The organism is Pseudomonas sp. PDM32 (assembly GCF_019219225.1).
GTDB lineage: Bacteria > Pseudomonadota > Gammaproteobacteria > Pseudomonadales > Pseudomonadaceae > Aquipseudomonas > Aquipseudomonas laurylsulfatiphila.
The window spans coordinates 57,672-171,302 of sequence record NZ_JAHUWE010000012.1 but is presented as its reverse complement, the minus strand read 5'-3'; the positions used below and the strand labels follow the sequence as shown (position 1 = coordinate 171,302).

Annotated in this window: 99 protein-coding genes and 3 pseudogenes (1 of these 102 cut by a window edge); 53 read left to right on the top strand and 49 right to left on the bottom strand. The window is 61.7% G+C overall.

Annotated elements, in window-relative coordinates:
- The 7 genes from paaA to paaF all read right to left on the bottom strand — a co-directional run.
- A protein-coding gene (gene paaA / locus KW846_RS22515; protein ID WP_007978015.1) for a 1,2-phenylacetyl-CoA epoxidase subunit PaaA crosses the window boundary here: on the bottom strand, positions 1-965 show its 5' portion. It extends 25 nt beyond the left edge of the window; the window shows 965 of its 990 coding nt (coding positions 1-965); its start codon is at positions 963-965; the stop codon falls past the left edge of the window.
- A gap of 1,224 nt (positions 966-2,189) precedes the next feature.
- Positions 2,190-3,515, bottom strand: a complete 1,326-nt coding sequence (gene paaK, locus KW846_RS22510; protein ID WP_218485386.1) for a phenylacetate--CoA ligase PaaK — start codon at positions 3,513-3,515, stop codon at positions 2,190-2,192.
- 99 nt (positions 3,516-3,614) lie between these two features.
- Positions 3,615-4,826, bottom strand: coding sequence for a 3-oxoadipyl-CoA thiolase (gene pcaF / locus KW846_RS22505; protein WP_007972025.1), 1,212 nt, complete (start codon positions 4,824-4,826; stop codon positions 3,615-3,617).
- The gene (paaI, locus tag KW846_RS22500; RefSeq protein ID WP_007972024.1) at positions 4,819-5,268 is read right to left on the bottom strand and encodes a hydroxyphenylacetyl-CoA thioesterase PaaI; all 450 of its coding nucleotides are present in this window, start codon (positions 5,266-5,268) and stop codon (positions 4,819-4,821) included. Before paaI ends, pcaF begins: the two co-directional genes overlap by 8 nt.
- The gene (gene paaH, locus KW846_RS22495) at positions 5,261-6,778 is read right to left on the bottom strand and encodes a 3-hydroxyacyl-CoA dehydrogenase PaaH (protein WP_218485384.1); all 1,518 of its coding nucleotides are present in this window, start codon (positions 6,776-6,778) and stop codon (positions 5,261-5,263) included. Before paaH ends, paaI begins: the two co-directional genes overlap by 8 nt.
- A gap of 3 nt (positions 6,779-6,781) precedes the next feature.
- On the bottom strand, positions 6,782-7,573 hold the full coding sequence (gene paaG, locus KW846_RS22490; RefSeq protein WP_007972022.1) for a 2-(1,2-epoxy-1,2-dihydrophenyl)acetyl-CoA isomerase PaaG: 792 nt from the start codon (positions 7,571-7,573) through the stop codon (positions 6,782-6,784).
- Between the two features lie 40 nt (positions 7,574-7,613).
- On the bottom strand, positions 7,614-8,387 hold the full coding sequence (gene paaF, locus KW846_RS22485) for a 2,3-dehydroadipyl-CoA hydratase PaaF (RefSeq protein WP_218485381.1): 774 nt from the start codon (positions 8,385-8,387) through the stop codon (positions 7,614-7,616).
- A gap of 348 nt (positions 8,388-8,735) precedes the next feature.
- On the opposite strand from paaF, the gene paaY reads away from it, so the two are divergent.
- The 3 genes from paaY (at position 8,736) to feaR (ending at position 11,451) form a co-directional block, all read left to right on the top strand.
- Entirely contained in the window at positions 8,736-9,332 is a 597-nt protein-coding gene (gene paaY / locus KW846_RS22480; RefSeq protein WP_218485379.1) for a phenylacetic acid degradation protein PaaY, read from the top strand.
- A 179-nt stretch (positions 9,333-9,511) separates the two neighbouring features.
- Positions 9,512-10,435, top strand: coding sequence for a phenylacetic acid degradation operon negative regulatory protein PaaX (gene paaX / locus KW846_RS22475; protein WP_218485377.1), 924 nt, complete (start codon positions 9,512-9,514; stop codon positions 10,433-10,435).
- A gap of 101 nt (positions 10,436-10,536) precedes the next feature.
- Positions 10,537-11,451: a transcriptional regulator FeaR gene (gene feaR / locus KW846_RS22470; RefSeq protein ID WP_218485374.1), complete on the top strand. Its 915-nt coding sequence runs from the start codon at positions 10,537-10,539 to the stop codon at positions 11,449-11,451.
- A gap of 103 nt (positions 11,452-11,554) precedes the next feature.
- Here feaR and tynA read toward each other — a convergent pair whose 3' ends face one another.
- Positions 11,555-13,843, bottom strand: coding sequence for a primary-amine oxidase (tynA, locus tag KW846_RS22465; RefSeq protein ID WP_218485373.1), 2,289 nt, complete (start codon positions 13,841-13,843; stop codon positions 11,555-11,557).
- A 719-nt stretch (positions 13,844-14,562) separates the two neighbouring features.
- On the opposite strand from tynA, the gene KW846_RS22460 reads away from it, so the two are divergent.
- From KW846_RS22460 to KW846_RS22445, 4 genes are all read left to right on the top strand, one after another.
- On the top strand, positions 14,563-15,957 hold the full coding sequence (locus tag KW846_RS22460) for an MFS transporter (RefSeq protein ID WP_218485370.1): 1,395 nt from the start codon (positions 14,563-14,565) through the stop codon (positions 15,955-15,957).
- A 179-nt stretch (positions 15,958-16,136) separates the two neighbouring features.
- Positions 16,137-16,637, top strand: coding sequence for a sigma-70 family RNA polymerase sigma factor (locus tag KW846_RS22455; protein WP_218485368.1), 501 nt, complete (start codon positions 16,137-16,139; stop codon positions 16,635-16,637).
- 157 nt (positions 16,638-16,794) lie between these two features.
- Positions 16,795-17,778 (top strand): FecR family protein, encoded by a 984-nt coding sequence (locus tag KW846_RS22450; protein WP_218485365.1) that lies wholly within the window; start codon positions 16,795-16,797, stop codon positions 17,776-17,778.
- Positions 17,779-17,876: 98 nt separating this feature from the next.
- A complete protein-coding gene (locus KW846_RS22445) occupies positions 17,877-20,300 on the top strand; it encodes a TonB-dependent receptor (protein ID WP_218485363.1) in 2,424 nt (807 codons plus the stop codon).
- Positions 20,301-20,440: 140 nt separating this feature from the next.
- Here the strand turns inward: KW846_RS22445 and KW846_RS22440 are convergent, their stop codons facing one another.
- A complete protein-coding gene (locus KW846_RS22440; RefSeq protein WP_218485360.1) occupies positions 20,441-21,592 on the bottom strand; it encodes an MFS transporter in 1,152 nt (383 codons plus the stop codon).
- Positions 21,593-21,757: 165 nt separating this feature from the next.
- Here KW846_RS22440 and KW846_RS22435 point away from each other — a divergent pair, with 165 nt between their 5' ends.
- A complete protein-coding gene (locus KW846_RS22435; protein WP_218485359.1) occupies positions 21,758-22,750 on the top strand; it encodes a diaminopimelate epimerase in 993 nt (330 codons plus the stop codon).
- 112 nt (positions 22,751-22,862) lie between these two features.
- Here the strand turns inward: KW846_RS22435 and codA are convergent, their stop codons facing one another.
- From codA to KW846_RS22415, 4 genes are all read right to left on the bottom strand, one after another.
- The gene (gene codA / locus KW846_RS22430) at positions 22,863-24,107 is read right to left on the bottom strand and encodes a cytosine deaminase (protein ID WP_102702356.1); all 1,245 of its coding nucleotides are present in this window, start codon (positions 24,105-24,107) and stop codon (positions 22,863-22,865) included.
- Between the two features lie 183 nt (positions 24,108-24,290).
- Positions 24,291-25,121: an alpha/beta fold hydrolase gene (locus KW846_RS22425; protein WP_218485356.1), complete on the bottom strand. Its 831-nt coding sequence runs from the start codon at positions 25,119-25,121 to the stop codon at positions 24,291-24,293.
- A gap of 213 nt (positions 25,122-25,334) precedes the next feature.
- Positions 25,335-25,691 carry a 6-carboxytetrahydropterin synthase QueD gene (gene queD / locus KW846_RS22420; protein ID WP_003223505.1) on the bottom strand — a complete coding sequence of 119 codons (357 nt, stop codon included), beginning with the start codon at positions 25,689-25,691 and terminating at the stop codon, positions 25,335-25,337.
- A 75-nt stretch (positions 25,692-25,766) separates the two neighbouring features.
- Positions 25,767-26,846 (bottom strand): patatin-like phospholipase family protein, encoded by a 1,080-nt coding sequence (locus KW846_RS22415; protein WP_218485354.1) that lies wholly within the window; start codon positions 26,844-26,846, stop codon positions 25,767-25,769.
- A gap of 322 nt (positions 26,847-27,168) precedes the next feature.
- Here KW846_RS22415 and KW846_RS22410 point away from each other — a divergent pair, with 322 nt between their 5' ends.
- From KW846_RS22410 to KW846_RS22400, 3 genes are read left to right on the top strand one after another with little or no spacing between them, the layout of a single operon-like run.
- The gene (locus KW846_RS22410; RefSeq protein WP_104447942.1) at positions 27,169-27,489 is read left to right on the top strand and encodes a PepSY domain-containing protein; all 321 of its coding nucleotides are present in this window, start codon (positions 27,169-27,171) and stop codon (positions 27,487-27,489) included.
- Positions 27,490-27,492: 3 nt separating this feature from the next.
- The gene (locus tag KW846_RS22405; protein WP_218485352.1) at positions 27,493-28,161 is read left to right on the top strand and encodes a response regulator transcription factor; all 669 of its coding nucleotides are present in this window, start codon (positions 27,493-27,495) and stop codon (positions 28,159-28,161) included.
- Entirely contained in the window at positions 28,158-29,471 is a 1,314-nt protein-coding gene (locus KW846_RS22400; RefSeq protein ID WP_218485350.1) for a sensor histidine kinase, read from the top strand. Before KW846_RS22405 ends, KW846_RS22400 begins: the two co-directional genes overlap by 4 nt.
- A gap of 123 nt (positions 29,472-29,594) precedes the next feature.
- Here KW846_RS22400 and KW846_RS22395 read toward each other — a convergent pair whose 3' ends face one another.
- From KW846_RS22395 to KW846_RS30560, 3 genes and pseudogenes are all read right to left on the bottom strand, one after another.
- On the bottom strand, positions 29,595-31,271 hold the full coding sequence (locus KW846_RS22395) for an MFS transporter (RefSeq protein WP_218485348.1): 1,677 nt from the start codon (positions 31,269-31,271) through the stop codon (positions 29,595-29,597).
- 309 nt (positions 31,272-31,580) lie between these two features.
- Positions 31,581-32,174, bottom strand: a pseudogene (locus tag KW846_RS30565) (methyl-accepting chemotaxis protein); the annotation flags it as partial.
- 264 nt (positions 32,175-32,438) lie between these two features.
- Positions 32,439-33,509: pseudogene (locus KW846_RS30560) on the bottom strand (HAMP domain-containing protein); the annotation flags it as partial.
- A 601-nt stretch (positions 33,510-34,110) separates the two neighbouring features.
- Here KW846_RS30560 and KW846_RS22385 point away from each other — a divergent pair.
- The 4 genes and pseudogenes from KW846_RS22385 (at position 34,111) to KW846_RS22375 (ending at position 37,588) form a co-directional block, all read left to right on the top strand.
- Positions 34,111-35,427 carry a Na+/H+ antiporter family protein gene (locus KW846_RS22385; protein WP_218485344.1) on the top strand — a complete coding sequence of 439 codons (1,317 nt, stop codon included), beginning with the start codon at positions 34,111-34,113 and terminating at the stop codon, positions 35,425-35,427.
- 198 nt (positions 35,428-35,625) lie between these two features.
- Positions 35,626-36,450 (top strand): annotated as a pseudogene (locus KW846_RS30555) (cache domain-containing protein); the annotation flags it as partial.
- Between the two features lie 36 nt (positions 36,451-36,486).
- Complete coding sequence (locus KW846_RS30550; RefSeq protein WP_371321776.1) at positions 36,487-37,308, top strand: methyl-accepting chemotaxis protein; 822 nt, start codon at positions 36,487-36,489, stop codon at positions 37,306-37,308.
- A gap of 115 nt (positions 37,309-37,423) precedes the next feature.
- On the top strand, positions 37,424-37,588 hold the full coding sequence (locus KW846_RS22375; protein ID WP_015094211.1) for a metallothionein: 165 nt from the start codon (positions 37,424-37,426) through the stop codon (positions 37,586-37,588).
- A 32-nt stretch (positions 37,589-37,620) separates the two neighbouring features.
- On the opposite strand, the gene KW846_RS22370 is transcribed toward KW846_RS22375, so the two are convergent.
- Positions 37,621-37,899 carry a hypothetical protein gene (locus tag KW846_RS22370; RefSeq protein WP_218485341.1) on the bottom strand — a complete coding sequence of 93 codons (279 nt, stop codon included), beginning with the start codon at positions 37,897-37,899 and terminating at the stop codon, positions 37,621-37,623.
- A gap of 33 nt (positions 37,900-37,932) precedes the next feature.
- Positions 37,933-38,160, bottom strand: a complete 228-nt coding sequence (locus KW846_RS22365; RefSeq protein WP_102701839.1) for a DUF6555 family protein — start codon at positions 38,158-38,160, stop codon at positions 37,933-37,935.
- A gap of 146 nt (positions 38,161-38,306) precedes the next feature.
- Between KW846_RS22365 and KW846_RS22360 the strand changes: the two genes are divergently transcribed.
- The 5 genes from KW846_RS22360 to mnmH all read left to right on the top strand — a co-directional run bounded on the left by KW846_RS22360 (position 38,307) and on the right by mnmH (position 42,591).
- Positions 38,307-39,086 carry a helix-turn-helix domain-containing protein gene (locus tag KW846_RS22360; RefSeq protein WP_218485338.1) on the top strand — a complete coding sequence of 260 codons (780 nt, stop codon included), beginning with the start codon at positions 38,307-38,309 and terminating at the stop codon, positions 39,084-39,086.
- A gap of 105 nt (positions 39,087-39,191) precedes the next feature.
- Positions 39,192-39,365, top strand: a complete 174-nt coding sequence (locus KW846_RS22355) for a DUF1427 family protein (protein ID WP_218479267.1) — start codon at positions 39,192-39,194, stop codon at positions 39,363-39,365.
- Between the two features lie 27 nt (positions 39,366-39,392).
- Positions 39,393-40,349, top strand: coding sequence for a zinc-binding alcohol dehydrogenase family protein (locus KW846_RS22350; protein WP_218485335.1), 957 nt, complete (start codon positions 39,393-39,395; stop codon positions 40,347-40,349).
- A 104-nt stretch (positions 40,350-40,453) separates the two neighbouring features.
- A complete protein-coding gene (gene selD / locus KW846_RS22345; protein ID WP_218485333.1) occupies positions 40,454-41,488 on the top strand; it encodes a selenide, water dikinase SelD in 1,035 nt (344 codons plus the stop codon).
- On the top strand, positions 41,488-42,591 hold the full coding sequence (mnmH, locus tag KW846_RS22340; RefSeq protein ID WP_218485331.1) for a tRNA 2-selenouridine(34) synthase MnmH: 1,104 nt from the start codon (positions 41,488-41,490) through the stop codon (positions 42,589-42,591). Before selD ends, mnmH begins: the two co-directional genes overlap by 1 nt.
- A 137-nt stretch (positions 42,592-42,728) precedes the next feature.
- Here the strand turns inward: mnmH and KW846_RS22335 are convergent, their stop codons facing one another.
- The gene (locus tag KW846_RS22335; protein WP_218485330.1) at positions 42,729-43,400 is read right to left on the bottom strand and encodes a histidine phosphatase family protein; all 672 of its coding nucleotides are present in this window, start codon (positions 43,398-43,400) and stop codon (positions 42,729-42,731) included.
- 368 nt (positions 43,401-43,768) lie between these two features.
- Here KW846_RS22335 and KW846_RS22330 point away from each other — a divergent pair, with 368 nt between their 5' ends.
- Positions 43,769-44,479, top strand: coding sequence for a glutathione S-transferase family protein (locus KW846_RS22330; RefSeq protein WP_218485327.1), 711 nt, complete (start codon positions 43,769-43,771; stop codon positions 44,477-44,479).
- A 147-nt stretch (positions 44,480-44,626) separates the two neighbouring features.
- Positions 44,627-45,601: a porphobilinogen synthase gene (gene hemB, locus KW846_RS22325; protein WP_218485324.1), complete on the top strand. Its 975-nt coding sequence runs from the start codon at positions 44,627-44,629 to the stop codon at positions 45,599-45,601.
- A 125-nt stretch (positions 45,602-45,726) separates the two neighbouring features.
- Here the strand turns inward: hemB and KW846_RS22320 are convergent, their stop codons facing one another.
- Positions 45,727-47,262: an FAD-dependent oxidoreductase gene (locus KW846_RS22320; RefSeq protein ID WP_218485322.1), complete on the bottom strand. Its 1,536-nt coding sequence runs from the start codon at positions 47,260-47,262 to the stop codon at positions 45,727-45,729.
- A 173-nt stretch (positions 47,263-47,435) separates the two neighbouring features.
- A complete protein-coding gene (locus tag KW846_RS22315; protein ID WP_218485320.1) occupies positions 47,436-49,646 on the bottom strand; it encodes a TonB-dependent siderophore receptor in 2,211 nt (736 codons plus the stop codon).
- A gap of 281 nt (positions 49,647-49,927) precedes the next feature.
- On the opposite strand from KW846_RS22315, the gene KW846_RS22310 reads away from it, so the two are divergent.
- Complete coding sequence (locus KW846_RS22310; RefSeq protein ID WP_218485318.1) at positions 49,928-51,022, top strand: DUF1615 domain-containing protein; 1,095 nt, start codon at positions 49,928-49,930, stop codon at positions 51,020-51,022.
- Between the two features lie 78 nt (positions 51,023-51,100).
- On the opposite strand, the gene KW846_RS22305 is transcribed toward KW846_RS22310, so the two are convergent.
- Positions 51,101-51,502: a hypothetical protein gene (locus tag KW846_RS22305; RefSeq protein WP_095967461.1), complete on the bottom strand. Its 402-nt coding sequence runs from the start codon at positions 51,500-51,502 to the stop codon at positions 51,101-51,103.
- 261 nt (positions 51,503-51,763) lie between these two features.
- Here KW846_RS22305 and KW846_RS22300 point away from each other — a divergent pair, with 261 nt between their 5' ends.
- Entirely contained in the window at positions 51,764-52,387 is a 624-nt protein-coding gene (locus KW846_RS22300) for a glutathione S-transferase family protein (RefSeq protein WP_218485316.1), read from the top strand.
- A 125-nt stretch (positions 52,388-52,512) separates the two neighbouring features.
- Here KW846_RS22300 and KW846_RS22295 read toward each other — a convergent pair whose 3' ends face one another.
- A complete protein-coding gene (locus tag KW846_RS22295; protein ID WP_007976812.1) occupies positions 52,513-52,953 on the bottom strand; it encodes a CBS domain-containing protein in 441 nt (146 codons plus the stop codon).
- 325 nt (positions 52,954-53,278) lie between these two features.
- On the opposite strand from KW846_RS22295, the gene KW846_RS22290 reads away from it, so the two are divergent.
- Positions 53,279-53,617, top strand: a complete 339-nt coding sequence (locus tag KW846_RS22290) for a hypothetical protein (RefSeq protein WP_218485314.1) — start codon at positions 53,279-53,281, stop codon at positions 53,615-53,617.
- 57 nt (positions 53,618-53,674) lie between these two features.
- Here KW846_RS22290 and KW846_RS22285 read toward each other — a convergent pair whose 3' ends face one another.
- Positions 53,675-56,422, bottom strand: coding sequence for an RHS repeat-associated core domain-containing protein (locus tag KW846_RS22285; RefSeq protein WP_218485312.1), 2,748 nt, complete (start codon positions 56,420-56,422; stop codon positions 53,675-53,677).
- Between the two features lie 349 nt (positions 56,423-56,771).
- On the opposite strand from KW846_RS22285, the gene KW846_RS22280 reads away from it, so the two are divergent.
- The gene (locus KW846_RS22280; RefSeq protein ID WP_218485524.1) at positions 56,772-59,132 is read left to right on the top strand and encodes a DNA polymerase II; all 2,361 of its coding nucleotides are present in this window, start codon (positions 56,772-56,774) and stop codon (positions 59,130-59,132) included.
- Here KW846_RS22280 and KW846_RS22275 read toward each other — a convergent pair.
- Both KW846_RS22275 and KW846_RS22270 read right to left on the bottom strand, forming a co-directional pair.
- Positions 59,097-59,567 carry a DUF1810 domain-containing protein gene (locus KW846_RS22275; protein WP_116581565.1) on the bottom strand — a complete coding sequence of 157 codons (471 nt, stop codon included), beginning with the start codon at positions 59,565-59,567 and terminating at the stop codon, positions 59,097-59,099. The genes KW846_RS22280 and KW846_RS22275 overlap by 36 nt on opposite strands.
- A 25-nt stretch (positions 59,568-59,592) precedes the next feature.
- Positions 59,593-60,414 carry an aldo/keto reductase gene (locus tag KW846_RS22270; protein WP_218485309.1) on the bottom strand — a complete coding sequence of 274 codons (822 nt, stop codon included), beginning with the start codon at positions 60,412-60,414 and terminating at the stop codon, positions 59,593-59,595.
- Positions 60,415-60,633: 219 nt separating this feature from the next.
- On the opposite strand from KW846_RS22270, the gene KW846_RS22265 reads away from it, so the two are divergent.
- The 3 genes from KW846_RS22265 (at position 60,634) to KW846_RS22255 (ending at position 63,187) form a co-directional block, all read left to right on the top strand.
- A complete protein-coding gene (locus tag KW846_RS22265) occupies positions 60,634-61,383 on the top strand; it encodes a hypothetical protein (protein WP_218485307.1) in 750 nt (249 codons plus the stop codon).
- 219 nt (positions 61,384-61,602) lie between these two features.
- Positions 61,603-62,388, top strand: coding sequence for a sulfite exporter TauE/SafE family protein (locus tag KW846_RS22260; protein ID WP_007976821.1), 786 nt, complete (start codon positions 61,603-61,605; stop codon positions 62,386-62,388).
- A gap of 247 nt (positions 62,389-62,635) precedes the next feature.
- Positions 62,636-63,187, top strand: a complete 552-nt coding sequence (locus tag KW846_RS22255; protein ID WP_218485305.1) for a DUF4174 domain-containing protein — start codon at positions 62,636-62,638, stop codon at positions 63,185-63,187.
- Between the two features lie 143 nt (positions 63,188-63,330).
- Here KW846_RS22255 and KW846_RS22250 read toward each other — a convergent pair whose 3' ends face one another.
- The 6 genes from KW846_RS22250 to KW846_RS22225 form a co-directional block, all read right to left on the bottom strand.
- Positions 63,331-65,643, bottom strand: coding sequence for an autotransporter outer membrane beta-barrel domain-containing protein (locus KW846_RS22250; RefSeq protein ID WP_218485303.1), 2,313 nt, complete (start codon positions 65,641-65,643; stop codon positions 63,331-63,333).
- Positions 65,644-65,740: 97 nt separating this feature from the next.
- Entirely contained in the window at positions 65,741-69,334 is a 3,594-nt protein-coding gene (locus KW846_RS22245; protein WP_218485301.1) for an ATP-binding protein, read from the bottom strand.
- Between the two features lie 2 nt (positions 69,335-69,336).
- Positions 69,337-69,960: a response regulator transcription factor gene (locus KW846_RS22240; protein WP_218485299.1), complete on the bottom strand. Its 624-nt coding sequence runs from the start codon at positions 69,958-69,960 to the stop codon at positions 69,337-69,339.
- Between the two features lie 181 nt (positions 69,961-70,141).
- Positions 70,142-71,251 carry a class C beta-lactamase gene (ampC, locus tag KW846_RS22235; protein ID WP_371321775.1) on the bottom strand — a complete coding sequence of 370 codons (1,110 nt, stop codon included), beginning with the start codon at positions 71,249-71,251 and terminating at the stop codon, positions 70,142-70,144.
- A gap of 176 nt (positions 71,252-71,427) precedes the next feature.
- Positions 71,428-72,771, bottom strand: a complete 1,344-nt coding sequence (gene gudD / locus KW846_RS22230; RefSeq protein ID WP_218485295.1) for a glucarate dehydratase — start codon at positions 72,769-72,771, stop codon at positions 71,428-71,430.
- A gap of 25 nt (positions 72,772-72,796) precedes the next feature.
- Positions 72,797-74,143, bottom strand: coding sequence for an MFS transporter (locus KW846_RS22225; protein WP_218485293.1), 1,347 nt, complete (start codon positions 74,141-74,143; stop codon positions 72,797-72,799).
- A 280-nt stretch (positions 74,144-74,423) separates the two neighbouring features.
- Here KW846_RS22225 and KW846_RS22220 point away from each other — a divergent pair, with 280 nt between their 5' ends.
- Positions 74,424-75,134 (top strand): FadR/GntR family transcriptional regulator, encoded by a 711-nt coding sequence (locus KW846_RS22220; RefSeq protein ID WP_218485291.1) that lies wholly within the window; start codon positions 74,424-74,426, stop codon positions 75,132-75,134.
- A gap of 146 nt (positions 75,135-75,280) precedes the next feature.
- On the opposite strand, the gene KW846_RS22215 is transcribed toward KW846_RS22220, so the two are convergent.
- Complete coding sequence (locus KW846_RS22215) at positions 75,281-76,192, bottom strand: DMT family transporter (RefSeq protein WP_218485288.1); 912 nt, start codon at positions 76,190-76,192, stop codon at positions 75,281-75,283.
- 96 nt (positions 76,193-76,288) lie between these two features.
- Here KW846_RS22215 and KW846_RS22210 point away from each other — a divergent pair, with 96 nt between their 5' ends.
- Entirely contained in the window at positions 76,289-77,152 is an 864-nt protein-coding gene (locus KW846_RS22210; RefSeq protein WP_218485286.1) for a LysR family transcriptional regulator, read from the top strand.
- A gap of 121 nt (positions 77,153-77,273) precedes the next feature.
- Here the strand turns inward: KW846_RS22210 and yegQ are convergent, their stop codons facing one another.
- Complete coding sequence (gene yegQ, locus KW846_RS22205; RefSeq protein WP_218485284.1) at positions 77,274-78,599, bottom strand: tRNA 5-hydroxyuridine modification protein YegQ; 1,326 nt, start codon at positions 78,597-78,599, stop codon at positions 77,274-77,276.
- Positions 78,600-78,758: 159 nt separating this feature from the next.
- Between yegQ and KW846_RS22200 the strand changes: the two genes are divergently transcribed.
- A complete protein-coding gene (locus tag KW846_RS22200) occupies positions 78,759-79,820 on the top strand; it encodes an AI-2E family transporter (protein ID WP_007976839.1) in 1,062 nt (353 codons plus the stop codon).
- On the opposite strand, the gene KW846_RS22195 is transcribed toward KW846_RS22200, so the two are convergent.
- The 3 genes from KW846_RS22195 to KW846_RS22185 all read right to left on the bottom strand — a co-directional run bounded on the left by KW846_RS22195 (position 79,817) and on the right by KW846_RS22185 (position 81,107).
- A complete protein-coding gene (locus tag KW846_RS22195; protein ID WP_007976842.1) occupies positions 79,817-80,008 on the bottom strand; it encodes a hypothetical protein in 192 nt (63 codons plus the stop codon). The two genes, KW846_RS22200 and KW846_RS22195, sit on opposite strands and share 4 nt — an antisense overlap.
- 115 nt (positions 80,009-80,123) lie before the next feature.
- Positions 80,124-80,318 (bottom strand): hypothetical protein, encoded by a 195-nt coding sequence (locus KW846_RS22190; protein ID WP_007976845.1) that lies wholly within the window; start codon positions 80,316-80,318, stop codon positions 80,124-80,126.
- Positions 80,319-80,741: 423 nt separating this feature from the next.
- The gene (locus KW846_RS22185; protein WP_218485282.1) at positions 80,742-81,107 is read right to left on the bottom strand and encodes a hypothetical protein; all 366 of its coding nucleotides are present in this window, start codon (positions 81,105-81,107) and stop codon (positions 80,742-80,744) included.
- A gap of 246 nt (positions 81,108-81,353) precedes the next feature.
- On the opposite strand from KW846_RS22185, the gene KW846_RS22180 reads away from it, so the two are divergent.
- Together KW846_RS22180 and KW846_RS22175 are read left to right on the top strand one after the other, a co-directional pair.
- Positions 81,354-82,172, top strand: a complete 819-nt coding sequence (locus tag KW846_RS22180; protein ID WP_218485280.1) for a shikimate 5-dehydrogenase — start codon at positions 81,354-81,356, stop codon at positions 82,170-82,172.
- 9 nt (positions 82,173-82,181) lie between these two features.
- Positions 82,182-82,700: a cupin domain-containing protein gene (locus tag KW846_RS22175; RefSeq protein WP_007976851.1), complete on the top strand. Its 519-nt coding sequence runs from the start codon at positions 82,182-82,184 to the stop codon at positions 82,698-82,700.
- 167 nt (positions 82,701-82,867) lie between these two features.
- Here KW846_RS22175 and KW846_RS22170 read toward each other — a convergent pair whose 3' ends face one another.
- Positions 82,868-83,512, bottom strand: coding sequence for a YceH family protein (locus tag KW846_RS22170; RefSeq protein WP_218485278.1), 645 nt, complete (start codon positions 83,510-83,512; stop codon positions 82,868-82,870).
- A gap of 303 nt (positions 83,513-83,815) precedes the next feature.
- Here KW846_RS22170 and KW846_RS22165 point away from each other — a divergent pair, with 303 nt between their 5' ends.
- The 10 genes from KW846_RS22165 to KW846_RS22120 all read left to right on the top strand — a co-directional run bounded on the left by KW846_RS22165 (position 83,816) and on the right by KW846_RS22120 (position 92,067).
- A complete protein-coding gene (locus KW846_RS22165) occupies positions 83,816-84,556 on the top strand; it encodes a glycosyltransferase family 2 protein (protein WP_218485276.1) in 741 nt (246 codons plus the stop codon).
- On the top strand, positions 84,553-84,831 hold the full coding sequence (locus KW846_RS22160) for a lipid-A-disaccharide synthase N-terminal domain-containing protein (protein WP_218485274.1): 279 nt from the start codon (positions 84,553-84,555) through the stop codon (positions 84,829-84,831). The genes KW846_RS22165 and KW846_RS22160 overlap by 4 nt, the downstream gene beginning before the upstream one ends.
- Before the next feature lie 3 nt (positions 84,832-84,834).
- The gene (locus tag KW846_RS22155; protein ID WP_218485272.1) at positions 84,835-86,244 is read left to right on the top strand and encodes a glycosyltransferase family 39 protein; all 1,410 of its coding nucleotides are present in this window, start codon (positions 84,835-84,837) and stop codon (positions 86,242-86,244) included.
- 150 nt (positions 86,245-86,394) lie between these two features.
- Positions 86,395-87,567: an acyl-CoA dehydrogenase family protein gene (locus KW846_RS22150; RefSeq protein ID WP_218485270.1), complete on the top strand. Its 1,173-nt coding sequence runs from the start codon at positions 86,395-86,397 to the stop codon at positions 87,565-87,567.
- Complete coding sequence (locus KW846_RS22145; RefSeq protein WP_218485268.1) at positions 87,564-88,757, top strand: acyl-CoA dehydrogenase family protein; 1,194 nt, start codon at positions 87,564-87,566, stop codon at positions 88,755-88,757. The genes KW846_RS22150 and KW846_RS22145 overlap by 4 nt, the downstream gene beginning before the upstream one ends.
- Before the next feature lie 13 nt (positions 88,758-88,770).
- Positions 88,771-89,553, top strand: a complete 783-nt coding sequence (locus KW846_RS22140; protein WP_218485267.1) for an SDR family oxidoreductase — start codon at positions 88,771-88,773, stop codon at positions 89,551-89,553.
- A 2-nt stretch (positions 89,554-89,555) separates the two neighbouring features.
- On the top strand, positions 89,556-90,047 hold the full coding sequence (locus KW846_RS22135; protein WP_218485265.1) for a MaoC family dehydratase: 492 nt from the start codon (positions 89,556-89,558) through the stop codon (positions 90,045-90,047).
- Positions 90,044-91,246 (top strand): acetyl-CoA C-acyltransferase, encoded by a 1,203-nt coding sequence (locus KW846_RS22130; RefSeq protein ID WP_218485263.1) that lies wholly within the window; start codon positions 90,044-90,046, stop codon positions 91,244-91,246. Before KW846_RS22135 ends, KW846_RS22130 begins: the two co-directional genes overlap by 4 nt.
- A complete protein-coding gene (locus tag KW846_RS22125; protein WP_218485260.1) occupies positions 91,247-91,636 on the top strand; it encodes a steroid Delta-isomerase in 390 nt (129 codons plus the stop codon).
- On the top strand, positions 91,633-92,067 hold the full coding sequence (locus tag KW846_RS22120; RefSeq protein ID WP_218485257.1) for a nuclear transport factor 2 family protein: 435 nt from the start codon (positions 91,633-91,635) through the stop codon (positions 92,065-92,067). The genes KW846_RS22125 and KW846_RS22120 overlap by 4 nt, the downstream gene beginning before the upstream one ends.
- A gap of 175 nt (positions 92,068-92,242) precedes the next feature.
- Here the strand turns inward: KW846_RS22120 and KW846_RS22115 are convergent, their stop codons facing one another.
- Together KW846_RS22115 and KW846_RS22110 are read right to left on the bottom strand one after the other, a co-directional pair.
- Complete coding sequence (locus KW846_RS22115) at positions 92,243-92,740, bottom strand: SRPBCC family protein (RefSeq protein ID WP_218485255.1); 498 nt, start codon at positions 92,738-92,740, stop codon at positions 92,243-92,245.
- Positions 92,741-92,822: 82 nt separating this feature from the next.
- The gene (locus tag KW846_RS22110; RefSeq protein ID WP_218485253.1) at positions 92,823-93,593 is read right to left on the bottom strand and encodes an SDR family oxidoreductase; all 771 of its coding nucleotides are present in this window, start codon (positions 93,591-93,593) and stop codon (positions 92,823-92,825) included.
- A gap of 281 nt (positions 93,594-93,874) precedes the next feature.
- Here KW846_RS22110 and KW846_RS22105 point away from each other — a divergent pair, with 281 nt between their 5' ends.
- From KW846_RS22105 to dmpG, 4 genes are read left to right on the top strand one after another with little or no spacing between them, the layout of a single operon-like run.
- A complete protein-coding gene (locus KW846_RS22105) occupies positions 93,875-94,717 on the top strand; it encodes an alpha/beta fold hydrolase (protein ID WP_218485251.1) in 843 nt (280 codons plus the stop codon).
- Positions 94,714-95,505, top strand: coding sequence for a fumarylacetoacetate hydrolase family protein (locus tag KW846_RS22100; protein WP_007976879.1), 792 nt, complete (start codon positions 94,714-94,716; stop codon positions 95,503-95,505). Before KW846_RS22105 ends, KW846_RS22100 begins: the two co-directional genes overlap by 4 nt.
- Positions 95,506-95,523: 18 nt before the next feature.
- Positions 95,524-96,432 (top strand): acetaldehyde dehydrogenase (acetylating), encoded by a 909-nt coding sequence (locus KW846_RS22095; protein WP_218485249.1) that lies wholly within the window; start codon positions 95,524-95,526, stop codon positions 96,430-96,432.
- 13 nt (positions 96,433-96,445) lie between these two features.
- The gene (gene dmpG / locus KW846_RS22090; protein WP_218485247.1) at positions 96,446-97,480 is read left to right on the top strand and encodes a 4-hydroxy-2-oxovalerate aldolase; all 1,035 of its coding nucleotides are present in this window, start codon (positions 96,446-96,448) and stop codon (positions 97,478-97,480) included.
- 64 nt (positions 97,481-97,544) lie between these two features.
- Here dmpG and KW846_RS22085 read toward each other — a convergent pair whose 3' ends face one another.
- The 4 genes from KW846_RS22085 to KW846_RS22070 form a co-directional block, all read right to left on the bottom strand.
- On the bottom strand, positions 97,545-97,712 hold the full coding sequence (locus KW846_RS22085; protein ID WP_218485245.1) for a hypothetical protein: 168 nt from the start codon (positions 97,710-97,712) through the stop codon (positions 97,545-97,547).
- A 361-nt stretch (positions 97,713-98,073) separates the two neighbouring features.
- Positions 98,074-98,622: an ADP compounds hydrolase NudE gene (gene nudE / locus KW846_RS22080; RefSeq protein ID WP_007976886.1), complete on the bottom strand. Its 549-nt coding sequence runs from the start codon at positions 98,620-98,622 to the stop codon at positions 98,074-98,076.
- 87 nt (positions 98,623-98,709) lie between these two features.
- Positions 98,710-99,840, bottom strand: a complete 1,131-nt coding sequence (locus KW846_RS22075; RefSeq protein WP_007986294.1) for a helix-turn-helix transcriptional regulator — start codon at positions 99,838-99,840, stop codon at positions 98,710-98,712.
- A gap of 136 nt (positions 99,841-99,976) precedes the next feature.
- On the bottom strand, positions 99,977-101,020 hold the full coding sequence (locus KW846_RS22070) for a Rieske 2Fe-2S domain-containing protein (RefSeq protein WP_218485243.1): 1,044 nt from the start codon (positions 101,018-101,020) through the stop codon (positions 99,977-99,979).
- A 146-nt stretch (positions 101,021-101,166) separates the two neighbouring features.
- On the opposite strand from KW846_RS22070, the gene KW846_RS22065 reads away from it, so the two are divergent.
- From KW846_RS22065 to KW846_RS22055, 3 genes are read left to right on the top strand one after another with little or no spacing between them, the layout of a single operon-like run.
- On the top strand, positions 101,167-102,006 hold the full coding sequence (locus KW846_RS22065; RefSeq protein WP_218485241.1) for an SDR family NAD(P)-dependent oxidoreductase: 840 nt from the start codon (positions 101,167-101,169) through the stop codon (positions 102,004-102,006).
- Positions 101,993-102,919, top strand: coding sequence for an alpha/beta hydrolase (locus KW846_RS22060; RefSeq protein WP_218485239.1), 927 nt, complete (start codon positions 101,993-101,995; stop codon positions 102,917-102,919). Before KW846_RS22065 ends, KW846_RS22060 begins: the two co-directional genes overlap by 14 nt.
- Entirely contained in the window at positions 102,916-104,031 is a 1,116-nt protein-coding gene (locus KW846_RS22055) for a 3,4-dihydroxy-2-butanone-4-phosphate synthase (RefSeq protein WP_218485236.1), read from the top strand. Before KW846_RS22060 ends, KW846_RS22055 begins: the two co-directional genes overlap by 4 nt.
- A gap of 190 nt (positions 104,032-104,221) precedes the next feature.
- Here KW846_RS22055 and surE read toward each other — a convergent pair whose 3' ends face one another.
- From surE to KW846_RS22040, 3 genes are all read right to left on the bottom strand, one after another.
- Positions 104,222-105,199, bottom strand: a complete 978-nt coding sequence (gene surE, locus KW846_RS22050) for a 5'/3'-nucleotidase SurE (protein ID WP_218485234.1) — start codon at positions 105,197-105,199, stop codon at positions 104,222-104,224.
- Positions 105,200-105,277: 78 nt separating this feature from the next.
- Entirely contained in the window at positions 105,278-106,657 is a 1,380-nt protein-coding gene (locus KW846_RS22045) for a DUF1329 domain-containing protein (RefSeq protein ID WP_218485232.1), read from the bottom strand.
- Between the two features lie 23 nt (positions 106,658-106,680).
- Complete coding sequence (locus KW846_RS22040) at positions 106,681-108,198, bottom strand: DUF1302 domain-containing protein (protein WP_371321774.1); 1,518 nt, start codon at positions 108,196-108,198, stop codon at positions 106,681-106,683.
- 325 nt (positions 108,199-108,523) lie between these two features.
- Here KW846_RS22040 and KW846_RS22035 point away from each other — a divergent pair, with 325 nt between their 5' ends.
- Together KW846_RS22035 and KW846_RS22030 are read left to right on the top strand one after the other, a co-directional pair.
- Positions 108,524-110,266 carry an FAD-binding protein gene (locus KW846_RS22035; protein WP_218485228.1) on the top strand — a complete coding sequence of 581 codons (1,743 nt, stop codon included), beginning with the start codon at positions 108,524-108,526 and terminating at the stop codon, positions 110,264-110,266.
- Entirely contained in the window at positions 110,263-111,141 is an 879-nt protein-coding gene (locus KW846_RS22030) for an SDR family NAD(P)-dependent oxidoreductase (RefSeq protein ID WP_218485225.1), read from the top strand. Before KW846_RS22035 ends, KW846_RS22030 begins: the two co-directional genes overlap by 4 nt.
- An 87-nt stretch (positions 111,142-111,228) precedes the next feature.
- Here KW846_RS22030 and KW846_RS22025 read toward each other — a convergent pair whose 3' ends face one another.
- Together KW846_RS22025 and KW846_RS22020 are read right to left on the bottom strand one after the other, a co-directional pair.
- Complete coding sequence (locus KW846_RS22025; protein ID WP_218485223.1) at positions 111,229-112,809, bottom strand: FadD3 family acyl-CoA ligase; 1,581 nt, start codon at positions 112,807-112,809, stop codon at positions 111,229-111,231.
- 72 nt (positions 112,810-112,881) lie between these two features.
- Positions 112,882-113,628 (bottom strand): SDR family NAD(P)-dependent oxidoreductase, encoded by a 747-nt coding sequence (locus tag KW846_RS22020; RefSeq protein WP_095967411.1) that lies wholly within the window; start codon positions 113,626-113,628, stop codon positions 112,882-112,884.
- Between the last annotated feature and the right edge of the window lie 3 nt (positions 113,629-113,631).

Sequence of the window (113,631 nt, the reverse complement as noted above, 5' to 3'; positions counted from 1 at the left end):
TTGCGGGCGTGGGCGACGGCGGCTTCGCGAACCCAGGCGCCGTCTTCGATCGCCTTGCGGCGGGCGGCGACGCGTTCCTGGTTGCACGGGCCGTTGCCCTTGAGCACTTCGTAGAATTCGTTCCACTGGATTTCGCCGAAGTCGTAGTGGCCGCGCTCGGCGTTCCACTTCAGGTCCGGGTCGGGGCAGGTGCAGCCCAGCAGTTCCAGCTGCGGGATGGTCTGGTCGATGAAGCGCTGGCGCAGTTCGTCGTTGCTCTGGCGCTTGATCTTCCAGGCCATGGATTGCGCGCTGTTCGGCGAATGTTCATCGCTCGGGCCAAACATCATCAGCGACGGCCACCACAGGCGGTTGATCGCGTCCTGGACCATGTCTTTTTGCGCTTGGTTACCGTGGCGCATCATGGTCAGGAGGATTTCGTAGCCCTGGCGCTGGTGGAAGCTCTCTTCCTTGCAGATGCGGATCATCGCCCGGGAGTACGGGCCGTAGGAGGTGCGCTGCAGCACCACCTGGTTGACGATCGCCGCGCCATCCACCAGCCAGCCCACCGCGCCCATGTCGGCCCAGTTCAGCGTCGGGTAATTGAAGATGCTCGAATACTTGGCCTTGCCGCTGTGCAGTTTGGCGATCTCTTCATCACGGTCGGCGCCGAGGGTTTCCATGGCGCTGTACAGGTACAGGCCGTGGCCGGCTTCGTCCTGGATCTTGGCCATCAGTTGCAGTTTGCGTTTGAGCGACGGCGCGCGGGTGACCCAGTTGCCTTCGGGCAGCATGCCGACGATTTCGGAGTGGGCGTGCTGGGAGATCTGCCGGATCAGGGTCTGGCGGTAGGCATCTGGCATCCAGTTCTTGGCTTCGATCTTGATTTCTGAATCGATTTTTTCCTGGAAGGCGCGTTCCTGTTCGGACATTTCCGAGAGGTCCTTGATGCGCTTTACGCCTGTTTCTACGAGCTGTGCGTACATTTTTGAGTTCCCGCCTTGAATCTGTTCTGGGGCATGGGGACTTTATAAGCGATACAGAATTTAATATCAAACACAAAATGACGTGTCGTATTTGTTTTTTGTATCGCTTTGGGTGGGTAGGCGCTTTTTGGGGCGGGCCACCTGTGGGAGCGAGCCTGCTCGCGAAGGCGGCCTGACAGCCGACCTGTCTTTTGTTGACCGCGTACATATCCATTCCTGCGGTAATGGCGGCTGGCGGTTTCGCCCTTACGGCGAGTCACTTTTTTTACAAGCGCCTAAAAAAAGTAACCAAAAAAACGCTCGCCCCGAACGTACGGCCCCTCGCTAAGGCTCGGGGTTCCTTCGCTCCGGCATTCATCCGGGGGCATTGCCCTCCGGTCGGCTTCGCTTCGACCTACATGCAATGAGTTCGACTGCGTCGAACGGCGCTGCGCGCCCATCCCCGGATGAACACCTGCGCTCAGCCTGCCGAGGGGGCGGGTGGATCAAGATCAAGAGCTGCAGGCGAGCTAACGCTCGGCCTGTTGAGTGGTGAAGAGCGGCGTGGTGTGGGCTGCTCTGTCTTTGCTTTTCTGTGGGAGCGAGCTTGCTCGCGATGGCGGCCTGACAGCCGACCAAGATCTTGCTGATGCCCACCGTTCAAATTGTGGGAGCGGGCTTGCCCGCGAAGGCGGCCTGCCAGCCGACCAATCTCTCGCAGGCATACCCGGATCAACTGTGGGAGCGAGCCTGCTCGCGATGGCGGTCTGCCAGTCGACTAGGTACCTCACAGACGAACGAAACCCGCGAACAGGCCGGCCGGTAGGCCGCCTCGGACGCTGTTGCGGTGTACGCCCCCTCGTGAGGCCGAGCGCAGGTTCTGCGCAGTGGGCAACCCGGCATGGATGCCGGGTTAGCCGCCCCCGGCCATGGATGGCCGATGGCGGCGGGCCCACGGAGCAGGACCGGAGCGAGGGCATGCCGAGCCACAGCGAGGCACCGAATGTCAGGGGCAAGAGCGTTTGGTTACTTTGCGCTTTTCAAAGTGACCCGCTGTAAGAGCGGAACCATAGGAGGCCGTTACCGAAGAAACGGATATGTACGTAATCAAAAAAAGACAGGCCGGCAGTCAGGCCGCCTTCGCGAGCAAGCTCGCTCCCACAGGGATTGTGCTCGGCTCCAGAGTCAGCAAAGCCCCGGCAAAAAAAAGCCCCGCAATAAGCGGGGCCATAAAGGGTGCAGCAGTCATGCTTTAGGACGTTTATCCACCACGTGGCAAGCCTTGCCCTCCGACCGCTTGATCGAATGAAACGGCTGCAAAACAACCCGCGAACTGATCCCGATATACGTCTTGATGTGTTTGCTCAATTCCCCACAAACAGCCTTCTGCTGTTCTTCGCTCAGGTGCTGGTGCTCAGCCTTCAACTCGACATGCACATCAACACTGTCCAGGTTGCCGTTGCGATACAGATGGATCTCATAGCACTCGGCGAGTTGTTTGACTTTGAGTACCTGTTCCTCGATCTGTGTCGGAAACACGTTGACCCCACGGATGATCAGCATGTCGTCGCTGCGTCCGGTGATCTTGTCGATACGTCGCATCGGTCGCGCGGTACCCGGCAGCAGGCGCGTCAGGTCGCGGGTGCGGTAGCGGATCATCGGCAGGGCTTCTTTGCTCAGGGAGGTGAACACCAGTTCGCCCATCTGGCCGTCCGGCAGTACTTCGCCAGTGACCGGATCGATGATTTCCGGGTAGAAGTGGTCTTCCCAGATGGTCGGGCCGTCCTTGGTTTCGGCACATTCCATGGCGACGCCCGGCCCCATGATTTCCGACAGGCCGTAGATGTCCAGGGCGGTGATGCCCAGGCGCGCCTCGATGGCGCTGCGCAGTTCGGCGGTCCAGGGTTCGGCGCCGAAGATGCCCAGGCGCAGGGCCAGTTTGTGCGGGTCGATGCCCTGGCGCTCGATTTCGTCGGCGATGTTGAGCATGTACGACGGCGTGACCATGATGATGTCCGGCTGGAAATCCTTGATCAGTTGCACTTGTTTTTCGGTCTGGCCGCCGGACATCGGGATCACCGTGCAGCCCAGGCGTTCGGCGCCGTAGTGTGCGCCGAGGCCGCCGGTGAACAGGCCGTAGCCATAGGAAATGTGCACCTTGTCGCCACGGCGGCCACCGGCGGCGCGGATCGAGCGGGCCACCACGTTGGCCCAGGTGTCGATGTCGTTCTGGGTGTAGCCGACCACGGTCGGTTTGCCGGTGGTGCCGCTGGACGCGTGCAGGCGCACGATGTCGTTCATCGGCACGGCAAACATGCCGTAGGGGTAGTTGTCGCGCAGGTCGGACTTGGTGGTGAAAGGGAATTTCGCCAGGTCGTCGAGGGACTTGATGTCGTCCGGGTGAACGCCCAGCGCATCGAAACGCTGACGGTACAGCGGCACGTTGTTGTAGGCGTGGTTCAGGCTCCAGCGCAGGCGCTCCAGCTGATGCTGGCGCAGCTCGTCGATGCTGGCGGTTTCCAGCGGGTCCAGCACAGGGTTCAGCACGGCTTGGGCAATTGGCATGTTCATGTGTTCACTCGAATTGTTTTTGTGTTCCAGCCCTTTTGCACAAGGGCTTTGAGTGCATGCCCCAAGGATACCTCTCGGCTCCTCGGGAATCGCGATTCTTTAGTGGGATAGACGCTCGATGATCAGCGCGATCCCCTGGCCGACGCCAATGCACATGGTGCACAGGGCGTAGCGGCCGTTACGTTCCTCAAGCTCATGCAGGGCGGTGGTCACCAGTCGCGCGCCGCTCATGCCCAACGGGTGGCCGAGGGCGATGGCGCCGCCGTTGGGGTTGACCCGCGGATCGGTGTCGCTCAGGCCAAGCTCGCGCAGCACCGCCAGGCCCTGTGCGGCAAACGCTTCGTTGAGCTCGATCACGTCCATGTCGGCCAGGCTCAGGTTGGCCACTTCCAGTACCTTGCGCGTGGCCGGCACCGGGCCAATGCCCATGATCCGTGGTTCTACGCCGGCGGTGGCCATGGCCACGACCCGGCCACGGGCGGTCAGGCCGTGGCGCTTGGCGACTTGCGGGCTGGCCAGCAGCAGCGCGCAGGCGCCGTCGTTGACTCCGGAGGCGTTGCCGGCGGTGATGCTACCGCCTTCGCGGAACGGCGTGCCGAGTTTGGCAAGCTGTTCGAGCGTGGTGTCGCCGCGTGGGTGTTCGTCGTGCTCGACCACTTTGGCCGGGCCTTTGCGCTGCGGGATTTCCACGGCGACGATTTCCTTCGCCAGGCGCCCATTGGCCTGGGCGGCCGCTGCACGCTGCTGGCTGCGCAGGGCGAAGGCGTCCTGGTCGGCCCGGGAGATGTTGAACTGTTCGGCGACGTTCTCCGCGGTTTCCGGCATGGAGTCGATGCCGTAGGCCTTTTTCATCAGCGGATTGACGAAACGCCAGCCGATGGTGGTGTCGAAGATTTCCGCCGAACGGGAAAATGCCTGCTCGGCCTTGCCCATCACCAGCGGCGCGCGGGACATCGATTCCACGCCGCCGACCAGCATCAACCCGGTCTCGCCGCTGCGAATCGCCCGGGCAGCCGTGCCCACCGCGTCCAGCCCGGAGCCGCACAGGCGATTGAGGGTGGTGCCGGGCACGCTGACCGGCAACCCGGCCAGCAGGGCCGACATGCGCGCGACGTTGCGGTTGTCTTCGCCGGCCTGGTTGGCGCAGCCGTAGATCACGTCGTCGACGGTACTCCAGTCGACTTGCGGGTGGCGGCGCAGCAGTTCGCGCAGCGGCACCGCGCCGAGGTCGTCGGCGCGCACGCTGCTCAGGACCCCGGCGTAGCGGCCTATCGGGGTGCGGACGGCGTCGATGATCAGTGCGTCATTCATTCGGGGTCTCCTGCGTCAGCACCGGGCCGCGCACTTTGTAGGATTTGCCATGGAACAGGGCGATCAACTGGCCCTGTTGGTTTTCGATACGTACGTCGTAGTTGCCGGTGCGCCCGGAACGGCTCTGCTCGATGCAGTCGGCGTTCAGCGTGTCACCCAGGCGGGCCGGGGCGATGTAGTCGATGCTGCAACCGATGGCCACGGTGGCCTCGTTGTAGCTGTTGCAGGCGAAGGCGAACGCCGAATCGGCGAGGGCGAACAGGTAGCCGCCGTGGCACGTGCCGTGGCCCTGGACCATGTCGGCGCGCACCGTCATGCCCACTCGCGCGCAACCGGGGCCGGCCGAGAGCAGGCGCATGCCCATGGCCTGGCTTGCGGCGTCGCGCTGGAACAGCGATTGCGCGCATTCACTGGCCAGGGTCATGGCTTCATGGTTAGTCATGGAATGTTCTCCCTTCGGCGACGCGACGGCGCAGCAGCAGCGACGGCCGGTAGCGTTCTTCGCCGTAACTGGCTTGCAGGTTTTCCAGCACGTTCAGAATGTGCGACAGGCCAATGGCATCGGCCCAGGCCAGCGGACCCTGTGGATAGTTGACCCCGGCGCGCATCGCCAGATCGATGTCGGCGGCCGAAGCCACGCCCTGCAGCAGGGCATCGGCGGCTTCGTTGGCGAGCATCGCCACGGTGCGCAGGACGGCGAGGGCCGGGCTGTCGCTGAGCAGGCTGACCTTGAGGCCGGCCCGTTGCAGCAGGGCCACGCCTTGTTCGAGGGCCTGCGGATCGATGCCGGCCGCATGGCTGATAGCGATGCGTTTGGCATTCGCGTAATCGAACGCCAGATCCAGCAGGATCAGGTTACGCAGGCCATCATCGCGAGCCCGCTGACAGGCCATGCGTCCATCGCTCAAGGCCAGCACGGCATCACCGACTCGCAGCAAGCCTTGACCATCACGCTGGACGATCTCGACGCCTTGTTCATGCAAGCGTGCGAGCAAACCTTGAGCAATACCGAGGTCGCCCTCCACGGCACAGACCTCGACTTTCGCATCGCTGCTGATTTCAGCCGCTTGCGGACGTTCCGCGCCTTGGGCGTAGCAGTAGAAACCCTGGCCGCTCTTGCGTCCCAGGCGTCCGCCGTCCACCAGTTCTTTCTGGATCAGCGACGGCAGGAAACGCGTGTCCTGGTAATAGGCGTCGAACACCGAGCAGGTCACGGCGTAGTTGACGTCGTGGCCGATCAGGTCGGTCAGCTCGAACGCGCCCATGGCAAAGCCGCCGGCTTCGCGCATCAATGCATCCAGGGTAGGGCAGTCGGCCGCGCCTTCCTGCAGCATTCGCAGGCTTTCGGCATAGAACGGCCGGGCCACGCGGTTGACGATGAAGCCCGGCGTGGAGCGGGTGTGCACCGGTTTTTTGCCCCAGGCCTTGGCGGTGTCGTACAGGCACTCAGCCAGGACGGGATCGCTGGCCAGGCCGGAGACGATTTCCACCAACGCCATGACCGGCGCCGGGTTGAAGAAGTGCAGGCCGAGCAAGCGTTCTGGATGTTCAAGCTGCGCGGCGATGCTGGTGATCGACAGCGACGAGGTGTTGCTGGCGAGAATGCAGTGCTCGCCGCAGATGCCTTCGAGCTGGCGGAACAGTGCGCGCTTGACCTCGAGGTTCTCGACGATGGCCTCGATGATCAGCTCGCAATCGGCCAGGGCTTCGATGGCTTCCACCGCTTGCAGGCGGGCAATGGTTGCGCTGCGCGACTCGGCGGACAGCTTGCCGCTCTCGACCCGTTTGCCCAGTTGTCGATCGATGCCTTCGATGGCCTGCGCCGCCGCGCCGGGACGGTTGTCCAGCAGCAACACCGGATGGCCGGCTTGCGCCGCGACCTGGGCGATGCCGGCACCCATGGCCCCGGCGCCGATCACGGCTATGCGTGCGGAGGTGTTCAATGCGGTCATGACTCAGCGCCCCTTGAAGCTTGGGGTGCGTTTTTCCATGAAGGCGCCGACGCCTTCGCGATAGTCCTCGCTGCGCCCGGCCAGGCGTTGCAGGTCGCGCTCCAGTTCCAGCTGTTCGTCGAAGCTGTTGCTCAGGCTGGCGTTGAGGCTGCGTTTGATCAGAGCCAGGCCGTAGGTGGGTTGAGTGGCGAGGTGGCGGGCCAGTTTCAGTGCTTCGTCACGCAGGTCGGCGTCGTCCACGCACTGGTAGATCAAGCCCCATTGTTCGGCCTGTTCGGCGCTCAGGCGATTGCCAAGCAAGGCCAGGGCCTTGGCGCGGGCCATGCCGACCAGGCGCGGCAAGGTCCAGGTGCCACCGGAATCGGGAATCAGGCCGATCTTGCAGAACGCCTGGATGAAACTGGCTGAACGCGCCGCGAGCACCAGGTCGCAGGCCAGCGGAATGTTGGCGCCGGCACCGGCGGCGACGCCGTTGACCGCGCAGATCACCGGCAGCGGCAGGTCGCGCAACTGGCGGATCAGCGGGTTATAGAACTTCTCGATGGATTCGCCCAGGTCCGGCACAGCACTGCCCGGCGCGACATTGCGGTCGCTCAGGTCCTGCCCGGCGCAGAAGCCGCGGCCTTCACCGGTCAGCAGTAGAACGCGCACGTCAGGGTTCTGCCGCACTTGCTTGAGTGCTTCTTTCACTTCGCCGTGCATCTGGGTGTTGAAGCTGTTGAGCTGGTCTGGCCGGTTGAGGCTGAGCAGGGCGACGCCGGCGTCGATGGAAAACAGGATGTGTTCGAAGTTCATGGTCTGGGCGTTCTCTTGGCAGTCGTTCGAATTCGTTGGATTACTGGCCGGTGAAGGTCGGCGCGCGTTTTTCCTGGAAGGCCGCAATGCCTTCGTCGCGGTCACGGGTGCCGGCCAGCACGGTGAAGGCGTGGCGCTCGAAGCGCAGGCCGCTGGCCAGGTCTGTGTCCATGGCCTTGAGCAGCGCTTCCTTGGCCAGGCGTACGGCCAGTGGCGCCTTGGCGGCAATGCCGCGGGCGATGTGCAAGGCGCGCTCGACAGTGAACTCCGGTTGAGTCACTTCGCTGACCAGGCCGGCGCGCTGGGCCTGGCGGGCGTCGATCGGCTCACCCGTGAGGACCATCTGCATGGCCATGGATTTGCCGACGGCACGCAGCAGACGTTGGGTGCCGCCAGCGCCGGGCATGATCCCGAGGTTGATTTCCGGCTGGCCGAAGCGTGCGTCTTCCCCGGCAATGATGATGTCGGCGTGCATCGCCAGTTCGCAGCCGCCGCCGAGGGCGAAGCCGTTGACCGCGGCGATCAGCGGTTTGCTGAAGCGGGTGATGGTTTGCCACGAGGCCTGGCGCGGGTCGTCGAGGATGCCGACCAGGTTGCGTTCGGCCATTTCCTTGATGTCGGCGCCGGCGGCGAAGGCCTTGCGGCTGCCGGTGAGGACCACGACGCGGGTGTCGGGGTCGGCTTGCGCGGCGTTCAGTTCAGCGGCCAGCTCGCCCAGCAATTCGGTGGTCAAGGCGTTCAGGGCTTGCGGGCGCTGCAGGGTAATCAGGCGGACGCCAGGCTCGATCAATTCGACGGCAAGGGTCAGAGGCATGGCGGATGCCCTCAGGGTGCACGCTCGGCGTGGTGCCGGCTCGTTATTGGATCGGCCTCGGGGGCCGGTTTTGCCCAAGTATAGCTACAACGTGATACGCAAATGCAATACAAAAATAGATTTAATGTGTCTTAATTGTGTGGATTTCGATTTGTTGTCTTCCTGGTAAAGGGGCGCTGATAACGAGTTTTTCCTCGAGTTTATTGGGTTTTATAGCGTTTTAACGGGCGCGTTGGTCTTCGTCGGAAAGGTGCGTTTCAAGTGATACGGTTTTTAGTCTTTGTGCTGGTAAAAGTGATGTGATACAAAATAGGTCATTATTTGCATCGCTTTGCGAAGGAACCTGCCATGACCTGCTACAGCCTTGATGGCCTGACTCCGGTGGTTGACCCGAGCGCTTATGTGCACCCGTCTGCCGTATTGATCGGCGATGTGATCATCGGCCCGCATTGCTATGTGGGGCCGCTGGCCAGCCTGCGCGGGGACTTCGGGCGGATCGTGCTGGAGGAGGGCGCCAACCTGCAGGACACCTGCGTGATGCACGGTTTCCCCGACAGCGACACGGTGGTGGAGCGCAACGGCCACATCGGCCACGGCGCGGTGCTGCACGGGTGCCGGATCGGCGCCGATGCGCTGGTGGGCATGAATGCGGTGGTGATGGATAACGCCCGGATCGGCCCGCGTTCATTCGTGTCGGCGGCGGCGTTCGTCAAGGCCGGCTTCGAATGCCCGGAACAGTCGCTGGTCATGGGCGCACCGGCCAGCATCAAGCGCAGCCTCAGCGATCAGGAAGTGGCGTGGAAACAGGCCGGCACCCGGGAGTATCAGCAACTGGCCCAGCGTTGCCTCGAGCAGATGCAGGTGTGCGAGCCGCTGAGCGAACCGGAACCGGATCGCCCGCGTATCAGCGACAGTGGGTTGCGGCCAAAAGGCAGTGTTTCGTGAACACAGGTCCCCTGTGGGAGCGGGCTTGCTCGCGAAAGCGGAGTGTCAGACGACAAATTTATCGACTGACATACCGCCTTCGTCGGATCGCCGCCCGGAGCAAGCCCGCTCCCACAAGGGATCGGGATTAACCCATTAGCTTTCGGTATATTCCTTTTCTTTTTTTGCACGGAACGCCCATGTCGTCCCTGACTCCCTTGAACCACCTGATTACCCGCTTCCAGGAGCAGACGCCGATCCGCGCCAGTTCCTTGATCATCACGTTGTACGGGGATGCCATCGAACCCCATGGCGGCACCGTGTGGCTTGGCAGCCTGATTCAGTTGCTCGAACCCATCGGCATCAACGAACGGCTGATCCGCACTTCGATTTTTCGCCTGACCAAGGAAGGCTGGCTGACCGCCGAGAAAGTCGGTCGCCGCAGTTACTACAGCCTGACGGGCACCGGTCGTCGCCGTTTCGACAAAGCCTTCAAGCGGGTCTACAGCACCACGATGCCGTCCTGGGACGGTTCCTGGTGCCTGGTGATGCTTTCGCAACTGACCCAGGACAAACGCAAACAGGTGCGCGAGGAACTGGAATGGCAAGGCTTCGGCGCGATTTCGCCGGTGGTGCTGGCCTGTCCGCGCAGCGACCGCTCTGACGTCAACGCGACCCTGCTCGACCTCGGCGCCCAGGAGGACACCATCGTCTTCGAGACCACCGCCCAGGACGTGCTGGCCTCCAAGGCCCTGCGCCTGCAGGTACGCGAGAGCTGGAACATCGAGGAGCTGGCCGCGCATTACAGCGAGTTCATCCAGTTGTTCCGGCCGCTGTGGCAAGCCCTGCGCGAGCAGGAAAACCTGCAACCGGCCGACTGCTTCCTGGCGCGGGTGCTGTTGATTCACGAGTACCGCAAGCTGCTGCTGCGCGACCCGCAACTGCCGGACGAGTTGCTGCCCGGCGACTGGGAAGGCCGCGCCGCTCGCCAGTTGTGTCGCAACATTTACCGTTTGATTTACGCCAAGGCCGAAGAATGGCTGAACGCTGCGCTGGAAACGGCCGATGGCCCGTTGCCGGATGTCGGTGAAAGCTTCTATCGGCGTTTTGGCGGACTGAAGTAGCACGTCATTGTTCAGGGAGTGGTGCGGTTCAGGAGACTCGAAGCATCCGGTGTCGTGTGGATTGACGTAGACAATAAAAATAAGCCTGCGTGAGGCCTGACATGATTTCTACAACAGCACAGCGCCATGATGGGTTCGACCAGTGGATCCATCAGATCAACCAGATCTGTGGCGCCTTCAACGCACAACCCCTGGGCAGCGAGTTTGCCGGGCGCATCCGCGAATACCAGAGCGATGCGCTCAAACTCAGTTTCGTCGACGTGTGCCAGGCGCGGTTGTACCGTACGCCCCAGGAAGTCGCGGCGGGCGAGGGCGGCAAGTATTTCGCGGTGTTCCAGCTCGACGGCACGGCGGGCATGGCCCAAGGCGACGACAAGGTCTTGCTGTCCCCCGGCGACATCACGCTGATCGATGCCTCGCGGCCCAGCGATTTCACCTACGGCGAAAACTCCCGGCAGTTGTCGCTGATCCTGCCGTATCAACTGGTCGAGCAAACCCTGCGCTTCAGCCAGGTCAAGTGCGGCCACCGGATTGCCGCGACCTCACCCATCGCCATGCTCTCGCACCGGCTGATCCTCGACGCCACCCGCCAGCAGCACCTGACCCGCCAGGAAAGCGAAGCGACCCTCGAGGCGATCGTCAGTCTGCTGCGCCCGGCGATCAGCCAGGCGGACGACTGCACCGATGCCCATGAGCGGATCTTCCGCAAGACGCTCACCTGCATCGACGAAAACATTCGCTCCGAAGACCTGTGCCCGGAATGGCTGGCGCGGGAAGTCGGCATGTCCACCCGTGGCCTGTACCGGATGTTTGCCAAGAAAGGGCTGGTGGTGGCGCGCTACATCAAGAACCGTCGCCTGGACCTGTGCGCCGAATCCCTGCGCCAATCGGGCAAGGAGCAGAAGTTGTCGGTGTTGGGGTATTCGTGGGGGTTTTCCGATTCGAGCTACTTCTCCACCGCGTTCAAGTCGCGTTTCGGCATTGCGCCGGGGGAGTATCGCAAGCGGTATGCCTGATTTCTGTTGGCGCCTTAAAAGATCGCAGCCTTCGGCAGCTCCTACAGGATCGGGTTAACACGCGATCAATGTAGGAGCTGCCGAAGGCTGCGATCTTTTGCGGTTATTCCGGTGCGCTGAGGTTCAAGGTCGGCGTTTCATCGAAGAAGTTCCATGGCTTGAGCAGCACGTGCACCCATTCGGTCGGCATGATCGGCCATTCCTCGGCGCGGGCGATGTGGGTGGTGCCGGTGGTCAGCCAGACCACGTCGTCGGTGTTCTCGATGGAGTGGTTATCCTGGGTGAACTGCCCCAGGCCCGAGTCCTTGTCCGAGCGGTTCGGGTACTTGCCTTCCGGGTACTTTTCCTCGGGGTTGTATTGGGTCACCCACAGTTGCTTGTCCATGAAACTCAGGCGGTGGTAGAGCCATTCGTCCTTGCCGAAGTTGGCGCCCTTGGCCACCGGGTGGGTGCCGCCGGCGTACGGAATCAGTTGATAGGAAACCGGGTTGCCGACCTTGTTCTCCTTGCTGAAGTTGGTCAGCAGGCGCACGGTCGACGGGTCGAATTTCTGCGCCGCCTGTTGCTCGGTACCGACCACTTTGGTTTCGGTCTGCATGGTGCTGGTGCGCGGGCCGCCACGGTCGTTGGGCAGCACCACCGGGTTCACTTCCACCAGTGAGTTCTGCTCGCCGTCCACGTCCATGTCGAGGCGGAAGTTGTAGATGTGCTGGTGCGTGGTGCCGACGATGTTGTGATCGAGCAGGGTGCCATAACGCGTGTCTTCCTTGGCGGTGTCTTCGTGCATGGTTTTGGTTTTCACGCCCTTGACCGCTTCGATGCCGGTGGCGCCGGCGTCGATGCCGATGGTGCCGTTCTGCTGGAAGACCCAGTCGAAGATGTAGTCGTAGTTGCCGACGGTGCTGATCCAGCGCACCACCAGTTCGCGGCGCTCGGTGCTGAGGTTGGGCTGGCCCATTTCCTGGTGTTTGTATTCGGGCCCGGCGTAGCGCTCGAACACCGCCATGGCGCGGGGGATCGCGGTCGGTGCGCCGGTGTAGTCGGCGATGGTGGCGTCCAGCAGCACGGCGTTTTGCGGGGCGTCTTTGCCACGGGCAATCGGCGAGGTCAGGGTGCCCATGCCGTAGTCGCCGGAGTCGAGGTAGGCCTTGAAGTACCAGCCGACATCCGGGTCGCCGTAAGGCACGATCATGCCGCCCAGCGAGCCTTCGTACATGATCTTGCGTTTCTTGCCCTTGTCGTCGTAGGTGACGGTGGACAGGATCGGCCCGACCCGCGAATCGAGGCGAACGTGGAAGTCCCAGTTCTGCCAGTGAATGCTGTTGCCGCTGATGGTGTAGTTCTTGCCCTCGGGCTCGATGATTTCCAGCGGTTTGACTGCGACGCCCTGGCGTCCGCGTCCGTCATACGGCGTCGGCTTCAGCGGCACCGGAATGAGCGCGTCGTCTTCGATCTTGATCAGTTTCTTCTGTTCCAGGTCGACAATCGCCACCAGGCCCTCGATCGGGTGCGCCCAGTAGTTGCCGTCACCGGTGTTGAGGTAGCTGACGATTTTCAGCAGGCGCTTGTCCTGCGCCAGGCCGTCCTTGCCGTCGAAGTAACCGACGGTCAGTGGCGTGGCCACGACCTTCTTCACGTCGTTGATGCCGCGCTTGGCCAGGGCCTGGGCGTATTCCGGGCTGCTCTCGACGGCCGATTGCACCGTTGCGAAGTCGTCCAGCAAGACCATGCCGTGGGCGCCTTCGATGGGCTTCCAGGACTTGAGTGTTTTAGTGTCGAGATCCACCAGCGCTTCGATCACGTGTTTGCCGTCGAGCACCACGATCGAGGCCTCGCGCGGCTGGGCGATGTTCTGCCCGGTGAGGGCGAAGTTCCACACCTGATCCTTGGGCGGCGCCTTGACCGAGACTTCGGTGAAGCGGAAACCGGGCTGGTAGTTGTCCGATTTCTTGACGATGTCCACGGCCGTGGTGATCTCGGCTGCGCTCAAGGGATTGAGCGGGTTGGGACGGGTCTCGACGACGAAGGTCTTGTCCAGCCCGGACTGGAACACCTGGTTGATGAAGTCGGTGGACATGAACGCCTTATGGTCCTTGAACACCACCGGCACCGTCAGCTCGATGCGCTTGCCGTTGAGCATCGCCACTTTGCTGTCGGGCTTGACCTTGAGATAGACCCCGTCCTTGGCAATGGTGAACAGGTTGGCGTAGTCGTCCCATTTCACCGTGGCACCAAAGGCCTCCAGACCCTCTTGCAGCGGCACCATGTCGGCATGACCGCCGTGGGCCTGGGCATTGTCCGCCCAGTAAGGCAGGCCAAGCGTGCCGAGCGTGATAGCCAGGGCGAGGCGGGCCAGCGGTTTTCTGTTTCGCAATGCAAGGGAGGTGAACATTCTGGGTTCCTTCGGAAAAGCCGATAACAGCCATGCCCGCACTTTGCTACAGCCAGTGAATGGCTGCATTGGGAATCCTGCCAAAAACCTTTGGATCTGTGCCTGATTGAGCGTAGTCGGGCGGATTCTGACTGTTTTTCTGTCGGTTGTCGTACAACGGTGAGGGGTCGATGACCCCTTTCAAAACTCACAAAGGAGCGAGCGACGCGTCGCGGTACCTGTGTCCAGGAGCCTGTTTTACGGGTTTATTCGATTATATGTCGCATTTTTAGGGCAGTCAGGCCGTTCAGGTCTAAGGAGTTTTCTTGTTGACAGTGGCCCATGGGACTGGCTATAAATTGCTTAAGTCATACGACGACATATGACATGCACGTCTAAACTAAAAATAAAAAGAGTGTCGACCTCAACATGAATCCAATCGCCTCCCTCTCGCCCCTGAAGTTCCCGTGTTCAGCCATCGGCTTCTATGTGCACACACCCTTGCGCCCGTTACCCGTGACAACCCGTCACTGACTCGCGTGAGAAACGCAGGCTGAGCAATCAGTCGCTGTTTCCCAGTGAGTTGTCTGATGAGTTGTCCGAAACCAGTTGGCCCGATCCCTCGGCGGAATATGGCCCGTTTCGTCGTGGACCGATGCATTGAAGTGAAGCCCGGCGGCCCAATCGATCTCGTTTTACACCGAGAGATCATCACCCAAAATCTACAATAAAGTGATGCCATGAACTTGAACGAGCCCATTACTGCGCAACGCGTCAGCCAGTCTGTCGGTAAATACCGATGGACCATTTGTGCATTGTTGTTTTTTGCAACCACCGTCAATTACCTCGACCGCCAGGTGCTCAGCCTGCTGGCGCCGGATCTGTCGAGGCAGTTTGGCTGGAGCAACACCGATTACGCCAACATTGCCGCCGTCTTCCAGTTCACCTACGCGATTTCCATGCTGTTCGCGGGCCGTGTAGTGGACAAGATCGGCACCAAGGCCGCTTTTGTGGTGGCGATTTGCATTTGGTCGACCGGCGCCGTCATGCACGCCTTTGCAGAACCCATGGGCGAGGGTATTGCCGCCATCTGTAGCGCGCTGGGTATTGCGGTCATCCCGGTCTCGATCGCCGGCTTCATGCTGTCGCGCGCCGTGCTGGCGGTGGGTGAATCGGCCAACTTCCCGACCGCAATCAAGGTCACCGCTGAGTATTTCCCGAAGAAGGAACGCTCCTTCGCCACCGGCATCTTCAACTCCGGGGCCAACGTCGGCGCGATCCTGGCACCCATTTCGGTGCCGCTGATCGCTGGCCTGTGGGGCTGGCAGACAGCGTTCATCGTGATCGGCATGCTGGGCTTTATCTGGATGGGCGTATGGCTGGTGTTGTACGACAAGCCAGAGCAGCAGAAGCGCCTGTCGGCGCAGGAACTGGCGCACATCCGCAGTGATTCCCCCGCCAGCGCCGCTGTGCAGACGGGCGTCGGCAAAAAGGTTTCGTGGTTCCAATTGCTGAAATACCGTCAGACCTGGGCGTTCGCCTTCGGCAAGTTCATGACCGACGGTGTGTGGTGGTTCTTTCTGTTCTGGCTTCCGACCTACCTGTCGGAGCAGTACGGCCTGAAAGGCGCAGCCATCGTTGTGCCACTGGCCGTGCTGTACAGCATGACCATGGTGGGCAGTATTGGCGGCGGCTGGTTCCCCAGCTATTTCATGGCACGTGGCGACAAGCCGTATGACGGCCGCATGAAAGCCATGCTGGTGATTGCTGTTTTCCCGTTGGTCGTGCTGCTGGCGCAGCCATTGGGTCACATCAGTGTCTGGGTACCGGTGTTGCTCATTGGTGTGGGTGCGTCGGCGCATCAGGCCTGGTCGGCCAACATCTTCACCACGGTGTCCGACATGTTTCCGCAAAAGACCGTCGCGTCCGTGGTCGGCATTGGCGGTATGGCGGGTGGGCTGGGCGGAGTCTTGCTGACCAAGGTCGGTGGCTGGGTGTTCGACTACTACAAATCGGTGGGTGAAATCCGTACCGGCTACATGATCATGTTCGCCGTCTGCGCGCTGGCCTATCTGGTGGCGTGGAGTGTGATGAAGATGCTGGTGCCTCGCCACAAGGAAATTACCGACCTCTGAGTGACGGCTTCGAGGGTACCTGCAAGACGGAGTAACCCGTCGGATTGAACAAGGCCGCTGAGCAGTCAGCGGCCTTTTTGCGTTTTGGGTTACGGGGGACCGTGTTTGAGGTGGGAGGCGATTGCTTTGGCTTAATAAGAAGCATTACTATTCACGCCCCGTTTCCACAGCACAGCGCAATGACCCTCAAGCTGCCCCGCAGACACGGCTTTTTCGAGCATTACGAAGAGTTGGTTGGTACCTGGACCCGTCGCCTGAGGAATCGTCAGCAGGCCGAGGACCTGGCCCACGATACCTTCGTGCGGGTGCTTGAGTCCGATTCGGCGCGGGTGGAACAGCCCCGGGCATATTTGCACCAGACCGCGCGCAACATTGCCGTGGATGGTTATCGGCGTGAGGACCGGCGGGGCGCCATGGAGTCAGAGGCGATCGATCTCAGTGAGTCGCCGACCGGCGACCCGGAGCATTTCATGCACGCGATCCAGCTGGCTGATTCCATCGAACGGGCGCTCTCCGAATTGCCGGTCAACTGCCGCAAGGTGTTTGTCTGGCAGAAAATCGAGGGCCTGACCCAGGCCGAAATCGCCGAACGCCTGGGGCTGTCCAAGAACATGGTGGAAAAGTATATGATCCGCACGCTTCGGCACCTGCGCGATCGCCTGGACGGGTTGCAGTCATGATGTGCTGCGGCCATGAACCTACCCGTCGGAGCTGCCGAAGGCTGCGATCTTTTGGCGGCCTTGGCGTGGCCGAAGATCAAAAGATCGCAGCCTTCGGCAGCTCCTGCGCCAAGCCGATACGGTGTGATGACTTATCCCCGGCCAAACAGGAACTTCCATGATGGATACTCGTGATTGTGCGTGCGGGCAAACAACGGTTCGCGATGACGCGGCGCTATGGTTTGTACGTTTGCAGGAGCCTGTCATCGATGTCGAAGTACGTCGCCGGTTTCAGGCCTGGCTGGGCGAACACCCCCAACACCGAAACGAATTCGAAGTGCTCCAGGGTTTGTGGAGCGCCGCCGATTTGCTGCCGGCGGCGCGTTTGCGTGCCTTGTGTGAAACCCCGCCAGCCCTGAAAAAACCTCGCCCTGTGCTGCGTTACGCGGTAGCCGCCAGCGTGCTCGCGGTGGCGCTCGGCCTGGGTCTGTTCAGCAGCCTGAATCATCCAGCGTCTTACACGGCTGAGTTTTCAACGGCCCTGAATGAGCGGCGCCATGTGGCGTTGCCGGACGGTTCGGCGGTGGATCTGGACAGCCGCAGCCGGATTCAGGTGCGTTTTGAAAAGGGTCAACGCCACGTTGAGCTCAGTGAAGGCGAAGCGATGTTCAGTGTCGAGCACGACACCCGCCGGCCTTTCGTGGTCGAGTCGGGCAGCGGCAAGGTCACGGTCACCGGCACCCGATTCGACGTACGCCGTGGCGCCAGCGAAACCCGGGTGGTGGTGGAGCAGGGCACGGTCAAGGTCCAGGGGCGCGAGGCTGCCGATCACGATTTCATCCATCTGACCGCAGGCCTGGGCACCCACGTCGATGCCCAGGGCAAGGTCGCGGCCGCCTACGCCGTCAACCCGGCGGAAATGACCGCCTGGCGCAGCGGCAAACTGGTGTTCAACAACGCCCGCCTGGCCGACGTCGCCGAGCAGGTCTCACGTTATCGGGAGAAACCGCTCAAGGTCGCCAGCGCAGCGGTCGGCGATCTGCGCCTGACCAGCGTGTTCAAGTCCGACAACACCGACGCACTGCTCAAGGCTTTGCCGAGCATTCTGCCGGTGGCCGTGCGCGCCCTTGGCGATGGCAGCCAGGAAATAATTTCAAAATAAAATTCAGGTTTTTTTCGAGTTCATCGTCTTCCTGTTCAACTGCAACTGGTTTGCATTAACAAACGCACACTTTTGCGATCCACAGGATTACGTTCGACGTGAATAACTCCACCGCTAAAAACAACAAATTCCCCTGGTTGCCGCTGGCGCTCGCCCTGGCGGTCAACGTTGCACTGCCCCAGGCCTTTGCCGCCGACGGCATCCGCATCCCGGCGCAACCCTTGGGGCAAGCCTTGAGCCAATTGGGCCAGCAAACCTCGCTTCAGGTGTTCTTCAGCCCTGAACTGGTCGCCGGCAAACAGGCTCCGGCGGTGGACGGCAATATTTCTCCGGAAGACGCACTGCGCCAGTTGCTGCAAGGCAGCGGCCTGCAATACCAGATCGATGAAGGATCGGTGACTCTGATGCCGGCGCCGACTTCGGCGGCCAACGGCCCGTTGGAGCTGGGCGTGACCGACATCAAGGTGGTGGGCGACTGGCTCGATGACGCCGATGCCGCCTTGGTGCAGAACCACCCTGGTGCACGAACGGTGGTCCGCCGCGAAGCCATGGTCGAACAGGGCGCGATGAACGTCGGCGAGGTGTTGAAACGGGTTCCCGGCGTGCAGGTGCAGGACGCCAACGGCACCGGTGGCAGCGACATTTCCCTCAACGTCGGCGTGCGTGGCCTGACTTCGCGCCTGTCGCCTCGCTCCACCGTGCTGATCGACGGCATCCCGGCGGCGTTCGCGCCCTACGGTCAGCCACAACTGTCCATGGCACCGATTTCCTCCGGCAACCTCGACAGCATCGACGTGGTACGCGGCGCCGGCTCCGTGCGCTACGGACCGCAAAACGTCGGCGGTGTGATCAACTTCGTGACCCGTGCGATCCCGGAACAGGCCTCTGCGGAAATCGGCACCACCCTGGAAACCTCGCAGCACGGTGGCTGGAAACACATCGACACCGCGTTCATGGGCGGCACCGCCGACAACGGCATGGGCGTGGCGCTGTTGTACTCCGGCGTGAACGGCAACGGTTACCGTGAAAGCAACAATGGCAACGACATCGACGACGTGATCCTCAAGACCCATTGGGCGCCGACCGATGTCGACGATTTCAGCCTCAACTTCCACTACTACGACGCCAAGGCCGACATGCCCGGCGGCCTGACCCAGGCGCAGTACGACGCCGACCCGTTCCAGTCGGTGCGCGACTACGACAGCTTCAGCGGCCGTCGCAAGGATGTGTCGTTCAAGTGGGCGCGGCAGATCGACGATCGCACCCAGGCCGAAGTGCTGACTTACTACACCGACAGTTTTCGTGGCAGCACCATCGCCTCTCGTGACCTGAAGACACTCAACTCCTATCCGCGCAGCTACTACACCTTCGGTATCGAACCACGGGTGTCCCATGTGTTTGATGTGGGCCCGACCACCCAGGAAGTCAGCGTCGGTTATCGCTACCTGAAGGAAGCCATGCACGAAGAGGCCAGCCGAGTGGCGCTGGTCAACAATGAGCCCGTCGTGCGTCCGGGGGCGGACGGCCATGTCTATCAGGACCGCACCGGTGGAACCGAGGCCAATTCGGTCTACGTCGATAACAAGATCGACGTGGGCAACTGGACCGTCACCCCGGGTATTCGCTTCGAGCACATCAACACCGATTGGCATGACCGCCCGGTGCTCGATAATGCCGGTAAACCGGTGCCGGAGAAAAAACGCAGCATCGAAAGCAACGAGCCGCTGCCGGCCCTGAGCGTGATGTACCACATGTCCGAGGCCTGGAAGCTGTTCGCCAATTACGAAACCTCGTTCGGCGCGCTGCAGTATTTCCAGCTGGGGCAGGGCGGTATCGGTAATGAGCCTGCCAACGGCCTGCAGCCGGAAAAGGCCAAGACCTACGAAATCGGTACGCGCTACAACGATGACGTGTGGGGCGGTGAGGTGACGCTGTTCTACATCGACTTCGACGACGAACTGCAATACATCAGCAATGACGTGGGCTGGACCAACCTCGGCGCGACCAAGCACCAGGGCCTCGAAACCTCGGTGCACTACGATCTGGCGGCGCTGGACCCACGCCTCGACGGCCTGACCGCCAACGCCGGTTTCACCTACACCCGCGCCACTTATGAAGGTGAAATCCCGGGCTTCAAGGGCCGTGACCTGCCGTTCTACTCCCGTCAGGTGGCCACCGCCGGCCTGCGTTACGACATCAACCGCTGGACCTGGAACCTCGATGCGTTCGCCCAGTCGAAACAGCGCTCGCCGGGCACCGGGGTGAATGCCGACGGCAGTTTCAACGGCAACTACATTACCGAAGGCTCCGCCGACGGTCAGTTCGGTGATATTCCGGGTTACGTGACCTGGAACGTGCGTAGCGGCTATGACTTTGGCCCGCAGGTGTCGAACCTGAAACTGGGTGCCGGGGTGAAAAACATCTTCGACAAGCAGTACTTCACCCGCTCCAGCGACAACAACTCGGGCATGTACGTCGGCGCGCCGCGTACGTTCTTTGTGCAGGCCAGTGTCGGGTTCTAGCCCATCTGTGGCGAGGGGGCTTGCCCCCGTTGGGCCGCGAAGCGGTCCCGAATCCGGTAACTTCAGTTCTACAGATAGAACGCATTAACCGATTTGCGACTGCTGCGCAGCCGAACGGGGGCAAGCCCCCTCGCCACAATTCAGACTTTCAACACCCTCCCGCCAATGGCCACCGCCACCAGCAGCACCGCCATCAACCCGAAGGCAAAACTCAAGCTGGCGCCATGGGCGACAAAGCCGATCAGCGCAGGCCCTGCGAGAATGCCCGCATAACCCAGGGTGGTAATGGCCGGCACGGCGATGCTCTCGGGCATGACCGTCTGCTTGCCCACGGCGGTGTACAACACCGGCACGATGTTCGAACAACCGGCGCCCAGCAACGCGTAACCCACCAGCGCCGCCTCCCAACTCGAGGCGAACGTCGCCAGAAACAAGCCCGCGGCAGCCGTCAGCCCGCCGAACACAATCACCCGTGTCGCGCCCAACCGCCGTACGATTTTGTCACCGGTCAAACGCCCGGCCGTCATGGTCAAGGCAAACGCCGCATAGCCGAGGCCCGCATACGCCGTGTCGATGCCGCGTTCCTGTACCAGGAATACCGCGCTCCAGTCCAGCGCCGCGCCTTCGGCGAGGAACACGATGAAGCACATGCCGCCGATGAACAGGACGATGCCATGGGGCACTGCGAACGCCGGCCCCGAACGCTCACTGCCGTAGGGCAACAGGTGCGGCACGGCCCTGGCCAAGGCGATCAGCAGCATCACGATCGCAACCAGCGTGGCCCCCAGCGGCGAAATCCCCAGGCCCAGCAAGCCGCTCACGCCTGCCGCACCGACTATCCCGCCGAGGCTGAACAGGCCATGGAAACCCGACATCATGTTTTTGCCGCTGGCGCGCTCGACGATCACCGCTTGCAGGTTGACCGTCGAATCCACCGTGCCGAGGCCCGCGCCGAACATGAACAGCGCCGCGATCAAGGCCGGAATCGATGACACCGTGGCCAGCAGCGGCAGGGCGGCACAGATCAGCAAGGTCCCACCGGTCGTCACCCGCCGACAGCCGAAACGCGTGGCCAGAATCCCGGCCATCGGCATCGCCAGGATCGACCCTACCCCCAGACACAGCAGCAACAGACCCAGGGTGCCTTCATCCAGCCCGGCCCGGGCCTTGGCATAGGGCACCAGCGGCGCCCACGCGGCGATGCCGAAGCCGGCGATGAAAAAGGCGATGCGCGTGGACATCTGTTCCAGGCGGCCGGGAACGAAGGGGGTCTGGCTGTTGAGGCTGGTCATATCAATCCCTGGCAAAAAACGTCACGTCCTCAACGGACAGTGATCGACCGGCGAGGGTTCGATCAGTGCCCGGAAAGTTTTACGGTCAAACAGGGCGACATCGTTGCACAGCCCTGCTGTTTTTCGCGATATGTTGAGCCATTCCAATGACACACGGAGGGCGCCATGGCGCAGAGGTACGATGCACGGGGCAATATTTACATCGTGGTAGCGCCCGAAGAATTGCGCCACCAGGGCATCGACTTGCCCGATCAGGCCAGCCATGCGGCACAAACTCGTCAGGCTTGGGCTGCGGCGGCCATCGAAGCCTGCTGCAACTGGGCACCCGGCACGCAACCGGCCGGCAGCAAGGATCATCGCAGCGACGGATTGCTGGTCGGACCGTTCCAGTCCTCGCCACCCTTTGACCTGTTGATCGTCAACACCGACGGGACCCTGGCCGAACGCAGTGGCAACGGGCTGACGATTTTTTCCCAGGCGTTGAGCGAGCAAGGGCTTTTACCCCGCGACGAAGCCTGTCTACTCAGGGTTCACCACGACAAGTCCGACACGCCTTCACCGGGGCAGACTTCGGTGAAGGCGGCTGAAGTCGAGGGCGTGCAGGGTTTCTGGCTCGACCTTGGCCGGCCTGGTTTCGGGCCGTCGGCGGTCAGTGCCGAGGGTGTTGAAACGGCGCTGTTGAATGGCCGCGAACTCAGCCACGTCAATCCGCTGTCGGCACTCAATGGCGCATGGTCGCGCAGCCAGTTCGCGCGGGTCGGCAATCCGCATTGCGTGACGCTGGTCGAAAACGCCGACGACTTGCCGGGCAACGAGCAGATGCGAGAACCGGCGCTGGGTGACGGGTTGATGCGAATTGCCTACGCCATGCCGGTCGGTGCAGGCAAACCTTGTTCGGCGGGGATCAATCTGCAATGGGCGATGCGCTTGTCCGAAGGACACATCGCCGCGCGGGTATTCGAGCGCGGCGAGGGGCCGACGGCGTCGTCAGGGACCAGCGCCAGTGCGGTGGCCTGTGCGGCCTGGCGCGTGGGTTGGGTCAGGGCCGGGGAAGTGAAGGTGACGATGCCGGGTGGCACGGCGCCGATCTTGCTGGAAGAGGAGCAGGGGGAGTTGAGTCGGGTCAGTCTGTTTGGTACGGCTCGGTTAATCGATTGACTTCAAAATAGCCTTCGCGAGCAAGCCCGCTCCCACAGGGTTTTGTGAACGACACAAATCTACTGTGGGAGCGGGCTTGCTCGCGAAGAGGCCAGATCAGTCAACACCAAACTCAACTCAGCTCACTGAACTCCACCACCGGCATCGTCCGCTTCATCAACACCTTGCCCTCGCGCACCGAGTACAGCGGCAACCCCTGGCTGCGGATCACCTCGTAATCACTCTCCGCCGACAGAATCAGCAGGTTCGCCGGCCGCCCGCGTTCCAGGCCATAGCGCTCGCCGAGGTTCATGGCCCTGGCGCTGTTGTCCGTCACCAGGTCCAGCGCGCTTTGCAGGTTGCGATAACCGAGCATGTGGCAGATGTGCAGCCCGGCCTCGAGCACCCGCAGAATGTTGCCATTGCCCAGGGGGTACCACGGATCGACGATGGAGTCCTGGCCGAAGCACACGTTCATGCCCGCTTCCAGCAACTCGTTGACCCGGGTCACGCCCCGGCGTTTCGGGAAGCTGTCGAAGCGACCTTGCAGGTGGATGCTCTCGGTGGGGCAGGAGACAAAGCTGATCCCCGAATGCCCGAGCAAGCGAAACAGCTTGGCGCAGTAGGCGTTGTCGTAGGAGCCCATGGCCGTGGTATGGCTGGCCGTGACCCGCGAACCCATGTCGCGGCTGCGGGCCTCTTCGGCGAGTACTTCGAGAAAGCGTGAATGCGGGTCGTCGGTTTCGTCGCAATGCACGTCGACCAGGCAACCGCTGCGTTCGGCCAGGTCCATGAGGAACTTCACCGAGCTGACACCCTGGTCGCGGGTGTACTCGAAATGCGGAATGCCACCGACCACGTCCGCGCCCATGCGGATCGCCTCTTCCATCAACTCGCGACCATTGCGGTACGACTCGATGCCTTCCTGAGGGAAGGCGACGATTTGCAGGTCGACCAGGTGCCGGCTTTCCTCGCGCACTTCGAGCATCGCCTTGAGCGCGGTCAATTGCGGGTCGGTGACGTCGACGTGGGTGCGCACATGCTGGATGCCGTGGGCGGCGAGGGCCTGGATGGTTTTTTTGGCGCGGGTCTTGGTGTCTTCCTGGGTGATGGTCGCCTTGCGTTCGCCCCAGCACTCGATGCCTTCGAACAGCGTACCGCTCATGTTCCAGCGCGGCTCGCCGGCGGTGAGGGTGGCGTCGAGGTGGATGTGCGGCTCGACAAAGGGCGGCACCACCAGATTGCCGCCGGCATCCAGGTCGCCAGGGCCCAGGGTCGGGGCCTCGATCTGGCGGGCGATGCTGCTGATCAGGCCGTTTTCCAGGTTCAACTCATGCAGGCCTTCCTGGTTGCGCAGACGGGCGTTGATGATGTGCATCGGGCGGGTCCTTTTAGCGATTCGTGTAGGCAATATCTCTACGTTAGCTCGGTGGTGGCGATCCCCGCCAGTTCCAAATGTGGGAGCGGGCTTGCTCGCGAAGGCGGCTGTACATTCGACATATGCATCGACTGATACTCCGCTTTCGCGAGCAAGCCCGCTCCCACAGTGGTTTTGGTTCCGTCAGGAAGACTGGTTCAGGGGCAGAAAACGCAGCAGCGCCGCGACTATGGCTTCGGGCGCATCTTCCTGAACCAGATGACCGGCGTTGGGTATCGGATGGAACTGCGACCCAGGAATCATCTGCTGCAAGGCCCGCCCGCGTTCGATGGGAATCCACTGATCGTCTTCACCCCAGAGAATCTGCACCGGGCAGCGAATCGTCGGGTACAAGCCTTCGGCCTCACGGGTATAGCGCTCGTCCATCTGTGCTATCTGCCGGTAAAACGCCGCTTGGCCCCGCTCCCCCAGCCACGGTTGAACGTAGGGGGCGAGTTCGGCGTCGGGGATTTCGCGCTGGATGGCCCCGCGAATATAGGTTGGCACGATGGCGCGCTGGATGTAATCGGGCAGTCCGCTGAACGCCGCTTCATGCTGGCGCACATGCTGCACGAACGGCGAACCCCAGGGCGTCAGCGCCACCGGATCGATCAGCGTCAGGCTGCGGTAATCCTTGCCGTTGAGCAGATGCGTGCGCAGGGCGGTGGCGCCGCCGAAGTCGTGGGCTACCACGTCGGGGCGGTCCAGGCCCCAATGCTCCAGCAACTGCGCCAGCAACTCGTTCTGCACACCCAGGGACACGTCGCCATCGACTTTCTCGGATTGCCCGTAGCCCAGCAGATCGAAATAGTGCACCCGGTGCGTGGCGATGAAATGCGGGGCAATCCGGTGCCAGACACAGGAGGAGAAGGGCGTGCCATGCACGAACACCAGCGGCGGGCCATCGCCGCGTACGGCGTAGCGCACGGAGTGCCCTTTGAAGCGATAGGTCTGGGGCAGTGGCCAGTCAGTCATGGGCTTGTCCTCTTGGCGGGGGAAGAGGCAAAAAGCATAGGCATAAAAAAACAGCCGATGAAGGCTGTTCTTTATTTCTCTGACAAAACGCTGTTCCCCTGTAGGAGCGAGCTTGCTCGCGAAGAACGTCAACGATTACGCGTGGTATCTGGCAGCCCGCGGTGCTCTGGCGTCCATCGCGAGCAAGCTCGCTCCTACAAGGGGGCGGTATCTTTATTCGCCGCGATAGATGCAACCGCTGGTGCAAGTTTCGTGGATACGAATCGCACTGAGCTCCGGCAACAACGGCTTCATCTCGTTCCAGATAAACTTGGCCAGCACTTCGCTGGTCGGGTTTTCCAGGCCGGGAATGTCGTTCAGGTAGTTGTGGTCCAGACGCTCGTACAGCGGCTTGAAGATCGCCTTGATCTCGGAGAAGTCGCGGATCCAGCCGGTGTGCGGGTCAAGATCACCGCTCAGGTGGATCGCCACTTTGAACGAGTGACCGTGCAGGCGCCCGCACTTGTGGCCGTCCGGTACGTGGGGCAGGCGGTGGGCGGATTCGAATGTAAATTCCTTGAAGATTTCCACAGTGTTTTCAGCTCTGTTCAGGTGGCGTTCGCCGCAGCGATTCGGGCAGGCGGCGAGTTTACCAGTTTGTCCTGACTAAAGGGTCAGCAAGCGTTCGCCGAGGCGACCGTTGGCGGCCAGTTCGAGGAATTCGTCGCCCAGGCGGCGGCTTTCTTCCATGGTGGTGCGCCAGTATTTCTGCCGGCTCGGGGCGTCGCCCATGAAGCGCTTGAAGTCGTTACGGTCCGGCAGTTTGCCGTAGGGCAGGCGCGCCAGGTATTCCTTCGACGGCGCCAGCAGCAGCACGTTTTGCAAGCGGGCCGGGCAGGCGCGGCGCCACGGCAGGGTCTTGTCGAACCAGCCGGGAATCACCCGGTCGGTGAAATGCGGGTAGAGCACGATGTCATCGCCGCTGTAGGGCAGGTCCAGGTGATAGTCCAGCAGACCGCCGTCGCGGAAGGTGCCGGCACCGGCGCCCGGCAGGTCGCGCACGCCTTCCATGACCATCGGGATCGAGCCGGAAGCCAGCAGGGCCTGGCGCAAATTGCCGGGATTGAGGGCGACGAAGCGCGACGGGAAGTCGTTCAAGGCGTCGACCGGCGGCGCCAGGCGCGGGTCGTGGATGATCAGGCGTTCGAAGTGCCGGGCCAGCCGCGCCCGGCCGCGCAGGTTGTCGGCAATGACCGAGGACAGTCCCAGCCCCAGGCGACCGCGATGGTCGTCGGCGAGCAGGCCGTGGCTTTTGACCACCATGATGTTCAGGCGGTAGGCGCTGTTGCCGAGGATCGCGGCATCACGACCGTCGAGCAGGTCATCGAGCATGTGCCGCGAGCTCTGGCTGATTTGCGCCATGGTCACGCCCTTGGCAAAGTTTTGCTCGGTGTACAGCTGCCCGAGACGCCGGATGCCCTCGGCGGCGTCCGGCAGGCAGGCGCTGGCGAAGCGCCAGGAACCCACCGATGCACCAATCAGCGAGCGCTCCCGCGGTGCCGCCGGCAGCCACTCGCCGAACAGCGCCAGGTCCAGCCCTTGAATCCCCAGCGCCTTCGGACCGCCCGCCGCACCGGGCAGGGTGCCGACCTCGGCGGCGTTCAAGCCGTTTTCACGGATGCGCGCAAAAGCTCGCGGACCGGCCTTGAGCGTCAGGGAAGGAAACTTGATGTGGATGGCCGTCATACCGGTCTCGAATGTTGGCAAGCGGGGAATTATAAACACCACATCCCCTGTAGGAGCGAGCCTGCTCGCGATGGTCGTCAACGATTACGCTGGTAACCTGACACCCCGCGGCGTTCCAAGGTCCATCGCGAGCAGGCTCGCTCCTACAGGGGGGGCGGTTTGGCCAATGATGGCAATTCAGTTTCAATTAAGTTCAGCGGGTTAAGGTGGCTCGCCTGGCCCCCCGACGCAACGCTGGTACCATTGCGGCTTTCGAGAAGCTCACACCACTCGCATTAGACCCGGTCAGCTGGCAGTGACTCAAGGATCATCAGGATTCGTAATGAAGGTGTTTCTACTCAATCGATGTTTCGCACGCCGAATGGCGCTGCTGCTTCTGGCATTTTGCTCGGCAGTGATGGCCCGCGACCTGGATCAGGATGAAGCCCTGCGCCTGCGTCAACAGGGCGTGATCCTGCCGCTGGAGCAGCTGTTGCAGCAAGCGATGGATCGCTACCCCGGTGCAAAACTGCTGGAAGCCGAACTCGAAGAGAAGCACGACATCTACCTTTATGATGTTGAATTGCTGACGCCCGAAGGCGTGGTCCGTGAGCTGCACATCGATGCGACTGACGGCCGATTATTGAAAGACAAGGAAGACTGATCCATGCGTTTGCTGCTGGTGGAAGACCATGTGCCCCTGGCCGACGAACTGCTGGCCGGTCTCAACCGTCAGGGTTATGCGGTGGACTGGCTGGCCGACGGTCGCGACGCGGTGCATCAGGGCAGTACTGAACCCTACGACCTGATCATCCTCGATCTCGGCCTGCCGGGCGTGCCGGGGCTCGAGGTGCTGGCGCAATGGCGCGCGGCGGGGCTGTCCACGCCGGTGCTGATCCTCACGGCCCGGGATTCCTGGGCCGAACGCATCGAAGGCCTCAAGGCCGGCGCCGACGATTACCTGACCAAACCCTTTCATCCCGAAGAGCTGTTTTTGCGCATCCAGGCGTTGCTGCGCCGCTCCCATGGCCAGGTCAACCAGCCGACGCTCCAGGCCGCCGGGCTGCACCTGGACGAAGGTCGCCAGTGCGTTGTCCGCGACGGTGCGGACATTCAGCTGACCGCCGCGGAGTTTCGCCTGTTGCGTTATTTCATGCTGCACCCCGAGCAGATCCTCTCCAAAAGCCACCTCGCCGAACACCTCTACGACGGTGAAACCGAGCGCGATTCCAATGTGCTGGAGGTCCACGTCAACCATTTGCGCCGCAAGCTCGGCAAAAGCGTGATCGAAACCCGACGTGGCCAGGGCTACCTGTTCGGCGGGCAAGCCCGGTGAGATCGATCCAGCGTCGCTTGAGCCTGGGCCTGATCAGCGTGATGGTGGTCGTTGGCCTGGTGCTGGCGCAAACCAGCCTGTGGCTGTTCGAAATGGGTTTGCAGCGCTACCTCGAAGCCGGGTTGCGCAATGACAGCGAGAGCCTGTTGGCGGCGCTGGTGCGCGGGCCGCAAGGCTTGCAACTGGATGAACGACGTCTGTCGCCGGCCTATCAGCGGCCGTTTTCCGGGCATTATTTCCGCATCGATTTCACCGATGGCCATTGGCGTTCCCGTTCGTTATGGGATCAGGAACTGCCGGCGCTCGATCACCCCGGCCTGCACGACGATCTGCAACTGGGGCCGGAAGGGCAACAGTTGCTGGTGCTGCGTACGGACTATCGACGCCTGGGGTTGCCGATCTCCATCAGCGTCGCCGAGGATTACACGCCGATACGCGAAAGCTTCCGGCGCGTGCAACAGCTCGGGTTGGGCCTGGGTTTGACCGGGCTGCTGCTGATTCTGTTGCTGCAACGGATTACCGTGCGCCGCGCCTTGCGTCCACTGGAACAGGCCCGCGAGCAGATCGCGCAGTTGCAACAGGGCCAGCGCTCGCAACTCGATGATCAAGTACCGCTGGAGCTGGAGCCACTGGTGGCGCAGATCAACCACTTGCTGGCCCACACCGAGGACAGCCTCAAGCGCTCACGCAATGCCCTGGGCAACCTCGGCCATGCGTTGAAAACACCGCTGGCGGTGCTGTTGAGCCTGGCCTCTAGCGAGCAGCTTGAGGCACACCCGCAACTGCGCAAGACCCTCAAGGAACAACTGCAACAGGTCGAGCAACGGCTCAATCGGGAACTCAATCGTGCGCGGTTATCCGGTGATGCGCTGCCGGGCGCGCTGTTTGATTGCGATGCCGAACTCCCCGGGTTGCTGGCAACCCTGAACATGATCCATGGCGAACACCTGGCGCTGAGCTACCGCGTTCCGGCCGGCCTGCAATTGCCCTGGAATCGTGAAGACCTGCTGGAACTGTTGGGCAACCTGCTGGATAACGCCTGCAAATGGGCGGATGCCGAGGTTCGCGTGAGTGTCGCCGAGTTGGCGAACGGGTTTGAACTCAGTGTGGAAGATGACGGCCCGGGCATTCCCGAAGAGCGTCGCGATCAGGTGTTCGGCCGGGGAACACGGCTGGATGAACAGACCCATGGGCATGGCCTGGGACTTGGCATCGTGCGCGACATCGTCGATAGCTGGGGCGGGACACTGTCGTTGCTGGAAAGCGAGTGGGGTGGGTTGAAGGTCGTCATCGAATTACCCAGACACTGAGATCCATTGTGGGAGCGGGCTTGCTCGCGAAGGCGGTGTATCAGTCGATGACAGTATCGGCTGACACTCCGCCTTCGCGAGCAAGCCCGCTCCCACAGGGGTTCACTGATTGGCTGACAAGTTTCAGGTGTGATGAATCTCCCGATCCTTGGTTTCCGGCATGAAGAAAATACCCAGCACAGCCGTCATCACCGCGATGACGATCGGATACCACAGCCCGTAATAGATATCCCCCGTGGCCGCCACCATGGCGAACGCCACCGTCGGCAGGAAGCCGCCGAACCAGCCATTACCGATGTGATAGGGCAACGACATCGAGGTGTAGCGGATGCGCGCCGGGAACAGTTCCACCAGCCAGGCGGCGATCGGCCCGTAGACCATGGTCACGTAGATCACCAGGATCGTCAGGAGCAACAGCACCATCGGGTAGTTGGTCTTGGCCGGGTCAGCCTTCTCGGGGTAACCGGCGTCCTTGAGGGCAGTGGCGAGATTGGCGGTAAAGGCATCGTTTTTGGCCTTGAAGTCGGCGGCCGGCATGCCGGTGCCCTCGAAGCTCTCGATCACTTTCTCGCCGATGCGCACCTGCGCAACGGCGCCCGGCTCGGCGTTGACGTTCTTGTAGGGGATGGCCCGTTTGGCCAGCACGGTCTTGGCCAGGTCGCAGGAGCTGGTGAATTTGGCCTTGCCTACCGGGTCGAACTGGAACGAGCACTGGTCGGGATTGGCGACCACCGTGACCGGGTTCTTCTCCTGCGCAACGAACACGTCGGGGTTACCGTATTGGGTCAACGCGTGGAAGATCGGGAAGTAAGTCAGTGCCGCAATGATGCAGCCGGCCATGATGATGCCCTTGCGGCCGATGCGGTCGGACAGGCTGCCGAATATGACGAAAAACGGTGTGCCGATCAGCAGCGAGCCGGCAATCAGCAAGTTGGCGGTCTGCGGGTCGATCTTCAGCGTCTGCAGCAGGAAAAACAGCGCATAGAATTGCCCGGTGTACCAGACCACGGCCTGGCCGGCGGTGCCACCGAGCAGGGCCATGATCACGATCTTGAGGTTGTCCCAGCGGGCGAAGGATTCGGTCAGCGGTGCCTTGGAGGATTTGCCTTCCGCTTTCATTTTCATGAACACCGGTGACTCGCTCAGTTGCAGGCGGATGTACACCGAGATAATCAACAACAGGATCGAAAGCAGGAACGGAATCCGCCAGCCCCAGGCTTCGAAGGCTTCCGTGCCCAGCGCGGTACGGCAGGCCAGGATCACCAGCAGTGAAAGAAACAGGCCAAGGGTGGCTGTCGTCTGAATCCACGAGGTGAAATAGCCGCGCTTGCCCTTGGGGGCATGTTCGGCCACGTAGGTGGCTGCGCCGCCGTACTCGCCACCCAGCGCCAGGCCCTGCAGCAAGCGCAGGCTGATCAGGATGATCGGTGCGGCCACGCCTATGCTCGCGTAGCCGGGCAGCAAGCCCACCACGGCCGTCGAGACACCCATGATCACGATGGTGATGAGGAAGGTGTGCTTGCGTCCGATCATGTCGCCCAGGCGGCCGAACACAATGGCGCCGAACGGCCGGACGGCGAAGCCGGCGGCGAAGGCGAGCAGGGCGAAGATGAAGGCAGTGGTTTCATTGACGCCGGCGAAGAAGTGCTTGGCGATAATCGCCGCGAGGGAGCCGTAGAGGTAGAAGTCGTACCATTCGAACACGGTGCCCAGGGACGAGGCGAAGATGACCTTGCGCTCCTCCTTGGTGATCCCGTGGTTGGGCGCGCTGCCCGTGGTTGTATTGTCGATTGCTGCCATGAGTATTCTCCGTCGTGCTCTTGTTGTAGGCCGGAGTTCTCACCAACACTTGCCGTACCCAGGCCCTGGGGCTGAAGTCATCGGATTACGTGGCTTGCATTCAAGTTGACGCCAGAAAAAGCTGCAAGGTTCCATGAAGCATAATCGGCTTGCGGCAGATATCCACTGGCCACCATTTCATTGCGCCGGGCGCAGAAACAGATGTGGGAGCGGGCTTGCTCGCGAAGGCGGTGTGTCAGTCGACGTAAATTTCGAATGACACACCGCCTTCGCGAGCAAGCCCGCTCCCACATGGGGATTTTGCAAGGCTCAGACGCGGAACTGGTCCATCAGGCTCTGCTGCTGGTTCGCCAGGCTGTTGAGCGACTGGCTGACCCGTGCCGACTCATTGGCCTGGCCCGACAGCGACTCGGTCACGTCGCGAATGGTCGCCACGTTGTTGTTGATCTCCTCGGCCACTGCGCTTTGCTCTTCGGCGGCGCTGGCGATCTGCATGTTCATGTCGTTGATCACGGTCACCGCGTCGCCGATCTGGCGCAGCGCCGTCACGGCCTGGCCAACCTGCTCGACACTGCCCTGGGCCTGGCGATGGCTGTTGTTCATCGAACCCACCACTTCCTGCGTGCCGCTTTGCAGTTGTTCGATCACCAGACGGGTTTCTTCGACAGACTCCTGGGTACGTCGCGCCAGGTTGCGCACCTCATCGGCGACCACGGCAAAACCGCGCCCGGCCTCACCGGCACGGGCCGCTTCGATCGCCGCGTTGAGGGCCAGCAGGTTGGTCTGCTCGGCAATTGCGCGGATCACTTCCAGCACCGTGCCGATCTTCTCGCTGTTGGCGGCCAGGCCTTCGACCTGAACCATGGCCGCGCTCATGTCGGCGGCGAGGTTGTCGATGCTGGCGGTGGTGCGGTCGATCACGGTCAGGCCCTGACGGGTTGCCTGATCGGCATCGCGGGCGGCGTGTGCCGCTTGCGCGGCGCTGCGGGCGACGTCCTGGGCGGTGGCGCTCATCTCGTGGGAGGCGGTCGCGACCTGATCCACCTGGCGGTACTGCTGCTCCATGCCGGCGCTGGTCTGGGTGGCGATGGCAGACGACTGGTCCGCCGTGCTGCGGGCGTCCTGCACCGAGCGTTTCACTTCGGCAATGATCGGTTGCAGCTTGTCGAGGAAGCGGTTGAACCAACCGGCCAACTGGCCCAGTTCATCCTTTTTGTCGTAGGCCAGGCGGCGGGTCAGGTCACCTTCGCCGCTCGCGATGTCCTCGAGCATGTGCGCCACGCCGAGAATCGGTCTGGTCACGCTGCGGGCCATCAGCCACACCAGCACCAGGCCCAGCAGCGCGGCGAGCACGCCCAGGCTGAGTTCGACCAGTGTGCCGGCGGTGTTGCTGTCGTCCAGTTGCTTTTTCAGGGCTTCGGCGGGGCCGACCAGGACTTTCTCCGGCACGTCGAGCAGTACGCCCCAGGACTTGCCGCCGGGAATCGGCTGGAAGGGGGCCAGCACTTTCAATTGCTCATGGCTGTGCAGGCTGGCGGTTTTGTTGCTGGCGGCCAGCATGCGCAGCAGTTCGGTACCGCTGGCCTTGTCCACGGCATCCAGGCGCTGGCTGAGTTTGCTGGCGTCCGGGCTGTAGCCGGCGAGCAGGCCCGCCGGGCTGATGATGCTGACACTGGTCTGGCCGTCGTAGAGTTTCTTGCTGGCCCCCAGGCTGACCGCTTGCAGGCTGTTGAGGTTGATGTCCACCGACAGCGAGGCGATCACCTTGCCGTTGACCATCAGCGGGAAAACGATGCTGGTCATCAGCACGTTCTGGCCGTCGATCTCATAGAAGTAGGGTTCGATCACGCACGGCTTGAGCGTGGTGCGCGGGCAGGTGAACCAGGCGTTGGCCGCTTCGCCGCTGGGGCCGGTGCTGGTGTCGGCCATGTCCTTTTCCGGCAGCGCCATGGACGTCAGCTTGCCCGGCGTCGGCTGCGACCAGTAGAGGGCGAAACGGCCCTTGTCGTTGCTGCCCAGTTCCGCCTGGCCGGCGAACAGGTCGTCCTTGCCGTCCAGCCCGTTGGGTTCGAACACCAGGGACAGGCCAAGCAGGTCCGGATTGGCCTGCAGGGCCGACTTGACCTGGCGGGTCAGGTCTTCACGCAGGTCGAAGGCATCGAGGAAGCGCTTTTCGGCCTGCTCGCGCAAAAACAGCACCTGCCGGGAGAAACCGTGGCCGTACTGATAGGCGTCCATGAACTGCTGGCGAATCCCCAGTGCCTGGTTCTCGCCCTGGGACTCGATCCGGGCCTGGGCCGACTCGGTCAGCATCTCCATGCTCGAGGCTTTCACCAGCTCGGAGCTGTGCTCCATGCGGTACAGCGAAAGACCCACCAGCAGGGTCACGATGCCCGCCAGGCACAGCCCGGCCAGCAGGGTGATTTTCCATTGAATGGAAAGTTGTCTGAGCGACATGGAGGCGTCCTTATTCGATAAATATCTGAGACTTTGCACTGTAGCGGCCGCGATCCGGGTTTCTTTATGCCGCGTTTCGAATAAGGTTTGTAACTGCTTTTTGTGGCGAGGGGGCTTGCCCCCGTTGGGTCGCGAAGCGGCCCCTATATTGTCCGGTCATACCGAGTTGTCTGGATCGCGACTGCTACGCAGCCGAACGGGGGCGAGCCCCCTCGCCACAGGGGATCGCAATCCACTGCACATTCAGAGCCCCCATGAGCTTTGACACCGCGCCGACTCTGCGGCAAAGTGCGCGCCCTCTAATAAAACCCATTCCTGTTATCCGCTGGCGGCTCACGCAGACTGCCGGCCGGACTCTTTCCGTTTGTCACGAGGTTACGAAATGAATGCAGTCATTGCCGCGGTCGGCATCATGCTGGTGCTCAGCCTGTCCCGCGTGCATGTGGTGATCGCCCTGATCGTCGGTGCGCTGGTAGGTGGCCTGACCGGTGGCCTGGGCATCGAGGCGACGCTCAAGGCTTTCAACAGTGGCCTGGGTGGCGGGGCGACGGTGGCGTTGTCCTACGCCTTGCTCGGTGCTTTTGCCGTGGCCATTGCCAAATCCGGCATGGCCCATGCGCTGGCCGACAAGGCGCTGGCGATGGTCGATCGCCAGCACGCCAGCGGCGGTGGCCAGGTCAAATGGCTGCTGATTGGCCTGCTCTGGGTCGTGGCCATCGCCTCGCAGAACATCCTGCCGATCCATATCGCGTTCATTCCGTTGCTGGTGCCACCGCTTCTTTATGTGCTGACCAAGCTGCAACTGGACCGTCGACTGATCGCCTGCGTCATGACCTTCGGCCTGATCACGCCCTACATGTTCCTGCCGGTGGGCTTCGGCAATATCTTCCTCAATGAGATCCTGCTGGCCAACGTCGCCCGCAGCGGTGTGGACATCAGCGGCATCAACGTGACCCACGCCATGGGCATTCCGGCGCTGGGCATGGTGGCGGGCCTGCTGATCGCGTTTGTCAGCTACCGCAAGAAGCGGGTCTACGACCTGGCGAAAATCGAGCAAGTCGAGCAAGTGGCGGTGCAATACAACCCGCTGAGCCTGATGGTGGCCGGGGTGGCCATCGCCGCGGCGTTCATCATTCAGTTGTTGCTCGATTCGATGATTATCGGTGCACTGGTCGGCTTCCTGATTTTCTCGGTATCGGGAATCGTCAAATGGCGTGACACCGATGACCTGTTCACCGAAGGCATGAAAATGATGGCGATGATCGGTTTCATCATGATCGCCGCCTCGGGTTTTGCCGAAGTGATGAAGGCCACCGGTGAAGTGCAGACGCTGGTCGAGTCGTCGGCGTCGTACATCGATCACAGTAAAGGCATTGGCGCCTTGCTGATGTTGCTGGTGGGGTTGCTGGTGACCATGGGCATCGGCTCGTCGTTCTCCACCGTGCCGATTCTGGCGGCGATCTTCGTGCCGCTGTGCGTGCAACTGGGCTTCAGCCCGTTGGCGATCGTGTGCATCGTCGGCACGGCCGGTGCCCTGGGCGACGCCGGTTCGCCGGCCTCGGACTCGACCCTCGGCCCGACCTCCGGCCTGAACATCGACGGCCAGCACCATCACATCTGGGACACCGTGGTCCCGACCTTCCTGCACTACAACCTGCCGTTGCTGGCGTTTGGCTGGGTGGCCGCGATGATTCTGTAACCCCGGCCCCCTGTGGGAGCGGGCTTGCTCGCGAAGGCGGCGTGTCAGACAACATTTATAGTGACTGACACTCCCTCTTCGCGAGCAAGCCCGCTCCCACAAAGGACCTGGAGTGGTCCGACCGACCGCGTTCAACTTTTGACCTGGCATGCCGTTAAAGCTTTTAACCACGCCAACAAAAACAAAAGAGTGAACGTCATGCGCATGAGCCTCAAGGCCAAAGTCCTGTCCCTTGCCGTCCTCCCGGTGCTGCTGTTTGCGCTGGTCATCAGCCTGACCACGCTGTTCATTCTTCAGGAACAGGCCCGCAAGGAGGTCGAGCAGACCCGCGAACGCCTGCTCAGCGATGCCAAGGCGACCTTGCAAAGCTACGTGGCCGTGGCCATGACCACGATCAAACCGCTATATGACGCGGCCACCCCCGGCGACGAGGCGGCGCGGGCCCAGGTGATCAAGCTGCTGTCGAGCATCACCTATGGCAAGGACGGCTACTTCTTCGGCTACGACTCCAACACCGTGCGCCTGTTCAAGGCCAACAGCCCCGAAGGTGTAGGCCAGAGCTTCAAGGACAATCGCGATCCGAACGGTGTCTACGTCAACCGCGACCTGGTGAAAGTCGCCAAGGACGGTACGCACTACCTGCAGTACAGCTCGCCATTGCCCGGCAACACCCAGGTGCTGGTGCCCAAGCTCGGCTACACCGAATACCTGCCCAAGTGGGACATGGCGGTCGGCACCTCGGTCAATCTTGACGGCATCGAAGCACAAGTGGCGGTGGTCCAGGACAAGGTCCAGGAGCGCATGCAAGGCATGGTGCTGAGCATCGTCGGTGTGGCGGTCGTGGTGTTGCTGGTGATCGCCGCTGCCGGGATGTTGCTGGCCAACACCATTCTGCGTCCGCTGCATTTGATGAAAGCCAACCTCGACGACATCGCGGCGGGCGAGGGCGATCTGACCCGCCGCCTGACCATCACCAGCCAGGACGAACTCGGTGAACTGGCCGGCTCGTTCAACCGTTTCGTCGACAAGATCCACGGGCTGGTACGGCAGATCACCGAAATGACCTCGCAACTGACCGGGCTGGTGAACCAGGTGTCCGACCAGGCCAATCGTTCGGATCAGGCCATGGAGCGTCAGCGCCATGAGACCGATCAGGTGGCCACGGCGATCAACGAAATGTCGGCGGCGGCCCAGGAAGTGGCCAAGAGCGCGCAGAACGCTGCGGTGGCAGCCCAACAGACGGATGAAGAAGGCCAGGCGGCCAAGCGGGTGGTGGCTGGCAGCATCGAGAAGATCCATGCGCTGGTGGACGACATCCGCAGCAGCGGTGTGTCCCTCGACAGCCTGCAAAAAGACGTGTCATCGATTGTCAGCGTGCTGGGGGTGATCCGTTCGATTGCCGATCAGACCAACCTGCTGGCGCTCAACGCGGCCATCGAAGCTGCCCGTGCCGGCGAGGCCGGGCGCGGTTTTGCGGTGGTGGCCGATGAAGTGCGGGCGCTGGCCAGCCGCACGCAAATCAGCACCCAGGAAATCCAGGGCATGATCGATCGCCTGCAGGCCGGCACCCAGTCGGCGGTAGAGGCGATGCGTCGCTCCAGCGAGGCGGGCGACGGTACCTCGGCCCAGGCCAACGAGGCGGGAGCTTCGCTGGACACCATGGCCCAGTTGATCGCGACCATCAATTCGATGAACGCGCAGATCGCCAGCGCCGCTGAAGAACAGACCGCCGTGGCCGAAGAGATCAACCGCAGCGTGCATCAGATTGCCGTGGCGGTGGACAACGTCGCCGACGAAACCCAGCTCGGCGCGCAGACTTCACGCAGCCTGGCCGAGCTCGGTCAGCGCCTGGGCAGCCTGGTCGGGCAGTTCCGTATCTGATCAAAGCTTTTGTGGCGAGCAAGTTCCCTTGCCACAAAAGATCGCAGCCTGCGGCAGCTCCTACACTTATGGTGTGCGTATGAGCACTGGCGACCACACAAGAGGAGTCAGACCCATGATTGACCGTGAAAGTATCTGCGATTGTCCGAAATGTTCCTGCAAACTCGGTGAACATCCGATTGCCCGTCACGGCAAGCATTACTGCTGTGAAGCCTGCGCCAAGCACCATGAGCACGGCGAGGAGTGCGCTCATAAAGGCTGCAAGTGCTCCCATGGCTGACGGCATTCGCGACAAGCTATGAAAAGTGGAGCCTAGTCCGGCTCCACTTCCAGCCTGAGGCTGTCATCCTCCAGGCGTTCGCTGTGGCGAACGCTGCCCTGCAAGCGCCGCCCTTCGACCCTCAGCACCAAGGTGCTGGCTTGCTCCAGACCTTCCGGCAGTGGCGCCGGGACGCGTACGGCGAAGCAGAACGGGTCATTTTCGACCGCTTCCAGTCCGATCCGGCATTCCGCGCTTTTGGTGATGCGGCCGGACTGCATGTCCAGGCCGTAGTCCAGCTGTGCAGGGCTGTAGACGGATGTCGCACTCATATCGCTTCCCCCGGACCTGACGGTTGCCAGTGATCAGTTCGCCGGCCGCCACTTGACGTTTTCCACGCCGAACTTTTCAGCCATCGGCTTGCTGGTCTTTTGCACTTTCTCGCGCCCAAACCGGGGAATTCGCCCCACCCCCGCGTCACAGCTCGCCCAATGCCAGGCTTCTGCGTTATCCATTTTATCCAGGCGGATAATGAATGATTTCGGAGTGCCATGGAGTGTGTACTCGATGACGAATAATTTTGCACTGTTCATAAAGCCCCGGTTCCTCCCTGTTGTACATAAAAGGATCGCGTGCCATCAGGAAAATTCACTCGGATTGTTGGATGCCGGTGGTTGCTGGCGACAAGTTCGGCGCCCCGTTACCATGGAATCCTCCCGAACCCCAATGAACATAGACCATGGCCCTCGCCGCACCGCCTGACCTGAGTGACACCGATGTGCCGGTGCAACCGCTGGCTCGTACCTATCCGCGTGGGTTGTACATCGAGCCTCATGAGCACGTCTGGGGCCAGTTGCTGTATGCAATGAGCGGGGTGATGTGGGTCGAGACGCCGCATGAGGCGCTGGTGGTGCCGCCGCAGCGGGCGGTGTGGCTGCCGCCGGGCGTGCCCCACGGGATTCGCGTGGTGTCCGACCTGCAAATGCGCAATATCTACCTGCGACCGTCCCTGGCAGCGACCCTGGATGACAGTGTGCAAGTCATCGAAGTCGGCGGCTTGCTGCGCGAGCTGATCGTCGGGCTGGTGGAGCAGGGTAACGACGCAGCGCCCGAGTATTACGACGCGCTGGTGGGCCTGGCGCTGCTGGAACTCAAGCGGGCCAGGCGCTCGCTGCTGAAAATCCCGCTGCCGGACGATTCCGACCGGCGATTGATGAATGTGTGTCAGGCGGTCATGGCCTCGCCTTCACTGGATATTCCTTTCGAACACCATGCCGATAACGCCGGTGCCAGCGTGCGCACCCTGGCGCGGCTGTTCAAGGACGGCCTGGGCATGGGCTTCGCCGAGTGGCGGCGTCAGGTGCAACTGGCGACGGCGGTGGCCGGGTTGATCCAGGGCATTGCGGTCAGCGCGATTGCCCGGGAGCTGGGCTATTCGCCGAGCAGCTTCAGTGACATGTTCCGGCGTGAACTGGGGGTTGCCCCTTCGCAGTTTCCTGTGGCGCAACGCCAGGGCTGAGTTCGCCGACGCCAGGCTTTGGCCGACATTCAGAAGTACTTGGCCGATGCTCGAAGGCGTCGCCCTCTAGACTTGGCGCATACCTCAATTGCTGCGGAATCTGCCATGAACTACCTCCTGTCAGTGACGATTGGTCTGGGTGTCGGACTGCTTTACGGCGCCCTGGATTTTCGTTCCCCCGCACCCCCGGCTATCGCGCTGGTGGGCCTGCTCGGCATGCTCGCCGGCGAAAAGCTCTGGCCAATGGGGCGTGAGCTGGTGGCTGGCTGGATCTCCTGAACCCTTTTCGACTCGATGGATACGCCCATGAAAGCTCTGCAATTCAATGAAACCGGTGATCTCTCGGCCCTGCGCTACGTGGAGGTACCTACGCCTGTTCCCGGCGCCGATGAAGTGCTGGTCGAGATCAAGGCCGCAGGCCTCAACCCCAGCGATGTGAAGAACGTGCTGGGACGTTTTCCCTACACCACCTTGCCGCGGATTCCCGGTCGGGATTTTGCCGGGGTGGTCGTGGCCGGCCCGCAGGCGCTGATGGGGCAGGAAGTCTGGGGCACGGGCCGCGAACTGGGCTTTTTCGCCGACGGTTCCCATGCCCAGTTCGTCAAGCTGCCGGCCAATGGCGTGGCGCTCAAACCCACGCACCTGAGCTTCGCCCAGGCTGCCAGCCTCGGTGTGCCGTACACCACGGCGTGGGATGCGCTGGAGCGCAGCCTGGTAACGGCCCAAACCCGTGTGCTGGTCATCGGTGGCGGGGCGGTCGGCAGTGCCGCGCTGGCTTTGGCCAAGGTACGCGGAGCCCGGGTACTGGCGGCCGCGCGGCGTCCGGAGCAGGTCAAGGACTTGCAGGATCAGGGCTATCAAACCCTGCAACTGGATAAACCCGAGGATCTCGCCGCCCAGGTCAACGCGGTCTATGCCGGCGGTGCCGAGGTGATTTTCGACACCACCGGATTCTGGCTGCCGGCCTCGGTGCCGGCCCTGGCCGCGTTCGGCCGCATTGCGATCATCGCCGCGCCAGTGGACGGTCACGTGCAACTGCCGGCCCTGGCGTTGTATCGCAAGGGTGGCTCTGTCGTGGGGATCAACTCGCTGCTGTACGGCGTGCAAGCGTGTGCAGCGATGCTCGACCAGTTCGGCAAGTTCTTCGATCAGGACCTGTTGCCGTTGCCGCAGGGCTTGTTCGAGTCGCCATTGGCCGAAGGGCTGGCGCGTTATGCCGAGGTGAATCAGGGCAGCGGTGACAAGGTGATCCTGCTGCCATAACCCAACCTCCTGTGGGAGCGGGCAGTATCCACCACCGCATCTCCTGCAAAGAAAAAGGCTCGTTTGCTGTAGGATTAGTTACCTAGACTCCAAGAGGTGACCCTATGAGCGAGCCGATTCGCCTGACCCAATACAGTCACGGCGCCGGATGCGGTTGCAAAATTTCCCCCCAGGTGCTGGAAGTGATCCTGGCCGGCAGCGGGGCGCAGAATCTCGACCCGAAACTCTGGGTCGGCAACGCCTCGCGTGACGACGCGGCGGTGTATGCCATCGATGAAGAACGCGGTGTGGTCTCGACCACCGACTTTTTCATGCCGATCGTCGACGATCCCTTCGATTTCGGCCGAATTGCCGCCACCAATGCCATCAGCGACATCTACGCGATGGGCGGCGATCCCTTGATGGCGATTGCGATCCTGGGCTGGCCGGTGAACGTGCTGGCGCCGGAAATCGCCCGGGAAGTGATCCGCGGTGGGCGTTCGGTGTGCGACGCAGCGGGCATCCCGCTGGCGGGCGGACACTCTATCGACGCACCCGAGCCGATCTTTGGCCTGGCCGTCACCGGTCTGGTGGAAAAGCGCCACATGAAGCGCAACGACACCGCCACCGCCGGTTGCCTGCTCTATCTGACCAAGCCCCTGGGCATCGGCATCCTTACGACGGCCGAGAAAAAGGGCAAGTTGCGCCATGCCGACATCGGCCTGGCACGGGACTGGATGTGCACCCTGAACAAGCCCGGCAGCCGTTTCGGCAAGCTCGATGGCGTGACCGCGATGACCGACGTCACCGGTTTCGGCCTGCTCGGGCACCTGGTGGAAATGGCCGACGGCAGCCAGCTTACGGCGCGCATTGAATACGACCGGGTTCCGCGTCTGCCGGGTGTCGAGTATTACCTCGAACAGGGCTGCGTACCGGGCGGTACACTGCGCAATTTTGACAGCTACGCCAGCAAGCTCGGACGCCTTCAGGAGCTGCACAAACGTGTGCTCTGCGACCCGCAGACCAGCGGTGGCCTGCTGATCGCCGTAACGCCGCAAGGCAACGAGCAGTTTCTTGCCGTGGCCGCCGACCTGGGCCTGAGCCTGGAACCGATCGGTGAACTGGTCGAGCGACAGAGCAACGCAGTCGAGGTGTTTTGATGTTCGTCGACTGCACCGATTACCGCGACATCTTCCTCAACGACCGGCCCATGATGGACGCGCGCGCGCCGGTCGAATTCAACAAGGGTTCGTTTCCCGGTGTGATCAATCTGCCGTTGATGAATGACCATGAACGCCAGCGGGTCGGCACGTGCTACAAGCAGCACGGCCAGCAGGCGGCCATCGTGCTCGGCCATCAGCTGGTATCGGGCGCGGTCAAGGCCGAACGCATCCAGGCCTGGGCCGACTTTGCCCGGGCGCACCCCGACGGTCTGCTGTATTGCTTCCGCGGCGGCCTGCGCTCGCAGATTGTCCAGCAATGGCTCAAGGACGAGGCCGGCATCGACTATCCACGGGTGGGCGGCGGCTACAAGGCCATGCGTACCTTCCTGCTGGACACCCTCGATCAAGCGGTTGCCCAGTGCGATTTCGTCCTGCTGGGCGGGATGACCGGTACCGGCAAAACCGAGGTGCTCACGCAACTGGGCAACAGCGTGGACCTTGAAGGTCATGCCAACCACCGCGGCTCCAGTTTCGGCAAGCGCGCCACCGGCCAGCCTTCGAACATCGACTTCGAAAACCGCCTGGCCGTGGATGTGCTGAAAAAACGCGCCCGGGGTATCGAGCAGTTCATATTGGAAGACGAAAGTCGTGCGGTGGGCAGTTGCGCATTGCCGTTGCCGCTGTACCAGGGCATGCAGCAGTTCCCGATGGTCTGGCTGGAAGACAGCCTGGAAGGTCGGGTCGAGCGGATCCTGCGCGATTACGTGGTGGATCTGTGCGCCGAATTCATCGACGTGCATGGCGATGACGGCTTCGCACTGTTTTCCGAGCGGTTGCTGGAGAGCCTGAACAATGTGCAGAAACGCCTCGGCGGCGAACGTCATCGGCGCATGCTGGTTTTGATGGAAGAGGCGTTGGCGGAGCAGGACCGCAGTGGCGCGGTGGATCTTCACCGGGGCTGGATCGAAGGGTTGCTGAGCGAGTATTACGATCCGATGTACGCGTTCCAGCGGGAGAAGAAAGGTGCGCGGATCGAGTTTGCCGGGGAGCGGGGGGCAGTTCTCGAGTATTTGCGGGAGCGGGGCAGCCAGCGAGGGTGATGTAACTTGTGCCGGCCCCTTCGCGAGCAGGCTCGCTCCCACACTGGATCTGCGCCGTACACAAAACCTGTGATCACCGAAGATTTACTGTGGGAGCGAGCCTGCTCGCGAAGGGGCCAGCTCAGACAACGCATGCCTCAGGTCGGGCAGGTTTCGGCGCCGTTATCCAGGCCTTGCTTGTACACATGGCTCTGCAACTTGGCCTTGCCGTTGTGCCAGGTCAGGGTGAGCACATACAGCGAGTCGTAGTCGCTGGACTCCCAGTCATCGGTGATGGTCGTTTTCTTGCCGGTGGCGTCGCCGGCCACCTTGTTGATCAGCTCCGGCAGGTAGCCGTGCGACCAGGCGGTGTAGATGACCGAGTTGTGATACTTGTCGTGAAGCAGTTCATCGGCCAGGTCGCTGGTGTCATTGGCGGAGAAATTGATGTTCACTGGCAGGCCCAGCTTGATGGCGCTGGGGCTGATGGTCATCAGGGGACGGATGTAGCTGTAGGAATTGTCGAACTCGCCTTCCTCGACGTTACGGGTCGGGTTCGCCGCAAACACGTAGTTGGCCTTGCCGAACTTTTCCGGCAGCAACGTGGCCAGGTCGATGGCGCGGTTCAGCCCCTGGCAATTGAGCTGGCCGAGGCCGCCGTCGGGTTTTTCGCCGTGGCGCAGGAACACCAGCGTCTGGGTGCCATCCATCGGTTGAGCACGACTCAGGCCGGATTCCAGCAACAGGAACACCGCGCTGACCGCCAGCAAGACGGGCAACAGCAGGTAGGCGCGATGTTTAAAGCGTTTGGTAAAATTGAACAGATTCATGAATAAAAGGTTCTTCAGCGCAATTCGGTTAAGGCTGACAAACCTTTACACCACGACTTTCCAGCGTCGGGTGTGTTCCATGTCGTTGAAGCCGGTCCGTTTTCAAAGGGGTGGTGCTCAGAGTCCCCTGAACCCGTTTGGTTCGATTCCGGCCAAGAGCGCAGCAATGTACCGGTAACCTTTGGCGGATTGCAGTGAAGGTTATCGACAGGATGTTGCGGATTTGTGGACAGGTTACACCTGATGGGGGTGAAACCGTCGTGATCTCTCTTGATCTCCTCTATCAGCGAGATTGATGGCTCCAGGGGATCGCTGAGCCGATATCTCCATTATGATCGTCACTCTCACTGTCTTCGTGGATCCTGCCCATGACCGATTTGTCCGCCTTCCCCATCACCCGCAAATGGCCTGCCCAATATCCGGAGTGGATTCAGCTGTACTCCTTGCCAACCCCCAATGGCGTCAAGGTTTCGATCATGCTCGAGGAGATCGGGCTGCCGTATGAGCCTCACCGGGTAGGTTTCGACACCAATGACCAGATGTCCCCGGAATTCCTGTCGTTGAACCCCAACAACAAAATCCCGGCGATCCTCGACCCCCACGGTCCGGACGACAAGCCGCTGGCGCTGTTCGAGTCGGGAGCGATTTTGATCTACCTGGCCGACAAGAGCGGGCAACTGCTGGCCCAGGAATCGGCCGCGCGCTACGAAACGATTCAATGGCTGATGTTCCAGATGGGCGGCATTGGCCCGATGTTCGGCCAGCTCGGCTTCTTCAACAAATTCGCCGGCAAGGACTACGAAGACAAGCGTCCCCGTGATCGCTATGTCGAGGAGAGCAAACGCCTGCTCAAGGTGCTCGACGGCAGGCTTCAAGGGCGCGACTGGATCATGGGCGAGCGCTACACCATCGCCGACATCGCCACCTTCCCGTGGGTGCGCAACCTGATTGGTTTCTATGAAGCCGGCGACCTGGTGGGCATTCAGAACTTCCCCAACGTCACACGGGTGCTGGAGCGCTTCCTGGCGCGGCCGGCGGTGGTGCGCGGGTTGCAGATTCCAAGCCCGGTCGCCAGCTGATACACCGCATAACCTGTGGGAGCGGCGGTGCGGCGGTCCGACTTGCTCGCGAAAGCGTAGTGTCAGGCGACATCCAAAGTGACTGACCCCCCGCCTTCGCGAGCAAGCCCGCTCCCACATTCTGTCCTCTGAAATTCAGGAATCCCCATGTCCAGCCAGTTCCCCGAAGCACGCCCACGCCGTCTGCGCCGCAATGCGAGCCTGCGCAGCCTGTTCCAGGAGACCGAGTTCAGCCTGAAAGACCTGGTGCTACCGATTTTCGTCGAAGAAGAGATCGACGACTTTGTGCCGATCAAAAGCATGCCCGGGGTGATGCGCATTCCCGAGTCGAAGCTGGCCGGCGAGATCGAGCGCTACGCCCGTGCCGGGATCAAATCGGTGATGACCTTCGGTGTGTCCCATCATCTGGACAGCAGCGGCAGCGACACCTGGCGCGACGACGGCCTGGTTTCGCGCATGTCGCGCATCGCCAAGGACGCGGTGCCGGAAATGATCGTGATGTCCGACACCTGTTTTTGCGAATACACCGACCACGGCCATTGCGGCGTGCTGCACAACCATGAAGTCGACAACGACCAGACCCTGATCAACCTCGGCAGGCAAGCCGTCGCGGCGGCCCGAGCCGGTGCCGACGTGATCGCCCCGTCGGCGGCCATGGACGGGCAGGTCCAGGCGATCCGCCGGGCCCTCGATGACGCCGGGTTTACCCAGACGGCGATCATGGCCTATTCGACCAAGTTCGCCTCGGCGCTCTATGGTCCGTTCCGCGAGGCGGGCGGCAGTGCGCTCAAGGGCGACCGCAAAAGCTACCAGATGAACCCGATGAACCGCCGCGAAGCGGTGCGCGAGTCCTTGCTCGACGAACAGGAAGGCGCCGATGCGCTGATGGTCAAGCCGGCCGGTGCCTACCTGGACATCATCCGCGACATCCGCGAAGTCTCGCGCCTGCCGCTGTCGGCGTATCAGGTGAGCGGTGAATACGCGATGATCAAGTTTGCCGCCCAGGCCGGAGCCATCGATGAAGACCGCGTGGTGCGCGAGAGCCTGGGGGCGATCAAGCGCGCCGGGGCAGACCTGATTTTTACCTACTTTGCGATGGATCTGGCATTGGCCGGGATCTGAAACCCGACACTTTCCCCCCTGTGGGAGCGGGCTTGCTCGCGAATGCGGAGTGTCAGTGACAGATGTATTGACTGACACACTGCATTCGCGAGCAAGCCCGCTCCCACATTTTGATCTGTGTTGAATCAGGGCGTGCCCAAAAACGCGCGGATCCCGTGATCACAGAAATATCGTTCGATCACTTTCGGGTCCGCGCATGTCTCGGCAATCGCTACATAGGTATCGGGCCGCAACAGATAAAAGCCGTTGCGCCCCAGGCCCGCCGCTTCGAACGCCGGTCGCCAGTCGAACACATGCAACGGCAGATGGTGCTCGTGGCACCAGGCGATCATTTCGTCGCTGGTGTCGCCATAGACATGCACCTGCCAGGTCATGCATTTGAGTGACTCAAAGTTGTCCCCCTCACCGTCATGGGCCCAGGGCAGGCGATCACCGCCATGCACGTGCCCGGCAACGCCTGTGCTCAATGGGCTGCCCCGATAATTCAGGGTGATCTGCGACACCGTGCGAAACAGGAACTGGCGGGAGGTTTCGAACGAGGTGATTTTCGGGATCAGGAACGGCGCCAGGCGCGTACGCAGCAAATCGGCCATCGGCCCGTCGGCGGTAACGAAGGTGAAGACCCGGTCAGTGGTCGCCACCAGTTTGCGGGCAAAGGCGATGCGCTCGGTTTCATAGGTGTCGAGCAATCTGGCCTCGGCAGCGCCGCTCAGCACGGCCGCCAGTTTCCAGGCCAGGTTGATGGCATCGCCAATCCCTGTGTTCATGCCCTGGCCGCCCGCCGGGCTGTGCACGTGGGCCGCATCGCCGAGCAAAAACGCCCGACCATTGCGAAAGTGATCCGCCACCCGGTGATGCACGCGGTAGGTCGAGAACCAGTTCAGTTGCTCGATCTGCACCTTCATGTGCTCGATGGCCCGGCTGCTGACGTCTTCGAAGCACAGGGTCTCGGCGTGGTCGGCACGTTCGTCGCGTACGGTGCCGATCAAGCGCGCGCGGCCACTGCCCGCCAGCGGGAACACGGCAAGGAAGTCCGCCTCGTCGAGGTCCACGTGCAGTTCACCGTTGAATGTCGGGCCGCTGCCCTGTACGTCGGCGACGTAGAAAATCTGCTGGTAAGTACCGCCGGGAAACCCGGTATCCAGGGTCTTGCGCACAATCGACCTGGCGCCGTCGCAGCCGGCGAGGAAACAGGCCTGGCAGATTTCCTGCTGGCCGTCGGGCAGATGCAGCGTGGCCGTGATGCCGTCGGCGGTTTGCTCGAAGCTGGCCAGTTCGGTGTTGCGTTCCACCGAGATGCCGAAGGTTGCCAGGCGCTCGATCAGCAGCCGTTCGTGCTCGTCCTGCGGGAAAATTTCCAGGAACGCGTAGGGTGTCAGTCCCGCGCCGACCTGGGTCAGTGGCAGGTGCGCCACAGGCTCACCCTTGACCCAGAAGTTGGCGGCCGCCACCCGATGGCCGTATTGCACAACCGCGTCGGCCAGCCCGAGTTGTCGATACAGTTCCAGCGTCCGCGCCTGGACAGCCAGCGCCCGGGACGTGGTGCCAGGGGCCGAGGCTTTGTCGACAATCCGCACGCGCACGCCCAGTTTGCTCAGCCACAACGCCAGGACCAGCCCGGTCGGGCCGGCGCCGATGATCAACACATCGCTTCTGTGCATGAACTCATCCTCCTCGCTGGGTAGAACAAGTATGGACGACCCGGCCCCCTGTAGGAGCGAGCTCGCTCGCGATTAACGAAAGAGCGCCGCGTTAATCCTGAAAGTACGCGTTATCGTTAACGTCCATCGCGAGCAGGCTCGTTCCTACAGGTACAGGGCTGGGCTGCCCTCAATCAGAAGTCGATGGTGCCCGACAACTTCGCGGTACGCGGTTCGCCCTGGGTCAGGTAACCCCCCTGGGCCGATTCCCAGTAGCTCTTGTTGGCGACGTTTTCCACGCCCAGGCGTACGGTCACGTCTTTCTCCTGGACCCTGAACGCGTAGCGGGCGCCGGCATCGAAGCGGTTCCAGGACGGCAGGCTGAGGTTGTTCGCCGCGTCGGCGTATTGGCCGCCGGTGCGCAACATACGTCCGTTCAGGGCTGCGCCCGGCACACCCGGTACATCCCAATCGACACTGGCATTGAACTGGAAGCTCGGCACGCCGATGGCCCGGTTGCCATCGTTGAGGCCGTCCTGGGTGTTCTTCAGTTCGGTGTCCATCACGGTCACGCCGCTGAGCAGGCGCAGGCCGTCGATGGGTTCGCCGAAGACATTGAGTTCCACGCCCTTGTTGATCTGTTCACCGTCATGAACGAACACGGCGGTGGTGTCGTCGATGACTTGGGTGTAGCCGTCAGCGGGTTGTTCGATGCGATACACACCGAGGGTCGCACCATAGGTGCCCATGTCGACTTTGACCCCGGCTTCAACCTGTTTGGAGCGCGACGGGGCAAACACTTCATTGCCGTTGACCACGACCCTGGAGCCGGAGGTCGTCGGAGCCGTCGGCCCCTTGGCCAGGCCCTCGATGCGGTTGGCGTAGAACGACACGTGGTCCCACGGCTTGAACACGATGCCGTACACGGGCGTCGTGATCGACTTGTCGTAGTTGGACGTGCGGTTTTGCGTGTCGTAGTCGTAGCCTTGAACGACCAGCTGTTGACGGCGTACGCCCAGGGTGATCAGCAGGCGGTCATCGATAAAGCCCAGGGTGTCGGACACGGCGGCGCTGCGCATGAAGGTTTTGCCGGTGATGCCCGGATCGCCCAGGTCACCGCCGGAGAAGCCGCCCGCTGGCGCCGGAACGTCAATCGGGTGGTAGATGTTGTTCGGGTATTGGGTCAGATCGAAATCGAAGGCGTTGCGCTGTTGGGTCCAGATTCCCGCCAGGCCGAAGTTCAGTTTATGGGTCACCGGACCCGTGGCGAAACGGCCATTGAGGCCGGCCATGGCACTGGTGTTGTCTTCTTCGTGGGGAATGAACGAACCGCTGGTCACCGAGCTGCCGTCGTTGCCCACCAGGGTGGTGGAGTCGTAATTGCCGACTTCACGGGTGTGCTTGGCACCGCCGGCGGCGTAGGCGGTCCAGCTGTCGTTCAGGTCGTATTCGGCGCGCAGCATGCCGAAGGTGTCCTCGATCTCGCTGAAACCCCACTTCTGCGCGTAGTTGGTGTCGGCGGAGGGCGCATCCGGGATGTGCGTGGCGTCGCCAAGGTTGACCGAGCTGCGGCCGCCGTTGATGCGTTCCTTCGAATAGACGAAATCGCCGGACAGGCGTAGCGCATCGCCGCGGTAGTCGAGGCCCAGGGCGAACAGTTTGGAGCGCTGGTTCTCGTCGTCGATGGCAGTGTCGCCTTCACGTTGGGACAGGTTCAGGCGGGCACCGAAGCGGTTGTCTTCGCCAAAGCGCTGACCGATGTCCAGGTGTTCGCCGATGCGCCCGTCGTCGCTGATGTCCGTGGTGAACCGACGCAGCGGCACATCACTGGCGCGCTTGGGTTGCAGGTTGACGCCGCCACCGATGCCGGAACCGGTCGGGGTGACACCGTTGATGAAGGCGTTCGGCCCCTTGAACACTTCCACGCGCTCCAGGGCATCGGTGGAAATGATCTGCCGCGGCAGTATGCCGTACAGGCCGTTGAAGGAAATATCATCGCCGTTCAGGGGCAGGCCGCGAATCATGAAGGTCTGGGCCTGGTTGGAAAAACCGGAAGCCTGACGCACCGAGGCATCGTTGAGCAGCACATCGCCGACGGTTTCGGCCTGCTGGTCGCGGATCAACGCTTCGGTGTAGGACGTCATGGTGAACGGAACATCCATGATGTCCTGGTTGCCCAGGATACCCAGTTGAGCGCCGCGTGCGACCTGACCACCGGCGTAAACCGGGGGCAGGTCGGACGGTGTCGGGGCCTGGGCGTTGACATTGACGTCGCCCAGCACCAGCGGTTTTCCCTGGGCCTCGGTTGTTTCGGGCGTTGCGGCATGGGCCGTCAGGGACAAGGAGCAAAACAGGGCCAGTAGCGTCGGGCGAAAAGGCACGCGCAGTCGTGCTGGAGTGGTCATGATGGGTTCCTGGGCGGCGCGCGGCCGATTGGAAAAAGGGGCGGCGCGGGAACTCCATGCGCAAATGCGACTCCTGATGCAAATGGTAGTTGTTCTCAGTAGCGTTGTGCAATGCGTTTTCTGCAAGGCACACAGGCATTTTCTGCACATGCAGGTTTCGGATAACGGGGCTTCAGGGCCGTTTCAGCAGCAAATAAAGGCACGTGGTGGACAACGGTCATAGCCGTTGCCCTGCCATTGCTCGTATGGTTAAGCCGGACCCAAGGACTAGATGGAACGACATGCAAGCCAATCGATTGATCTTCAGCATCGCCGCTTTGTTGATACTGGCCGGTTGCGGCAGCCAACGGACCCAGGAACCGGCGGCGCGTAGTCCGGACCAGGTGAAGGCCGAGATTGTGCGATTGCTGCCGGCCAAAGCCGCCGATCCCCAGGGGTGGGCCACGGATATCCAGGTGGCGTTTACCGCGCAAGACATCTCGCCGACCACGCATAACCTGTGCTCGGTGCTGGCGGTGACCGAACAGGAGTCGACCTTTCAGGTCGATCCGAGCGTACCGGGCCTGGGCAAGATCGCCCGCGACGAGATCGACCGTCGCGCCGCCAAGGCACACATTCCCGGCCTGCTGGTGAACAGTGCGTTGAAGCTCGACTCGCCCAACGGCAAAAGCTACAGCGCCCGCCTGAATGCCGCGCGCAGTGAAAAGGAGCTGAGTGGCATTTTCGACGACTTCATCGGCATGGTGCCGATGGGTAAAACCCTGTTCGGTGGCTTCAACCCGGTGCATACCGGCGGACCGATGCAGGTCAGCATCGATTTTGCCGAGCAGCAGGCCAAGGGCTACCCGTATCCGGTGCAAGGCTCGATCCGTCATGAAGTGTTCACCCGGCGCGGCGGCATGTACTTCGGCATCGCGCACCTGCTGGGGTATCCGGCGAGCTACCCACAGCCGCTGTACCGCTTTGCGGACTTCAACGCAGGTTGGTACGCCAGCCGTAACGCCGCGTTTCAGAACGCGGTGAGCCGGGCTTCCGGTATCCCGTTGGCGCTGGATGGCGACCTGGTGCGTTACGGTTCGATCATGCCCGGCAGCACGGAACTGGCCGTGCGCACCCTCGGCAAGCAACTGGACATGCGCAATCCGACGATCCGCGGGCAACTGGAAGAGGGCAATACCCTGGCGTTCGAAGACAGCAAGCTCTATCGACGGGTTTTCGAACTGGCCGAAAGGGCTGAAGGTCGGCCGTTACCCCGTGAAGTGTTGCCGGGGATCGTGCTGCAAAGCCCGAAAATCACGCGCAAACTGACCACCGCGTGGTTCGCCAAACGGGTCGATGAACGTTACCAGCGCTGCATGGCGCGGGCAGGGAAGTAATCGCGAGCTAAAAAAACGCATAAAAAACCCGGCGGGTGAGGCCGGGTTTTCGTCGAGTCCTGCGGTAAAGCCCTGCATTCAGACAGCGCGGCTTTCGATCAGACGATCCGAACCGCCTTCAGCGACGCGGTTTTCGATCAGGCGATCGGAACCACCTTCGGCGACGCGGTTTTCGATCAGGCGATCGGAACCACCTTCGGCGACGCGGTTTTCGATCAGGCGATCGGAACCACCTTCGGCAACGCGGTTTTCGATCAGGCGATCGGAACCACCTTCGGCGACGCGGTTTTCGATCAGGCGATCAGAACCACCTTCGGCAACGCGGTTTTCGATCAGGCGATCCGAACCACCTTCAGCCACACGGCTTTCAATCAGACGATCCGAGCCGCCTTCAGCGACCACAGGTTGAGCAGAGGTAGCGGCAAAAGCGTTAACTGCGAAAACCGAGAAAGCGATGCTGAGGAGGGTTTGGCGTTTCATGATGGTGTGCTCCGGGGTGCTTATGGGTGGGTATGGAGCAGATGTTACGCCGCGGATTTTTTAAGAGAACTTCATTGAGGTGATGGTGAACATCGATGGCAGTGATAGGACCTGCGCCATACCTCTTGTGAGCTTGATGGTGCGATCGTCGGATGGTCGCTGTGTGGCAGGTGGCGGCTTCTACACTGGATAGCTGGCGTGTTCCTCTGCCGGGACGCTGGATGAGGCACTGCAGAGATCGCGGTGTGCAAGGAGACGATTATGTACCAGCTCTACGGTCATCAGAACTCCGGGGCCGCGGCCATCGAAGCCGCCCTTGAACTTTGTGATGTTCCCTATCGCTTCATCGATGTCGAGGCGTCCGCGGAGGCGGCCCATGCGCTGGAGAAACTCAATCCGCTCAAACAAATTCCGACCCTGCAACTCCCCGATGGCGCTGTCCTGACCGAGAGCGTGGCGATCCTGATTCATCTCGGGCTGAGCTTTCCCGCGTCGAGGTTGTTGCCCCGGGACTCGGCCGAGCGGGACCAGGCCATTCGCGCCATGGCGTACATCGCCAGCAATTGCTATGCGGCCATCGGCATCATCGATTACCCCGAGCGCTGGCTGGCCGAGGCGGACGAGTCGTTCAGGCAGAACCTCATGGAGGGAACCCGCAGGCGTCTGCACTGGAGTTGGGAGGTATTTGCCGACCAGTTTTCGGGCGAACTGTATCTGGGCAGCGAGAAACCAGGGGCCCTGGATGTGCTGACGGCGGTGATCTCGCGGTGGGCGGGCAGTCGGGAACATTTGCGCATTGCGCGGCCCGGGTTTTTCGCCTGGCTGGAACGAATCGACCGCCACCCGGCTCTGGCACCGGTGTTCGCCCGGCATTGGCCAGTTTGAACACCGAATACCAAATGTGGGAGCGGGCTTGCTCGCGAAGGCGTAGTGTCAGGCAGCATTGATGTTGACTGACCCACCGCTTTCGCGAGCAAGCCCGCTCCCACAAGGGGCCTCGGTGTGTCGGCTCACTCCCCGCGAATGTACTGCTCCAGCTGGCGAATCAGCTCCGCCTGTTCGGCAATCGCTTCCTTGACCAGGTCACCGATCGACAGCAGGCCGATCAATTTGCCGCCTTCGACCACCGGCAAGTGACGCAGGCGTCTATCGGACATGATGCCCAGGCAGGTATCCACGGTTTGATGGGTGTCGACGGTAATCACCGGTGACACCATGATGTCGCGCACCGGCGTGCCCACCGAGGAGCGGCCGTGCAGCACCAGTTTGCGCGCATAGTCCCGTTCGCTGATGATGCCCAGCACTTCATCATTCTCCACCACCAGCAGGGCGCCGACGTTTTTCTCGGCCATCTTCATCAGCGCTTCGAGCACCATGTGATCGGGTTTGATCTGGTGCACTTCCTGATTCTTCTGATCTTTGAGCTTGAGCAGTTGGGCGACGGTTTTCATGGTGGTTACTCGGGTGTTGTCGTTGTCCTTGAAGAATCGTAGACGCAAGCGCTCAGGGCAAGGGCGAAAGCGGCAGATAACACGCAAAAAACGTCATTTGGCGGTTTTTCTTTCGTAAACCACCCGATCCGTCGAGAGAGAGCGTCTGTTGGCCGGATAGACTGAGGCCTGGAGGGCGTTCAGTTTTATCGCGTGTCGAACCGGGAGCCCAGGTAATGGGGGATTATGGATTTTTTGGTTAATACCCTGAAATAGAGAGAGGGGAGTCGAATAAAGAAGCTCGGGTCGGCTCGCACCTCCAATAAGTCACGGATGACTCGTCATTATGTTTGATGCTCTAACGGCTACTAAATCTACGCAGCGTTCACTTCCTGAACCTGTGACTCAGAGTCCGCACACGCCTTTCATTGCCAAGTCTATTCCAGACTGGCTATTGAACACCTGTGCAGAAAATCGCTCCGCTTTAAAACTGAAGGGGCGTCATGCCCAGGCGTTCGCGCAGAATTCGACGGTGTTTAATGCTTGCTCGGAAGAGCTGCTCAATCGGCATTTGGTGGGTGCAGTTTCACCGCAGGTATATGAGCGCGAACTTCTTGAGTTGACCGAGGGGCGTAAGGTGTTGTTGAAGGCCTTGACACTGGATGCGTTGAAGAGGATGCAATAGCTTGTGCTGAAACAAGTGACCGGCCTGTTCTTGCGAACAGGCCGGTTTTTCAGGTTTTCAACGAGGATCCTTGTATATCTCCACCGCATCGTTCCACTGGGCATGAGTCATGTTGGTTCTGCCCGTCAGCACGTTGAAGGGAGCTGAGCCGTCATAAGACTCAAGCAGGATTTGGGTGCAGTTGAAGCAGGCGGGAAAGTCAACCGCAGTGAGCACTCGTTGCAGCTTTTGCGTCACCACGTCAATCACCGCCGGATCGCCGGAGCCAAGCTCAGTCTTTTGCAGATGAAGTGCCAGGTTGGCCGCTTGTACCTCCGCATGGGCACCCGGGAGGCGATAGTCTTTAGGTGTGTAATTGTCGCCGGCTGCAATATGGCCTCGAATCCGGTTTTCTATCAGTGGGTGAAGGGGGGTTGTCTCATATTCTATTCCGGCCAGACTCAAGGTCACGGGTTCTGGAGTTGAACCTCTGTAGACCTTTACCGGGAGTTTTTTATCGTTGAATCGCTGAACGTATTGGTCACTTAAATAAGCGGTAAATCGCTGAGGGTCGAATTTTAAGATGCCACCATTGGCTGGATGATTTCTATCTAAGTCACTGTCAGCACCTCTGTGAAGTTTGACGCCGTGCTCTTCAATAGAAAGTCTTGTCTCATCTACTGTGATATTGAAATTGTCAGTAATGAAAATGATGTCGCCAGTTTTTTTATCCTGAACTGCTGCTCCGGCATGTGAAATAAGACTCTTTTCTTTGAAGGTAGTGGTAAACCGAGCATCCGGAAATTCTACCAAGTGAGTCGCGAGCGCGTCTTTTTTGGCTTTTTCTGTGTATTTTCTTTTTGGATCCAGCGTCAATGGATGATTCTTGGCGCCATGCAATATGTTGGTAGTTCTGTCACTTACCAATTGATTGAGTCTTTCTCCATTAAGCCCAAGCCTATCGACAAAACTCATCGGGTTATTACCCACCATCGCATACAGATTCCACCCGTCCACAGCCCCCGCCGGGTCGGCACTGATCCAGCGTTGCAACCAGGGCGCGTAATAACGCCGTCCATAGTAGTAAAGTCCGTTGTCATCCATCTCCTTGCCCGAATAGCGGATGGTTTTATAACTGACTTCCCGCACCGAATCCGCTGTCAGTGAGGCCGTGCCGCCGAAGGGATAATAGTTCTCGTGACTGATCAGACGGGCCCTTTGATCGAGTTCAATAAGGCTGGAACCCTGGCTGTCGTCGAGGCAGTAGCGCACCTGGTCGGCATCGATGTCCCCCGGCTGACCGCTGAGCCAATGCAGGCAACGCACGTTGCCGATCACGCCCGGCAAGGTGATGACATGTAACTCCTCACCCGTTTCACGGGTGCGTATTTCCAACCCGGGAAGGTAGCGCACTTCGTGAAAATGGCTGGTCGATGAACTATGGGTTTCGTGTCGTTTATAGACACGTTCGCCATTGCTGTAACGATAGCTTTCTTTATCGTCGAGGCCTGTCTCGCGCTTGATCAGTGTGACGGAGGCCAGCTCATCACGGCTGTTCCATTGCAACGCCTGGCCCGGTTGCAAGGCCTGGAGATTGCCATGACGGTCAAACAGCTTGGGAAAATCGGGTACAGGGTCTCCCTCTTTCCAGCGCACGCCACGGTTACTGGATGGGTCAATGTACATGTTGTGGGTGTAGCCGCCCACCGCACGGCCATGAGTCAACTTGACCAGATTGCCACCCATGTCGTACTCGTATGTTTGTGTGTAGTTCAGGACATTGTTGGGGTCGTTCGGCAACGGACGTCCCGGCATGCTGGAGGGCGGAGTGGTGTCATGGCCGGTGGCGCTAACCAACCGGTACAACGAGTCATAGGTGAATAGGCGGGTTCCATCAATGTACTGGTTGGCGAAAAACACCGGATTAAAGGTGTGATCTTTGATGCATAGCACATTACCGACGTTGTCATAGCGATATTCCAGATCTTGCCGAAGGGCCTGGCCAGGCACACCGGCCTTCATGCGTGTCAACCGACCATCCGCCTGGTCGTAGATCCAGATTTTAGTCACGCCGTTGCCGAGTCGTTGTTCGATGACCTGGCCGGCGGCGTTGTACTGCGCGTCCTTGAGGATGTCCTGAGTGGTATCGCTGGCATTGATTTGCAGCGTTACCTGCCGGAGTTGCCCGGCAATATCATTGCGTGAATGTTGCTGATGGTTGCCGGCATCCGTCTGGCTCAGCGCCTTACCGTCTGCACCGTAGCGCCATCGTGTGGTGTAGGTGCGGCCATCGAATAAGGTGCGGGTTTCTTCAAAAGGCAAGGCATGCAGGCTAAAGGAACTGAATGCCATCGAGCCCGAAGGGGCGACTTTCTTGATCAACTGACCACGCAGGTTTCGCCCTGGATCCGCATCCGCTTGCCCATAGGTCAAAACCTCGACGTTCGGTTGAGCATTGACGTCAATCGCCAACATGCGCAATTGATCGTCGTAGGTATTTTGCCATTGATTACCGCGTTCATCCCAGCGATTGAGGGCTTCGCCGGCCACTCCGAACAGGCTCAGACGCCAGCCGGAATCGACGCTATCGACCTTCACCGTTTGACCGGCCAGCCCATGGACCGTCGTCAGGTTAGGTCTCGAGCCGTACAAGCGTGGATCCCAGTGCTCCACGGCTCTGCCTGCGACGTCATGACGCTGTCGGGTGATGAGTGTTTCCAGGGGCGCGTCAGTACTCTTGCGCAGGTGGGCTACCTGGCGAACCACGAGGCCGCGGCCTTCATAGACAGTCACTGATGGGGTGTTCCGATGTACGGTGAGATCCATATCTCAACCTCCTTCGATGCATTGCATGGGTCATGGCAAAGGTGTTTCTCCAAGCATCGAAGCTATCTACGTACGAGAGGCGTGTAACCTGTCATATATGAGCGGTGAGGTGGATGGGGAAGTACCTGTCAAAGCGCATCCACACGGTTGTAAAATGGCGTCTAGAATTGCGAATAAGCATCAATTTAGAGTTTCTCTAAGTCTTGAGGCTATCTACGTACGAGAGGTATTTGACCTGTCATATATGAGAGGTTGAGCGGGGTGGGGCAGTAACTGTCTAAGCGCATCCACGCGGCTGCCTAATGGCGGGTAGAATTGCGCCTCTGTATCAATTTGGAGGTTTGCAGTGGTGGATCTACAGCAGGGCTTCGTCCTGACCCGGCATTGGCGCGACACCCCGGCCGGTACGGAAGTCGAGTTCTGGCTGGCGACCGACAGCGGTCCCCGGCGCATCCGCCTGCCTTGCCAGCCCTCGGTGGCGTTCATCCCTGCTGCGCAGCGTCTGCAGGCCGAAAGCGTTTTGCATGACGAGAAGAACGTCGAGCTCAGGCCCCTGGCCCTGCAGGATTTCGACCATCGCCCGGTTCTCGGGCTCTACTGCCAGCAACATGGCCAGTTGATGCGCCTGGAAACCGCGTTGTGCCGGGCCGGCGTCGAAGTGTTTGAAGCTGACGTGCGCCCGCCGGAACGCTACATGATGGAACGCTTCATCACCGCGCCGGTGCGCTTCAGTGGCACGTCGAATGCCGAGGGCCTGTTGCTCGACGCACAGATGAAGCCCGATCCCGACTTTCGGCCGAGCTTGAAACTGGCGTCCCTGGACATCGAGACCACGGCCCAGGGTGAGTTGTATTCGATTGCCCTGGAAGGCTGCGGCGAGCGTCAGGTGTACATGCTAGGCGCACCCAATGGCGACGATAGCCAGGTGGATTTCCAGCTCGAGTACTGCGATTCGCGGACCCTGCTGCTGAAAAAGCTCAACGAATGGTTTGCCCGGTTCGACCCCGACGCGATCATTGGCTGGAACGTCGTGCAGTTCGACTTGCGCGTGCTTCACGAACACGCCCGGCGCCTGGCGGTGCCGTTGAAACTGGGGCGTGGCGGCGAGGAAATGCAGTGGCGCGAACATGGCAACGGCAACCATTACTTCGCTTCAGCCGCTGGCCGCCTGATCATCGACGGTATCGAGGCCCTGCGTTCGGCGACCTGGAGTTTCCCCTCGTTCAGCCTGGAAAACGTCGCGCAAACCCTGCTTGGCGAGGGCAAGTCCATCGACAACCCGTACCAGCGCATGGACGAAATCAATCGCATGTTCGCCGAGGACAAACCGGCGCTGGCCAAATACAACCTCAAGGATTGCGAACTGGTCACGCGGATCTTCGCCAAGACCCAGTTGCTCACCTTCCTGCTGGAGCGGGCCAGCGTCACCGGTCTGCCGGCCGATCGCATGGGCGGTTCGGTGGCAGCGTTCACCCACCTGTACATGCCGCTGATGCACCGTCAGGGTTTCGTTGCGCCGAACCTCGGTGGCAAGCCACCTCAAGCCAGCCCGGGCGGTTTCGTCATGGATTCGCAACCGGGGCTGTATGAATCGGTGCTGGTGCTCGACTACAAGAGCCTCTATCCGTCGATCATCCGCACCTTCCTGATCGACCCCGTGGGACTGATTGAGGGGCTGAAGCATCCGGATGACAGCGAATCGGTGCCGGGCTTTCGTGGCGCGCGCTTTTCTCGCACCCGGCATTGCCTGCCCTCCATCGTCGCCCGGGTCGCCGAAGGCCGGGAAACCGCCAAGCGCGAACACAACGCACCGCTGTCCCAGGCACTGAAAATCATCATGAACGCGTTCTATGGGGTACTCGGCTCCAGCGGTTGTCGCTTCTTCGATACGCGCCTGGCGTCGTCCATCACCTTGCGCGGGCACGAGATCATGCTGCGCACCCGCCAGTTGATCGAGGCCCAGGGGCATGCGGTGATTTATGGCGACACCGACTCGACGTTCGTCTGGCTGCGTCGCGCCCACGGTCAGCAGGAGGCGGCACAGATCGGTCAGGCGCTGGTGGCGCACGTTAACCAGTGGTGGCGCGAGCATGTGCAGCAGGAATATGGCTTGCAAAGCGTTCTCGAATTGCAGTTCGAGACCCACTACAAGCGCTTTTTGATGCCGACCATTCGCGGCGCCGAAGAAGGCAGCAAGAAGCGCTACGCCGGACTGGTGACCCGTGCCGATGGCAGCGACGAAATGGTCTACAAGGGCCTGGAAACCGTGCGCACCGACTGGTCGCCGCTGGCCCGGCAATTCCAGCAAGAGCTGTATTCGCGGATCTTCCTGCGCAAGCCCTATCAGGATTACGTGCGCGACTACGTGCGCAAGACCCTGGCCGGCGAGTTCGATGACCGGCTGGTTTATCGCAAACGCCTGCGCCGCACCCTCGATGACTATCAGCGTAACGTCCCGCCCCACGTACGCGCGGCGCGCCTGGCCGATGAGTACAACGACAGCCAGGGTCGCCCGCGGCAATACCAGAACGGCGGCTGGATCAGCTACGTGATCACCGTCGCCGGCCCCGAACCGCTGGAAGTGCGCAGCGCGCCCATCGATTACGACCACTACATCACCCGACAACTGCAACCGGTGGCGGACGCGATACTGCCGTTTGTCGACGACGACTTCTCAACCCTGATTGGGGGGCAACTGGGCCTGTTTTGAGTCCATCAGCGACAAGGTCCAGTCATCCAGGATGCCGTGGAAGTACTGGTTCAAGGCTTGCTGGAAAAGGCTGTCGGCGGCATCGACTTGGGCGAACAGGGTCATCGAGGAGTGAAATTTCAGGTCGTCGGGATGACCGAAAATCCCGGCCACCGAGCGCTCCCGGATGTTCAGCACTTCCTGGGTGCAGGTGCGCAGGCGGGCGCCGAGCAACGGATGCTCAAGGTAGGCCAGGGCCTCCTCTCGCGAGCGGATGGCAAAGCGGCGCGACATCTCGCTGCCGCCGAGCCCGGCAAACTGCGGAAAAATGAACCACATCCAGTGGCTGCGCTTGTGTCCGTTGTTCAGCTCGTCTTGCACCCGGTCGAATACCGGGTCCTGAGCCTGGAGAAAGCGTTGCAGATTGAACGGGTCCAGGTGGTCGGTGCTTCTCATGGCGAAGCTCTCTGACTGCGTTGGCTCAGACCATGGCCAGCCGCTGTTTGCGTTGTGGCGCATGAAACGCGTGGTCCAACGCCTCCAGATCCCCGGGTTCAAGTCGCAGTGTGGCGGCCTGGGCATTGAGCCGCACATGCTCGGGCCGGACCGCTTTGGGGATGGCGATCACGCCGTCCTGGCGCACTATCCATGCCAGCGCTACCTGTGCTGGCGTCACGCCGTGCCGGGCGGCCACCTGCTTGAGCGTGGCATTGGCGAGCATTTTTCCACCCTGGCCGATCGGGCAGTACGCCATGACCGGCAGTCGCTGCTGTTGGCTCCAGGGTAACAAGTCAAATTCTATGCCGCGCTGCTCCAGATTGTAGAGCACCTGATTGGTGGCGCAGGCCGGGGCGTCCAGTTCCAGCAGGTCGTCGAGGTCGAAATTGGACACGCCCCAACGCCCTATCTTGCCGGCTTCGCGCAGGCGCTCGAAGGCGTCGACGGTTTCCTCCTGTGGATACTGGCCGCGCCAATGCAGCAGATACAGATCGATGTAATCGGTGCCGAGCCTGCGCAGGCTGCGCTCGCATGCCTGGGGAATGCCCTGGCGGCTGGCGTTGTGCGGGTACAACTTGCTGACCACGAAAACGCTGTCGCGCTGGCCGGCGATGGCATCGCGGACCACTTCCTCGGCGCCGCCTTCGGCGTACATTTCAGCGGTGTCGATCAGGGTCATGCCCAGTTCGATGCCCAGGCGCAGTGCCGCGACTTCTTCCCTGTGCCGTGAGCGGTCCTCGCCCATCTGCCAGGTGCCCTGGCCAATGACGGGCACCTGGGCGCCAGCCAATTGAAGCGTGCGCATGCAAACCTCCTTTATGAATGCCGATGGTTATTTCAGTGGGCACCAGAATAGTCCATCGGTTCCCTCGCCGGGGTTGCCGCAGGCTGCGATCTATTGAGCTGCACCGCACCGGTGATCGATTGGTGCGCTCCGATACTGCACTTTTTCGAAATGTCCGGCTCTATCCATGGCAGCCTGCGGCGATCCCCACCGTCGGCCCATGCCCAAGTTCAACAACCCATGGCTCGAGTTTCACCCGCGAACAGCACAAAAATCCGCCGTCATTGCCTGCTGCTGGCAGGTCTGTCGATGTTCTTCGTTACCGGTTGCAGCCAGCAGCAGGGCGGCGACATCTTCACCCAGATGCGCGAAGGCCAACCCCAGGAGTTCCTGCAGACCAGTGTCGACCGCATGGCCACCCTGACCATGCGCGACAACCTCGACAGCCTTTACCTGCTCATGGGCAAGCTCTACCTGCGCAACCCCGATGAGCTGAAAAAGTCCGGTTTCCTCGATGCCCGTACGGCCGGCAAGCAAGTGCGCATGGCCATTGAACAGCAGCAGCCATTACCGACCTTGGGCGGCAAGAAGGACCTGGCGGCCCTGCGTTTTGCCATGAGCCCGGAATTTCTCGGCGATCGGGTCGGGGCGTTCATCTACGCCATCGGCAGCATGCTGGTGACCGCCCATGGCAATCGCACCGAGTTCTACATGACCGATACGATCAACCCGGTATTCGTCAGCAATGCCGCACGCAACATCGAGATTGCCACCTGGATCCTCAGCCAGCGACAAGACAAGCAAGGCCAACCCCTGCTGTTTTCCAACGAAATCTCGGAGGAGGGCAGCAACCTGAGCTTTGCCGTCGAGTTCGGCAAGATCGTCGCCCGCCTGGACCTGCTGACCCAGATGCTCGACGAACGCTACCGGCGCATCGGCCTGAACTATGCCCAGAGCCTGGTGTTCCTGAATTTCCTGCCGGTGCAGTGAGCACGACACATATTCCCCTGTGGGAGCGGGCTTGCTCGCGAAGGCGTAGTGTCAGGCAGCGTCAATATTGACTGACCCACCGCTTTCGCGAGCAAGCTCGCTCCCACAGGGTTGCATGATGGTTCCGGAATAAAGATAGATCGCATCGATATAACTGGTTATAAGAAAAATCGCTATGCTGCGGGCCAGATTTCCCCTGCGATCTTTGTGGACGTATCAATGGATTTAGTGAACATCGGGTTGGTCGTGGCCGGGTTGGTGGTTGGCTTTATTGTCGGCATGACTGGCGTCGGTGGCGGGTCGCTCATGACCCCGATCCTGCTGTGGTTCGGTATCAACCCGGCGACGGCGGTCGGTACCGATTTGCTCTACGCGGCGATCACCAAGTCCAGCGGCGTACTGGTTCACCGAAAGAACAACAACATCGACTGGGCGATTACCGGTTGGCTGACCCTTGGCAGCGTGCCGGCGGTGGCACTGACGTTGTGGTTCCTGAGCAGCCTGCACTCCAGCCCCGATGCGATGAACGCGATCATCAAGCAGGCCCTCGGCTTTGTGTTGTTCGCCACGGCACTGGCGATCCTGTTCAAGAAGCGTCTGCTGGATTTCGCCCACAAACGTGCTGGCGGCCACTACAACCCCAGCGGCTCGCGCCTCAATGTCCTGACGGTCATCACTGGCCTGGTCCTCGGCACCATGGTCGCGCTGACGTCCATCGGCGCCGGTGCACTGGGCACCGTGGCCCTGTTCATTCTCTATCCGATGCTGCCGACCCGCCGCCTGGTCGGCACTGAAATCGCCCACGCCGTGCCGCTGACCCTGGTCGCCGGCCTCGGCCATGCCAGCATGGGCAACATGGACTGGCACGTCCTGGGTTACTTGCTGGTGGGTTCGTTGCCGGGGATTTACCTGGGCAGCCACCTGACCGGGCGCATCTCCGACGAACTGCTGCGCCCTTGCCTGGCGACCATGCTGTTGCTGATCGGCTACAAGCTGGCGTTCTGATTCAATTCGTTACGCCGACCTCCTTCGCGGGTGCAATGCCCAGTCGGTGCCTGTCCGGGCACCCTTGCGACCCGCTTGATCCTTGATCTGCCTTGAACTTTGTAAGTCCTGAGATGACCCCGAGTTGTTGCGCAATGACCGCCCTGACCTAAGCTTGGGACAAGGCGAGAAAATTTGCGGTACGTCACCCGGAACGATCGCCGCGATGCGCAATCATTAGAGCGTGGATATCAAAAAGGAGATGCGCATGCTCATCAGGTCACTGACCATGGCTATCTTGCTGGCGATTGCCGGCACCTCGTTCGCCGCCGATGGCGACTCACCGCTGGACATGGACAAGGGCAGGGCACGACCACTGATTGTCATCGCTCCAAGCACTGTGGATCCGACTTGGGTCAGCCTGAAAAAGTCACTGGATGAACCAGCCAACCGCAAGGGTTTCACCGACCGCAACATGGTGCTCTACACCGTGCTCAACCTGATGGGCCAGCGCGACGGCAAAGACCTCGGACCGCAGGATACGGCGGCGCTGATCCGCTCGCTCAAACTGGGTGCCGGTGCCAAGACCAAGGTGATTCTGGTCGGCAAGGACGGCGAAAAGAAACTGGAACAATCGGACACCATCAAGCTGGACGAGATCTTCAGCGCAGTCGATCAACTGCCGGCGGCCGAGAAAGAATTTACCGCGACAGTGGCCGCTCCCGTCGCTGAAGCCGAGCCGGCGGCCAAAGGCGCCAAGTCCGGGAAAAACAGCAAACCGGCCAAACCCACCAAGCCGCCGGAAATGCCGGATGATTGATCCGGCCCTGAATCCTGGTGGTAAGCAATTAACCTGTGGGAGCGAGCTTGCTCGCGATGGGGACCTGACATTCAACAGTTATATTGACTGTTACGACGCCATCGCGAGCAAGCTCGCTCCACAGGCTTTTGGTCGGCTTACGTTTACCAGCTGTAGCGATAACCCACGGTAGCCGCCCAAGGCTGTTCGATATCACTGCCGTTGGTGTAGCCGGCCTCGACAATCAGGCTGTGTTGCCCAGCCATCGATACCCTCATCCCGCCACCGATTTCCGCCCTTGAGCCCGGCAGACGGCTGTCGAGTTTTGCGCCGTTGACCTTCACGTGACTGTCGCCCGCATGCTCGGTAATCCACGCGGCCTTGGCGTAGGGTTTGATCGCGATGCCGTTATCCAGTTGCACTTCGCGACCGAACAAGCCGCCGACATGGCTTTGCAGCGATTTCATCGAATCCTGTTCCACGTCCAGACCATTGCTCGCCGTGTAGCGGCCACCACTGATGCGCGCTGCTTGCAATCCTGCCTGGGGTTCGACAAACCAGCCCTGGCCCAGGTCGATAGCCTTGCCGACTTGAACGTCAGCGCTCACGGCATGGTTCCTGTAATGCGCCTTGACCGGCTCACCCAGGTTGCTGGTGATGTCGATGTCGTTGTCTAGGCGGCTGTACTTCAGCGCGCCATCGAGATACAGCCCGCTGTGATCCAGATAGCTGGCATAGGCGCCGATCGTGGTGCTGTCGATGCTGCTTTTACTGGCCTCACCGAAATCCTGATGTCCCTGACCCTGGCCGATCAGGCCGCCGACATAGAGTGTCCCGTCGGAGAGTGGCAGGGCCTTGTCGGCACCGATTTCCAGGCCGTTGACCTGTTGCTGGAACGCGCGGCTGGCCCCCGTGTCCAGGCGTTGTTCGGTGCCATAACCGCGGGTCCACAGACCACCCTTGTCCTTGCCTGAGCGCAGGTCGCCGAAATGGCCGGTGGTGGCGCTCATTTGAGCACTGATCAGGGCTGCACCGGCAGTTTGGTTGGCGACAGCGGCGTTGGCGCCTTTGCTCAAGACTTCAGACTGCGGCAGGCGAGGAGGCTGGACGGGGCTGATCGGCTCAGCAGGGTTCACAGGAAAAACCGGTTCGACCGGCGGCTGCACCGGTGGCTCGACAGGAGGCTGCACCGGCGGCTGCACGGGTGGCTCGACAGGAGGCTGCACCGGCGGCTGCACGGGTGGCTCGACAGGAGGCAGTACCGGCGGCTGCACGGGTGGCTCGACAGGAGGCAGCACCGGCGGCTGCACGGGTGGCTCGACAGGAGGCAGCACCGGCGGCTGAACGGGTGGCTCTACTGGCGGGGTGACGGGATCGATCTCGGCCAGGTTGGCCAGGTACCAGTCGTTCCCTTGTTGATGCAGCTGGTAGCGATAAGCCCCGGCGTCAACAGTCTGACCATACAGGGTGAAGTTGCCGCTGCCACCATTGCCATCGACCAACATCAGTTTCTGTAACGCACTACTTGGCGCGCGACCGGAGTCGGCAACGATCAGTGTGTGGGTGTCGCTGAGCGGCCCCTGGACCCTGATCAAGTCACCTTGCAGGGCTGCCAGGTCGGTGTTCATCAGGAAGCTGCCGTTGCCGCTCAGTGGACCCTCGAAGGTCAATACATGGAAGCCGCTGATTTCCGGGCCGGCGAAGTTGACCTGACCGTCGATGTGGCTGGTTTGACCGAGGGTTGCATCCCCCTTCAGTTGCAGCAGGCCGCCCTGATTGATCGTTGTCTCACTGGCGCCGGCGCGGTCGGCCAACACCATGACGCCACCCGTGTTGACCGTTGTCATGCGCACGGAGGTGCCGGCCGCGATATCCATCCTCGCGCCTTGATTGACCACCGTATCGGAGGCGGAGGCCGAATCGAGGACCGACAACACTCCACCGTTGTCAACGGTCGTCTGCCGCGCATTGCCGTTTTGATAGACCGTCATTTCAGCGTTGCCGATGCGGGTGTTTTTGGCCGTGGCATCCATGTACAGATACATTCTGCCGGCGTCGAGCTGCGTGTCGCTGACCACCGCGTTTTGCGCGACCTCGAAATCGCCGCCATCGACACGAGTGCTCAATGCCGTGGCCGAGCCGACGATGACCATCGTGCCGCCACTCTTCACCACGCTGTCGAATGCCGTGCTGCTGTCTTGTGCCATCAGCCATCCGTCGCCGATGACATGTGTGCCCTGCGCCGCGCCGGAATCCCGGAGGTCGATCACACCGTTGCTCACGGTACTGTCACTCAATACGCCGCCAGTGCCGACATGGAACGAGGAGCCATCGTCGATCAACACGTTGGCCTGTGGAGAAACCAGGCAGGTGATCCTGTCGCAACTGGCGGCATTGGCCAGCCCAGGCGTACCTCCCAATACCAGCAACGCTCCAGACACCGACTTCCAGGACAATCGCACACGCAACGCAAACATAGTGATCCGCCGCCAACAGGGAAAAGAGAAGGCGAATTCTGCGCAGGCGTGAGGGTTGGGTAATGTGGGCGAATCCCAAGTTTCTGTAGGAATCGTCCTACAAGCTATCGCTGTCGATGACGCGCTGAATGTGCGCCTGCAAACGCTTCATCTGGCAAGCGAAGGCCTCGAACAAAGGATGCACCTCCTGTTGCGTGGTCGTTGCCTCACAGCCTGATTCCAGTTGTTCGCAGGCACCGATCAAAGGCGCCGCATGAATGATCCGCGCGCTGCCGAGTATTTTGTGGCAATGCCGGCCCATGGCACTGAAGTCGCCCGCGCGAAACAGGTCCTGCATGGCGTCGAAATCTTCCTGGTTGGTGCGCAGCACGGTCGTCAACAACTGGCGGGTCATGAGCGCATCGTCGGCGGTAATGTCGGTGACCCTGGACAGGTCGAAGCACGGTGCGGTGGCCTGGCGTGTTCGTTCGGCCTCGTGCAGGTAACGTTCCAGCGCGCTGCGGGTCAGCGGCTTGAACAGGCAAGCGTTCATCCCGGCGTCGAGGCATCGTTGGATTTCCTCAGGCTGGGCATTGGCGGTCAGGCCCACCACATGGGTCGGTGTGCGACCTTCGGCCACTTCGATGGCGCGTAACCGACGGGTCATCCTGTCGCCGTTGAGCAGCGGCATGCTGCAGTCGGTGATCAGGTAATCGAACGTGTCCAGGCGCCAGAGATTGAGGCCTTCCAGGCCGTTTTCGGCGCAGGTGACGCGCAGCCCCAGGGATTCAAGCTGGCGCTGCAACACCACGCGATTGAACTCGTGATCCTCGACAATCAGCACGTTGCGCCGCGGTAGCGTCGGCAATGGCAAGGCATCGACCGGCGATGGCAGGTCGCCTTCGCTGACTGGCGTCACCTGCATCGTCAGGGTAAAGCACGAGCCTTGGCCCGGGGCGCTGGTGCAGTCCAGGTGGCCACCCATCAGTTGGGTCAGTTGTTGACAGATGGCCAGGCCCAGGCCGGTACCGGTCTGCAGTTCGGAATCAGGGTCGGCAAACTGGGTGTAGGGCCGGAACAGGTGCTGGCGTTGTTGTTCGTCCATGCCGATGCCGGTGTCTCGCACCCTCAGTTGCAGTTGGGCGAGCGGCGTATCGCTTTCAAGGCTCAGCTCGACGGTCACCGTACCCTGTGTTGTGAATTTGATGGCGTTGCTCACCAGGTTGGAGAGGATTTGCCGAAAGCGCAGTGCATCGAGTTGCACCGCGAAGTCCGGTCCATGGCTGACGAACTCCAGTGCCAGGTTTTTCTGTTGGGCGAGGCTGGCGAAACTCTGCAGCACTGTGCGCGCCAGGCGTTGCGGATAACCGCTGGCGCTACGTAACTCAAACTGCCCCGACTCGATTTTCGACAGGTCGAGAATCTCGCCAATCAGCTCCATCATGCCGTTGGCGGATTTCTGCGCGATGTCGATCAGTTCGGCTTCGGCGTTTTGTTCGGGCTGATGCTCGCGCAGCAGTTCGAGCACACCCACCAGCGCACTCATGGGGGTGCGAATTTCGTGGCTCATGACCGCCAGGAAATGGCTTTTGCCGCGATTGGCCGCCTCGGCCTGTTTTCTGGCCTGGATCAGCGCGTGTTGCAAGTGGTGTTGTTCGGTCAGGTCGATCCAGCCACCAATGACCCCGGTCATGGTGCCATTGGAATCGCGGTATGGCAGTGCCCAGTGGTACACGTGGTGTTTCCGGCCTTTGACTCTCATGGTGAAGTTGTCGAAGGATGGTTCCCCGCTCTCAAGGGTCGCACGGTGAATCCGCTTGTAACTGTGGGCGTCGTCGAGGGGCAGGATGCCGGCTTCGATCAAGCCTTTGTTCAGCACCCGATCCAGCTCGACCTGCATCGTTTGCAGGTAGGCACGGTTGCAGGTCAGCAGCACGCCTTTGCGGTCGCGGACGTAGATCGGGTGTGGCGTGCCGTCCACCAGCACCTTCATGAACTCCAGTTGGTCGTTCAAGGCTCTTTGTGCCTTCCGGCGTTCGGCGATTTGCCGGCGAAGTCCGAAATTCCAGGCAAGCACCACCAGCAGCACCAGCACCATCCCCAGCACCGCTCGAAAGAACCAGTTCTTGTAGGCGCTCCAGCCACCGTGGCTTTCCTGTGGGTTCTGCCAGCGGCTGGCCAGGTCACTCAATTCATCGGGCGAGATGTCGAGCAGCGCCTTGTCGAGGATCGAGACCAGTTCGGTGTTCTGTTTGCCGCTGGCAAAGGCGATCAGCGCGGGTTGCGCGCCGAGCACCGAGTCGATTTGCAACTGGCCACGGAAGAACCGGTCGATCAGGTAGCCGGCGCCCAGTTGTGGCTGAATCACGCCTTCGACCTGACCTTCGGCGAGCAATTCGTAAGTCTCGATCGGTGTATCGACTTCGACCACCTTGATGTCGGGCCATTCGCGTTCGAGCCAGTTGGCCGCCGCGGAATCCTTGATGATTGCCACGGACTGCCCCTTGAGCCGGGCCAGGCCTTCATGCTCGGGCTGCACCCGGGTGACCAGCACGAACGGGTTGATCATGTAGGGCCGGGAGAACGCCAGCTGTTCATCGCGTCGTTCACTGTAGGTCAGCGCGGCGATCAGGGCGGGCGGGTCGCGCTCGGTGCGGCGGATCATGGCTTGCACCGATGAAACCTTGCGCGGGCGGAACACCAGGCCGGTACGGTCGTTGATCATCTCCAGCAGGTCGGCGGCCATGCCACGCATCTGATCGTGGGAATCAAACAGGCTGAAAGGCGAATACAGGTCGTTGGCCAGCACTTCGATCTGCGGATGGTCCTTGATCCATTGCTGCTCGATGGCGGTCAGCTGCAAGCGGTTGTATCCGAGCCCCGGGTTGGCGCCGATGCCCCAGCGGCGGGCGATGACGATGCGCTCCTGGGGCGTAATGCTTGCCAGCGCGCTATTGAGCAGGGTCAGTAGTCGGGTGTTCTGGCGCTGCAGGGCGAAACTGAACCCCAGGCCTTCGGAGTCGCGCTGGATGGTCTGTTTCAGGCTCTGTTGGTAACTGCGCTCGAGCAGATGCTGTGCGGAAATCGCGTCGGTGAGCAGCACCATGCCTTCGCCATAGGCCACCATGCCGAGGCCGTGCTGGGTCGATTCGACGGTCTGCACCGGGTGGTCGGGAAACAGCGAAATCACCCGATCCTGTTGAATCCAGTCCGGATCGAACAGCACCGTGGTGCCTGCTGGCAGTTCATTGTTCATCCAGTGGGTGCCGAAGCGGCTGATCAGCACGGCCTGGTCATAGGCGTAGGGTGCGCTCAGGCGCAGGTCACTGTACTGCGTTTCCAGGTGATTGATCCGCGGCACCAGATCGATTTCGCCCCGTTGCAATGCGCTCAGCGCATCGGACTGACGGGCATAACGTTCGACGTGCACACGTACGCCCAAGGTTCGCGCCAGCAAGTCGAGGTAGTCGGCCGACAGGCCTTCGTAGTCCTTTTGATTGGCCGTGATGTCCAGTGGTGGGTGGTCCGGCAGATAGACGCCGGCGCGCAAGACGTCCTTGTGGTCCAGCCAATGGCGCTGCGCGGTGCTGAGCGACAGGTTCATGTCGCTCGTGGTCGCACGGCTGAGCAGCGTCAGGGGATCGGCGCGGGCGGTCAGGGCCACCAATATCAGGCCGAGTACTCCCGACAGCCGCAGGAACAGTCGAATCATGGTCAGGTCAGGTCGTTGCGTTTGGCGAACTCGATCAACTCGAGCAAATTGCTGGCGTTGAGCTTTTGCATCAGGCGGGTCTTGTAGGTACTGATCGTCTTGTTGCTCAACAACATATCGTCGGCGATCTGCTTGTTGCTCAAGCCTTGGGCCAGGCCGTGCAATACCTTGAGTTCGCGCCGGCTAATGCCGTTGAGCAGTTGCGCATCGTTGCGGGCGAAATCGCTGTGGCGCACCGAGTTGAGCGTACCGACCGGAAACCAGGATTTGCCACTGGCTAGCGCCTTGAGCGCCGTCACGATCTCCACCGGGTCATCGACCTTCGACAGAAAGCCTGCTGCGCCGGCCCGCATGCATTGCGCCGCATACGCCTGGCTCTTGAGTCCCGTGTGGACCAGGACATGAGCCGGACTGCCGCCGATGCGCAGGCGGTCGATCACCGCCATGCCGTCGAGCTGCGGAATATCCAGGTCGAGCACTATGGCATCGGGTTTGAGCTCGAACGCCTTGCTCAATGCGTCCACACCGTTGTCGCACTCGCCGACAATGACATGGCCTTCACGGGCCAGAATCATCCCGATCGCCATGCGCACGACGGCGTGGTCATCGACCAACAGCACTTTCATGGATCAATCCTCATGTCCTGTTTCAGCATAGTCCCGCCACTGCCAAGGATTCGGCAGACCTGATGCATGGCCAGGTGAAGCAAAAAAGAGGCGCGAATCCTACTTGGTTCGTGTGGGTATGCAAGGTTGGACGACAGGGTAAACCTGCAGGAGCGAGCAAACTCGCTCCTGCAGGTAGGTGTTATCGGGAAAGGGCGCTCAGAATCTGATGCGCAATCCTGACCCGCTGCGCATTCGGGAAGTTTTTGTTGGCCAGCATCACGATACCGATGTCCTTCGATGGCACGTACGCCACGTAAGCACCAAAGCCACCGGTTGAACCTGTCTTGTTGATCAGCACGTTCTGCGGCTGCGCTTGTGGCGGATTCAGCCACTGGACTTCATGCGCCTGCATGGCCATCGGCGTGGAGTTGCCGTCCAGCAAGCGATCCAGTGTGATCGGGTAGCGATACATCTCCCAGCCCAGGCCCTGGGTCATGTCGCCAACGCTGTAGTAGGCGCTATGAGTCAAGGCGATGGCTTGCTGCAACGGCTTGTCCAGAGACGCCGGCTTCATGTTTGCGCCGACGTAGGCCAGCAAGTCAGAGGCGCTGGTTTTCACCCCGTACGCCTCGGAATCCAGCGCCCCCGGAGTGACCCGCACCGGCTTGCCGTCCTTGTTGTAGCCCTGGGCGTACAGCGCCATCTGGTCCTGCGGCACATGCACATAGGTGTGCTTGAGGCCCAGTTTCGGCAGCAGGGTTTTTTCCATCAGGTCATCGAACGGCTGGCCCATGCTGTGGGCGGCGAGGTAGCCGAACAGGCCGAGGCTGGGGTTCGAATACAGGCGGTGGCTGCCGGGGGCGTAGAGCGGTTTCCATTGTTTGTAGTAGTCGAGCATTTTGTCGGCCGAATCAGATTCGGCAGGAAATTGCAGCGGCAAGCCGCCGGCGCTGTAGGTGCCCAGTTGCAGCACGCTGATGTGGTCGAAAGCGCTGCCGCGCAACTCCGGCAGAATCTGGCTGGCCTTGTCCGACAGTGACAGCTTGCCCGTGGCCTGGGCGTAGGCGGCGAGGGTGGCGGTGAAGGTTTTGCTGACCGAGCCGATTTCGAACAGGGTGTCTTTTGTGACTGGGCTGCCGGTTTCTTTCGAGGCGACGCCATAGTTGAAGTAGTGCGGTTGGCCGTTGACGGTGACCGCCACGGCCATGCCGTGGATACCTTCGGCCTGCATCACCGGTTGTACAGCGGCGTTCACCAGCGTCTCGATTTGATCCTGTGCCACGCACTGGCCTGCGGCGAATATCGCCATGCCGGCGGCGATGGTTTTCAGCCTGTCCATGTGGGTTTCATCCGTCGTTGATTCAGTTGCGCGCCATTTTAGGGGGTTAAGCGCCAGGCTCCGAGCGCTTTTTAAAGCGGCCGCCAACAGGCGGCCACGCGCAACCCTTGAATCAACTCACTTGGCGATTCAACCCACTTGGCGTTTCAACGCACCAGGCACGGCCGCTTGTTGTCGAACGTCCAGCCCGGAATCAAAAACTGCATGGCCACGCTGTCATCCCGAGCCCCCAGGCCCATGCCTTTGTACAGTTCATGAGCCTTGGCGACCTGATCCATGTCCAACTCGACCCCCAGCCCCGGTTTCTGCGGCACCTGCACGCAACCGTCGACGATTTGCAGCGGGGCCTTGGTCAGGTGCTGGCCGTCCTGCCAGATCCAGTGGGTGTCGATGGCGGTGATCTCGCCCGGCGCGGCTGCCGCGACATGGGTGAACATCGCCAGGGAAATGTCGAAGTGGTTGTTGGAGTGCGAACCCCAGGTGAGGCCCCATTCGTGGCACATCTGCGCCACGCGCACCGAACCCTGCATGGTCCAGAAGTGCGGATCGGCCAAGGGAATGTCGACCGACTGCAACTGGATCGCGTGGCCCATCTCCCGCCAGTCGGTGGCGATCATGTTGGTTGCGGTTTTCAGCCCCGTGGCCCGGCGGAATTCAGCCATGACTTCGCGTCCCGAGTAACCGTTTTCCGCCCCGCACGGGTCTTCGGCGTAGGCGAGCACGCGGTGCTGATCGCGGCACAGGCGGATGGCTTCCTTCAGTGACCAGGCCCCATTCGGGTCGAGGGTGATGCGCGCATCGGGGAAACGTTCGGCGAGGGCCGTGACCGCTTCGATTTCGGCGTCGCCGCTGAGCACGCCGCCCTTGAGCTTGAAGTCCTTGAAGCCATAGCGCGCGTGAGCCGCCTCGGCCAGACGGACTACCGCCTCGGCGGTCATGGCTTTTTCGTGACGTACGCGGAACCAGTCGTTGTCGGCGTCTGGCTCGCTGCGGTAGGCGAGGTCTGTTTCGTTGCGATCACCGACATAAAACAGATAGCCAAGCATCTTCACTTCATCGCGCTGCTGGCCTTCGCCGAGCAGGGCGGCGACCGGCACATCCAGGTGCTGGCCGAGCAGATCGAGCAGCGCAGCTTCCAGGCCGGTGACGGCGTGGATGGTGATGCGCAGGTCGAAGGTCTGCAATCCGCGACCGCCGGCATCGCGGTCGGCGAAGGTCTGGCGTACCTGGTTGAGAATCTTCTGGTAGGTGCCGATCGGGCTGCCGACCACCAGGCTGCGTGCGTCTTCCAGGGTCTGGCGAATGCGCTCGCCACCCGGCACTTCGCCGACGCCGGTGTGGCCGGCGTTGTCCTTGAGGATCACGATATTGCGGGTGAAAAACGGGCCGTGGGCGCCGCTGAGATTGAGCAGCATGCCGTCGTGGCCGGCCACCGGAACAACCTGCATGCTGGTGATGATCGGGGCTTTGGCGATGTTGTGTGCGGTCATGTCGTTATCCTTTTAAACCAATGATTCAGGCGTGGTGGGGCGCTGGTTTGCCCGGTGCGGTGACGGGGGCGACCTTGGGTTTGTTGCGTGCGGCAAAGACGATGATCGCGGCGATGATCGAGGTCGCGGCCAAGCCGTAGAGTCCGCCCTGGATGGAGCCGGTGTGCTCCTCCAGCAGACCGAAGGTGGTCGGCGCGACGAAACCGCCGAGGTTGCCCACCGAGTTGATCAGCGCGATGACACCGGCGGCGATGCGTGCGTCCAGATAAGCCTGGGGAATCGGCCAGAACAGCGACGAGGCCGATTTGAAACCCAGCGCCGCAAAACAGATCGCGACGAAGGCGAAGACCGGCCCGCCGGTGGTGGACATGAACATCCCGGCAGCGGCGATCAGCAGGGCCGCGGCGACCCAGGCTTGCTGATGCTTCCACTTGGCCGACAACGAGGCGAAGGCATACATGCCGACAATCGACAGCAGCCACGGAATCGAGTTGAACATTCCGACCTGGAAGTCGCTGAGGTCGCCCATCTTCTTGATGATGCTCGGCAGCCAGAAGGTCGCGGCGTAGATGGTCAGCTGGATAAAGAAGTAGATCACGCAGAACAGGATGATCTGCCGGTCCTTGAGCAATTTGCCCAGTGACGGCTTGATCGGTGTGGCGGCTTCGCGGGCCAGTTGTTCGTCTTCGATGGCCTTGACCAGTGCGTCCTGCTCTTCGCGGCTCAGCCATTTGGCGTCGTGGGGTTTGGAATCGAGCCAGAACCAGACAAAAACACACAAACCCACCGAGAACATGCCTTCGATGAAGTACATCCATTGCCAGCCATGCATCCCGAATCCACTGATCTGCAGCAGCAAACCGGACAGGGGACCGGAGATCAGCGAGGCGATCGCCGAGCCACTGAGAAAAATCGCAATCGCCTTGCCGCGCTCCACGCCAGGCAACCAGCGGGTGAAATAGTAGATCACCCCGGGGAAGAACCCGGCCTCGGCCACTCCCAGTAGAAAGCGCAGGATGTAGAAGTGGGTTTCGTTCTGGATGAACGCCATGCCCGCGGCGACCAGGCCCCAGGTCAGCATGATGCGAGTCAGCCAGATGCGGGCACCGACTTTTTGCAGAAGGATGTTGGAGGGCACTTCGAACAGCGCATAACCGATGAAGAACAGGCCGGCGCCGAGGCCGTAGGCGGCCGCGCCAATGCCCAGGTCGTGTTCCATGTGGGCACGGACGAAACCGATGTTCACTCGATCAATGTAATTGACGATGAACATGATGACGAACAGCGGCAAGACGTGACGTTTGACTTTGGCGATGGCGGACTTCAGCGCTGAATTGGCGTCGTCGTGCATCCCGGAGACGGATGTATTCACTGCGTTTTCTCCCACTCGTTATTTTTATGCGGGGTGAAGCTGGGTGCTACGTCGTTGATAGACATCATACAACTAGGTTTTTTGATCTTGCAACCGCCTTTATCCAGTGAAATGGTGCTGTTCTAGAGGTTTGTTATTCTGGTGGTGGTGACGGATGGTCTTTTAAACGAATGAATATGGGCCGGTTGTTGAGTGTTGTCATACAAGTTTGGCGAGATTTTTCACGATTTCCGCCGGGCACGGTGCTAGGATTCGATAGCCCTGATTTCCGGACACCTTCATGCAAGAAGACCTCGAAGCACCCGCCCGCAAGCGCAGCCACAACCTGGCCCATGACCTGGTGGAGAAACTGACCCAGCGCATCCTGCTCGGCCAGATGTTGCCCGGCGACAAGCTGCCGTCGGAAAACACCATCGTTCAGGAACACGGGGTCAGTCGCACGGTGGTGCGCGAGGCGATCTCGAAGTTGCAGGCCTCGGGGCTGGTGGAAACCCGGCATGGCATTGGCACGTTCGTGATCGAGCGCGCACCGGAGCAGGGGCTGCGGCTGAATGTCGACACGGCGTTGGGGGTGCGCAGCATTCTGGAGTTGCGCATGGGCCTGGAAACCCAGGCGGCGGCGCTGGCAGCAACGCGCCGCACCGATCTGCAACTGGCGCAGATGCGTGAAGCGCTGGACGACTATCAAAACCTGCTGGCCAACAACGACAGCTGTGTCGAAGCGGACCGGCGTTTTCATCTGCTGATCGCCGAAGCCACCGGCAACGTCTGCTTCACCGAAATCATGCAGCACCTGGGCAGCGCCATGATCCCGCGCACCCGGGTCAATGCCGCCGAGCGGGGGGCCGTGGACTTGAGCAAGCTCGGCGGGTTGGCCAATCTTGAGCACGAGGCGATCCTCAATGCCATCAAGCGCCAGGACCCGGACGCGGCGCGGGCAGCGATGTGGTTGCACCTGACCAACAGTCGTGACCGGTTTTCGGCTAGCTGATAGTCAGTGACACCGCGTCATCGTTCTTCGCGAGCAAGCCCGCTCCCACAGGTTCTGGGTCGTGCTCAGGAACCGCGGCAACCATGAAACCCTGTGGGAGCGAGCTTGCTCGCGATAGCGCCAGACGTGACAGTGAAAAACCTGAATCAGACCCTGACAACCTGAACAACCACAGCCCGCCGCTCCAGATTCAACGCCAGCACACTCGCCAACACCACCAGCCCACCGACCACGATCATCAACGTCGGCCGTTCGCCGAGCGCATAGGACGCAATCACCATCGCCGTCGGCGGCGTCAAATACAGCGTCATGGTCGCCCGGCTCAAATCGACATGCGCCAGCACATAGGCCCAGGCCAGGTACGCCAGGGCACTGGGGAATATCCCCAGGGCAATCACCGCCCACTGCACGCGCATCGGCGCCAGGGCGACTTGATCCACAAGACCGGGCAGAAAAATCAACAGCAGCCCCGTACCGGACCACACCGTGTAGCACACCAGCGTCAGCCCGTCGTAACGCCCGGTGTGATGTTTTTGCAGGGCAAAGTAGAGGCTCCAGGACACCGCCGCCAGCAGGATCAGCAAGCCGTGGGCGTCAATGCTGCCCAGGCCATGATCGCCCGCCACCACGATCACCACGCCAAACAACCCGAGCAGCACACAACCCCAGCGCCACAGGCTCACCTGATCCTTGAACACGAAGCGCGCTATCAATGTGCTGAACAGCGGCGTGGTCTGGGCCAGGACGCTCGAAGCGCCAGCGCTGACTCCCTGCTGGCCGAAGTTGATCGCCACGTGATGCAGGCTCACGGCAAAGAAACCCAGGCCGAACATCAGCGGCAAGTCTCGCAGGCTGGGCAGGCGAATGCCTTTGAAGACCGCGACCACGGCCATGAACACGGAGGCCAGCAGGAAGCGCAGCAGGGCCAGGTGCACGGGGTCGTAGGCCTGCAAGCCAATATGAATGCCGGTCGGGGAGTAGCCCCAGCACGCCACGACAAACGCCATGGCCAGAATGATTTTCCAGGGTGAAACGGGGGAGGGTGTGAGCGGCGTCATGGTCGTGCACCTGTGGGCTGATGCACGGAGTATCAGAAAGCCTATCGTTCGCCACAACTGACTTATACTGCGCTAATCGTTCACTATAGGTGATGTATGGAGCTGGCACAGATTCGCATGTTCAAGACCGTGGCCGACGTCGGCAGCATTGCCCGCGCGGCTGAATTGCTACATTGCGTGCCGTCCAACATCACGGCACGGATCAAGGCCCTCGAGGCTGAGCTGGGTGTCGCGCTGTTCCTGCGCGAAGGCCGAGGGCTGCGCATCAGCCCGTCGGGGCAGACCTTCCTGGCCTACGCCTCGAAAATTCTCGCCCTGACCGCCGAGGCCAAGCGGGCGGTCGACCCTTCGGCCGAACCCTCAGGGCCGTTGCGCATCGGCGCCATCGAGTCGTCGGCCACCGGGCGGTTGCCGCGCCTACTGGCGAAATTCCACAAGCGTTTCCCGCAGGTGGCGCTGGAGCTGACCACCGGCACCTGGAGCCAGTTGCTCGACGACACGTTCAATCACAAGCTCGACGGCGCCATCGTGGCGGTGGATGTCGAACGTTCGCACCTCAAGCGCACGCCGATGTACCGCGAAGAGTTGCTGCTGATCGCCTCGACATCCCTGGGGCCGTTGCGCAGCGTGACGGACCTGCATGACAAGACGATGTTCCTTTGGCCTCAGGGCTGTCCTTACCGGGCGGCGATGGAGCATTGGCTATTGCGAAATGGGTTGGCGCTGCCGATTGTCAGCCTGGCCAGCTATGGCGCGATTGTCGGATGCGTCAGCGCCGGGGCCGGTGTGGCGCTGGTGACTAAAGGGGTTTTCGATCAATACGCCAAGGGCGCCGGGTGCGTGGCGTTTGAGTTTCCCGAACTGACGGCCATCGAGAGCCTGTTCTACTGGCACGAAAACGCCGGGGTGCACCCGGCGCGCGAGGCGTTCGTGGCGATGCTCCGCGAAGAGTTTGCCTGACGCACTACCTGTGGGAGCGAGCCTGCTCGCGATGACGGAGTGTCAGTCGCCAGCAACGTAGGCTGATACAACGCTATCGCGAGCAAGCTCGCTCCCACAGGGTTTTGTGTGTATTTGAAGGTCAGTTCACACCTACGTCCCGCATCAACAACCCAAACTGCAGATCCACCGCATCCGGTATCGGCAAATACACCGTATGCCCATCGCCCGGTGCAACGTCGATCGCTTCACCCTTGGCGTTCTGCAGCTGATGCAGATCGAAGTGGAAGTTGCCCTTGGGCGTCATCAGCTCCATGTGGTCGCCCACGCCGAAACGGTTTTTCACCTTGACCTCGGCCAGGCGATCCCGGCGCTGCCCGGTCAGCTCACCGACAAACTGTTGCCGTTCCGACACTGAGCTGCCGTTCTGGTAGTTCTGGTATTCGTCATGCACATGGCGACGCAGAAAACCTTCGGTGTAGCCGCGCTGGGCGAGGGATTCCAGGTCGCTCATCAGGCCACGGTCGAAGGTCCGGCCGGCCGCGGCGTCGTCGATGGCCCGGCGATAAACCTGGGTGGTGCGCGCGCAATAAAAGTGCGATTTGGTCCGGCCTTCGATTTTCAGCGAATGCACGCCCATCTGCGTCAGGCGTTCGACGTGCTGCACGGCACGCAGATCCTTGGCGTTCATGATGTACGTGCCGTGTTCGTCTTCGAAGGCGGGCATCTGTTCGCCGGGACGATTGGCTTCCTGCAACAGGAACACCTGATCGGTGGGTGCGCCGATGCCCAGGGTCGGTTCGGGATCGAATGTCTGCACGATCTCGCCCAACTGGTTTTCCGTGGCCGGCTGCGCCGTGTATTTCCAGCGACAGGCGTTGGTGCAGGAGCCCTGATTGGCGTCGCGCCTGTTCATGTACCCCGACAGCAGGCAGCGCCCGGAATAGGCCATGCACAACGCGCCATGCACGAACACCTCCAGTTCCATGGCAGGCACTTGTCCGCGGATCTCGGCGATCTCTTCCAGCGACAGCTCCCGCGACAGGATGATCCGGCTCAAGCCCTGTTGCTGCCAGAACTCGACGCTGGCCCAGTTCACGGTATTGGCCTGCACCGAAAGGTGGACCGGCATCTGCGGGTAGTGCCGGCGCACCAGCATGATCAAGCCGGGGTCGGACATGATCAGCGCATCGGGGGCCATGGCGATCACCGGTTCAAGGTCCTTGAGGAATGTCTTGAGCTTGGCGTTGTGCGGCGCAATGTTCACCACCACGTAGAAGCGTTTGCCCTGCGCCTGGGCCTCGCGAATGCCGAGGGCGAGGTTGGCGTGGTCGAATTCGTTGTTGCGCACCCGCAGGCTGTAGCGCGGCTGGCCGGCGTACACGGCATCGGCGCCATAGGCGAAGGCATAACGCATGTTTTTCAGGGTGCCGGCGGGGGCGAGCAGTTCTGGCGCGGTGAGGTTCATGGTGGTGTCGTCGCAAAAGCCGCGCAGGATAAACGCTCGGCACGGAGCGTTTATTGACCTGGATCCATGTCTGGTCAACAAAGAGATGGCACTCGCGCGAGCCGTAGCGGACTAAACATCAGGACGGAAGTGTTTCGTCCCGGCGAGCATGGATCGGATATGAACGAAGAAACCCTGAAAGACAGATCGCTGACCATCCTTCTGGCCCTGGTGAGCATCGCCTTCATCTGGATCCTGCTGCCGTTCTACGGCGCTGTGTTCTGGGCGGTAATCCTCGGCATCCTCTTTGCACCGCTGCAACGGCGGCTGCAGCTGAAGTTCGGCTGGGAGCGCAACCTCACGTCACTGCTCACGCTGAGCATCTGCCTGTTGATTGCGATCCTGCCAGTGATAGTCCTCAGCATCCTCCTGATCCAGGAGGGGGCCGCGCTCTACAAGAACATCGAGAGCGGCGAACTGGACATCGCCGGGTACGTGGCGCAGTTCAAGCACATCCTGCCGCCGTATTTCCAGCACCTGCTGGATCGCTTCGGCATGGGCGAGCTGAACGGTTTGCGAGAAAAAATCGTCAAGAGTGCGATGACCGGTGGACAGGAACTGGCCGCCCAGGCCTTCATTTTTGGCCAGGGCACGTTCGAGTTCATCGTCAGTTTCTTCATCATGCTGTACCTGCTGTTCTTCTTCCTGCGCGACGGCGCGGAACTGGCGCGCAAGGTGCGTGCGGCGGTGCCGTTGGAGGAACAGCAGAAACGTCGTTTGCAGCTCAAGTTCAATCGCGTGGTACGGGCTACGGTCAAGGGCAACCTGCTGGTGGCGATCACACAGGGCGCGCTGGGTGGCCTGATTTTCTGGTTCCTGGACATTCCCAGCGTATTGCTCTGGGCGGTGTTGATGGCGTTTCTGTCGCTGTTGCCGGCGGTGGGGGCGGGGATTGTCTGGGTGCCGGTGGCCGCGTTTTTCCTGCTCACCGGGGCGATCTGGCAGGGCGTGGTGCTGGGATTGTTCGGGATCTTCGTGATCGGCCTGGTGGATAACGTGCTTCGACCGATTCTGGTGGGCAAGGACACCCGGATGCCGGATTACATGATCCTGATCTCGACCCTCGGCGGCCTGGCGATTTTCGGGCTCAACGGCTTTGTCATCGGCCCGTTGATCGCGGCCCTGTTCATGGCCAGCTGGGACATTTTCATCGAAACCAAACCGCGGGTGCAGCTACCCTAGGCGCTGAACCTGCCGGACTGGCCGGTGCCGATGCGTTGCGACAGCTCACGGGCGGCGGGCAGCGAAGTCAGCGGGCCACTGATCTGCACACCGTCCTGCACCAGATACCAGCAGGCGAGCATGCCCAACTCTCTGAGCTGTGCGGGGACGGCGCTGCCGATAACGGACATGATCTGAACCTGGGACATGAAAAGTACCTCCATCAATCTGTGGAGCTACTTTAAGGTCCGGGTGCCTCGAGGAGTAATCAACGCTTTCGATAGTGGTCATTGATGCCAGCGGGGGCAAATGACCGTTGGTCGGTCAGTTGACCACCTGATCGAGCATATTGACCACTTCCTGCTCGTTGAGCAGGCCCTTGCGCACCAGGTTTTGCGTCAGCAGCGAGAGAAACTTGGCGCTGCGATGACCTTCCAGGTGCTTGAGTTCGGTCAGTGCGTTGTACACCTTGCTGGAGGTGCACAGACCGACAATGCGGTGCGGGTTTTGCGTTGGCATGTGGTCGTCCTTGTTGTTATCAACCTGTTTTCGACGGACAGCACCGAGCTTGCGGATCTGTCATGACAAAAATATGACCGTTTTTCGCCACACGGCAGAAAACCGGTCGAGTCCATCTTGCCCGTTTCTGCCGCACGCACTGTCCCGATAGCGACCTTGGCGAGATTTATCCAGACCTGCACCGCCCAATGGGCATAAAAAGGTAGTTCATGTCATTCCGGGAAACACCGATACCTGTAGGAGCTGCCGAAGGCTGCGATCTTTTGATCTTCAGTAATCTCCAGATCGCAAAAGCAAAAGCAAAATCAAAAGATCGCAGCCTTCGGCAGCTCCTACAGATATTTCGTTATCTGTGTTCCCCCCCGGGATTCCGTGAAATCCCATAAAAAAGCCCCGCTGTTTCAGCGGGGCTTGATGAGTTCGTTACCAGCGGCCGTGTGGCGGGCCGTAGTAGCCGCGTGGCGGGCCGTAGTAACCACGGGGTGGCCCGTAGTACACCGGGGCCGGGCGGTAGTAGATCGGTTGCTGCACGTAGACCGGGGCCGGCTGGTAGTAAACCGGGGGCGGTGGCGCGTAATAAACCGGAGGCGGTGGAGCGTAGACCGGTTGCGGCGCGACATAGACCGGGCGGTTGGCGTTGATCAGAGCCGAACCTACGATGGCAGTACCGACGATCGCGCCAAACACCGCCGGACCCTGCCAGTAATTGCCACCACCATGGGCTTGCGCCTGTCCCGCGATAGCGAGGGCGCCGATCAGCAAGGCTACTGTGGGGATTTTACGGATCATGATAGTTCCTCGTTTCTTCAGCCCGGCGCCTGCGTCTGCAATAGACCCAGGGATTGTCGCGGGGATACTTCTAAGACAGCGTTTTTTCGAAAAACAGCACGGCCGCCAGGTAAATTTTGTGTAAGGTCTGTACCGACTTTCTTACCGACCTGTTCAAGCCTGTGCGTCCAGGCTTTCATGATCGATCAGATCCCGATGGACGGCTAATCCCGTCCATCCGAAAAGTGCATTTGAAGGAGCTTTGCCATGCAGATGAACCCCAACAAAGACACCCAGCTGTGCATGTCCCTTTCAGGGCGCCCCGGGAACTTTGGCCTGCGTTTTCATAATCATCTGTATGAACAACTGGGCCTGAATTTTTACTACAAGGCCTTTGCCAGCCAGGACCTGCCGGGCGCCGTCGCCGGCATTCGCGCCCTGCGCATTCGTGGTTGTGGCGTGTCGATGCCGTTCAAGGAAGCCTGCATTGCCCTGGTGGATGAACTCGACGCTTCTGCCGCCGCCATTCAATCGATCAACACCATCGTCAACACCGACGGTCATCTCAAGGCCTACAACACCGATTACATCGCCGTTGCCCAGTTGCTGGAAAAACACCAGGTGCCCAAGGACTCGACCTTTGCCCTGCGCGGCAGCGGCGGCATGGCCAAGGCCGTGGCGAGCGCCTTGCGCGATGGCGGTTATGAGAACGGCCTGATCGTGGCCCGTAACGAGCGCGCCGGGCAGGCGCTGGCGCAGTCGTTGGGCTATGAGTGGCAGGCAGAGCTGGGCAATTGTCGCCCGCAGATGCTGGTCAATGTCACCCCGATCGGCATGACGGGAGGGCCGGAGGCCGAGCAACTGGCCTTCGAGGGCGATGTGATCGAAAAAGCAGACACTGTCTTCGATGTGGTGGCGATTCCCTCGGAAACGCCGCTGATCGTGCGTGCCCGTGCCGAAGGCAAGCGGGTCATCACCGGGCTGGAAGTGATCGCGATCCAGGCATTGGAGCAATTTGTGCTCTATACCGGTGTACGGCCAACGGATGAGCAGTTCCAGAAGGCCGTGGCGTTTGCCCGCAGCTAGGAGGTGTCCATGCACCCGCCCATTCTCAATCTGAACACTGTCGAGCTTGAACCGCTGCCCGAAGGATTTGCGCCGACCGGTGAAACCGCCGGTCGCTATCAACAGCGTCTGGCCCGAGTCGGTCAGCAACTGGGGGCGCAAAAGCTGGGATATCGCCTGTATGTGCTGGAGCCGGGCATGCGCGGCAGTCCGTTTCACAGCCATCGGGTCAATGAGGAAATGTTCTACGTCGTGGCCGGGGAAGGGTACGTTCGCCTGGGAGACGAGCGTTTTCCAATCCGCGCCGGTGATGTGATCGCCTGTCCACCGGGTGGGCCTGAAAAGGCCCATCAGATCATCAATACCAGCAACGGCGAGTTGCGGTATCTGGCCGTCAGCACCCAGCAATCGCCGGAGATCTGCGAATACCCGGATTCCGGCAAATATGCCGTGATGGATGATTTCAAGGTCGATGCCGAGGGTAATGCATCGGGATTTGTCGCGGTGGCCCGGCAGGCCGATGGGGTGGATTACTGGGACGGGGAGTAAGGTCTCACAGGTTCTGTGCCAATCACAAATGCCAGTCAGTCCACAGATCCACTGTGGGAGCGGGCTTGCCCGCGAAAACGTCGGCACATCCAACATTGATGTGACTGACAATCCGCTTTCGCGAGCAGGCTCGCTCCCACAGGTTTTGTGCCAGGCAAAAATCCAGGCTATTCCAGCCGTGCCAACCGCTCTTCCAGCGCCGCAATCCGCGCTTCCAGTTCTTCGATCCTTTCAACCGAAACCCCACTGCTGCCGCGCTCGGACGGGTTCTGCCGGGCCGCCATGATTGCCTCGATATCCGCCGGATCACCCAGGGTGTGGGTGTAGCGGTCTTCACGCTGGCCGGCCTGACGCGGTATCAGCACGGCCAGGCCCCTGGCAATCAGGCGTTCCAGTTGATGCACGACCTGTTCGGTGTCTTCGAATTCATGCATGCGGCCGCTGCGGGTCAGCAGTTCATTGACGGTCTGCGGGCCGCGCAGAAACATCAGCCCGGTCAGGATCACCTGCGCCGGCACCAGTTCCAGGGCCTTGTCGACCTTGTGTTCCCAGCGGTCGGCACGGCTGCCCATCACCAGCTTGGCGAAGCTGCGTCCTTCGAGTGCGCGCAGGCTCTGGCCGACCTGGCCCGGCGTCAGGTTCATCACCGGCTCGCGGCTGGTTTTCTGGTTGCAGGCGATCACCAGTGCATTGAGGGTCAGGGGATAGGTTTCCGGGCTGGTGGCCTTTTTCTCGATCAACGAACCCAGAATGCGGATTTCCGTGCTGTTGAGCCGTGGTTCGTCAAAAGTCGTCTCTTGCTCAGTGCTCATGGTTCTGCATCCTTAGCCGATTCATGTTTTTCACTTGCGTGGGTGCACTTTAGATGGGCAGGCGCCAATGGCAACAGAATTCGCTGTGTCATCAGGGCAATGATGACAAAAAGTGCATGGAATATTGACGCGATTTTTACAAACGGCCGGGCACCGTGTGCGAGGTCGCGCGAGTGTGTCCACGGGACGGGGCACTGTTGGCGTCATCGCCGTGAAAAGCTGAGTACTGCATCGAGTCGGCCGGTGTACGACACCTTGATTCGCCTCTGATAAAAGAAATCCAATAAAGGCGAGAGTGACTCCATGAGCCAAGACATTTTTGTATCCGTACTGATTCCCGCCAAGAACGAAGCGAACAACCTCAAGCCGCTGCTAGAGGAAATTCGCGTGGCGTTGGCCCATGAGTCGTACGAAATCATCGTGGTCGACGATGGCAGCACCGATTCGACCCTGCAGGAACTGCGGCAGATCCGCCAGAGCGGGCTGAACACCCTGCGCATCCTCCATCACGAGCGGTCGCTGGGGCAGAGCACGTCGCTGTACCACGCCGCCCGCGAGGCCCGCGGGCAATGGCTGGCGACCCTCGATGGCGACGGCCAGAACGACCCGGCGGACATCCCCGGCATGCTGGCGCTGGTACGCGGCGAACCGGGCAAGGCCGATGTGCAGCTGGTCGCCGGGCACCGGGTCAATCGCCGCGACACCGCGAGCAAACGCTACGCCTCGCGGTTCGCCAACAACCTGCGCCGCCGTCTGCTCAAGGACGCCACCCCGGACACCGGGTGCGGCCTGAAGCTGATCGAGCGCGCGGCGTTCCTGCGCCTGCCATACTTCGACCACATGCACCGCTTCATTCCGGCGCTGATCCAGCGTCACAACGGGCGCATGATCGTGCACCCGGTCAACCACCGGCCGCGCACGGCCGGGGTGTCGAAATACGGCAACCTCGACCGCGCACTGGTCGGCATTCTCGATTTGTTCGGCGTCTGGTGGCTGATCAAGCGCACGCGGCTGAACACCATTGCCCAGGAGATAGAAGGATGAATCTCTCCCGCGAAGCCCTTTGGCTGACCGTCGGTTTTGTTGGCCAGATCGCCTTTACCGGGCGGTTTGTCCTGCAGTGGCTGTACAGCGAGTACAAGAAACGCAGCGTGATCCCGGTGAGCTTCTGGTACCTGAGCATCGTCGGCAGCACTTTGTTGCTGGCCTATGCCATTTACCGCGAGGACCCGGTGTTCATCGTCGGGCAGGCCTTCGGCTCCCTTGTCTATTTTCGCAACCTGCAGTTGATCGCCAAAAGTAAAAGCCTGAAGGAGTAGGTCATGCGCGGATCGTTATCGACCCGAAATATTACGTTGCTCGTGGCCATCGCGGTTGCGTTGCTGTTTTTCTGGGGACTGGGCAGCGTGCCGTTCCTCAGTGTCAACGAGGCCCGCCGCGCCGTTACCGTGCGCGAAATGCGCGAGGCGGGTAGCTGGCTGCTGCCTTACATGAACGGCGACTTGTATCTCTCCAAGCCGCCGTTTTTCTATTGGGCCGGCCTGGTTTCAACGGCGGTGCTGGGCAGCTTGTCCGAGTGGAGCGTGCGCCTGCCTTCGGCGCTGGCTGCCGCCTTGTGTTGTTTTGGCACCTATCTGTACGGCGTCCGGCAGGCGGGGCGGCAGGTCGGATTGTTCGCCGTGGTGTTCCTGGCCGCGAACGGTGCCTTCAGCCTGTTCGCACGGCGCTCGGAAATCGAGATGCTGTTGACCCTGCTGTGCTTCGGCGCGCTGCTGGCGGCCTGGCAGTTCATCTTCCTGCAGGGGCGGGCCTTGTGGAGTCGATTGAGCTACGTACTGCTGGGGTGCGCACTGCTGACCAAAGGGCCGGTCTGCCTGTTGTGGGTGACGGCACCGATCCTGACCTATGCCTTGATCTACCGCGATGCCCGGGCCAAGGCTTATCTGTGTGACGGTTGGGGCTGGCTGATTGCCCTGGTGCTGGGCAGTTCCTGGTACGTGGCGGTGTCGGTGAGCCAGGGCTGGGGAATCTGGGCCTCGATCATCAGCGAAGACATCGTGAAGAAGATCGACGGGCAGGGCGCCGAGGCCTGGTATGCCTATCTGCTGTACCTGGCCGGTGATTTCTTCCCGTTCTGGCTGATCGTGTTTGTACAGCCGCGCAAGTTCTGGGCAATGATCCGCGCGCGCCGCGAGGCCGGCATGCTGCTGTGCTGCAGCCTGTTGCCGCTGCTGGTTTTTTCCCTGTTCACCGAAAAGCATGGCAAGTACCTGTTGCCGGTCTATCCGTCCATGGCGTTACTGCTGGCGATGCACTGGTCGGCGCTGCTCGACGAACTGAAGGGGCGCTGGCGCACGGTCCTGGCCGTTGTGCCCTACGTGATGCTGGCCGGGTTCGTGGTGTTCTACATGTTCGTCGAAGCGCGGGTGTTGTCGCACCGGGTCGGTGGTCTTGAGCAGGTTGCCACGCTGGCCGACGGTCAGCCGGGGCAGAAGGCTTATACCCTCGGTGAGCCGGATATCCGCCTGGTCTATTACATGGGCCGGCCGGTGGCGCCGCTGACGGTGGCGCAGTTGCAATCCGAGTCCCGTCCGGCGGGGCTGCTGTTCCTGCAAGAGCCTCTCGCGGCTGAATTGCAGAACCTGGCGTCGTGCCAGGTCGGTGAAATCAACCCGTACTTCAAGCCGCACCGTTCAGCGCTGCTCGTGCGCATGGGGGGCGACTGCCGCTGACCGGCTTCCCGGCTGAGCAGTCACCGCAGCACATCACCCGTTCGGACTAGGCAGGGCTAACGATTCTGCCGCGTCCGGGCGGCGCCAAACTTCATGCTCAAAGGGGTGTTGCGCCACGCGCGCCCCGCCAAACGAGCAGAAGGCGCCGCGATGGAGTTTGCATTCAGCGACGAACAGGAAATGATCCGCGCATCGGCCGAGGGTTTCCTCGCCGATGTCTCGGATTCTGCCGCCGTGCGGGCGGCAATGGTCAGTGAACGGGGCTTCGACGAAGCCCTCTGGCAGCGGTTGTGCCAGGAAATGTACTGGCCCGCCATTCATATCCCCGAAACCTACGGTGGCCTTGGCCTCGGCTTTGTCGAGCTGACGATCCTGCTCGAACAGATGGGCCGGCGTTTGCTGTGCTCGCCGTTTTTCGCCACCGCCTGCATGGCCACACCCGCGCTGTTGCTGGCCGCCAATGATGAACAGAAACAGCGCTGGTTGCCGTCGATCGCCGATGGCAGCGTGACGGCGACCCTGGCGTTCAGCAGTGCCAACGGCTGGTCGGCCGACGATGTCCAGGCAACGGTGGTGGCCGAAGGCGACGGGTTTGTCCTCGATGGCACGCTCAAGCATGTGCTCGACGGGCATGGCGCCGACCTATTGGTCATTGCCGCACGACAACCCGGAACCACTGGCGAAAAGGGCATCAGCCTGTTTGCCGTGAGCGCCGCAAGCGCAGGCATCGAGCGGCAGATGTTGCCGACCATGGACCAGACCCGACGTCAGGCGCGGATCCAGCTCAAGGGCCTGTACCTTGAAGCTGGCGCGCTGCTGGGTGAGTTCGGTCACGGCTGGCCGCACCTTGAGCGCATTCTGCAACTGGCCTGCATCGGCCTGGCTGCCGAGCAGACCGGCGGCGCGCAGCAGGTGCTCGACCTCAGCGTGGCCTACATGCAGGAACGTCAACAGTTCGGGCGCCCGATTGCCAGTTTCCAGGCCCTCAAACACCGCGCCGCCGACATGATGCTGCAGGTCGAGTGCGCGCGTTCGGCCAGTTACTACGCCGCGTGCGTGGCCCAGGAAGTCCTTGATCCCCAGGGCGATCCGCAGGTCGCGGCCGAACTGCCGCTGGCGGCGGCGCTGGCCAAGGCGCAGTGCTCCGAGACCTATTTCCACTGCGCGTCCGAGGCGATCCAGTTGCACGGTGGCGTCGGTTTCACTTGGGAATATGACCCGCACCTCTACTTCAAGCGCGCCCGCGCCAGCGAGAGCTTCCTCGGGCTACCGGCCTGGCATCGCGAGCGGATTGCTTCGGTGATTCTTGGAGAGCAGCCATGAAAATCAGTTTCAGCGAGCAGGACGAACGCTTCCGCCAGGAAGTGGCCGACTGGATGAGCGCCAACCTCTGCGGTGAGTTCGAGGCCCTGCGTTTTCGTGGCGGTCCGGGCGACGAGCACATGTTTCCCGAAGAGCGCAAAGCCTGGGAGCGCAAACTCGCCGAGGGTGGCTGGACCTGCGTCGGCTGGGCGCCGGAGCATGGCGGGCGTGGCTTGTCGATCACCCGGCAAGTGATTTTCCACGAAGAATACGCCCGCGCCGGCGGCCCCGGTCGCATGGGCCATATCGGCGAAGGGCTGGCCGGGCCGACCATTGCCGCGTTCGGCACGGTTGAACAGCAACAGCGCTTTTTGCCGGGAATCGTCAGTGGCACGTCGTTCTGGTGCCAGGGCTATTCGGAGCCGGGCGCCGGTTCCGACCTGGCCAACGTCAAGACCCGCGCCATGCTGGATGAGGCGAGCGGCCAATGGGTGATCAATGGCCAGAAAGTCTGGACCTCCCTGGCCCACGAATCGGACTGGTGCTTTGTCATCGCTCGTACGGAACCTGGCAGCGTCGGCCATCGCGGCCTGTCGTTCCTGCTGGTGCCGATGGCCCAGGCGCAAATCACCGTGCGGCCTATCGAGCAACTGACCGGCACCTCGGAGTTCAACGAAGTGTTCTTCGACGATGCCCGCACCGACGCCGCCAACATCATCGGCGCGCCGGGCGACGGCTGGAAGATCGCCATGGCGTTGCTGGGTTTCGAACGCGGTGTGTCGACCCTCGGCCAGCAGATGCAGTTCCAGAACGAACTCAACGAAATCATCGCCATTGCTAAAGCCAACGGTGCCGACCGCGACCCGATCCTGCGCCAGCGCCTGGCGGAAGCCTGGAGCGGGCTGCGGATCATGCGTTACAACTCGCTGCGCATGCTTTCGGGTAGCCAGGACGGTTCGCTGCGCAAGGAGGCGACCATCTACAAGCTGTTCTGGTCGACCTGGCACGCCAGCCTCGGCAAGTTGGCGATGGACGTGCTCGGCGCCGAAGCGGAGTTGCTCGAAGCGGCGCCTTACCAACTGACTCGCTTGCAGTCGCTGTACCTGTTCAGCCGCGCCGACACCCTGTACGGCGGCAGCAACGAAATCCAGCGCAACATCATCGCCGAGCGTGCCTTGGGCATGCCCAAAGAGCCGCGTCCGCGCGCCTGAAAGGAGAGAGTTCATGTCTGTACCTCAATATGTTGAAGGTCGCGGCCTGCTGCGCGGCAAGTCGGTGCTGATCACCGCTGCGGCGGGTGCCGGGATCGGTTTTTCCGCCGCCGTGCGTGCTGCCGAGGAAGGTTGCCGGGCGCTGATGATCAGCGATATCCATGAAGGTCGGTTGGCCGAGGCCGTCGTGAAAGTTCGCGAGACCACCGGGCTGCAACAGGTCTTCGGCCAGGTCTGCAACGTCGCCGACGAAGCCCAGGTGCAGCACCTGATTGCCTGCGCCGAGCGCGACCTGCAAGGCGTCGATGTGCTGATCAACAACGCCGGCCTCGGCGGCTCGCGCCTGCTGGTGGAGATGGGCGACGAGGAGTGGAACCGGGTGCTGGATGTGACGCTCACCGGCACCATGCGCATGACCCGCGCCATGCTGCCGAAAATGATGGAGCGGCGTGCCGGGGTGATCGTCAACAACGCCTCGGTGCTGGGCTGGCGCGCGCAGAAAGAACAGTCGCACTACGCCGCGGCCAAGGCCGGCGTCATGGCGCTGACTCGCTGTGCCGCGGTCGAGGCCGCCGACTACGGCATCCGCATCAATGCGGTCAGCCCGAGCATCGCCCTGCACGATTTCCTGCGCAAATCCGCGCCCCAGGCGGTGCTCGATCAACTCGCCGCCAACGAAGCCTTCGGCCGCGCCGCCGAAGTCTGGGAAGTGGCCAACGTGATGATGTTCCTGGCCAGCGACTACAGCTCCTACATGACCGGCGAAGTGTTGTCGGTATCAAGCCAGAGGGCGTGACCATGCCACGTATTTTCGACACGCCGATGGCCCTGTTCAAGGCCGTTGGCCAGTCGCTCGGCGTCAGTGACTGGCTGCTGCTGGAGCAGGACCGCATCGACCGGTTCGCCGACGCCACTGGCGATCACCAGTGGATTCACGTCGATCCGCTCAAGGCCGCCGATGGCCCGTTTGGCGCCTGCATCGCCCATGGCTACCTGAGCCTGTCACTGGTCAACCTGTTCCTGCCGCAGATCGTCGAAGTCCGTGGCCTGGCCATGGGCGTCAACTACGGCTGCGAGCGGGTGCGCTTCCCTTCGGTGGTGCGCGTCGGTTCGCGGGTACGCGGCAGTGCGCAATTGATTGCGGTCGAGGAAGTGAAGGGCGGCGTGCAGGCAACCATCCGCGTCAGCGTCGACATCGACGGCGAGGAACGTCCCGGCTGCGTGGTCGACACCATCAGCCGCTATTACCCGCTTGAGCCACCAGCAGAATTTTCGAGGAATCCAGCATGAAAGAAGCCGTCATCGTTTCGACCGCCCGTACTCCGATCGGCAAGGCCTTTCGCGGTGCGTTCAATGACACCGAAGCGCCGCAACTGGGTGGCCACGTGGTGCGCGAAGCCGTGCGCCGCGCGGGCATCGAGCCGGGTGAAGTGGACGACGTGATCATTGGCGCCGCCGCGCAGCAGGGTACGCAGTCCTATAACCTGGGACGCCTGTGCGCGATTGCCGGCGGTTTGCCGGCATCGGTTGCCGGGATGGCCGTCGAGCGCCAGTGCTCGTCGGGCCTGATGAGCATCGCCATGGCCGCCAAAGGCATCATGTGCGACGAAATCGACATCGCCGTGGCCGGTGGCCTGGAGTCGATTTCCCTGGTGCAGAACAAGCACAAGAACCTCTATCGCAACCAGTCGGCTTCGGTGATCGAACTGGACCCGCACGCCTACATCCCGATGATCGAAACCGCCGAGATCGTCTCCGCGCGCTACGGCATCTCCCGCGACGAGCAGGACGAATACAGCTACCAGAGCCAGCTGCGTACCGCACAGGCCCAGAGCGCCGGGCGCTTCGACCGCGAGCTGGCGCCGCTGACCAGCCGCAAGGCACTGTTCGACAAGGCCACCGGCGAAACCGGTTATGAGTCCGTGATCTTGCTGCGCGACGAATGCAACCGCATCGACACCACCCTCCAGAGTCTGAACGCACTTGAGCCGGTATGGCCGGGCGGTCAGTGGAGCGACAAGGGGCGTTTCATCACCGCTGGCAATGCTTCGCAGTTGTCCGACGGTGCGTCGGCCTCGGTGTTGATGAGCGCGAAAATGGCCGAGAAGCGTGGCCTGGAACCGCTGGGGATCTATCGCGGCATGGCCGTCGCCGGTTGCAACTCTGACGAGATGGGCATCGGCCCGGTCTACGCGATTCCCAAGCTGCTCAAGCGCCACGGCCTGACCATGGACCACATCGGCCTCTGGGAGTTGAACGAAGCGTTCGCCTGTCAGGTGCTGTACTGCCGCGACACCCTGGGCATTCCCGCCGAGCGCCTGAACGTCAATGGCGGGGCGATTTCCATCGGTCATCCGTTCGGCATGTCCGGGGCGCGGATGGTCGGCCATGCGTTGGTCGAAGGTCAGCGTCGCGGTTTGCGTTATGTGGTGGTGAGCATGTGCATCGGTGGCGGCATGGGTGCCGCCGCCCTGTTCGAGGTGATCTGAATGATCAGCGCACAGCAGATTCAGACGACCATGGCACGTTATGTGGAACTGGTGGATGCCGGCGACATCGAGGGCATCCTCGCGCTCTACGCCAAAGACGCCACCGTTGAAGACCCGGTCGGCCAAGCGCCGCTGCAGGGCATCGACGCCATCGCGCGTTTTTATCGTGAAGGACTGGGGGCGATGAAGGTCTCGGCAACCCGGACCGGTCCGGTGCGCGCGACGCTCAACGGTTGCGGGGCGATACCGTTCCGGGTCGACATGGAGTGGGGCGGGCAACCGTGCTCGCTGCATGTGATCGACGTGATGGAGTTCGATGTCGACGGAAAGATCCGCTCGATGAAAGCCTACTGGAGTGAAGTTAACGTAACTGCGCGAGGTGAAGCATGAACCTGGAACAGCGGATCGCCCGCCTGGAAGCGCTGGAGGACATCCGCCAGCTCAAGCATCGCTACCTCAACGCCTGCGACCTCAAGCAGGTCGAGGTGATTGCCGACTGCTTTGCCGAGGGTGAAGTGCTGATCGATTACGGTCCGTTGGGGATCTTTCGTGAGCGCGACAGTTTTGTCGCGCTGTACCGCGAACTGGCCTGCCATGCGCGGGTGATCGACCTGCATCATGGTGCCAACCCGGAAATCGAGATGCTGGACGAGGATCAGGCCCAGGGCCGTTGGGCCCTGTGGTATTTCAACCTGGATGGCGAGAGCGGGGCGACGCGGCAGTTGGGTGGGTTCTATCAGGACCGTTACCAGCGTATCGCCGGCCAATGGAAGATTGTCGCCACCCGTTTTATTGCTCACTCGGAAGTGGTGCGTTCCTGAGGTGGCCCCTGTGGGAGCGAGCCTGCTCGCGATGGCGGTGTGTCAGACGGCATTGATGTTGGATGTTCCGGCCCCTTCGCGAGCAAGCCCGCTCCCACAGGTTTTAGGGTGAACCTGGTATTTGCGCACACCCCAATCCCCTTGTGGGAGCGGGCTTGCTCGCGAAGGCGGCATGTCAGGCGACATCAATGTTGGATGTGCTCAAAGCCATATCGGAATTCTGCGTGCAGCCGGTTTCGTAGTACGCCTTGAGGTTCTCGGCAATCTGCCTCACGACCTTGTCGAAGGCCTTGGCCAGCAACCACTCTGCCAACCTGCCACCGCGCAGGCAGTAGTGCATTTGCAAGGTGATGCGGGTGGCAATGCCTTCGGCTTGCAGGGCATAACTGAAACTCGCCTCGCGAAACGGAAAGGGCGAATCACTGCCGCCCTTGTGCAACCGCAGCACGAACCCCGTGCCTTCCTGCCACTGCATCACGCTTTCATCCAGGTACTGACCGCCCTTGCGCAACACCCGACGACTGGCTCCGAGGCCTTCCTTTGGCCCAGGATGAAACTGGCAACCGGTCAGCCCAGGCACGTAGTGCGGGGCGAGGCTCAGGTCGCGCAGTTTGGTCCAGGCGGCTTGTGGCGTGAGGTTGAGCGGGACACTATGGCTGGCGATTGCGGGCATGTCGGAACTCCTTTTGTTATTCGAATGCTTGAAAGATCGCAGCCTCGTTTCACTGTAGGAGCTGCCGCAGGCTGCGATCTTTTCAGGATTGTGCCGCGTCGAGAAACGCCGGTCGCTCACCGGCACCATGCACCGCAATGTCCGCGCCGCTGACATAACGGGCCAAAGACGAAGCCAGGTACAGGCAGGTATCGCCAATGTCCTCCGGGGTTGCCAGGCGTTGCAATGGAATGGTTGCCGCCACCCGGGCAATGCCCGCGTCGTCACCATAATGCATGGCGGCCTGCTCGGTGAGAATCAGCCCGGCGGTGACCGCATTGACCCGCACCTTCGGCGCCCATTCCACCGCCAGCGAAGTGGTCAGGTTCAGCAGGCCGGCCTTGGCCGCGCCATAGGCGGCGGTGCCGGGGGAGGGGCGGGTGGCGCTGACGCTGCAGATATTGATGATCGCGCCGCCCTCGGCCTGGGCCTGCATCGCCTGGTTGGCTTGCTGGCACAGGTTCAGTGGCGCGATCAGGTTCAAGCGAATGATCGCTTCACTGAAGCGGGGAGAAGCCGTGGCAGCGTCGGCATTCGGTGAGCCGCCGGCGTTGTTGACCAATACATCGAGGCGGCCGAAGCGCTTGACGATTTGCGCGATCAAGCGCCCGGATTGCTCGACGTCCCGCAGGTCGCAAGGCACGAACAGCGCCTCGCGTCCGCCGCTGGCAGGCAAGGATGGCGGGGCTTCGCGACCGCAGATCACTACCTCGGCGCCGCCGTCGAGAAAGCGCTGGCTGATGCCGCGACCCACACCTTTGCCACCGCCGGTGACCAGTACCACTTTGCCGCGAAAGTCCATTGGGTCAAGCATGGGAATTCTCTTTTTGCCGCTCGGGAATGCCGTCGATGCTAGGTCTGTGGTCCCTGTAATCCAACGTCCGATGAGACTAGGGCCTCTGTAGGAGCTGCCGAAGGCTCGGGCCGCGTTCGGACGATCTTTTGATTTTGTTTTTTGAAGCAAGATCAAAAGATCGTCCGAACGCGGCCCGAGCCTTCGGCAGCTCCTACAGGCACCGTAGTCCTGTCGGACGATGTTGCGCACCCGGCCCGTCTGAATAATCCGACTACAACAACAGGCCGGGAGGACACCTTATGGGCGCTTCAGCGCAAGGGCACTTCGTTACGCTGCCGGATGGTTTGCAGCTGCGCTATGTGGATACAAGCGGGAAGGATGGCGGCAACGGTGAGCCGGTGATCTTCATCCATGGCAGCGGGCCGGGCGCCAGCGGTCACAGCAACTTCAAGCAGAACTACCCGGTGTTTGCCGAGGCCGGTTACCGGGTGATCGTGCCGGACTTGCCGGGCTACGGCGCCTCGGACAAACCCGACACCCTCTACACCCTGGACTTCTTTGTCGCGGCTCTGAGCGGTTTGCTCGATGCCCTCGACATCCAGCGTTGTGTGCTGGTCGGTAACTCCCTGGGCGGCGCGATCGCGATCAAACTGGCCCTTGACCAACCGCAGCGTGTCAGCCGGCTGGTGCTGATGGCGCCCGGTGGCCTGATGGAGAAGGAACAGTATTACCTGCAGATGGAAGGTATCCTGAAAATGGGTGCGGCCTTCGCCAAAGGTGAACTGAACGACGCAGCGGGCATGCGTCGCCTGCTGGCCCTGCAACTGTTCGATGAAAGCCTGATCAGCGACGAGACGGTCAACGAGCGCGTGGCCGTGGTGCAACAGCAGCCGGTGTGCGTGTTGTCGACCATGCAGGTGCCGAACATGACGTCGCGCCTGGGTGAGTTGCAGTGCCCGATCCTCGGTTTCTGGGGCATGAACGACAAATTCTGCCCGTCCTCCGGCGCCCGGACCATGCTCGAAAACTGTTCCAGAATCCGTTTCGTGATGCTCAGCGAGTGCGGGCATTGGGTTCAGGTCGAGCACCGTGACTATTTCAACAGCCAGTGCCTGGCGTTTCTTCAGGAGGCCCGCGGATGAGCGTGCAATTGCGCCGTGAGTTCGGCGAAGAGCTTTATCAGGCGCTGCTCAGCGGCTCCACCCTGGCGCCGCTGACCGAACGTTGGCCGTCGATCAGCATCGAAGACGCCTATCACATTTCCCTGTACGCCATTGAGCGTCGGGTGGCGGCCGGTGACCAGATCGTCGGCAAGAAGATCGGCGTGACCTCGGCGGCGGTGCAACAGATGCTCAACGTGCATCAACCGGATTTCGGCTTCATCACCCGGCAGATGTCGTTCGACGACGATGCGCAAATTTCCCTGTCCGCCAACAAACTGATCCAGCCCCGCGCCGAGGGCGAAATCGCCTTCAAGCTCAAGCGCGACCTGGTCGGCCCGGGCATCACCGAAGCCGATGTGCTGGACGCCACCGAATACGTGATGCCGTGCTTCGAGATCGTCGACTCGCGGATTCACGACTGGCGCATTCGCATCCAGGACACGGTCGCTGACAACGCCTCCTGCGGCGTATTCGTGCTGGGCGACAGCAAGGTCGACCCGCGTGAGCTGGACTTGCCGAACTTGCGCATGCGCGTGTTCAAGAACGGTGAACCCCTGAGCGAAGGCCTGGGTTCGGCGGTGCAGGGCAATCCATTGACGGCGGTGGCCTGGCTGGCCAACACCCTGGGCGCCTTCGGCATTCCGTTCAAGGCCGGGGAAATTATCCTGTCCGGCTCCCTGGTGCCACTGGAACCGGCCCGTGCCGGCGACTGTTTTTCTCTGACCATCGATGGCCTGGGCAGTGCCCGGGTGTCTTTCTGCGCCTGACTTTTGGAGTTTGACCCCATGAGCAAAAAACTCAGAGCGGCCATTATCGGCCCGGGCAATATCGGCACCGATCTGCTGATGAAAATGTGCCGATCGCAATGGATCGAGCCGGTATGGATGGTTGGCGTCGACCCCGAATCCGAAGGCCTGAAACGTGCCCGGGAAATGGGCATCAAAACCACCGCCGGCGGAGTCGACGGCTTGCTGCCGCACGTGCTCGACGATGATATTCGCATCGCTTTCGACGCCACCTCGGCCTACGTGCACGCGGAAAACAGCCGCAAGCTCAACGAGCTCGGAGTGATCATGGTCGACCTCACGCCGGCGGCCATCGGCCCGTTCTGCGTGCCACCGGTCAACCTCAAGGAACATGCGTCGAGCCTGGCGATGAACGTCAACATGGTCACCTGCGGTGGCCAGGCGACCATCCCGATGGTGGCGGCGGTGTCGCGGGTGCAGCCGGTGAGTTACGGCGAAATCGTTGCCACGGTGTCGTCCGGTTCGGTCGGCCCGGGCACCCGCCAGAACATCGACGAATTCACCCGCACCACCGCCGGTGCGGTGGAGAAGATCGGCGGCGCCCGACGTGGCAAGGCGATCATCGTGATCAACCCGGCCGAGCCGCCGCTGATGATGCGCGACACCATTCACTGCCTGACCGATGACGAGCCGAACCAGGATGCGATCCGTGCCTCGGTGCTGGACATGGTTCGTGAGGTGCAGCGCTATGTGCCCGGCTACAAGTTGATCAACGGGCCGGTGTTTGACGGGCGCAAGGTGTCGATCTTCATCGAGGTCGAAGGCCTCGGCGATTTCCTGCCCAAGTCCGCCGGCAACCTCGACATCATGACCGCCGCCGGTTTGCGCACGGCCGAGATGTTCGCCGAAGAAGCCCACAAGGGCACCCTGCAACTGCCTGTCCGTTGAGTGGAGAATTGCCATGAATTTGCAAGGTAAGAGCGTCCGTCTGCACGACATGAGCCTGCGCGACGGCATGCACGCCAAACAGCATCAAATCAGCATTGAACAAATGGTTTCGGTGGCCACCGGCCTCGATGCGGCCGGTGTGCCGCTGATCGAAATCACCCATGGCGATGGCCTGGGCGGTGCGTCGTTGAACTACGGCTTCCCGGCCCACAGCGACGAAGAGTACTTCGCTGCGGTGATCCCGCAGATGAAACAGGCCAAGGTTTCGGCCCTGTTGTTGCCGGGGATCGGCACCCTCGACCACCTGAAAATGGCCCATGAGCATGGGGTCTCGACCATTCGCGTGGCGACCCATTGCACCGAAGCGGACGTGTCCGGCCAGCACATCGGCATGTCGGCGAAGATGGGCCTGGACACCGTCGGCTTCCTGATGATGGCGCACATGGTCAGCCCGGAGAAACTGCTGGAGCAGGCGCGGCTGATGGAAAGCTACGGTGCCAATTGCATCTATTGCACCGACTCGGCCGGCTACATGTTGCCCGATGAAGTGACGCAAAAGATCGGTACCCTGCGCGCCGGCCTGAACGCCGGGACTGAAGTCGGCTTCCACGGCCACCACAACATGGGCATGGCCATCGCCAACTCCCTGGCCGCCATCGAGGCCGGTGCTGCACGGATCGACGGGTCTGTTGCGGGCCTTGGCGCAGGGGCGGGCAATACGCCGCTGGAAGTGTTCGTCGCGGTGCTGGAGCGCATGGGAGTCAACAGTGGCGTGGATCTGTACAAGATCATGGACGTTGCCGAAGACCTGGTGGTGCCGATGATGGACCAGCCGATCCGCCTCGACCGCGATGCCCTGACGTTGGGTTATGCCGGGGTCTACAGCTCGTTCCTGCTGTTCGCCAAACGGGCTGAGCAGAAGTACGGGATTGCGGCGCGTGAGCTGCTGGTGGAACTGGGGCGACGTGGGACTGTGGGTGGTCAGGAAGATATGATCGAAGACCTGGCGTTGACTTTGTCCCGGGCGAGAGGGGTGTTGCCGACCTGATCCCGGGGAAGCAAAAAAACCACCGATGATTCGGTGGTTTTTTTATGGCTGTTGCAAATCGCGCTCAAGGCAGCAGATTGCGCACCACGGGCGGGTAACAGTTGATGGCCGCGCTCGAACAGCTGAAGTAGGCCGTGGTCGGTCGGTAGGCTTCGTTCTTGAACAGTTGGCACAGGCTGGTGGAAGCACCCGCACAGAGGATGATGAACAGAGCACAAGTAGATTTGCGCATGATGAGTCTCGACACGGTTTTATTGTTGTAGAGACAGGTTATGGCGGTAGAGCGAGGGTGACTTCGTCCGAATGGACTAGCCGATCAATTTGAAGCTGCCCCGCCCCTTGTGGGAGCGAGCCTGCTCGCGATGGCGGCGCGTCAGGCGCCATGGATGTTGGATGTGCCGGCCTCTTCGCGAGCAAGCCCGCTCCCACAACGTTATTGGGCGTTGCCGGGATCTGTGTCAGGCCGTAATCCTCTGTGGGAGCGGGCTTGCTCGCGATGGCGGTGGGTCAGGCGAAGTGGATGTTGGATATGCCGGCCTCTTCGCGGGCAAGTCGGATCGCCGCACCGCCGCTCCCACAGGTTCTGTGTGGTGTCAGGTTCTTCGCGCGAGGGCGCCCATGGCCATGAACAGTGCGGCAATGGCCCTGGCTTCGTGGAGGTCGCCGCGGGCCACCAGTTCAGGGATCTGTGCCAGTGGGACTCGCAGGCATTCAAGGGGTTCGGGTTCGTCGCCTTCGAGTTGGCAGGGGCTCAGTTGTTCGGCCAGTACCACCCGGTATCGATGGCACAAATGCCCCGGTGCCAGGGTCAGCTCGCCCAGCTCGGTGAGGCGTGCGGCGCGCAGGCCGACTTCTTCGCTCAGCTCGCGCTGCGCCGCCTGCAGGTAGTCTTCATCGGGCTCGGCGCCGCCCTTGGGCAGGCCGAGGATGGTTTTTTCCACACCGACCGCGTATTCGCGCACCAGCAGCACATGCTCTGGATCAGGCATCGCCACCAGCATCACCGAGCGATAACCGGTGCCGCGCAGGCGTTCGTAGACCCGCTGCTGGCCATTGCTGAATTGCAGGTGCAGGGCTTCGATCTGAAAGTGGCCGCTTTGCGCCAGCAGTTCGGTCTTGAGGATGGTTGGGCAGTTGCGCATGGGGCAGTCCCCTGTTTGGGATGAGGACACTGTGCGCTGTACAACGGGGGCCGCCATCGTCCGAGCGGACGAGGGCGGCAATGATGGCTAGCCGAGGGTCGCCACGCTGCGCAGGATCAGGCGCACCAGCATGGTCTGGCGGGTCACGCCGGTCTTGGAGAAGGTTGAGCGCAGGTGGGCCCGCGAGGTGTTGCGGCTGATGCCCAGCTCTTCCGAGGCTTCGTCCAGGGTCAGACCGTTGGCCAGCAGCATTGCCAGCTGGGTTTCCGCCGGGGTGAAGTCGAACAGCGCGCGCACGATTTCTTGCGGTGCGGTGGACTGTTGTTCCGGGTCGCTGATGAAAATCACCACGGTCGGGCACTGCTTGCCTTCGCTCCAGTCGGTCAATGGCACCGAGCGCACGATGATCCCCAGGTCCGCTTTGCCGGACGGCCGCTGCACGCGCAGGGCTTCGACCACCGACGGGTTGCTGCTCTTTTGCGACAGCAGCGACTGCTTGACCAGGCGGCGGAACTCTTGGGTGTCCCGGGCCGTGCCCACCTGCAGGCCATCGTTGACCAGTTTGATGCCGTCCTTTTCCTGGATCAGCCGGTCGGCCACCTGGTTGGTCTGCAGCACCTTGCCGGACTCGTCGAGGATGATCGTGCCGACCGCCATCTGGTTAACCGCGCCCGCGTACAGGTTGCGCTCGGCTTCGATGCGGTTGAGTTGCATGTGGATTTTAATCGAGCGTTCCAGGTGCGGAATGAAATGCGTGAGCATGGCCTTTTCTTCGTTGCCGAAAGGCTTGTCGTCACGTCCGCGGCTGATGCGGATGCGGCACTGGGCGCCGTCGACGGTGTTGATGTCGGCACCGAGGATGTGGAACACGTCCACCGGTTCCAGGAAGTTCTTGTAGAACTCGGAATTCTGCCAGTCGTCGTTGGAGACGAACTCGGCGAGGGTCACGACCTGGCGGTTGGGCAGGTCGACAAAGGGGTCGAGGCTGAAAAAGTGTTTGTTGTACGACGCGGTCGCCTCGGTCGAAGTGCCGGTGGTGTTGACCATCAAACCGTCCACGTGGGCACTGGGCGGACGCAGGATGAAGGTCACGTACTTGCTGTTCAGATGCACATTGAGCTGATTGAGGAACGTCGCCCAGGGAATGTTTTCCAGCGGACCCTGATAGAGGTTGCCGATCAAATCACTGAACGTATCGAGGCTGAGGCTCTGCTGCATAGGGAAAAACCGTTTTTATTATTAGCGTTGGCGGTGGCCGAGAATAAGCGCCGGTATCGACTCCTTGCAACGCTCGGGCTCAGGGCCTGACAGGCGGCTGCCGATCAGGCCCGGGGCGGGCGAAAAGCTGCTGATATCAGACCCGTTCGCTGGCGCGCACGACATACTTCTTGTGTTCGGCAACGTCCGCCGACAGTGCCTGTACGTCGGTGTAGAACTGCTCGTACCAGCGGCGCAACTGATAGACCGGGCCGTCGCCGTCGCAAAGTAGCGGGTTGTCGACGCGGGTCTTGCTGTGCCAGATGGCCACGTCTTCATAGAAGGCTGCCTGGGCCTGTGCCACGTAGGCCTTGGCCATTTCCTGGTTCTGCTCTTCGCTGAGCCCCGGGATTTTTTTCACCAGCACGCCGTAGCGCAGGGTGAAGCTGTCCAGATCGATCGGCACGTGGCAGTTGAGCAGGATCGAATGGATCGGCTGACCGTTCATGGCGCCGTTCATCTCGGTGATCTGATAGGCCGGGCCAAAGTAGGTGGCTTCAGTGCTCAACACGCTGTCACCGGACAGACGCTCGCTACGGGCGCGCATGATCTGGGTGGCCAGGTGGCCTTCGAAAATGTTGATGAACTCATCGACCGGTGCACCGTGTACAGTGCCGAAGTGCGCCATGTCGGCGATGTTGTCGATCAGTTCGCGGCAGTTGGTGCCAATCTGCAACTCGGCCACTTCCCATGCAGCCCATTCGTCGCTGTAGCAGGCGTCGATGCGCGGAATGCGTTGTTCCGGCAGCGGCGGGTTGCCTTCAGGGTCATTCCAGACGAACAACAGCTGGTTTTCCTCCATGATCGGCCAGCTTTTGATTTTGGCCCGTGGCGGGATGCGCTTGGCATAGGGGATGTCGTCGCACACGCCGTCGGCGCCCCAGCGCCAGGCGTGGAACGGGCAGCGGATCGAGTTGCCCTCAACGCAACCGGTGCTCAGGTCGGCACCCATGTGCGGGCAGTAACCATCAAGAATATGCAGTTCGCCGTCTTCACCCTGGAACGCCACCAAGCGGGTGCCGAACACCTCCAGGCGATGGGCCTTGCCGTCGCGGTATTGCGCGGCCAGGCCCAGGCAATGCCAGCCACGGGCGTAGCGGTCTTCCAGCAGTTTGGCTTCGATGCGGTGCAGGGTACTCATCTTATTATTCTCCCAAGGGATCACGGGGTTGGCGCATGTAAGGGATTCTGCCGCCCCTGTAAAAGCGGGCATCGTCTGAATGGACGATGGCTGCTTTAAGTAGGCCCGCTCTACTGGCGCCATTGGACCCATGGCAGGAGTTGGCGATGAGTAATGAACAAGGGCCGGTCGCGGTGATTACCGGGGCCGCCAGTGGTATCGGCCGAGGCCTGGCCGAACATGCGGCGACACTGGGCATGCGCCTGGTGCTGGCGGATCGGGATGCGGAGGGCCTGCAAGCCCTGTGCGACGAATTGAAGGCCGGTGGTGCGCAAGCGATTGCCTGCGTCACCGATGTCGGTGAGGTGAAACAGGTCGAGCACTTGCGTGACCGGGCTGTCGAGCACTTTGGCGGGGTCGACCTGCTGTTCAACAACGCCGGGGTGATGCAAACCGGTTTCAGCTGGGAGATCACCGAGGCGCAATGGCAGCGCATGCTCGACGTCAACCTGGGCGGCGTGATCAACGGCATTCGCAGCTTTGTGCCGCTGTTGCTCAGCCAGGGCCGGGCAGCCCATGTGGTCAACACCGCGTCCCTTGCCGGGCTGGTCAGCAGTCCGTTGATGGCACCGTACAACGTGACCAAGCAGGCGGTGGTCGCGCTCTCGGAAACCCTGCATTACGAACTCGCCATGCTCGGTGCGCCGGTGTCGGTTTCAGTGCTGTGCCCGGGGCCGGTGGCCAGTGAAATCATGGCGTCGAACCAGCTGGTGGACAGCGCCGGATCCGACTTCAGTCAACTGCTCGACAGCACCATTCGCCAGGGCATGACCCCGGCGGAGCTGGCCGCGCTAGTGTTCGCCGCCGTCGCGCAAAAACGCTTCTGGATCCTGCCCCACAAGGGTTTCAAACCGGCCCTTGAGCGCCGGGTACAAAGCATCCTGGGCGAGACCAATCCGCAATTTCAAATGACCGACGTAGAGGACGATGCCCATGCCGCTCGATAAGCAGATCGCCGGGGTTCTCCAGCAATTTCGCGACCTCCCGGAACCCGATTTCAGCCAGGTCGATGCCGCTCAGTACCGGCAGTTCTCCGATAACCTGCTGCCGGCCATCCCCGGCGATCCGATGAGCGAGGTGCGCGATCTGAAAGTGGCCGGCGCGGACGGTGATCTGGATGCACGGCTGTACCGGCCATCGCAAGCGCCGGACCTGCCGTTGCTGGTGTATTTCCATGGCGGAGGATTTGTCATGGGCAATCTCGATACCCACGATAATCTTTGCCGTTCGCTGGCGCGCCAGACCGAGGCGGTGGTGGTGTCGGTTGCCTACCGTTTGGCGCCTGAACACAAATTTCCGGCCGCACCGCTCGATTGTCATGCGGCGACCTGCTGGCTGGTGGCGCATGCAGCCGAGCTTGGCTTCGATGGCAGCCGGCTGGCCGTGGCCGGCGACAGTGCGGGTGGCAATCTGGCGCTGGCGGTCAGCCAACTGGCGGCGCAAGGCAAGGGACCGAAGATCAGCTATCAGTGCCTGTTCTACCCGGTCACCGATGCGGGATGCGACAGTCAGTCCTTCGAGGAATTCGCCGAAAGTTATCTGCTTTCCGCCAAGGCGATGCGCTGGTTCTGGCAGCAATACCTGCAAGAGGATGGACAAGCGGACGATCCATTGGCCTCGCCATTGCGAGCTGAAAGCCTGGCAGGCTTGCCGCCGACCACATTGTTCAGCGCCGGGTTCGATCCGCTGCGGGACGAGGGCGAAGCGTTGGCCGAGTGCCTGCGCGAAGCCGGTGTGGCGGTGCGTGTGCAGCGTTACGAAGGCATGATCCACGGCTTTATCAGCATGGCACCGTTTGTTGAAGCCGCAGCACAAGCGTTGACAGAAGCTTGCGCCGATCTGCGTGGAGCACTCAAATGAGCGGCCTGGCTTTCAACACGGTGCCGCAACTGATCGAGGCCATTGGCGCGGGTCACATGGTGGTGATCACCGACGACGAAAACAATGGCGAAGGCTCGTTGCTGATGGCCGCCGAACATGCCGGGGCCGAAGCCGTCACCTTCATGGCGGTGCAGGTGCGCGGGTTGATTTGCCTGGCCCTGACCGAGCAGCGCTGCCGCGCGCTGGGCCTGGACCTGATGGTGCCCAACTCCCGGGCGCAACACGGCGTGGGTTTTACCCGCTCGATCGAGGCGGCCACCGGGGTGTCTACTGGCATTTCGGCGGCGGACCGGGCGCGGTCGATCCAGGTGGCGGTCGACCCGGCCAGCGGCCCGGCGGACCTGGTGCAGCCGGGGCACATCTTCCCGGTGCAGGCCTTGCCCGGTGGCGTGATGCAGCGGGCCGGACATGTCGAGGCCGCTTGCGACCTGACACGACTGGCGGGGCTGCAGCCGGCGGCGACCCTGGTGGGTATTCTCAACGAGGACGGCGAACTGGCCCGTGGCGCCGAGTTGCAAGAGTTCGCCCAACGTCATGGCTTGCGGATCGGCACCATCGCCGACCTGATTCACTACCGCATCCTGCATGAAGGCACGATCGAGCGCGGCGACGAATACCCGTTGCATACCCGCCACGGCGAGTTCCAGGTGACGACCTATCAGGACACCTACCAGGGCGCGTTGCACCTGGCACTGGTCAAGGGCCGGATCGACAGCACGCAACCGGTGCTGGTGCGGGTACAAAGCATCGAGACATTGCGCGACGTTCTGGGGTGTGAAAGCGAAGGCGGGTCGCAGCAGTGGACCCTCGAACGCTCGCTGGCGAGCATCGCCGCCGCCGGTAACGGCGTACTGGTATTGCTGGCACAAAAGGAAACCGCCGACGGCGTGCTTGAACAACTGCGCCAGCGCAGCGGCGGCAAGCCGCGCACACCGCAGTTTCCGCAACGGACCCTGGGCATCGGCGCCCAGATCCTGCGCGACCAGAACGTACGCAAAATGCGCCTGATGAGCTCGCCGGTGCCCTATAAGGCGGTGTCCGGGTTCGATCTGGAAGTGACCGAGTTCGTGCCGTTTCAACCCGTAGGCTAAAGCAAACACAAAACCTGTGGGAGCGAGCTTTTGTGGCGAGGGGGCTTGCCCCCGTTGGGGCGCGCAGCGGCCCTGGAATCAGCGTTCGCGTTTTTTCAGTGAGAACGCATTCGCCGATTTTACGACTGCTTCGCAGCCGAACGGGGGCAAGCCCCCTCGCCACAGGTCAGTGTGTTCCCACGGATTCAACTTAAGGCTTGATCCCGCGCAACATCATCTTCGCCTGATCCTGCACCGCCGCCGGTGCCGTCATGTTGCCGTCGATCACGGTGATCACCGCATGGCCTTGCCACAGTTGGTACGCATCGGCCTTTTGCTGGGCTTCGGTCGGTGACAGCGGGGCGGCCAGGTTGACGTGGACCACGCCGTCGGCGCCACGTTGTGAGGTGAAGTTCACCCGGTCCCAATTGCCGATCGGGGCAAAGCTCACGCCCTTGACCTCATCGGGTTTCAGCGGCGGGTAGTTGAGGTTCAGGCCGCTGACGCCCGGCAGGCCCAGCACGTTCAAATCACACTGATGTTTGCTCCTGGCACAGGCCTGTCTGGCGTCTGTACCGGCCAGACTCGCTTGCTCGATCACCTTCACGGCAAAGCTCGCCGTGTCGTCCATCGCGCCGAGGGTTTTGCGGTACCCGGCCTGCTGGTCACGGATGATCAGGTCCATGTCGATGGCCGTGGACACCGCCACTGCCGGCACCCCTTTGAACATCGCCCGTACCGCCGCGTTGAGGGTGCCGGACATCTGCGTCAGCGGACCGACGTTTTCGCCAAAGTTGCTGCCCGAGACCACCAGGTCCGGCGGTGAATCCTTGAGGATCACGTCGAGGCCGACGTTGACCGCATCCACCGGCGTGCCAATGGCGGAAGTCTTGCCGGCAGGCGGCGTATAGCCTTGCGGCGGCCCGACGCAAAATTTTCCCGGCGCCAGTTCGGTCACCGCCAGGGCCTGGCCGGGCACGACCACGCTGGCGGCACTGATGCCGCTGCTGTCGTTCAACGGACCGACCAGGGTGACGTTGTGTCCGGCAGCGGTCAGGGCGCGGTACATCGCATCGATGCCGGGTGCGCGGCAGCCATCGTCGTTGGTCAGCAGGATGTTCAGGGCGCTGGCTTGCATCGACAGGCCAACGCTGGCCAAGGCAATGACGCCGGTGAGGAGTTTGTTCATGGGGACTTTTCCGTGGGAGGCGCGGATTTTACAAAGCACAACGCCCCGACCGAAGAAATCGGTCGGGGCGCGGTGAGTTTAGCGGGTGCCGAGTTTGCGCAGGTTGCCAGGGGTGAATTCGTCTTCGGTGAAGGCGGTGGCGTTGAGCTTGGCCGGTTTCTGATCGACCAGCATGCGGTCAACCAGGTAGGAGCCGGCGATCAGGTCGTGGTAGATGCCGAGGCGAGCGTGGTAGCGCTGCATCTCGTAGGCGTAGATCGAGGTCTGCATGTTGGTGCGCCACAACTGGCCACGGCTGTCGTAATTGTCGGCCATGGTTGCCGACCAGGTATCTTCGTCGAGGTACAGCACGCGCTTGGCATACACGTGGCGGGCACCTTCCTTGAGGTTGGCCTGCAACACCCAGACGCGGTGTTTCTCGTAGCGCATGTACTGCGGATCGACGTGGCCGGTGGTGTCCAGGATCTGGTCGGTCGTTACGCTCGGGTCGTCGATCTTGTAGTTGTGGTACGGAATGTAGATCTCTTTCTTGCCGACGATGGTCCAGTTGTAGCGGTCCGGCGCACCGTTGAACAAACGGTCTTCGTCGTACACGCGGAAACCTCCCGCGCCGGTCGGCGAGTCGTAACCCACGGTCGGTGCGCGACGTACCCGGCGTTGGCCCGGGCTGTACTGCCAGGCCTGGCGCGGAGAAGCGGTCGGATTGATGAACTCGTGGCCGACCACGATCTCGCCTTTCTTGCGCACCGGTTCCAGGGTGGTGATCAGGAAGTGGGTGAATACACCGTTGGCGGTATCCAGGGCTCTGTCCGGGCTCGACCAGATCGAGAAGATCTTGTAGTCGACCTCTTCCAGTACCTTTTCCTTGTTGGAGTACACCACTGCCTGGCCGTAGGTGGCCTCTTCAGTGCTGGCGCGTCCCTGCAAGGTATGGTTGAACATCAACTCGCTGCCGTTCTTCGGGATAGGGAACGGCGAGGCACCCCAGGCGTTTTTCGTGTCGTTGTTGTCATTGTCGAGTTCGGCAGTGACGGCGTTTTTCTTGACCTGGTCTTCCAGGCGCTGATCCAGGCGGAAGTCGCGATGGCTCGGGTACACCGGGATCTTGAACGTGTCAGGGTAACGCTTGAGCAACGCTTTCTGGCCATCGGTCAGGTTGTCGGCGTACTTGTCCATGTTCTTCGAATCGATCACGAACAGCGGTTTTTCCGCAGCGTACGGGTCCGGGTACGGCGTGCCCGGGCCGGCGTATTTGAGGCCGGGTGGCAGGCCGCGCCATTTGCCGGTCCAGGCCGGGATGCTGCCGTCGGCGTTGCCGGCTTTTTCGGCACCCATCGGGGTCAGGTCCTGGCCCAGGCGGGCGGCTTCTTCGGGGTTGACCTTGGCGTAGGCCAGGCCACTGCCGAGCAGGCTGACGGTCAGCGCCGTGCTCAATAATGTTTGGGTGAATCTGGACATGCTGTGCTCCTCCGACAGGGGAATCAGAACCGGTACTTGAAGTTGAGCGCGACGTTGTCGCGGTCGGCCAACGGGCTGTTGTTGGCGTTGCCGAGGTAGGCGTTGTAGCGGGCCTCGACGGTGAAGTTGCCCAGGTAGCGCCACGAACTGCCGATGCTGGCGCGGTTATCGTTCTGGCCGGCGTTGATCGAGCCGACCATCGAACTGTCGCCGTGGGCGGCGGCGCTGAAGGTGACAGGCACCGACATGTCCCATCCGCTGAACACGTCGTTGTAGTCAAAGTTCGCCTGCACCGTGTAGCCCCAGGCATCGCGGTCATAGACCAGGCTGTCGGTGCCCGGCAGCGCGAAGCCCGGCGCCAGGGTGACCGGCTGTGACTTGTCGTTGCTGACCACGGTGTTGTAGACCAGCTCACCGGTCAGGGTGGTGTTGTCGGCGAAGGAGGTCGGGCCGAGCACGTAGATCATCGACGTTTGCGCCTGCACGGTCTTGCCACGCACGGGGCTGGAGAAACCGTTGTCGACCATCACTGGCGTGCCGTCGCGGTAGCTGACTTCACCGGCCCAGCTGACGTCGCCCAGCACGGTGGCGAAGCTCGCGCCGAACAGGTCGATGTTGTCGAAGTAGCGCACCTGGTAGCGACCCAGGGTCGAGGCGAAGTCCAGGGACGGGGTCTTGTCGTGGTAACGCGAGTAGTAGATGCCGAACTCGGTGTTGTTCAACGACTCGGCGGCGTAGGTGAAGGCCAGACCGTACTGGCCGCTGTCGCTCGGCTTGTCGTCCTTGAGGCGGGTGACGAAACCGGAGGCGTCGTTGAAGCCGCCCTCATCGATGAAGTCGGTGGTGGAGAAGTAGCTACCCACGCCGAACAGCTCGGTCTTTTCCCACTTGTATTGGTAGTACGCCTGGACACCCAGGCTTTCGGTCAGGGCGAACTGGGTGAACAGTTGGCCGACCGGCAGCAGGATTTCCTTGACCTCGACGCCCGGGGTGGTCGCCTTGGTCGCGTCGACCGGGCTCTGCGCTGCGGAAATGCCCGGGTAGAACAGGCTTTCACCCCAGCTCACCACCTGATTACCCAGGCGCGCGTTGAGGGCGTGGCCGCTGACGTCCCAGGTGCCGTAGGCGTAGTAATCGAGCATGCGCAGTTCATTGCGGTGCTGGTCGATGGTGTCCTGGGAGAAGCGGTCGGGTTGGCTGCAATGGCCACCGGCGAAGCAGTTCGAGGTGCCGGTGGTGTTGTCGTTGCCCTGATCGTAGACGTTGTCGTAGAAACCGGTCGCCCGGACGAACACTCCGTAGTTGTCTTGCCACTTGATGTTGGCTTCGGTGAGAAAGCCGCTGCGGTTGTTGATCAGGCTGCCTTTGTCGAAGGCGTTGTCGCCGTCGTTGCCGTTGGCATCGGCGGTCAGTTTGTGATCGCGAGACTCGGTCCGCCAGGCGAGGCTGTACGTCAGTGTGGTGTCCCAGTCGATGCTCAAGTCTTCGCTCGGCTGAAAGCTCATGGCGTTAACGTGAGCGCTTAATCCGCCAGCCAGCATCAATAGAACAAGCTGTGTGCGAGGGTGCTGTGTTGGTGGGGCGATTATTGTTTTTATCATGTCGTCCTCATGGCCCAGGTCAGACCTGCCCGACCTGCATTTCAGGGGGGGATTGGTGTTGTGGGCGACTATGGAGTCACGACTTGCGCGCAACATCGTCCAAGCGGACTAAGCGATTTGTACGGGGCTGTCGCAGTCTCAGCCTTAGTCCCATCGGACGATGAACACCCGGCGCGTGCGGCGAACAATCCCGAGACCGACTGCACCGGGCGAAGATCCGGCGGTGGCGGTTTCTGCCTGATGGGCGCTGAACAAGGGTGATCGCATGAACGCTGCCGGGATCAAATGGGACGAGTGTTGTGATGTGTTGGTAGTTGGCTCGGGAGCCGGAGGCATGACCGCTGCGCTGCGTGCCCACGACCTGGGCTTGAATGCGCTGCTGATCGAGAAGAGCGGCGAGTACGGCGGTACGTCGGCGGTGTCCGGCGGCGGCATCTGGATCCCCAACAACCATCGGATCAATGCGCTCGGCGGCAGTGATTCTGCAGCCGAAGCGATTGCCTACATCCGCGCCGTGACCCATGACGAGATCGACGACGGGCGCATCGAAGCCTATGTCGAGCACGGCCGGGAGATGGTCGAGTATCTGGAAAAACACACCCGGGTGCGCTTCGAGGCGCAACCGCGCTACGCCGATTACTACCCGGAAGTCGCAGGCGGCAAACCGGGCTATCGCTCGATGGATCCGCAACCCTTCGATGCCGCTGAGCTCGGCGAAGAATTCCTGCGCATGCGCGCACCGTCCCCCGGCACCCTGATGATGGGGCGCATGGCGATGACCATGAAAGAGGCGCAGGTGCTGCTGTGCCGTGGCCCCGGTTGGTTGCGCCTGACACTGCGGGTGATGTGGCGTTACTGGCGTGACCGCGAGGGGCGGCGCTTGTCCCGTCGCGACCGCTACCTGACCCTGGGCAATGCCTTGATCGGTGCCTTGCGCTGTTCGCTGCAGGATCGCGGCAAATCCCTGTGGCTCAACTGTGCACTCGAAGAACTGCTGTTGGTCGGCGACCGGGTTGGCGGTGCGCGGGTCAATCGCAACGGTCAGTTGCTCCACGTCAAGGCGCGCTATGGGGTGATCATTGCCGCCGGTGGTTTCGAGCGCAACCAGGCGATGCGCGAGCAGTACCTGCCGCAGCCGTCCCGGGCCAACTGGAGTGCCACGCCGCCGAACAATACCGGCGACGGCATCCGCGCCGGCCAGGCCATCGGCGCGCGGACCGCGTTGATGGAGCACAGCTGGTGGGCGCCGACCACTTTCGTCAAGGGCGAAGAGAAGCAGCGTGCGTTGTTCGTCGAACGAACCTTGCCGGGGTGCGTGATGGTCAATGCCGCGGGCGAACGTTTCGTCAATGAAGCCGCGCCCTATACCGATATCGTTTATGCGATGTACGCCAACAACCGCGAGGGCGCCGCGAGCGTGCCGTGCTGGCTGGTGTTCGATGCCGAGTTCCGCCGCAAATATCCATGCGGTGCCTTGCTGCCGGGCTATGCCCAGCGCGACTGGCAATTGCCCGAGCATCTGCGTGACTACTTCCACAAGGCGTCGAGCCTGGAAGAGCTGGCGACGAAAATCGGCGTCGACGCTGCCGGACTAATGCGCACTGTGCAGCGCTTCAATGGCATGGCCGTGCAGGGCGTCGACGAGGATTTCCACAAGGGTGACTCATTGTTCGACCGCTACTACGGCGACCCGAACGTGCAACCCAATCCGTGCCTGGCGCCGTTGCTCAAGGGGCCGTTCTACGCCGTGCGCATCGACGCCGGCGACATCGGCACCAAGGGGGGGCTGCTGACCGACGTGCACGCCCGCGTGTTGCACGAAGACGGGCAACCGATCAACGGCCTGTACGCCATCGGCAACAGCGCCGCCTCGATGATGGGTCGCACTTATCCAGGTGCCGGCTCGACCATCGGCCCGGCCATGACCTTCGGCTACCTGGCCGCCAATTACATCAAGCGCCAGAGCGAAACCGCTTCGGCGAAAACCTTGTTCGGGAGCGTTGAATGAATCAGCCACGTCAACAAATCGCTATCGTGACCGGTGCCAGTCGCGGAGTGGGCCAGGGCATCGCCCTGGCCCTCGGTGCGGCGGGCATGACCGTATACATCACTGGCCGCGCCCCGGCGCAGGGCGGATCGAATCTGTACGGGCATGCCTTGTGCGGCTCGCTGGAAGACACCGCCGCCGCGATCACCGCCGCCGGTGGACGCGGTATCGCGGTGGTCTGTGACCACGCCGATGACGCGCAGGTCCGGGGTTTGTTTGCCCGTGTAGAAGAAGAGTGCGGGCACCTGGATTTGCTGGTGAACAACGCCGCGTTCATCCATGACCAATTGATCGAGCCGGGGCCGTTCTGGGCCAAACCGCTGGAGCTGGTACGGATTCTCGACGTCGGCCTGCGCTCGGCCTACATCGCCAGCTACTACGCCGCGCCGCTGTTACTCAAAAGTACCCAGGGGCTGATTTGCTTCACTTCGTCGTTCGGGGCCGGGTGCTACATGCACGGCCCGGCGTACGGTGCGCAAAAGGCCGGAGTCGACAAACTGGCGGCGGACATGGCGATCGATTTCGAGGGGCAGGACGTGGCGGCGTTGTCGCTGTGGCTCGGCCCGCAACTGACCGAACGCACCCGGATTGCCGGCGAGCAGCATGGCGAGCAGTACCAGGCGTTTCTCGCCCATGCCGAAACCCCGCAGTTCAACGGACGGGTGATCCATGCCTTGCTCAATGATCCGCAGTTGATGGCGCTGTCGGGGCAGACCTTGATCACAGCCGAAATCGCTCCCGGCTACGGCATCAGCGAAGCCGAAGGCCGCCAGCCGCCGTCGCACCGCGCCATGCTCGGCGACCCGCGCCAACAGCACCCGGCGCGGGTGGTCTGAAACAGGCAAAAGATCGCAGCCTTCGGCAGCTCCTACAGGTGTACACCGATCCATGTAGGCGCTGCCGAAGGCTGCGATCTTTTTGAGCTAACTGACTGGCTGCAGTGCCCACTCGCGCAACACATTCTTGGTCACTTTGCCCGCGGCATTGATTGGCATGCTCTGCAGCACCTGCACCCGGCGCGGCACCTTGTAGTTGGCCATCTGCTCACGGCACCAGGCGAGGAACCGCGCCTGCTCGATTTCCATTCCTGGCGCAGGCAACAGGAACGCCATCGCCACCTCACCCATGCGCTCATCGGGGATGCCGATCACCGCGGCCTGAGCCACGCCCGGATAGGTCAGCAGACACTGTTCGATTTCCGCCGGATATACGTTGAAGCCACCGGTGATGAACATGTCCTTGAGGCGGTCGGTGATGCGCAGGTAACCCTGTTCATCGAGCATGCCGATGTCGCCGGTGTGCAACCAGCCGTCGGCGTCGAGAATTTCCTGGCTGGCGTCGGGGTTGTTGAGGTAACCCTGCATCAGGTTGTAACCGCGAATCTGCACTTCACCGGGAGTGTTCGCCGGTTGGCTGCGGCCCGTGTTGCCGACACATCGCACTTCCACCCCCGGCATCGCCCGGCCACTGGTGTTGGCGACCAGTTCCGCGGAATCACCGGAGCGGCAGATCGTGGCGAAACCGCAGACTTCCGTCAGGCCATACGCGGTGACGATGGTGGCGAACCCCAGTTCGTCGCGCATGCGGTGGATCATCTCCACCGGGATCGCCGCCGCGCCGGTTACCGCTACCCGCAATGAGCCCAGGTCGAACTCGCTGCGTTGCGGATGGGCCAGCAACGATTGATACAGCGTCGGCGGCCCGGGCAACACAGTGATGCGTTCGCGCTGCACGCATTCGAGCACGGCCTGCACGTCGAACACTTGCTGCGGCAGGAGGGTGCAGCCACGCATCAATGCGGCCAGCCAGCCGGCCTTGTAGCCGAAGGAGTGGAAGAACGGATTGACGATCAGGTAGCGATCGCTTTCGCGCAGCCCGACGATGTCACTCCAGTCGCGCACGATGCGCAGGTTCTGGCCGTGGCTGGTCATCACACCCTTGGGCTTGCCGGTGGTGCCCGAGGTGAACAGCACGTCGGACAAGGCTTGCGGGCCAACGCTTTGTTCGCGGGTGCGCAAGGCCAGTTGCGGCACGTCGGCCGCCAGATCCATAAAGCGCTCCCAGGCCAGGGTGCCCGAATTGGCGCCGCGCAGGCTGACGATGTGGCGCAGCGCAGGCAGGTCTTCCGACACCAGCATGCCGGGATAGTCCGCGCCAAGGAATTCGCCGATGGCGAACAGCACGCAGGTGCCGCTTTCGCGCAAGATGTAGCCCGCCTCGCTGCCCTTCATCCGGGTGTTGAGCGGTACCAGGGCGGCGCCGACACTTTGCAGGGCGCCGGCGGTGACGATCCATTCCCATACGTTGGGCGCCCAGATCGCCACGCGGTCCCCGACCTGTACGTCGAGGGCCAGCAGTGCGCGGGCAGCCTGGCGACGCAACTGGTCGAGTTGTCGGTAGCTGATGCTGTGGCCCGCGTCCTCGATGGCCGGGCGGTCGCCGTAGGCCTGGGCAGCGTTGGCGAACAGTTGAGCGATGGTCAGTGCGGTGGCGACAGGCGGCATGGGGCCTCCCCGGTTAGAAGACAGTTGCGAAAAAGGGAGTAGGCCAGGCAGGGCGCCCGGCCGGATTGCGAATTACTGGGCGGGTGGGGCGAAACGGCGACCGGCGGAGAAACCACCGTCCACGGCGATCATCTGGCCGCTGACAAAGGACGCTTCGTCCGAAGCCAGGAACAGCGCGACATTGGCCACTTCTTCCGGTTGCCCGGAGCGGCTGAGCATGTGCTGCGAGGCGAAGAAGGCGTGGAACGCATCGTTGTCACGGACCATGCTGGTCATCGGCGTTTCGATCAGGCCCGGGCACAGGCCGTTGACGCGAATGTTGGCGTAGCCGTAATCGATGGCCATCGAGCGGGTCAGCTGGTTGATGCCGCCCTTGGACACGTTGTAGGCCACGTTGCCGTCGCAACCTTGCAGGCCGAAGATCGAACCGACGTTGATGATCGAACCACCGCGCTGCTCCACCATCGACGCCAGCGCGTACTTGCTGGTGAGCATGCTGCCGGTCAGGTTGATGTCCATCACCCGTTGCCAGTTGGCGGTGGTGGTCTGGGTCACGCTGCCCTGGTCGGCGACGCCGGCGGCGTTGACCAGAATATCGATGCGCCCGAAGCGGCTGATGACGTCTTGCATGACCTGCTGCACCTGCGCTTCGTCGCGCACGTCGAGGGTCATGAACAGGCCGGGGAAGTCCGCCGGGGCGCTGCCGATGTCCAGCCCGACCACTTGCGCGCCTTCGGCAGCGAAACGGCGCACGCAGGCCAGACCGATCCCCGAAGCGCCGCCGGTGACCACCGCGACCTTGTTCTGCAAACGAGCCATAAC

Excerpts from the sequence above, each read along its gene's own strand:
- surE (WP_218485234.1), bottom strand. The coding sequence starts at position 105,199 with ATGAACAAACTCCTCACCGGCGTCATTGCCTTGGCCAGCGTTGGCCTG.
- nudE (WP_007976886.1), bottom strand. The coding sequence starts at position 98,622 with ATGCGCAACTGCCCAACCATCCTCAAGACCGAACTGCTGGCGCAAAGC.
- KW846_RS22115 (WP_218485255.1), bottom strand. The coding sequence starts at position 92,740 with ATGCCCGCAATCGCCAGCCATAGTGTCCCGCTCAACCTCACGCCACAA.
- KW846_RS22140 (WP_218485267.1), top strand. The coding sequence starts at position 88,771 with ATGTCTGTACCTCAATATGTTGAAGGTCGCGGCCTGCTGCGCGGCAAG.
- KW846_RS22095 (WP_218485249.1), top strand. The coding sequence starts at position 95,524 with ATGAGCAAAAAACTCAGAGCGGCCATTATCGGCCCGGGCAATATCGGC.
- KW846_RS22135 (WP_218485265.1), top strand. The coding sequence starts at position 89,556 with ATGCCACGTATTTTCGACACGCCGATGGCCCTGTTCAAGGCCGTTGGC.
- KW846_RS22215 (WP_218485288.1), bottom strand. The coding sequence starts at position 76,192 with ATGACGCCGCTCACACCCTCCCCCGTTTCACCCTGGAAAATCATTCTG.
- selD (WP_218485333.1), top strand. The coding sequence starts at position 40,454 with ATGAGCGAGCCGATTCGCCTGACCCAATACAGTCACGGCGCCGGATGC.
- KW846_RS22255 (WP_218485305.1), top strand. The coding sequence starts at position 62,636 with ATGCTCATCAGGTCACTGACCATGGCTATCTTGCTGGCGATTGCCGGC.
- KW846_RS22055 (WP_218485236.1), top strand. The coding sequence starts at position 102,916 with ATGAGCGGCCTGGCTTTCAACACGGTGCCGCAACTGATCGAGGCCATT.
- KW846_RS22425 (WP_218485356.1), bottom strand. The coding sequence starts at position 25,121 with ATGACTGACTGGCCACTGCCCCAGACCTATCGCTTCAAAGGGCACTCC.
- KW846_RS22120 (WP_218485257.1), top strand. The coding sequence starts at position 91,633 with ATGAACCTGGAACAGCGGATCGCCCGCCTGGAAGCGCTGGAGGACATC.
- KW846_RS22335 (WP_218485330.1), bottom strand. The coding sequence starts at position 43,400 with ATGAATCTGTTCAATTTTACCAAACGCTTTAAACATCGCGCCTACCTG.
- KW846_RS22035 (WP_218485228.1), top strand. The coding sequence starts at position 108,524 with ATGAACGCTGCCGGGATCAAATGGGACGAGTGTTGTGATGTGTTGGTA.
- KW846_RS22020 (WP_095967411.1), bottom strand. The coding sequence starts at position 113,628 with ATGGCTCGTTTGCAGAACAAGGTCGCGGTGGTCACCGGCGGCGCTTCG.
- KW846_RS22435 (WP_218485359.1), top strand. The coding sequence starts at position 21,758 with ATGGCGCAGAGGTACGATGCACGGGGCAATATTTACATCGTGGTAGCG.
- KW846_RS22450 (WP_218485365.1), top strand. The coding sequence starts at position 16,795 with ATGATGGATACTCGTGATTGTGCGTGCGGGCAAACAACGGTTCGCGAT.
- KW846_RS22405 (WP_218485352.1), top strand. The coding sequence starts at position 27,493 with ATGCGTTTGCTGCTGGTGGAAGACCATGTGCCCCTGGCCGACGAACTG.
- KW846_RS22085 (WP_218485245.1), bottom strand. The coding sequence starts at position 97,712 with ATGCGCAAATCTACTTGTGCTCTGTTCATCATCCTCTGTGCGGGTGCT.
- KW846_RS22460 (WP_218485370.1), top strand. The coding sequence starts at position 14,563 with ATGAACTTGAACGAGCCCATTACTGCGCAACGCGTCAGCCAGTCTGTC.
- yegQ (WP_218485284.1), bottom strand. The coding sequence starts at position 78,599 with ATGAACCTCACCGCGCCAGAACTGCTCGCCCCCGCCGGCACCCTGAAA.
- KW846_RS22290 (WP_218485314.1), top strand. The coding sequence starts at position 53,279 with ATGTTTGATGCTCTAACGGCTACTAAATCTACGCAGCGTTCACTTCCT.
- KW846_RS22245 (WP_218485301.1), bottom strand. The coding sequence starts at position 69,334 with ATGATTCGACTGTTCCTGCGGCTGTCGGGAGTACTCGGCCTGATATTG.
- KW846_RS22060 (WP_218485239.1), top strand. The coding sequence starts at position 101,993 with ATGCCGCTCGATAAGCAGATCGCCGGGGTTCTCCAGCAATTTCGCGAC.
- KW846_RS22315 (WP_218485320.1), bottom strand. The coding sequence starts at position 49,646 with ATGACCACTCCAGCACGACTGCGCGTGCCTTTTCGCCCGACGCTACTG.
- paaG (WP_007972022.1), bottom strand. The coding sequence starts at position 7,573 with ATGAACTTCGAACACATCCTGTTTTCCATCGACGCCGGCGTCGCCCTG.
- KW846_RS22200 (WP_007976839.1), top strand. The coding sequence starts at position 78,759 with ATGAACGAAGAAACCCTGAAAGACAGATCGCTGACCATCCTTCTGGCC.
- mnmH (WP_218485331.1), top strand. The coding sequence starts at position 41,488 with ATGTTCGTCGACTGCACCGATTACCGCGACATCTTCCTCAACGACCGG.
- KW846_RS22350 (WP_218485335.1), top strand. The coding sequence starts at position 39,393 with ATGAAAGCTCTGCAATTCAATGAAACCGGTGATCTCTCGGCCCTGCGC.
- KW846_RS22105 (WP_218485251.1), top strand. The coding sequence starts at position 93,875 with ATGGGCGCTTCAGCGCAAGGGCACTTCGTTACGCTGCCGGATGGTTTG.
- paaY (WP_218485379.1), top strand. The coding sequence starts at position 8,736 with ATGACCTGCTACAGCCTTGATGGCCTGACTCCGGTGGTTGACCCGAGC.
- KW846_RS22395 (WP_218485348.1), bottom strand. The coding sequence starts at position 31,271 with ATGGCAGCAATCGACAATACAACCACGGGCAGCGCGCCCAACCACGGG.
- KW846_RS22025 (WP_218485223.1), bottom strand. The coding sequence starts at position 112,809 with ATGCCGCCTGTCGCCACCGCACTGACCATCGCTCAACTGTTCGCCAAC.
- KW846_RS22040 (WP_371321774.1), bottom strand. The coding sequence starts at position 108,198 with ATGCTGGCTGGCGGATTAAGCGCTCACGTTAACGCCATGAGCTTTCAG.
- paaX (WP_218485377.1), top strand. The coding sequence starts at position 9,512 with ATGTCGTCCCTGACTCCCTTGAACCACCTGATTACCCGCTTCCAGGAG.
- dmpG (WP_218485247.1), top strand. The coding sequence starts at position 96,446 with ATGAATTTGCAAGGTAAGAGCGTCCGTCTGCACGACATGAGCCTGCGC.
- KW846_RS22300 (WP_218485316.1), top strand. The coding sequence starts at position 51,764 with ATGTACCAGCTCTACGGTCATCAGAACTCCGGGGCCGCGGCCATCGAA.
- KW846_RS22355 (WP_218479267.1), top strand. The coding sequence starts at position 39,192 with ATGAACTACCTCCTGTCAGTGACGATTGGTCTGGGTGTCGGACTGCTT.
- KW846_RS22415 (WP_218485354.1), bottom strand. The coding sequence starts at position 26,846 with ATGACGGCCATCCACATCAAGTTTCCTTCCCTGACGCTCAAGGCCGGT.
- KW846_RS22455 (WP_218485368.1), top strand. The coding sequence starts at position 16,137 with ATGACCCTCAAGCTGCCCCGCAGACACGGCTTTTTCGAGCATTACGAA.
- KW846_RS22075 (WP_007986294.1), bottom strand. The coding sequence starts at position 99,840 with ATGCAGCAGAGCCTCAGCCTCGATACGTTCAGTGATTTGATCGGCAAC.
- KW846_RS22240 (WP_218485299.1), bottom strand. The coding sequence starts at position 69,960 with ATGAAAGTGCTGTTGGTCGATGACCACGCCGTCGTGCGCATGGCGATC.
- KW846_RS22065 (WP_218485241.1), top strand. The coding sequence starts at position 101,167 with ATGAGTAATGAACAAGGGCCGGTCGCGGTGATTACCGGGGCCGCCAGT.
- KW846_RS22165 (WP_218485276.1), top strand. The coding sequence starts at position 83,816 with ATGAGCCAAGACATTTTTGTATCCGTACTGATTCCCGCCAAGAACGAA.
- KW846_RS22110 (WP_218485253.1), bottom strand. The coding sequence starts at position 93,593 with ATGCTTGACCCAATGGACTTTCGCGGCAAAGTGGTACTGGTCACCGGC.
- KW846_RS22170 (WP_218485278.1), bottom strand. The coding sequence starts at position 83,512 with ATGAGCACTGAGCAAGAGACGACTTTTGACGAACCACGGCTCAACAGC.
- KW846_RS22045 (WP_218485232.1), bottom strand. The coding sequence starts at position 106,657 with ATGTCCAGATTCACCCAAACATTATTGAGCACGGCGCTGACCGTCAGC.
- KW846_RS22210 (WP_218485286.1), top strand. The coding sequence starts at position 76,289 with ATGGAGCTGGCACAGATTCGCATGTTCAAGACCGTGGCCGACGTCGGC.
- codA (WP_102702356.1), bottom strand. The coding sequence starts at position 24,107 with ATGCACATCATCAACGCCCGTCTGCGCAACCAGGAAGGCCTGCATGAG.
- KW846_RS22220 (WP_218485291.1), top strand. The coding sequence starts at position 74,424 with ATGCAAGAAGACCTCGAAGCACCCGCCCGCAAGCGCAGCCACAACCTG.
- KW846_RS22270 (WP_218485309.1), bottom strand. The coding sequence starts at position 60,414 with ATGCGCACGCTTCAATTGGCTGGCGCCCAGGTGCCCGTCATTGGCCAG.
- KW846_RS22125 (WP_218485260.1), top strand. The coding sequence starts at position 91,247 with ATGATCAGCGCACAGCAGATTCAGACGACCATGGCACGTTATGTGGAA.
- paaK (WP_218485386.1), bottom strand. The coding sequence starts at position 3,515 with ATGAACATGCCAATTGCCCAAGCCGTGCTGAACCCTGTGCTGGACCCG.
- KW846_RS22370 (WP_218485341.1), bottom strand. The coding sequence starts at position 37,899 with ATGAGTGCGACATCCGTCTACAGCCCTGCACAGCTGGACTACGGCCTG.
- KW846_RS22030 (WP_218485225.1), top strand. The coding sequence starts at position 110,263 with ATGAATCAGCCACGTCAACAAATCGCTATCGTGACCGGTGCCAGTCGC.
- KW846_RS22320 (WP_218485322.1), bottom strand. The coding sequence starts at position 47,262 with ATGCACAGAAGCGATGTGTTGATCATCGGCGCCGGCCCGACCGGGCTG.
- KW846_RS22375 (WP_015094211.1), top strand. The coding sequence starts at position 37,424 with ATGATTGACCGTGAAAGTATCTGCGATTGTCCGAAATGTTCCTGCAAA.
- KW846_RS22155 (WP_218485272.1), top strand. The coding sequence starts at position 84,835 with ATGCGCGGATCGTTATCGACCCGAAATATTACGTTGCTCGTGGCCATC.
- ampC (WP_371321775.1), bottom strand. The coding sequence starts at position 71,251 with ATGGCGATATTCGCCGCAGGCCAGTGCGTGGCACAGGATCAAATCGAG.
- hemB (WP_218485324.1), top strand. The coding sequence starts at position 44,627 with ATGTCCAGCCAGTTCCCCGAAGCACGCCCACGCCGTCTGCGCCGCAAT.
- feaR (WP_218485374.1), top strand. The coding sequence starts at position 10,537 with ATGATTTCTACAACAGCACAGCGCCATGATGGGTTCGACCAGTGGATC.
- tynA (WP_218485373.1), bottom strand. The coding sequence starts at position 13,843 with ATGTTCACCTCCCTTGCATTGCGAAACAGAAAACCGCTGGCCCGCCTC.
- gudD (WP_218485295.1), bottom strand. The coding sequence starts at position 72,771 with ATGACCGCACACAACATCGCCAAAGCCCCGATCATCACCAGCATGCAG.
- KW846_RS22145 (WP_218485268.1), top strand. The coding sequence starts at position 87,564 with ATGAAAATCAGTTTCAGCGAGCAGGACGAACGCTTCCGCCAGGAAGTG.
- KW846_RS22130 (WP_218485263.1), top strand. The coding sequence starts at position 90,044 with ATGAAAGAAGCCGTCATCGTTTCGACCGCCCGTACTCCGATCGGCAAG.
- KW846_RS22385 (WP_218485344.1), top strand. The coding sequence starts at position 34,111 with ATGAATGCAGTCATTGCCGCGGTCGGCATCATGCTGGTGCTCAGCCTG.
- KW846_RS22265 (WP_218485307.1), top strand. The coding sequence starts at position 60,634 with ATGGCTCGAGTTTCACCCGCGAACAGCACAAAAATCCGCCGTCATTGC.
- KW846_RS22275 (WP_116581565.1), bottom strand. The coding sequence starts at position 59,567 with ATGAGAAGCACCGACCACCTGGACCCGTTCAATCTGCAACGCTTTCTC.
- KW846_RS22440 (WP_218485360.1), bottom strand. The coding sequence starts at position 21,592 with ATGACCAGCCTCAACAGCCAGACCCCCTTCGTTCCCGGCCGCCTGGAA.
- KW846_RS22260 (WP_007976821.1), top strand. The coding sequence starts at position 61,603 with ATGGATTTAGTGAACATCGGGTTGGTCGTGGCCGGGTTGGTGGTTGGC.
- KW846_RS22070 (WP_218485243.1), bottom strand. The coding sequence starts at position 101,020 with ATGAGTACCCTGCACCGCATCGAAGCCAAACTGCTGGAAGACCGCTAC.
- KW846_RS22150 (WP_218485270.1), top strand. The coding sequence starts at position 86,395 with ATGGAGTTTGCATTCAGCGACGAACAGGAAATGATCCGCGCATCGGCC.
- KW846_RS22285 (WP_218485312.1), bottom strand. The coding sequence starts at position 56,422 with ATGGATCTCACCGTACATCGGAACACCCCATCAGTGACTGTCTATGAA.
- paaI (WP_007972024.1), bottom strand. The coding sequence starts at position 5,268 with ATGACTAACCATGAAGCCATGACCCTGGCCAGTGAATGCGCGCAATCG.
- KW846_RS22180 (WP_218485280.1), top strand. The coding sequence starts at position 81,354 with ATGCAGATGAACCCCAACAAAGACACCCAGCTGTGCATGTCCCTTTCA.
- KW846_RS22175 (WP_007976851.1), top strand. The coding sequence starts at position 82,182 with ATGCACCCGCCCATTCTCAATCTGAACACTGTCGAGCTTGAACCGCTG.
- KW846_RS22250 (WP_218485303.1), bottom strand. The coding sequence starts at position 65,643 with ATGTTTGCGTTGCGTGTGCGATTGTCCTGGAAGTCGGTGTCTGGAGCG.
- KW846_RS22295 (WP_007976812.1), bottom strand. The coding sequence starts at position 52,953 with ATGAAAACCGTCGCCCAACTGCTCAAGCTCAAAGATCAGAAGAATCAG.
- KW846_RS22310 (WP_218485318.1), top strand. The coding sequence starts at position 49,928 with ATGCAAGCCAATCGATTGATCTTCAGCATCGCCGCTTTGTTGATACTG.
- pcaF (WP_007972025.1), bottom strand. The coding sequence starts at position 4,826 with ATGAATGACGCACTGATCATCGACGCCGTCCGCACCCCGATAGGCCGC.
- KW846_RS22410 (WP_104447942.1), top strand. The coding sequence starts at position 27,169 with ATGAAGGTGTTTCTACTCAATCGATGTTTCGCACGCCGAATGGCGCTG.
- paaF (WP_218485381.1), bottom strand. The coding sequence starts at position 8,387 with ATGCCTCTGACCCTTGCCGTCGAATTGATCGAGCCTGGCGTCCGCCTG.
- KW846_RS22330 (WP_218485327.1), top strand. The coding sequence starts at position 43,769 with ATGACCGATTTGTCCGCCTTCCCCATCACCCGCAAATGGCCTGCCCAA.
- paaH (WP_218485384.1), bottom strand. The coding sequence starts at position 6,778 with ATGACCGCATTGAACACCTCCGCACGCATAGCCGTGATCGGCGCCGGG.
- KW846_RS22360 (WP_218485338.1), top strand. The coding sequence starts at position 38,307 with ATGGCCCTCGCCGCACCGCCTGACCTGAGTGACACCGATGTGCCGGTG.
- KW846_RS30550 (WP_371321776.1), top strand. The coding sequence starts at position 36,487 with ATGACCTCGCAACTGACCGGGCTGGTGAACCAGGTGTCCGACCAGGCC.
- KW846_RS22100 (WP_007976879.1), top strand. The coding sequence starts at position 94,714 with ATGAGCGTGCAATTGCGCCGTGAGTTCGGCGAAGAGCTTTATCAGGCG.
- KW846_RS22190 (WP_007976845.1), bottom strand. The coding sequence starts at position 80,318 with ATGCCAACGCAAAACCCGCACCGCATTGTCGGTCTGTGCACCTCCAGC.
- KW846_RS22160 (WP_218485274.1), top strand. The coding sequence starts at position 84,553 with ATGAATCTCTCCCGCGAAGCCCTTTGGCTGACCGTCGGTTTTGTTGGC.
- KW846_RS22195 (WP_007976842.1), bottom strand. The coding sequence starts at position 80,008 with ATGTCCCAGGTTCAGATCATGTCCGTTATCGGCAGCGCCGTCCCCGCA.
- KW846_RS22185 (WP_218485282.1), bottom strand. The coding sequence starts at position 81,107 with ATGATCCGTAAAATCCCCACAGTAGCCTTGCTGATCGGCGCCCTCGCT.
- KW846_RS22305 (WP_095967461.1), bottom strand. The coding sequence starts at position 51,502 with ATGAAACGCCAAACCCTCCTCAGCATCGCTTTCTCGGTTTTCGCAGTT.
- KW846_RS22365 (WP_102701839.1), bottom strand. The coding sequence starts at position 38,160 with ATGAACAGTGCAAAATTATTCGTCATCGAGTACACACTCCATGGCACT.